Origin of the sequence: Umezawaea sp. NPDC059074, from assembly GCF_042738955.1 — a bacterium.
Classification (GTDB): domain Bacteria; phylum Actinomycetota; class Actinomycetes; order Mycobacteriales; family Pseudonocardiaceae; genus Umezawaea.
This window is the reverse complement of the sequence record NZ_JBHYHC010000001.1, coordinates 115344-230686: the sequence shown is the minus strand read 5'-3', so window position 1 is coordinate 230686 and position 115343 is coordinate 115344. Positions and strand designations below refer to the sequence as shown.

The 115343-nt window shown below is 71.8% G+C and carries 97 protein-coding genes and 1 pseudogene (2 of these 98 cut by a window edge); 39 read left to right on the top strand and 59 right to left on the bottom strand.

What is annotated here, in order from left to right:
- The 12 genes from ACFWW9_RS01020 to ACFWW9_RS00965 all read right to left on the bottom strand — a co-directional run.
- Window positions 1-179, bottom strand: partial view of an acyltransferase family protein gene (locus ACFWW9_RS01020; RefSeq protein ID WP_390370328.1) — the beginning only. It extends 964 nt beyond the left edge of the window; only the first 179 of its 1143 coding nucleotides appear in the window; the start codon lies at window positions 177-179; its stop codon lies beyond the left edge, outside the window.
- Window positions 176-736: an acyltransferase gene (locus ACFWW9_RS01015; protein WP_390370327.1), complete on the bottom strand. Its 561-nt coding sequence runs from the start codon at window positions 734-736 to the stop codon at window positions 176-178. Before ACFWW9_RS01015 ends, ACFWW9_RS01020 begins: the two co-directional genes overlap by 4 nt.
- Entirely contained in the window at window positions 729-1835 is a 1107-nt protein-coding gene (locus ACFWW9_RS01010) for a DegT/DnrJ/EryC1/StrS family aminotransferase (RefSeq protein WP_390370326.1), read from the bottom strand. The genes ACFWW9_RS01015 and ACFWW9_RS01010 overlap by 8 nt, the downstream gene beginning before the upstream one ends.
- Window positions 1832-3067, bottom strand: a complete 1236-nt coding sequence (locus ACFWW9_RS01005; protein WP_390370325.1) for a glycosyltransferase family 4 protein — start codon at window positions 3065-3067, stop codon at window positions 1832-1834. The genes ACFWW9_RS01010 and ACFWW9_RS01005 overlap by 4 nt, the downstream gene beginning before the upstream one ends.
- Window positions 3064-3741, bottom strand: coding sequence for an acetyltransferase (locus ACFWW9_RS01000; protein ID WP_390370324.1), 678 nt, complete (start codon window positions 3739-3741; stop codon window positions 3064-3066). Before ACFWW9_RS01000 ends, ACFWW9_RS01005 begins: the two co-directional genes overlap by 4 nt.
- A complete protein-coding gene (locus tag ACFWW9_RS00995) occupies window positions 3738-4889 on the bottom strand; it encodes a DegT/DnrJ/EryC1/StrS family aminotransferase (RefSeq protein WP_390370323.1) in 1152 nt (383 codons plus the stop codon). The genes ACFWW9_RS01000 and ACFWW9_RS00995 overlap by 4 nt, the downstream gene beginning before the upstream one ends.
- Window positions 4886-6118 (bottom strand): glycosyltransferase, encoded by a 1233-nt coding sequence (locus tag ACFWW9_RS00990; RefSeq protein WP_390370322.1) that lies wholly within the window; start codon window positions 6116-6118, stop codon window positions 4886-4888. The genes ACFWW9_RS00995 and ACFWW9_RS00990 overlap by 4 nt, the downstream gene beginning before the upstream one ends.
- A gap of 8 nt (window positions 6119-6126) precedes the next feature.
- Window positions 6127-11061, bottom strand: a complete 4935-nt coding sequence (locus ACFWW9_RS00985; RefSeq protein ID WP_390370321.1) for a DUF4082 domain-containing protein — start codon at window positions 11059-11061, stop codon at window positions 6127-6129.
- A 270-nt stretch (window positions 11062-11331) separates the two neighbouring features.
- Complete coding sequence (locus ACFWW9_RS00980; RefSeq protein WP_390370320.1) at window positions 11332-12312, bottom strand: NAD-dependent epimerase/dehydratase family protein; 981 nt, start codon at window positions 12310-12312, stop codon at window positions 11332-11334.
- On the bottom strand, window positions 12309-13370 hold the full coding sequence (locus ACFWW9_RS00975) for a Gfo/Idh/MocA family protein (RefSeq protein ID WP_390370319.1): 1062 nt from the start codon (window positions 13368-13370) through the stop codon (window positions 12309-12311). The genes ACFWW9_RS00980 and ACFWW9_RS00975 overlap by 4 nt, the downstream gene beginning before the upstream one ends.
- Window positions 13371-13372: 2 nt before the next feature.
- Window positions 13373-14869: a sugar transferase gene (locus ACFWW9_RS00970; protein WP_390370318.1), complete on the bottom strand. Its 1497-nt coding sequence runs from the start codon at window positions 14867-14869 to the stop codon at window positions 13373-13375.
- A 1182-nt stretch (window positions 14870-16051) separates the two neighbouring features.
- On the bottom strand, window positions 16052-16651 hold the full coding sequence (locus ACFWW9_RS00965) for a LysE family translocator (RefSeq protein ID WP_390370317.1): 600 nt from the start codon (window positions 16649-16651) through the stop codon (window positions 16052-16054).
- A 71-nt stretch (window positions 16652-16722) separates the two neighbouring features.
- Here ACFWW9_RS00965 and ACFWW9_RS00960 point away from each other — a divergent pair, with 71 nt between their 5' ends.
- Entirely contained in the window at window positions 16723-17640 is a 918-nt protein-coding gene (locus tag ACFWW9_RS00960; protein WP_390370316.1) for a LysR family transcriptional regulator substrate-binding protein, read from the top strand.
- A 6-nt stretch (window positions 17641-17646) separates the two neighbouring features.
- Here the strand turns inward: ACFWW9_RS00960 and ACFWW9_RS00955 are convergent, their stop codons facing one another.
- Window positions 17647-17877 carry an RNA-binding S4 domain-containing protein gene (locus tag ACFWW9_RS00955; protein WP_390370315.1) on the bottom strand — a complete coding sequence of 77 codons (231 nt, stop codon included), beginning with the start codon at window positions 17875-17877 and terminating at the stop codon, window positions 17647-17649.
- A 22-nt stretch (window positions 17878-17899) separates the two neighbouring features.
- Between ACFWW9_RS00955 and ACFWW9_RS00950 the strand changes: the two genes are divergently transcribed.
- From ACFWW9_RS00950 to ACFWW9_RS00935, 4 genes are all read left to right on the top strand, one after another.
- On the top strand, window positions 17900-18094 hold the full coding sequence (locus ACFWW9_RS00950) for a hypothetical protein (protein WP_390370314.1): 195 nt from the start codon (window positions 17900-17902) through the stop codon (window positions 18092-18094).
- A gap of 93 nt (window positions 18095-18187) precedes the next feature.
- On the top strand, window positions 18188-18928 hold the full coding sequence (locus ACFWW9_RS00945; protein ID WP_390370313.1) for a DUF742 domain-containing protein: 741 nt from the start codon (window positions 18188-18190) through the stop codon (window positions 18926-18928).
- Between the two features lie 47 nt (window positions 18929-18975).
- Window positions 18976-19821, top strand: coding sequence for a MerR family transcriptional regulator (locus tag ACFWW9_RS00940; protein ID WP_390370312.1), 846 nt, complete (start codon window positions 18976-18978; stop codon window positions 19819-19821).
- Between the two features lie 57 nt (window positions 19822-19878).
- The gene (locus ACFWW9_RS00935; protein ID WP_390370311.1) at window positions 19879-20166 is read left to right on the top strand and encodes a WhiB family transcriptional regulator; all 288 of its coding nucleotides are present in this window, start codon (window positions 19879-19881) and stop codon (window positions 20164-20166) included.
- On the opposite strand, the gene mug is transcribed toward ACFWW9_RS00935, so the two are convergent.
- The gene (gene mug / locus ACFWW9_RS00930; protein WP_390370310.1) at window positions 20163-20690 is read right to left on the bottom strand and encodes a G/U mismatch-specific DNA glycosylase; all 528 of its coding nucleotides are present in this window, start codon (window positions 20688-20690) and stop codon (window positions 20163-20165) included. The two genes, ACFWW9_RS00935 and mug, sit on opposite strands and share 4 nt — an antisense overlap.
- 105 nt (window positions 20691-20795) lie before the next feature.
- Here mug and ACFWW9_RS00925 point away from each other — a divergent pair, with 105 nt between their 5' ends.
- Entirely contained in the window at window positions 20796-21251 is a 456-nt protein-coding gene (locus tag ACFWW9_RS00925) for a hypothetical protein (protein WP_390370309.1), read from the top strand.
- Here ACFWW9_RS00925 and ACFWW9_RS00920 read toward each other — a convergent pair.
- From ACFWW9_RS00920 to ACFWW9_RS00910, 3 genes are all read right to left on the bottom strand, one after another.
- Window positions 21197-21622 carry a hypothetical protein gene (locus ACFWW9_RS00920; protein ID WP_390370308.1) on the bottom strand — a complete coding sequence of 142 codons (426 nt, stop codon included), beginning with the start codon at window positions 21620-21622 and terminating at the stop codon, window positions 21197-21199. The two genes, ACFWW9_RS00925 and ACFWW9_RS00920, sit on opposite strands and share 55 nt — an antisense overlap.
- 9 nt (window positions 21623-21631) lie before the next feature.
- Window positions 21632-22630, bottom strand: coding sequence for a hypothetical protein (locus tag ACFWW9_RS00915; RefSeq protein WP_390370307.1), 999 nt, complete (start codon window positions 22628-22630; stop codon window positions 21632-21634).
- Between the two features lie 167 nt (window positions 22631-22797).
- On the bottom strand, window positions 22798-23376 hold the full coding sequence (locus tag ACFWW9_RS00910) for a helix-turn-helix domain-containing protein (RefSeq protein ID WP_390370306.1): 579 nt from the start codon (window positions 23374-23376) through the stop codon (window positions 22798-22800).
- Window positions 23377-23443: 67 nt separating this feature from the next.
- On the opposite strand from ACFWW9_RS00910, the gene ACFWW9_RS00905 reads away from it, so the two are divergent.
- The gene (locus ACFWW9_RS00905) at window positions 23444-25009 is read left to right on the top strand and encodes an FAD-dependent oxidoreductase (RefSeq protein ID WP_390370305.1); all 1566 of its coding nucleotides are present in this window, start codon (window positions 23444-23446) and stop codon (window positions 25007-25009) included.
- Here ACFWW9_RS00905 and ACFWW9_RS00900 read toward each other — a convergent pair.
- Window positions 24996-25904, bottom strand: coding sequence for a LysR family transcriptional regulator (locus ACFWW9_RS00900; RefSeq protein ID WP_390370304.1), 909 nt, complete (start codon window positions 25902-25904; stop codon window positions 24996-24998). The genes ACFWW9_RS00905 and ACFWW9_RS00900 overlap by 14 nt on opposite strands.
- Window positions 25905-25976: 72 nt before the next feature.
- Here ACFWW9_RS00900 and ACFWW9_RS00895 point away from each other — a divergent pair, with 72 nt between their 5' ends.
- Window positions 25977-26795, top strand: a complete 819-nt coding sequence (locus ACFWW9_RS00895; protein ID WP_390370303.1) for an SDR family NAD(P)-dependent oxidoreductase — start codon at window positions 25977-25979, stop codon at window positions 26793-26795.
- Between the two features lie 62 nt (window positions 26796-26857).
- Entirely contained in the window at window positions 26858-27823 is a 966-nt protein-coding gene (locus ACFWW9_RS00890; protein ID WP_390370302.1) for a trypsin-like serine peptidase, read from the top strand.
- Between the two features lie 397 nt (window positions 27824-28220).
- On the opposite strand, the gene ACFWW9_RS00885 is transcribed toward ACFWW9_RS00890, so the two are convergent.
- The gene (locus tag ACFWW9_RS00885; RefSeq protein ID WP_390370301.1) at window positions 28221-30038 is read right to left on the bottom strand and encodes a bifunctional metallophosphatase/5'-nucleotidase; all 1818 of its coding nucleotides are present in this window, start codon (window positions 30036-30038) and stop codon (window positions 28221-28223) included.
- 36 nt (window positions 30039-30074) lie between these two features.
- Entirely contained in the window at window positions 30075-30407 is a 333-nt protein-coding gene (locus tag ACFWW9_RS00880) for a cupin domain-containing protein (RefSeq protein ID WP_390370300.1), read from the bottom strand.
- 170 nt (window positions 30408-30577) lie between these two features.
- Here ACFWW9_RS00880 and ACFWW9_RS00875 point away from each other — a divergent pair, with 170 nt between their 5' ends.
- Window positions 30578-31447 carry a tat pathway signal sequence gene (locus ACFWW9_RS00875; protein ID WP_390370299.1) on the top strand — a complete coding sequence of 290 codons (870 nt, stop codon included), beginning with the start codon at window positions 30578-30580 and terminating at the stop codon, window positions 31445-31447.
- Here ACFWW9_RS00875 and ACFWW9_RS00870 read toward each other — a convergent pair.
- Complete coding sequence (locus ACFWW9_RS00870; RefSeq protein WP_390370298.1) at window positions 31444-32205, bottom strand: SDR family oxidoreductase; 762 nt, start codon at window positions 32203-32205, stop codon at window positions 31444-31446. The genes ACFWW9_RS00875 and ACFWW9_RS00870 overlap by 4 nt on opposite strands.
- A gap of 101 nt (window positions 32206-32306) precedes the next feature.
- On the opposite strand from ACFWW9_RS00870, the gene ACFWW9_RS00865 reads away from it, so the two are divergent.
- Window positions 32307-33146, top strand: a complete 840-nt coding sequence (locus tag ACFWW9_RS00865) for a helix-turn-helix transcriptional regulator (RefSeq protein WP_390370297.1) — start codon at window positions 32307-32309, stop codon at window positions 33144-33146.
- Here the strand turns inward: ACFWW9_RS00865 and ACFWW9_RS00860 are convergent.
- Both ACFWW9_RS00860 and ACFWW9_RS00855 read right to left on the bottom strand, forming a co-directional pair.
- Window positions 33131-33538: a hypothetical protein gene (locus ACFWW9_RS00860; protein WP_390370296.1), complete on the bottom strand. Its 408-nt coding sequence runs from the start codon at window positions 33536-33538 to the stop codon at window positions 33131-33133. The genes ACFWW9_RS00865 and ACFWW9_RS00860 overlap by 16 nt on opposite strands.
- Complete coding sequence (locus ACFWW9_RS00855) at window positions 33516-34202, bottom strand: hypothetical protein (protein ID WP_390370295.1); 687 nt, start codon at window positions 34200-34202, stop codon at window positions 33516-33518. Before ACFWW9_RS00855 ends, ACFWW9_RS00860 begins: the two co-directional genes overlap by 23 nt.
- 181 nt (window positions 34203-34383) lie before the next feature.
- Between ACFWW9_RS00855 and ACFWW9_RS00850 the strand changes: the two genes are divergently transcribed.
- The 5 genes from ACFWW9_RS00850 (at window position 34384) to ACFWW9_RS00830 (ending at window position 41612) form a co-directional block, all read left to right on the top strand.
- A complete protein-coding gene (locus ACFWW9_RS00850) occupies window positions 34384-35124 on the top strand; it encodes a response regulator transcription factor (RefSeq protein ID WP_390370294.1) in 741 nt (246 codons plus the stop codon).
- Window positions 35102-36565 carry a sensor histidine kinase gene (locus tag ACFWW9_RS00845; protein WP_390370293.1) on the top strand — a complete coding sequence of 488 codons (1464 nt, stop codon included), beginning with the start codon at window positions 35102-35104 and terminating at the stop codon, window positions 36563-36565. Before ACFWW9_RS00850 ends, ACFWW9_RS00845 begins: the two co-directional genes overlap by 23 nt.
- Before the next feature lie 69 nt (window positions 36566-36634).
- On the top strand, window positions 36635-38464 hold the full coding sequence (locus tag ACFWW9_RS00840) for an ArnT family glycosyltransferase (protein WP_390370292.1): 1830 nt from the start codon (window positions 36635-36637) through the stop codon (window positions 38462-38464).
- Window positions 38465-38502: 38 nt separating this feature from the next.
- Window positions 38503-39753: a glycosyltransferase gene (locus tag ACFWW9_RS00835; protein WP_390370291.1), complete on the top strand. Its 1251-nt coding sequence runs from the start codon at window positions 38503-38505 to the stop codon at window positions 39751-39753.
- Complete coding sequence (locus tag ACFWW9_RS00830; protein ID WP_390370290.1) at window positions 39753-41612, top strand: ArnT family glycosyltransferase; 1860 nt, start codon at window positions 39753-39755, stop codon at window positions 41610-41612. Before ACFWW9_RS00835 ends, ACFWW9_RS00830 begins: the two co-directional genes overlap by 1 nt.
- Before the next feature lie 46 nt (window positions 41613-41658).
- On the opposite strand, the gene ACFWW9_RS00825 is transcribed toward ACFWW9_RS00830, so the two are convergent.
- Window positions 41659-42681 carry a LacI family DNA-binding transcriptional regulator gene (locus ACFWW9_RS00825; protein ID WP_390370289.1) on the bottom strand — a complete coding sequence of 341 codons (1023 nt, stop codon included), beginning with the start codon at window positions 42679-42681 and terminating at the stop codon, window positions 41659-41661.
- A gap of 171 nt (window positions 42682-42852) precedes the next feature.
- On the opposite strand from ACFWW9_RS00825, the gene ACFWW9_RS00820 reads away from it, so the two are divergent.
- From ACFWW9_RS00820 to ACFWW9_RS00800, 5 genes are read left to right on the top strand one after another with little or no spacing between them, the layout of a single operon-like run.
- Window positions 42853-44502 carry a glycoside hydrolase family 13 protein gene (locus tag ACFWW9_RS00820; protein WP_390370288.1) on the top strand — a complete coding sequence of 550 codons (1650 nt, stop codon included), beginning with the start codon at window positions 42853-42855 and terminating at the stop codon, window positions 44500-44502.
- Window positions 44503-44522: 20 nt separating this feature from the next.
- Window positions 44523-45869, top strand: coding sequence for an ABC transporter substrate-binding protein (locus ACFWW9_RS00815; RefSeq protein ID WP_390370287.1), 1347 nt, complete (start codon window positions 44523-44525; stop codon window positions 45867-45869).
- Window positions 45866-46822 carry a carbohydrate ABC transporter permease gene (locus ACFWW9_RS00810; RefSeq protein ID WP_390370286.1) on the top strand — a complete coding sequence of 319 codons (957 nt, stop codon included), beginning with the start codon at window positions 45866-45868 and terminating at the stop codon, window positions 46820-46822. The genes ACFWW9_RS00815 and ACFWW9_RS00810 overlap by 4 nt, the downstream gene beginning before the upstream one ends.
- Complete coding sequence (locus ACFWW9_RS00805; protein ID WP_390370285.1) at window positions 46819-47682, top strand: carbohydrate ABC transporter permease; 864 nt, start codon at window positions 46819-46821, stop codon at window positions 47680-47682. Before ACFWW9_RS00810 ends, ACFWW9_RS00805 begins: the two co-directional genes overlap by 4 nt.
- 24 nt (window positions 47683-47706) lie before the next feature.
- Window positions 47707-50586, top strand: a complete 2880-nt coding sequence (locus tag ACFWW9_RS00800; protein ID WP_390370284.1) for a CBM35 domain-containing protein — start codon at window positions 47707-47709, stop codon at window positions 50584-50586.
- A 73-nt stretch (window positions 50587-50659) separates the two neighbouring features.
- Here ACFWW9_RS00800 and ACFWW9_RS00795 read toward each other — a convergent pair whose 3' ends face one another.
- The 5 genes from ACFWW9_RS00795 to aspS form a co-directional block, all read right to left on the bottom strand.
- Window positions 50660-50998, bottom strand: coding sequence for an STAS domain-containing protein (locus tag ACFWW9_RS00795; protein WP_390370283.1), 339 nt, complete (start codon window positions 50996-50998; stop codon window positions 50660-50662).
- 30 nt (window positions 50999-51028) lie between these two features.
- On the bottom strand, window positions 51029-51820 hold the full coding sequence (locus ACFWW9_RS00790; RefSeq protein ID WP_390370282.1) for an SGNH/GDSL hydrolase family protein: 792 nt from the start codon (window positions 51818-51820) through the stop codon (window positions 51029-51031).
- A gap of 149 nt (window positions 51821-51969) precedes the next feature.
- Window positions 51970-53169 carry a hypothetical protein gene (locus ACFWW9_RS00785; RefSeq protein WP_390370281.1) on the bottom strand — a complete coding sequence of 400 codons (1200 nt, stop codon included), beginning with the start codon at window positions 53167-53169 and terminating at the stop codon, window positions 51970-51972.
- 138 nt (window positions 53170-53307) lie between these two features.
- Window positions 53308-54249, bottom strand: coding sequence for a DUF389 domain-containing protein (locus ACFWW9_RS00780; RefSeq protein ID WP_390370280.1), 942 nt, complete (start codon window positions 54247-54249; stop codon window positions 53308-53310).
- Window positions 54250-56040: an aspartate--tRNA ligase gene (gene aspS, locus ACFWW9_RS00775; protein WP_390370279.1), complete on the bottom strand. Its 1791-nt coding sequence runs from the start codon at window positions 56038-56040 to the stop codon at window positions 54250-54252.
- A 131-nt stretch (window positions 56041-56171) separates the two neighbouring features.
- Here aspS and ACFWW9_RS00770 point away from each other — a divergent pair, with 131 nt between their 5' ends.
- Window positions 56172-56843: a peptidylprolyl isomerase gene (locus ACFWW9_RS00770; RefSeq protein ID WP_390370278.1), complete on the top strand. Its 672-nt coding sequence runs from the start codon at window positions 56172-56174 to the stop codon at window positions 56841-56843.
- On the opposite strand, the gene ACFWW9_RS00765 is transcribed toward ACFWW9_RS00770, so the two are convergent.
- Window positions 56830-57603 (bottom strand): class I SAM-dependent methyltransferase, encoded by a 774-nt coding sequence (locus ACFWW9_RS00765; protein WP_390370277.1) that lies wholly within the window; start codon window positions 57601-57603, stop codon window positions 56830-56832. The genes ACFWW9_RS00770 and ACFWW9_RS00765 overlap by 14 nt on opposite strands.
- Before the next feature lie 134 nt (window positions 57604-57737).
- Here ACFWW9_RS00765 and ACFWW9_RS00760 point away from each other — a divergent pair, with 134 nt between their 5' ends.
- Entirely contained in the window at window positions 57738-58778 is a 1041-nt protein-coding gene (locus tag ACFWW9_RS00760; protein WP_390370276.1) for a cytochrome P450, read from the top strand.
- A gap of 249 nt (window positions 58779-59027) precedes the next feature.
- The gene (locus ACFWW9_RS00755) at window positions 59028-60233 is read left to right on the top strand and encodes a S8 family peptidase (protein ID WP_390370275.1); all 1206 of its coding nucleotides are present in this window, start codon (window positions 59028-59030) and stop codon (window positions 60231-60233) included.
- Window positions 60234-60284: 51 nt separating this feature from the next.
- On the opposite strand, the gene ACFWW9_RS00750 is transcribed toward ACFWW9_RS00755, so the two are convergent.
- The 4 genes from ACFWW9_RS00750 to ACFWW9_RS00735 form a co-directional block, all read right to left on the bottom strand.
- Window positions 60285-60461 carry a DUF397 domain-containing protein gene (locus ACFWW9_RS00750; protein WP_390370361.1) on the bottom strand — a complete coding sequence of 59 codons (177 nt, stop codon included), beginning with the start codon at window positions 60459-60461 and terminating at the stop codon, window positions 60285-60287.
- A 19-nt stretch (window positions 60462-60480) separates the two neighbouring features.
- Window positions 60481-61320, bottom strand: a complete 840-nt coding sequence (locus tag ACFWW9_RS00745; protein ID WP_390370274.1) for a DUF5753 domain-containing protein — start codon at window positions 61318-61320, stop codon at window positions 60481-60483.
- Between the two features lie 55 nt (window positions 61321-61375).
- On the bottom strand, window positions 61376-62491 hold the full coding sequence (locus tag ACFWW9_RS00740; RefSeq protein ID WP_390370273.1) for a S8 family peptidase: 1116 nt from the start codon (window positions 62489-62491) through the stop codon (window positions 61376-61378).
- A gap of 74 nt (window positions 62492-62565) precedes the next feature.
- Window positions 62566-63753: a S8 family peptidase gene (locus ACFWW9_RS00735; RefSeq protein ID WP_390370272.1), complete on the bottom strand. Its 1188-nt coding sequence runs from the start codon at window positions 63751-63753 to the stop codon at window positions 62566-62568.
- 393 nt (window positions 63754-64146) lie between these two features.
- Between ACFWW9_RS00735 and ACFWW9_RS00730 the strand changes: the two genes are divergently transcribed.
- Window positions 64147-65058 carry a hypothetical protein gene (locus ACFWW9_RS00730; RefSeq protein WP_390370271.1) on the top strand — a complete coding sequence of 304 codons (912 nt, stop codon included), beginning with the start codon at window positions 64147-64149 and terminating at the stop codon, window positions 65056-65058.
- Here the strand turns inward: ACFWW9_RS00730 and ACFWW9_RS00725 are convergent.
- From ACFWW9_RS00725 to ACFWW9_RS00685, 9 genes and pseudogenes are all read right to left on the bottom strand, one after another.
- Complete coding sequence (locus ACFWW9_RS00725; protein ID WP_390370270.1) at window positions 65055-66200, bottom strand: acyl-CoA dehydrogenase family protein; 1146 nt, start codon at window positions 66198-66200, stop codon at window positions 65055-65057. The two genes, ACFWW9_RS00730 and ACFWW9_RS00725, sit on opposite strands and share 4 nt — an antisense overlap.
- Window positions 66197-68065 (bottom strand): biotin carboxylase N-terminal domain-containing protein, encoded by a 1869-nt coding sequence (locus ACFWW9_RS00720; RefSeq protein WP_390370269.1) that lies wholly within the window; start codon window positions 68063-68065, stop codon window positions 66197-66199. Before ACFWW9_RS00720 ends, ACFWW9_RS00725 begins: the two co-directional genes overlap by 4 nt.
- 7 nt (window positions 68066-68072) lie before the next feature.
- Window positions 68073-69668 carry an acyl-CoA carboxylase subunit beta gene (locus tag ACFWW9_RS00715; protein ID WP_390370268.1) on the bottom strand — a complete coding sequence of 532 codons (1596 nt, stop codon included), beginning with the start codon at window positions 69666-69668 and terminating at the stop codon, window positions 68073-68075.
- Complete coding sequence (locus ACFWW9_RS00710; protein ID WP_390370360.1) at window positions 69665-70807, bottom strand: acyl-CoA dehydrogenase family protein; 1143 nt, start codon at window positions 70805-70807, stop codon at window positions 69665-69667. The genes ACFWW9_RS00715 and ACFWW9_RS00710 overlap by 4 nt, the downstream gene beginning before the upstream one ends.
- A 2-nt stretch (window positions 70808-70809) precedes the next feature.
- Window positions 70810-72377, bottom strand: a pseudogene (locus ACFWW9_RS00705) (acyclic terpene utilization AtuA family protein).
- Window positions 72365-72631: a hypothetical protein gene (locus ACFWW9_RS00700; protein WP_390370267.1), complete on the bottom strand. Its 267-nt coding sequence runs from the start codon at window positions 72629-72631 to the stop codon at window positions 72365-72367. Before ACFWW9_RS00700 ends, ACFWW9_RS00705 begins: the two are co-directional and overlap by 13 nt.
- Entirely contained in the window at window positions 72625-72879 is a 255-nt protein-coding gene (locus ACFWW9_RS00695; RefSeq protein ID WP_390370266.1) for a hypothetical protein, read from the bottom strand. The genes ACFWW9_RS00700 and ACFWW9_RS00695 overlap by 7 nt, the downstream gene beginning before the upstream one ends.
- Window positions 72876-73631 carry a TIGR03084 family metal-binding protein gene (locus ACFWW9_RS00690; protein ID WP_390370265.1) on the bottom strand — a complete coding sequence of 252 codons (756 nt, stop codon included), beginning with the start codon at window positions 73629-73631 and terminating at the stop codon, window positions 72876-72878. Before ACFWW9_RS00690 ends, ACFWW9_RS00695 begins: the two co-directional genes overlap by 4 nt.
- The gene (locus ACFWW9_RS00685; protein WP_390370264.1) at window positions 73628-74230 is read right to left on the bottom strand and encodes a TetR/AcrR family transcriptional regulator; all 603 of its coding nucleotides are present in this window, start codon (window positions 74228-74230) and stop codon (window positions 73628-73630) included. Before ACFWW9_RS00685 ends, ACFWW9_RS00690 begins: the two co-directional genes overlap by 4 nt.
- Before the next feature lie 266 nt (window positions 74231-74496).
- Between ACFWW9_RS00685 and ACFWW9_RS00680 the strand changes: the two genes are divergently transcribed.
- From ACFWW9_RS00680 to ACFWW9_RS00645, 8 genes are all read left to right on the top strand, one after another.
- A complete protein-coding gene (locus ACFWW9_RS00680; protein WP_390370263.1) occupies window positions 74497-75300 on the top strand; it encodes an SGNH/GDSL hydrolase family protein in 804 nt (267 codons plus the stop codon).
- A 262-nt stretch (window positions 75301-75562) separates the two neighbouring features.
- Entirely contained in the window at window positions 75563-82354 is a 6792-nt protein-coding gene (locus tag ACFWW9_RS00675; protein ID WP_390370262.1) for an SDR family NAD(P)-dependent oxidoreductase, read from the top strand.
- Between the two features lie 5 nt (window positions 82355-82359).
- On the top strand, window positions 82360-86514 hold the full coding sequence (locus ACFWW9_RS00670; protein ID WP_390370261.1) for a beta-ketoacyl synthase N-terminal-like domain-containing protein: 4155 nt from the start codon (window positions 82360-82362) through the stop codon (window positions 86512-86514).
- Window positions 86511-86840 (top strand): acyl carrier protein, encoded by a 330-nt coding sequence (locus ACFWW9_RS00665; protein WP_390370260.1) that lies wholly within the window; start codon window positions 86511-86513, stop codon window positions 86838-86840. The genes ACFWW9_RS00670 and ACFWW9_RS00665 overlap by 4 nt, the downstream gene beginning before the upstream one ends.
- Entirely contained in the window at window positions 86837-87637 is an 801-nt protein-coding gene (locus ACFWW9_RS00660; protein WP_390370259.1) for an alpha/beta fold hydrolase, read from the top strand. The genes ACFWW9_RS00665 and ACFWW9_RS00660 overlap by 4 nt, the downstream gene beginning before the upstream one ends.
- Window positions 87634-88761, top strand: a complete 1128-nt coding sequence (locus ACFWW9_RS00655; RefSeq protein WP_390370258.1) for a glycosyltransferase — start codon at window positions 87634-87636, stop codon at window positions 88759-88761. Before ACFWW9_RS00660 ends, ACFWW9_RS00655 begins: the two co-directional genes overlap by 4 nt.
- An 8-nt stretch (window positions 88762-88769) precedes the next feature.
- Window positions 88770-90500 carry an ABC transporter ATP-binding protein gene (locus ACFWW9_RS00650; protein WP_390370257.1) on the top strand — a complete coding sequence of 577 codons (1731 nt, stop codon included), beginning with the start codon at window positions 88770-88772 and terminating at the stop codon, window positions 90498-90500.
- A gap of 8 nt (window positions 90501-90508) precedes the next feature.
- The gene (locus ACFWW9_RS00645) at window positions 90509-91846 is read left to right on the top strand and encodes an MFS transporter (RefSeq protein WP_390370256.1); all 1338 of its coding nucleotides are present in this window, start codon (window positions 90509-90511) and stop codon (window positions 91844-91846) included.
- Here the strand turns inward: ACFWW9_RS00645 and ACFWW9_RS00640 are convergent.
- Together ACFWW9_RS00640 and ACFWW9_RS00635 are read right to left on the bottom strand one after the other, a co-directional pair.
- On the bottom strand, window positions 91819-92475 hold the full coding sequence (locus ACFWW9_RS00640) for an NAD(P)H-binding protein (RefSeq protein WP_390370255.1): 657 nt from the start codon (window positions 92473-92475) through the stop codon (window positions 91819-91821). The genes ACFWW9_RS00645 and ACFWW9_RS00640 overlap by 28 nt on opposite strands.
- Window positions 92476-92518: 43 nt before the next feature.
- Entirely contained in the window at window positions 92519-94387 is a 1869-nt protein-coding gene (locus ACFWW9_RS00635) for an intein-containing Rv2578c family radical SAM protein (RefSeq protein WP_390370254.1), read from the bottom strand.
- Window positions 94388-94437: 50 nt separating this feature from the next.
- On the opposite strand from ACFWW9_RS00635, the gene pnuC reads away from it, so the two are divergent.
- Window positions 94438-95076, top strand: coding sequence for a nicotinamide riboside transporter PnuC (pnuC, locus tag ACFWW9_RS00630; RefSeq protein WP_390370253.1), 639 nt, complete (start codon window positions 94438-94440; stop codon window positions 95074-95076).
- On the top strand, window positions 95073-96161 hold the full coding sequence (locus ACFWW9_RS00625; RefSeq protein WP_390370252.1) for an AAA family ATPase: 1089 nt from the start codon (window positions 95073-95075) through the stop codon (window positions 96159-96161). The genes pnuC and ACFWW9_RS00625 overlap by 4 nt, the downstream gene beginning before the upstream one ends.
- On the opposite strand, the gene ACFWW9_RS00620 is transcribed toward ACFWW9_RS00625, so the two are convergent.
- Window positions 96151-96846, bottom strand: a complete 696-nt coding sequence (locus tag ACFWW9_RS00620) for a nitroreductase family protein (protein ID WP_390370251.1) — start codon at window positions 96844-96846, stop codon at window positions 96151-96153. The two genes, ACFWW9_RS00625 and ACFWW9_RS00620, sit on opposite strands and share 11 nt — an antisense overlap.
- Window positions 96847-96933: 87 nt before the next feature.
- Here ACFWW9_RS00620 and ACFWW9_RS00615 point away from each other — a divergent pair, with 87 nt between their 5' ends.
- Window positions 96934-98337, top strand: a complete 1404-nt coding sequence (locus tag ACFWW9_RS00615) for a YibE/F family protein (protein WP_390370359.1) — start codon at window positions 96934-96936, stop codon at window positions 98335-98337.
- On the opposite strand, the gene ACFWW9_RS00610 is transcribed toward ACFWW9_RS00615, so the two are convergent.
- Window positions 98331-98693, bottom strand: coding sequence for a DUF1304 domain-containing protein (locus tag ACFWW9_RS00610; RefSeq protein ID WP_390370250.1), 363 nt, complete (start codon window positions 98691-98693; stop codon window positions 98331-98333). The two genes, ACFWW9_RS00615 and ACFWW9_RS00610, sit on opposite strands and share 7 nt — an antisense overlap.
- Before the next feature lie 174 nt (window positions 98694-98867).
- On the opposite strand from ACFWW9_RS00610, the gene ACFWW9_RS00605 reads away from it, so the two are divergent.
- On the top strand, window positions 98868-99731 hold the full coding sequence (locus ACFWW9_RS00605; RefSeq protein WP_390370249.1) for a spermidine synthase: 864 nt from the start codon (window positions 98868-98870) through the stop codon (window positions 99729-99731).
- Here ACFWW9_RS00605 and ACFWW9_RS00600 read toward each other — a convergent pair whose 3' ends face one another.
- The 3 genes from ACFWW9_RS00600 to ACFWW9_RS00590 form a co-directional block, all read right to left on the bottom strand.
- A complete protein-coding gene (locus tag ACFWW9_RS00600) occupies window positions 99732-100865 on the bottom strand; it encodes a N(5)-(carboxyethyl)ornithine synthase (protein WP_390370248.1) in 1134 nt (377 codons plus the stop codon). It abuts the gene before it with no gap.
- A 169-nt stretch (window positions 100866-101034) separates the two neighbouring features.
- Window positions 101035-102183: a hypothetical protein gene (locus ACFWW9_RS00595; RefSeq protein WP_390370247.1), complete on the bottom strand. Its 1149-nt coding sequence runs from the start codon at window positions 102181-102183 to the stop codon at window positions 101035-101037.
- 11 nt (window positions 102184-102194) lie between these two features.
- Entirely contained in the window at window positions 102195-103277 is a 1083-nt protein-coding gene (locus tag ACFWW9_RS00590; RefSeq protein WP_390370246.1) for a carbohydrate-binding protein, read from the bottom strand.
- Window positions 103278-103555: 278 nt separating this feature from the next.
- On the opposite strand from ACFWW9_RS00590, the gene ACFWW9_RS00585 reads away from it, so the two are divergent.
- Both ACFWW9_RS00585 and ACFWW9_RS00580 read left to right on the top strand, forming a co-directional pair.
- Complete coding sequence (locus ACFWW9_RS00585) at window positions 103556-104266, top strand: GntR family transcriptional regulator (RefSeq protein ID WP_390370245.1); 711 nt, start codon at window positions 103556-103558, stop codon at window positions 104264-104266.
- Between the two features lie 116 nt (window positions 104267-104382).
- Window positions 104383-105540: a serine/threonine-protein kinase gene (locus ACFWW9_RS00580; protein WP_390370244.1), complete on the top strand. Its 1158-nt coding sequence runs from the start codon at window positions 104383-104385 to the stop codon at window positions 105538-105540.
- Here the strand turns inward: ACFWW9_RS00580 and ACFWW9_RS00575 are convergent.
- The 9 genes from ACFWW9_RS00575 to ACFWW9_RS00535 all read right to left on the bottom strand — a co-directional run.
- Complete coding sequence (locus ACFWW9_RS00575) at window positions 105537-107033, bottom strand: beta-N-acetylhexosaminidase (protein ID WP_390370243.1); 1497 nt, start codon at window positions 107031-107033, stop codon at window positions 105537-105539. The genes ACFWW9_RS00580 and ACFWW9_RS00575 overlap by 4 nt on opposite strands.
- An 11-nt stretch (window positions 107034-107044) precedes the next feature.
- Window positions 107045-107863 carry a carbohydrate ABC transporter permease gene (locus ACFWW9_RS00570; protein ID WP_390370242.1) on the bottom strand — a complete coding sequence of 273 codons (819 nt, stop codon included), beginning with the start codon at window positions 107861-107863 and terminating at the stop codon, window positions 107045-107047.
- Entirely contained in the window at window positions 107860-108741 is an 882-nt protein-coding gene (locus tag ACFWW9_RS00565; protein ID WP_390370241.1) for a carbohydrate ABC transporter permease, read from the bottom strand. Before ACFWW9_RS00565 ends, ACFWW9_RS00570 begins: the two co-directional genes overlap by 4 nt.
- Before the next feature lie 100 nt (window positions 108742-108841).
- Entirely contained in the window at window positions 108842-110098 is a 1257-nt protein-coding gene (locus tag ACFWW9_RS00560) for an extracellular solute-binding protein (protein ID WP_390370240.1), read from the bottom strand.
- 204 nt (window positions 110099-110302) lie between these two features.
- Window positions 110303-111259: a DUF4034 domain-containing protein gene (locus ACFWW9_RS00555; protein WP_390370239.1), complete on the bottom strand. Its 957-nt coding sequence runs from the start codon at window positions 111257-111259 to the stop codon at window positions 110303-110305.
- 14 nt (window positions 111260-111273) lie between these two features.
- On the bottom strand, window positions 111274-112752 hold the full coding sequence (locus ACFWW9_RS00550) for a M48 family metallopeptidase (RefSeq protein ID WP_390370238.1): 1479 nt from the start codon (window positions 112750-112752) through the stop codon (window positions 111274-111276).
- Window positions 112753-112836: 84 nt separating this feature from the next.
- Window positions 112837-113469, bottom strand: coding sequence for a hypothetical protein (locus ACFWW9_RS00545; RefSeq protein ID WP_390370237.1), 633 nt, complete (start codon window positions 113467-113469; stop codon window positions 112837-112839).
- Complete coding sequence (gene hisS / locus ACFWW9_RS00540; protein WP_390370236.1) at window positions 113466-114728, bottom strand: histidine--tRNA ligase; 1263 nt, start codon at window positions 114726-114728, stop codon at window positions 113466-113468. Before hisS ends, ACFWW9_RS00545 begins: the two co-directional genes overlap by 4 nt.
- Window position 114729: 1 nt before the next feature.
- Window positions 114730-115343, bottom strand: the 3' portion of a protein-coding gene (locus ACFWW9_RS00535) for an MBL fold metallo-hydrolase (protein WP_390370235.1). The gene runs 85 nt beyond the window's last position; only the last 614 of its 699 coding nucleotides appear in the window; its start codon lies off the right edge, out of view — the gene reads right to left on this strand; its stop codon occupies window positions 114730-114732.

Below are 115343 nucleotides of genomic sequence, written 5' to 3'. Positions count from 1 at the left end.
CCGTAGAGCAGCCAGCCGAGGAAGACCGGGCCCTTGTTGACCGGGTACGCGGGCCACACCGTGAGCCAGATGTGGTGCAGCACCACGTAGAGCGCCGCCAGCGCCCGCACGCCGTCGAGGAACGACAGCCGCACCCTCGCGGGCGCGGCCACCGTCCCGGTCCTCACCTCGGCGGTCATCGCCTGGCCAGCCCCTCGCCCACCTGCTCGTACTTGAGGCCGCAGACGCAGGTGAACAGCTCGTCGAGCCGTTCGCCGCACTCGCACACCCAGCCGCGGACCTTCGCCGGGTTGCCCGCGACGAACGCGTGCGCGGGCACGTCCTTGGTGATCACCGCGCCCGCGGCGGCGAAGGCGAACGCGCCGATCGTCGTGCCGCACACCACGACCGTGCCCGCGCCGAGCGTGGCGCCGGACTCGACGCGCGTCGACAGCAGCGCCTCGGGGCCCTTCTTCACGTGCGCGCGGGGCCGGAGGTCGTTGGTGAACACCACGTTCGGGCCGAGGAACACGTCGTCGCCGGTCGTCACGCCGTCGAAGACCAGGACGGCGTTCTTCACCGTGACCCGGTCGCCGAGCACCGCGCCGCCCTCGACGAAGGCGTGGTCGCAGATGTTGCAGTCCGCGCCGACGACCGCGCCGGGCAGCACGTGCGCCCACGCCCAGACCCGCGTGCGCGGGCCCACGGTGTCCGACTCGCACAGGCCCAGCGGGTGGACCTTCACCTCGTCAGACACGGGACGCCACCGCTTCGACCAGCGCCTCGCTGACGCGCTCCTGCTGGGCGCGGGTGATGCCGGGGAACATCGGCAGCGACAGGATCTCGCCCGCGGCCTTCTCAGCTACGGCGTAGCCCTCGGGGCGGCCGTACTGGGCGAAGGCGCCGGTGGTGTGCACGGGCGTCGGGTAGTGGATGCCCGCGCCGATCCCGGCCTTGTTCAGGTCGGCCAGCACGCCGTCGCGGTCCGCCACGCGCACGACGTACAGGTGCCACACGTGCTCGTTGCCGTCGGCGACACCGGGCAGCCGGACGCCGTCGACGTCCTTGAGCAGGTCGGCGTAGGTGGCGGCGGCGAGACGGCGCTCGGTGTTCCAGCCCGCGAGCCGGGCGAGCTTCGCCCGCAGCACCACGGCCTGCAACGTGTCGAGCCGGGAGTTGAAGCCCAGCGTCGGGTGCTCGTACTTGCGGTCGCTGCCGTGGTTGGCGAGCAGGCGAACCCGGTGGGCGACCTCCTCGTCGTCGGTCAGCACCCCGCCGGCGTCGCCGAACGCGCCGAGGTTCTTGCCGGGGTAGAAGCTGGTTCCCGCGGCGTCGCCCCAGGAGCCCATGCCCTTGCCGTGCTGGGTCGCGCCCTGGCACTGCGCGCCGTCCTCGACCACGATCAGCCCGTGCTTGCGGGCGATCTCGGTGATCGCCGTCATCGGCGCGAGCTGGCCGAAGAGGTGCACCGGCATGACCGCCCGCACGTCAGCGGCGACCTCGGCGAGCGCGGCCGGGTCGAGCAGCAGGTGCTCGTCGTCCACGTCGACCGGCACGGGCACGCCGCCGGCGCGCACGACGGCCTCGGCCGTGGCGACGAAGGTGTTGGCGGGCAACGCGATCCGGTCGCCGGTCTCGACACCGGCCGCGCGCAGCGCGAGCTCCAGCGCGTCCGTGCCGTTGGCCACGCCGACGCAGTGCGCGCGGCCGGAGTACTCGGCGAACTCGGCCTCGAAGGCCGCGCAGTCGGGACCGCCGACGAACGCGGTGGTCGCCAGGACCCTGGCGAAGCCCTCCGCGACCTCGTCCGCGATCTGGTCGCGCTGGATCCCGAGATCGACCAGTGGGACCGTCACGAGGCCACCCCCTGTCCCCTGTTCGGCGCGAGGCGGCGGACCACCGCGCGCAGCTTGTCCTTGACCGGCGCCGGCAGTCGCCGGGCCGTGAGCATCGCGACCGTGCGGGCGCCCTCGCGCGCCGTGGTCGTGCGGTGCGCGGGGGCGGCGGCCACCCGGCGGTACAGCTCCTCCAGCCCGCGCGCCGCGGGGTCCAGCCCGTAGTGCTCCACGACGACGCCGCGGCCGAACTCGCCGAGTTCCTTGCGCAGCAAGGAGTCCTCGATCATCGGCTCGATCTGCGCGGCGAGGTCGGCAGGCGTTTCGGTGCCCTTGCCCAGCCCGTAGTAGCCGTGCTGCCGGAAGTAGCCGACGGTGCTCTCGTCGAACGGCAGCGAGAAGCCCTTCTCCCCCAGCACGACGATGGGCTTCGCGAACGCCAGCGTGCGCAGCGCGGAGCCGCCCATGCCGAGCATCACGTCGGCCGCCTCGTACGCGGGACGGGGGTCGAGCAGGCCGCCGGTGAGCACCACGACGTCCGTGCCGTGCTTGCGGTTCACCTCGGCGGCGCGGGCGGCGACCTGCTCCGCGGCCGTGCCCTCGCCGACGATGACGAGCCGCACGGCGTGCGTGGCGGCCAGCAGGTCGACGGCCTGGATGCTGCGCAGCAGGCTCTCCAGTTTCAGCCACTCGACCAGCCGGGACACCGTGACGATGGTGGTCTTGTCGTCGGTGAGGCCGAACTTCTCCTTGAAGGGAGCGGGGTCCACCGCGCCGGGCGCGTTGAAGTCGACGTCCACCGGCGGCTCCAGGAGGTCGACGGTGCCGGTGCGGGACCGGCGCGCGTCCTCCGCGAGCTGCTGGGTGCCGAACGTGGTGGGCAGCTGGCGCGGCACGAAGCTCGGCACCACCATGCCCATCATCGTGCACAGCAGGGGAACCCGGTGCACGAGGTGCTCGCCGAAGTACGCGTCGAAGCACTGCGGCCAGTCCCACACGTGGATCAGGTCGGGCTTCTCGGCGCGGACGGCGGCGCGCAGCGCGCGCATCACGGCGGGTGACGGGTGGGTCGTGGCGGCGGGCGCGTCGATCAGCCGCAACCCCTTGCCGCGGGCCAGTTCCGAGGCCGGGCCGGGGGTGGCGAACAGCACGACGTCGTGGCCGTAGGTGTCGCGCACCGTCGCGGCCAGCTCGATCGCGTTGGTCTGGGTGCCGCCGAGTTCGAGCCGGTGCGCGAAGACGAGGACCTTCACCGGGCCACCGCCTTCGGCCGTCGGACGAGCCGCCTGGCGGGCGAGCCGACCCAGGTCTGCCCGGCGGGCAGGTCGTCCAGCAGCACGGACCCCATGCCCAGCACCGAGAGCTCGCCGACGGTCAGGTTCTCCCGCACGAGCGCGCCCGCGCCGAGGTACGCGCTCCGGCCGACGGTGACGCCGCCCGCGAGGGCGACCCGCCCGGCCATCGTCACGCCGTCGTGGACCTCGTCGTCGTGGGTCAGCAGCACCTGCGGCATGGCCACCACGAACCGGCCGATCCGCTGCGGGGCCGTCACGACGACCCCCGCCAGCAGGATCGAGCCCGCTCCGACGTCCGTGCCGCGGGCGACGCTCGCGGCGGGGTGGACCAGGGTGGCGAGGCGGTCGTCGGGCAGCCCGAGCCGCCCGGCGATCGTCGGGCGGCTGTCCGGCGTGCGGATGCTCGCCGTGCAGACCAGCACGGCCGCGTCCGGGTGCTCGTGGACCAGGTCCGAGCCGCCGAGCACGGGCGTGCCGTCGACCAGGTCGCCGTGCCGCGCGGGGTCGTCGTCGAGCAGGCCGAGCACGGTCCACGACGCCGTGCCGGCCTCCTCGACGGCCGCGAGCGCCGCCAAGCACTCGCGGGCCAGGCCGCCCGCGCCCACCAGCAAGAGCGGACGGGCAGCGCTCATCGCACGCCGCCCGTCACTGCCGGTTGGCCGAGTGCGGCCTTGAGGGCGTCCACCACGGTCCCCTGCTCCCCCGCCGTCATGTCGTGGAACAACGGCAGGATCAGCGTCCGACGGGTCAGGTCCTCGGTGACGGCCAGATCACCGTGAGGGTGCCCGTGGTACGCGGGTTCCAGGTGGGACGCCATGATCCCCCGCCTCGCCGAGACGCCGCGCGAGGCCAGTTCGGCCAGCACGTCGTTGCGCTCCAGCGGGCTGTCGTCGGGCAGGCGCACCCAGAACGACTGGTAGTTGGTCGTGCCGTGCGCGGGGTCGGTGACCATCCGCAGGCCGGGCACGTCGGAAAGCAGCTCGTGGTAGTTCGCGGCCAGCTCGCGCCTGCGCGCCACGATCCCGTCCAGCCTGCCGAGCTGCACGAGCCCGACGGCGGCCTGGATGTCGGTGAGCCGGTAGTTGAACGCGGTCTCCAGGTACTCCTCGACGACCGCGGCGCCGCCCTTGTGCCGGTCGGCGGCGCTGACGCTCATGCCGTGCTCGCGCAGCCGCTTCGCGCGGACCGCCCACTCCTCGCGGTCCATCGTGACCATGCCGCCCTCACCCGTGGTGAGCAGCTTGCGCGGGTGGAACGACCACGCGGCGAGCAGCGCGCCCGTGCCGACCGGGAAGCCCTGGTAGGTCGAGCCCGCGGCGCACGCGGCGTCCTCGATCACGTCCACGCCCAGCGGGTCGCACAGCGCGCGCAGGGACTCGACGTCCGCGGGGACGCCCGCCTGGTGCACGAGCATGACGGCCTTGGTGCGCGGGGTGAGCACCGCCTCGACGGTCGCGGCGGTGAGGTTGCCGGTGTCCGGGTCGACGTCCGCGAAGACCGGCGTCGCGCCGGTGTAGCGGACGGCGTTCGCGGTGGCGATGAAGGACAGCGAGGGCACGACCACCTCGTCGCCCCTGCCGATGCCGAGCAGGTGCACGGCGAGGTGCAGCCCGGTGGTGCAGGAGGAGACCGCGACGCCGTGGGCGGCGCCGACCCTCGTGGCGAAGGCTTCCTCGAAGGCCGCGACGCGGGGGCCCTGGGCCACCCAGCCGGACCTGACGGCCTCGGCGGCGGCCTGGGCCTCCTCCTCGCCGAGAACGGGGCGCATCACGGGGATCATCGGGACTCCCCCTCGACGCCGCTCCGTGCCGTGCCTGCCATTGACCCTCCATTGTGGACTGCGAGACCGATGGCCTCGGCGAACGCGTCGCCCCGTCGTCGCCACGAGTGCAGGCGGGCGAACCCCTGCCTGCGTCCGACCTCGTCGTCGGTGCGCGGCGACCGGGCGGCCGCGAGGACCGCGTCGGCGAACTCCTGGTGCGAGCCCGCCGTGGTGACTATCGGTAGTCCGGGGGCGTTCGTTTCCGCGTCCTCGCACAACCACCTGGTTGCCGGAAGGTCGGTGCTGACGGCGGGCCGCCCGGCCGCCAGGTACTCCAGCGTCTTGAGCGGGAACGACGCCCGGTTGAACTCGGTGTCGTGGTAGGGCGTGATGCCGACGTCGATGGCCTTGAAGTAGCCGGGCAGCCGCGGGAACGGCACCTCCTCGACGTGCCGCACGTGCGGCCGGGCGACGAGCTTCGCCCACCGCTCCGGCTCCCAGGAGGGGTCGCGCGGGCCGACCATCAGCAGCGAGATCCCGTTGTCCACCAGGGTCTCCAGGATGCCGATGTCGATCCGCGCGGTGATGCGGCCGATGAGGCCCGCCACGGGGCCGGGCAGCCCGGCCGCGTCGGCGGGCACCTCGGCGGACTCCACAGCCGCGTACGCGTCGGCGTGCACGCCGTTGGGCAGGAAATCCGGCTTGGCGCCGAGCCCCTCCCAGCGGGCCACCAGCGCGGGCGTGACGCCGACGACGATGTCGGCGTCCGCCAGCGCTCGGCGCTCCTCACCGCGCAGCCAGTCGGGGTCGAGCCCCATCAGCTCGCCGCCGGCGACCCAGTCGTCGGTGCCGTACAGCACGGTGCGGACGTCCTTGCCCCACTTGCCGAGCACGTCGTCGAAGGAGAACGAGACCACGGCGTGGGGCTTGCGGGAGGTCCTGGCCAGGGCCCACCTGATCTGGGCCCTGACCAGGGGCCAGGTGGTGGCGCGGATGCCGGGGCGGGACAGCCCCGGCAGCGCCACCGGTGTGAGGCGGGTGATTCCGGGTGCGGGTGAGCTGAGGCGGGGACGGATCCCCCTGCCGAGGCCCGGGCGGTACCGCGCCGGTGTCAACGGCGAGATCGGCGGGTCCACCCACAGCACGTCGGCGTGCCTCGTCAGCTGTTCGGCCTGTTGCCGGTCAGCGCCGCGAACACCGTCCCACGGCTTGCCCGACATCATGACGATCAGCGGAAACGAGCTCACCTGTCACCTCACCCCGTCATTCGACCGAACATCGTGGACACCCTGGACCGGAGCACCCCGACCACCGACGAGACCGCGGCGGCGGGCGTCACGGTGGCGAAGCTGATCGGACTGGCCGCGGCCCCGCCGGAGCCACCGCCCGAGAACCCCTGCGGCGCGCTGTTCGGCGTGTAGACCACGTCGACCCAGTAGTTGGTGTCGTTGCCGCCGTTGGGGAAGCTCGACGCCGCGCCGTACTTGTAGAGCCCGTTCGGGGCGCCGCTGAGCGCCTTGGGCGAGTGCAGCGGGGCCCGGTCGACCCCGTTGAACTCGAACGTGCCCCTGGTGACCGAGTAGTGGCCGTTCGGCGCGAAGTAGCTCGCGACGTACTCGGTGTTCGCGGTCACCGCGATCGGCGTGGCGAACGTCGCCGTCTGCCAGCCGCCCGCGGTCTCGCCGCTGAAGGTGACCGACCCGAGCGAGGTGCCGGTCGACGTCCACAGCTGGCCCACGTGGGTGCCGGTGTTGCCCGACCCCTTGTAGAACCGGATGCCGTTGACGACGCCGTCGCTCTCGGCGGTGAACCGCACGCCCAGCGTCAGCGGGCCGTTGTCGTCGGCCGCCGCGATGGTCGGGGTCGCCGAGTCCGGGAAGAGCGTGCACGGGCACCCACTGGTCGGGGCCTGCGCCGTGGTGAACGTCCACGTCACCGACCCGGCCATGGTGTTGCCCGGCCCGTCCTTCGCCCCGGACACGGTCGCCCGGTAGTTGGTCGCGTACGCCAGCGCCGAGGTCGGCGCGAACGTCCACGTCCTGGTGGCCGCGTTGTAGGAGCTGGTGCCCGGAACGCTCGCGCCACCGGCGGTCGGCGCCAGGGTGAAGACCGGCGACGTGGGCTGGACGTCCTCGTCGAAGGTCACCGTGACGGCGCCCGTGGTCGGCACGCTGGTCACGCCGTCGGCCGGGGTGTACCCGGTCACGGTCGGGGCCGTCGTGTCGGACGGGGCGTTGTTGGTGAACACCGCGTCGACGTAGTAGTTGCCGGACCGGTAGGAGTCGATCGGGAAGCCGCCGCCCGCGCCGTAGCGGAACAGCCCGTTCTTGTCCGAGCCGCTGACGGGCGAGTGCAGCGGGGCGTTGTCGACCGCGGTGGTGAAGAAGTCGACGTCACCCGCGTACCGGCCCACCGGGGCGTAGTACGACACGACGTACTGCGTGTTCGCGGTGACCGCGACCGGGTTGGCGAAGGTCAGCTTCTGCCAGCCGGTGGCGGACTCGCCGGTGAACGTGCCCGTCGCCAGGCGCGTGCCGCTGGTCGTCCACAGGCTGCCGGTGTGCGTGCCGGTGTTGCCCGTGCCCTTGTAGAAGCGGACGCCGGTGATCCAGCCGTTGGTGTCCGGCGTGATCCGCGCGCCGAGCTCCACCGCGTTGGTGTCGTTCACCGACGGGGTGCCGGGCACCACGCTGTCCGCGAACAGCGTGCAGGGGCAGGCCCCGATGCCGGACGTGGTGAAGAACCAGCTGGTGGCGTTGCCCATCACGTTGCCGCTGGTGTCCGCCGCCTTGACCGTGGCCGTGTACGTGGTGGCCGCGCTCATCGGCGAGTTGGGCTGGAACTTCGCCGTGCGGGTCGTCGCGTCGTAGGTCGTCGTGCCGGTCATCGGCGACGCGGCGTTGATGTCGCCGTTGAGCGTGAAGACGACGCTCGCCGGGTTGACCGCCTCGTTGAAGGTCGCCGTGATCGCGGACGACGTCGGCACGCTGCGCGAGTCGGTGCCCGGCCAGGTGCCGGTCACCGTCGGCGCGATCGTGTCGGGGTCGGGCTGGAAGACCGCGTCGACCCAGTAGTTCGCGCCGCCGCCGTTGGTCGGGAACACGCCGCCGGTGCCGTACCGGTAGACGCCGGACGCGCCGTCGGTCCCGTTCGCCAGGGCGCGCAGCGGGGCGTTGACGACGGCGGAGTTCAGGCCGCCGGACGTCGCCGAGTAGAACCCGTTGGTCGTGTAGGAGACGACGTAGGTCGTGCTGGCGTTGATGTGCACCGGCGAGTTGAACGTGGCCTCCTGCCAGCCAGCGGTGGACTCGTTGGCGAAGGTGATCGTGGCCAGCAGCGTGCCGGTGTTCGACCACAGGCGACCGGTGTGGGCGCCGACGTTCTGCGCCCCCTTGTAGAACCGGACGCCCTTCACCGAGCCGCTCACGTCGGCCTGGAAGCGCATGCCCAGCTCGACCGCGGAGGCGTCGTTCACGGTGACCGTGTTCGGCGTCGCGCTCTCGTCCCACACGCTGCACGGGCACACGCCGGGCGTGGCGGCCTTGAGCGTGGTGAACGTCCACGTGACCGTGCCGGCCATCGTGTTGCCCGCCGTGTCCTTCGCCCCGGACACCGACACCGTGTACTTGGTGTTGTTGGCCATGGGGCTGGTGGGCGTGAACATGGCGGTCTTGGTGGCGGCGTCGTAGGCGACGGTGCCCGCCACGGCGACGTTCGCCGGGTTCTTCACGGTGAAGGTGAGCGTGGCCTGCTGGATCGGCTCGTCGAACTTCACGGTCGGCTTCGCCGTCGTGGAGACGCTGGAGCTGCCGTTGATCGGCGAGTCCGGCGTGGCGCTGGGCGCGATCGTGTCCGGCGGCTGGGTCGTGTCGAACACGGCGTCGACCCAGTAGTTGCCGCCCTGGTAGCTGTTGCTCGGGAAGCCCGGCGTGCCGTAGGCGAACATGCCGTTGAGCGCGGTCTCCGCCGTGGCGGGGGCGTGCAGCGGCGAGGCGTCGAAACCCTTGTTGCGGAAGAAGTCCGCGTCCGCGGAGTACCGGCCGACGGGGGCGTTGTAGGACACCACGTACTGCGTGTTCGCGGTGACCGCGACGGCCGGGTTGAACACCGCGTTCTGCCAGCCGGAGGCGGACTCGTTGCTGAAGGTCGCGGTGGCCAGCTGCTGGCCGGCCGCGGTCCACAGCGCGCCGACGTGCGTGCCGGTGTTGCCCGCGCCCTTGTAGAAGCGCATCCCGGTGACGTAGCCGTTGACGTCGGAGGTGAAGCGGGTGCCGACGTTGATCTGGTTGGCGTCGGTGGTCGCGTCGGTCCTCGGCTTCGACAGGTCGGGGAACAGCGTGCACGGGCAGGTGCTCGTGAGGCCGACGGTCGCGGGCGACGCGTCGGTGTTCAGGCTGTCGTCGGTGGCGCGGGCCTGGATGTTCAGCGCGCCGGAGCGCGGGACGGACCCGGTGTAGGACCAGGACTCCCGACCGTTCGCCGGGTGCCAGGTGGTGCCGCCGTCGAGCGAGACGTCGACGTTGCCGACCCGGCCGCCGACGTCGGACGCCGTGCCGGTGACGGTGATCGTGTCACCGCTGTTGACCACGGCGTTGGCCGTGGGGCTGGTGATCGTGGTCTGCGGGGCGGTCGTGTCGGACGTGGTGCCCGGCGCGACGAGCCCGGCCATCATCGTCGTCGGCAGGACGCCCATGTCCCCGAACAGGTTCGCGGTCGCCTGCTGCATCCGCACGTCCGTGTCCACGGCCGCGCCGTCGTGCTGGTCGTCCAGGCCCCACGACCACTGCACGGTGCCCGCGCCGAAGACGATGGCGCCGCTGGGGGCCTTGTACATCGTCATCCGGTGGGTGGCGTCGCCGGGGGCGACGTTCGTGCCGTAGTCCTGGATCTTGGCCGTGACGGTCTCGGTCGTCTTCGACAGCGGCACGGAGCCCTTGGGGCGGAAGCCGTTGTCCAGGTCCTCGTCCCACTCGTAGCCGAGCGAGTTCGGGGCCAGCGTCGCGGTCGCGCCGGTGGCCTGGTTCGCGACGGAGGTGTTGCGCCAGAAGCGCATCTTGCCGTCGTCGGCCGGGACCTTGATGGCGAAGGAGCAGCAGTTGACGGTCCAGATCTGGCCGGTCAGCGCGTTCTCCGGCCTGCCGCCGTCGGCGGGCGGGCTGAACCGGGGGTCCCGCCAGGTGCCCGTCCACTGCGCGTTCGGGTCGATCTTGGCGTTGGCGTGGGTCTCCTTGTAGGTGACCAGCGTCCGGTAGCTCGTGTTCGAGCCGTCGATGCTGTTCTCCCACCGGGTCTTCCAGAAGACCTCGTTGCCGCTGAAGAAGGCGAGGTGCACACCGGCGTCGCGGGCGGCCTCGACGTTCGCGCGCTGCTGGCCCGACCAGTACTCGTCGTGGCCGACGGACAGGAAGACCTTGTGGTTCTGGAGCAGCGATCCGGCGCGGTCGGTGTCGATGCCGGAGATGTAGCTCATGTCGTACCCGTTGCGCTCCAGGTAGCGGATCATCGGGTACTCGGAGCCGAAGAGGAAGTCGCGGCCGTCCGGGACGTCCGTGCGGGTGGAGAACGGGCGGTTGTAGCTCAGCTTGTAGGCGCGCGAGTCGGGCTGGCCGCCGTAGAAGCTGTTGCCGCCCCACGTGTTGTAGGCCTGCCACGTCGTGTCGGAGGTCTGGAAGACCATCTTCGCGTGGCTGGCGTCGTTGCGGACGACGAACGCGATCTGGTTGTCCACGTCCGCGTCGGTCCGCTGGAGGTGCGCGAGGTACACGCCGGACACCGCGTTCGACGGCACGGTCCAGGAGGCGGACTCCTGCCAGTTGCCGCAGTCGATCAGACCGGTCGACGGCTGGGAGAGGCAGGCGGGCTGCACCCTCGGCGTCACCGGGATGCCGGTCGCCCACTTGCGGGCGCCGTCGCCGTTGTAGTACCCGAGCCGGTAGATGTCGATCTTGTACGGAGACGAGGTCTTGATCTTGAACTTGACCGTGTCACCGATGTTCGCGCTCATCGTGGTGGCGAAACCCTCGATGCTCGGGTCGCCACCCCCGGTCGCGTCCCAGTTGGTGTCGCCGGTCTTGGAGTTCTCGCAGGCGACGGGGTTCACGACCGGCGCGTCGCACGGCGCCGCCGAGGCGGCCGTGCTCAACGCCACGACGGGAACCACCGCCGCCGCCACGAAAACGACGAAGGCCATGATCCTTCTCAGCACGGGATGTCTTCGCACATCCGTGCCACCAACCAACGACATGGCCGTCCGCCTCTCAAAGCCGCCACGCACAACGATTACGACCCCAGGGATCCAGCCGCCCGGCGGGACCTCCCGGCTCCCCACCGGTGGTCACGCGCCGCGAATATCACTCGGGTTGTTGTTCGGATGAAGACCACTCATCGTTACAACGTTTGGCGGGTAGCGGGCCGAAAGTTGTTCAACCGCAGCAGTGCTCGCCCAAGCGGTCCTCTGTGGTCACTCAGCGCGCTTGGCGGACTCCTCCGCCCACCACGCCACGAGCCCCCGGAGGCCGTCCGCCAGCTCGATCTCCGGCTTCCAGCCCAGTTCCCGCGCGGCGGCGCTGATGTCCGCCAGGCGGCGGGTCACACCGTTCACCTTGCGTTCAGGCCCGTGCTCCAGCGCCAGGTCCGATCCCATGGCGGACAACAGCTCCAGGGCGAGGCCCTTGAGGCTGGTCTCCTGGGAGCTGGCGATGTTGTACACGGTGTCCGTCACGTCCGCGCGCGCCGCCAGGATGTTGGCGCGGGCGATGTCGTGCACGTGGACGAAGTCCATCGTCTGCGCGCCGTCGCCGAAGATCAGCGGCGGCTCGCCCTTGTTGATGCGCTCCATCCACCGGATGAGCACCTCGGTGTACAGCCCGTGCACGTCCATTCGCGGCCCGTACACGTTGAAGTACCGCAGGGCCACGTAGTCCAGGCCGTTCATGGCGTGGAAGCTGCGCAGCATGCCCTCGTTGAACGCCTTGGCGGCGCCGTAGAAGGTGTCGTTGTTGTACGGGTGGTGGCGCTCGGTCGTCGGGAACGTCTCCGCGAGGCCGTACACCGACGCCGACGAGGACGCGATGACCTTCTTCACGCCCGCCGCCGCGGCGGCCTCCAGGACGGTGAACGTCCCGTCCACGAGGCACTCCAGCGCGAGCCGCGGTTCCTCGGCGCACTGGGTGATGCGGATCGCGGCGAGGTGGAAGACGAGGTCGATTCCCTCGGTCAGCTCGCCGACGAGCGCGCGGTCGTTGATGTCACCGTCCACGACGGTCACCCGGCCGCTCGCCGCGGCGTCGGCCAGGTTCTCCCGGCGGCCGCGGACGAAGTTGTCGAGGACGACCACCTCGGCCGCCCCGGCGGCGACGAGCTGGTCGACCACCGCGGAGCCGATCGTGCCCGCTCCGCCGGTGACCAGCGCCCGCTGACCGGAAATGGGCTGTGCCGTCATGAGGTCGTGCCTCCACTGCTCGTCGGTCGGTCCACCTGCTGGACGGGGACGAACGCCCCGCCGTTGGCCAAGCTCTCGGACGCCGCCTCCAGGATCGCCAGCACGCGCAGTCCCGCGCGGCCGTCGGTCAGCGGCGGGCGGCCCTCGGTGATCGAGGCCGCGAACTCCGCCATGACGCCGCGCAGCGCCTCGCGCTCGGGCAGCGCGGGGGCCACCATGTCGCCGGTGCGGTAGGAGATGATCTTGTGCTCGCGCTCGCGGTCGACGCCCCTGTCGTAGATGGACAGGCGCTGCGTCGGGTTGAGGTCGTCCCACACCACCGTGCGGTTCGAGCCGCCGATGACCATCGTGCGGATCTTGGTGGGGGACAGCCAGTTCACGTGCACGTGCGTGATGGACCCGTTGGACAGCCTCAGGGTCAGGTGCGCGACGCACGCGTGGCCCGCCCCGATGGGGTCGGAGCCGTGCGCGGACACCTCGACCGGCCGCACGTCGTCCGGCAGGATCGCCTCGAAGATCGACAGGTCGTGCGGGGCCAGGTCCCACAGCACGTCGACGTCCGGCTGCACCAGCCCGAGGTTGATCCGCACCGAGTCGATGTACTGGACCTCCCCCAGCTCGCCGCCGCGCACGAGCTCGCGCAGGTGGCTCACGGCCGGGGTGTAGCAGAAGGTGTGGTCGAGCATCAGGGTCAGGCCGCGGCTCTCCGCGGCCTCGACCAGCTTGCGGCCGTCGGCGAAGTTCGCCGCCAACGGCTTCTCCACGAGCACGTGCTTGCCCGCCTCCAGCGCGGCCATCGCGACCGGGAGGTGGGTGGCGGCCGGGGTGGCGATCGCGACGGCGGCCACCTCCGGGTCGGCCAGCACGTCGTCGAGCGAGCCGGACACGGCGACCGTCGAGTACTCGCCGAGCACGCGGCGGGCGCGCTCCACGTCGAGGTCGCAGAGGTAGCGCAGGTTCAGCCCTGGGGTCGCCTGTGCGTTGCGCACGAGGTTCGGGCCCCAATAACCCGCGCCGATCACGGCGATGCCGATCGGCGTCACGTCGTCCCTTTCCATTGTCAGTAAGCCCCCTGGCCGCCGAACACGGCCCGGAAGGTCTTCCACAAGATGAGCGCGTCGAGGGCGAGCGACCAGTCCTCGACATAGCGAAGGTCGAGTCGGACGGACTCTTCCCACGAGAGGTCACTGCGGCCGCTGACCTGCCACAACCCGGTCAGACCGGGCTTCACCAGCAGGCGGCGGCGCACTTCGGGGGCGTACTTCGCGGACTCCTCCGGCAGCGGCGGCCGGGGTCCGACCAGCGACATGGTGCCGGTGAGCACGTTGAGCAGCTGCGGCAGCTCGTCGATCGAGTAGCGGCGCAGCAGGCGGCCGACCTTGGTCACGCGGGGGTCCTTGCGCATCTTGAACAGCACGCCGGAGCCCTCGTTGACGGCCGCCAGCTTGGTGCGCAGCGCGTCGGCGTTCGTGACCATGGTGCGGAACTTGACGATCGTGAACTCCGCGCCGTCCTTGCCGACGCGGCGCTGCCGGTAGAACACCGGGCCCCGGCTGTCGATCATGACGGCGGCGGACACGAGCAGGAGCAGCGGCGCGAACGCCAGGACGAGCGCGATGGCGCCGATGCGGTCGACGCTGGCCTTGATCGCGCGGCGGAAGCCGGTGAACGCGGGCTCGCTGACCCGCAGCAGCGGCATGCCGAGCACGCCGGTGACGTGCAGGCGCGGGCCGGCGAAGTCCATGAGGGCGGGGGCGACGACCATCTCGGTGCCGGTGCCCTCGAGGTCCCAGGCGAGCTGCTGGAGGCGGCGGGGGGTCCAGTAGGCGTCCGGCGTGACGGCGACGATCCGGTAGCCGCCGCGGCGGACCTGGTCGGCGAGGTCGCGGAAGCGGCCGACGACCGGCACGCCCTCCAGGTCGATGCCGAGCGCGGCCCGGCCGTCCAGGGTGCAGATGGCGTCGACCCGCCACCCGAGGTGCGGGGCCTTGCGGGTGCGGGTGATCAGGTCCCCGACCGTGGCCACGTTCCCCGCGGCGAGCACCGGCAGCAGGCAGCGTCCTTCGGAGCGCGCGCGGTGCAGAGGCCTGCGGAGCAGGTAGCGGAGGGGGAAGACGACGAGGGCGATGGCCGGGGCGACCACGAACACCCAGAGGCGGGCGCCGGGGATGTCCACGGCGAGCGCGCCGAAACCGAGCGCGACGACCGAGGCGAACAGCCCCTTGCCGAGGCGGCGGAACTCCTCCGCGCCCTGGCCGAGGACGTTCGGGTTCCACACGCGGCTGAGGTAGAGGGAACCGAGGACCACGGCGACCGTGAGGACCTCGAGGGTGACGATCGACATCGGCACGAACGCGCTGTGCCGGGCCGCCATGAGACCGCCGAAGGCCACGATGACGAGGACGGTCGCCAGCACGTCACCGAGGACCACACCCCGGCGGTACCGCGACTCCCAGGCGGCGACCGGGGGGTGCGTCGTCCTCGTCGACCCTCTGGTGTCGGTGGAGGTGATCCCCACGACGGGTCTCCGTCGTGTGGGCTGGACCTGCTCGCTCATCGTTGGTTCTCCCCCGGTTCAGCCGGTTCGGACGTGCGCGTTCGCAGGGCACCCCCGAGGACCCGCGTGGTACGGCAATTGGTTGACGAAGCTCTCGCGTCGCCAGTGCACCTTTTCCCGTGATGAACCGGCGCTTGCAAACCCTCATTCGCTCGGCCGACGGCGGGCGTTACACGCCGTGTCGGGTCCGGGATAGAAAATGTTCGGAAGTGACCCGGCAGGGTCGTGGAGTGACGACGGGTGACGGTCCATTACCAGTTGCGGTCGCGTTACTCCAAACCGTCGCGAAGACCCCTACAAAGTGCCAAAACGGGCTGAGTCCCCCGACATATCGTTCCGACTCGACTTCGCGTTACACCCACCGTGAGTAGAGTTCACCCGGCCGGCGTACGGAGGCACTTAATAGGCCAAAAGACCCTTGTCCCAAGAGGACGGCCGCTCTGCGCGGTCACCCATTCACGCAACGGAGGCAGCTATTCAGAGCAACTGCCCATAGCGTTCTGGTAACCGACGAAGAAACGTCAACGCCCGGTTGGCGGTACGCGCGGTACGCGGGCGATCAAGCGTTAGATCGACGATGTGGCGCACATCATCCTCAAGCGCGCGATTCGGACGTTCCCCTGCGTGCGGGGTGTTTCACGTCACTTCGGACCCTACCGAGGACGACCGGGCGGCCCATGCCGACCAACCCCGGACAGCCCCACCGCAAATCCCCCAAAAGCCGAGCGCCCCTCGTATTGATCACCCGAACCGACGACGACCCCGAGGTATCCACCGGACCCGTTCCCGCCTCCGCGCGATCCCCCGTTCCCACAACACGCGGAAACCCCGGACCCCACCACCCCGACCACCCCCGCCCCCTCTCCTCAGCGAACGTGAGCCCCACTCGTTTTAACCCTAGTGACCTCACGGCGCGAAGGGATCCGCCGAGCGCAGGAATGTCGATCACGCCACCCGATTCCCCAACGATCTTGAACGGGCACGGGGACCCGAAAATGTCGTACCCCACCCGTAGCCTGGAATCGGGGGGACCCCCGCACGCGCGCGAGGGATGGGCCCCCGGAATTCCACACTAGGGCAGGAGTACGACAGTTCGACCAAGCCGACCGCGCCCCTTGGCGGCACCGGGACACTCGCGAGTCCAGCGCGGAGGTCGTGCCCGGAAGCAGCGAGCCGATCGCGCTACGCGCCTGCCGTGACGGCCGCGCCCAGGAGGATCAGCACTCCCCCGGTGATCAGCCGCAAGCGGCGTTGGACCGAGGGCTTGCCCGCCAACGCCCGGCCGCGGTCCACGGCGAGGGTGAACAGGAGGTACCAGGCGGCCGTGACGAGGGCCCACAGCGCGCCCAGGGCGAGGCTGGACAGGAGGACCGGGCCGTTAGCGGTGATGAACTGCGGCAGCAGGGAGATCGCGAACACGCCCGCCTTGGGGTTGCCGAGGTTCGTGGCCAGGCCCACCGCGTAGCCGCCCCAACGGGGGCCGGGAGTCGGGGAAGGCGAGCGGGTGGACAGCAGGGTGCTGATGCCGAGGCCTGCCAGGACGATGCCGCCCGCGATGCGGACGGCCGTGTAGGCGGCGGGGTTCGCCAGCAGGACGGCCGACAGGCCTGCCGCGGCGGCCGTGGTCCAGAGCAGGAGGCCGGTGCAGGTGCCCGCGATGGTCGCCCACGCCGCTCGACGGCCGCCCGCCAGCGTTTGCCGGACCATCAGGGCCTGGCCCGCGCCGGGCACCATCGCCAGCAGCCAGGTCGTGAGCACGAAGAGGGGGAGGTGAACGGGCATGCGGGCAAGCCTGGGCGACCACCGGCGTGAAGAGAATGCCGAAAAAGTGTCGCCGGTCGTAAGATTTCTGCATGCCCATCGATCCGGGTCAACTGCGCCTCCTGGCGTTGATCGACCGGCTCGGGTCGCTCTCGGCCGCGGCCCACGCCCTGGCGCTCACGCCCGCCGCGGTGACCCAGCAGGTCGCCAAGGCCGAGCGCGACCACCGGACGACGTTGGTGGTGCGCGGGCCGCGCGGGGCGACGCTCACCGCCGCCGGGGCCGTGCTCGCGCGGCACGGGCGGGTGATCGAGGAGGAGGCGGAGCTGGCCGCGACGGCGTTGGCGGCGTTGCTCGGTCACCTGGCCAAGCGGCTGCGGATCGGCGCTTTCCAAGCGGCGGCACGGCATCTGCTGCCCCCGGCGTTGACCGCGCTGCGGCACCGCCACCCCGACGCTGATCTGTCCATTGTGGACATCTCCTCGACGCAGGGGGTGGACGAGGTCGCGGCGGGCAGGCTCGACGTGGCGGTGATCGCCGCGTGGGACGCGGCTCCGATGCCGCCGTCGCACGTCGAGGTCCACGAACTCCTGCGCGACCCGTTGGTCGTCGTCCTGCCCGACGACCACCCGTTGGCGGCCGAACCGGGAAAGGCCCTGCGGCTCGACCTGCTGCGCGACGAGGCGTGGGTGACGATCGAGTCCGGGCACGACGCGCGGACGCAGTTCGACCGGGTCGCCGCGGACGCGGGGTTCGTGCCGCAGGTGCGGTTCCAGACCCAGTCCTACGACGTCGCCCAGGCACTCGTGGGCACGGGGATCGGGGTCGCGCTCGTCTCACGGCTGGCGTTGACCGGGGTCGCGGGGACTACTCACCGCGAACTCGAAGCGCCGGGGCTGCACCGCGAGCTCTACGCGGTCGCGCCCGCCGACACGACGGCCACGCCGTTGGTCGCCGCCTTCCTCGACCTGCTGCACGACGTCGCCGGGGACATCGCGACCCGGTGGTGACCCCGATCAGACCGCGGCGTGCAAGCGCGCCCGTTCGTCGCCGACCGCGACGACGTCGCCGTTGTGGAGCTGCGCGCCGCGACGGGTCTCCAGGCGGCCGTTGACGGTGACCTCGTCGGCGTCGATCAGCTCCTTGGCGTGCGAGCCGTCCTCGGCCAGGCCCGCCAGTTTGAGGAACTGCCCCAACCTGATCATGTCGTCGGCGATCTGCACGTCTCGGATGGGCGGCTTGCTCATCCGCCCATGGTACGACTTGACCATGAACAAGTGGGTGTCAGTGGTGGTGGGCGTGCTGCTCGTGCTGGTCGGGTCCGTGTGGACCCTCCAGGGGTTGAACGTGATCAAGGGCAGCTTCATGACCGGGCAGCAGCTGTGGACCGCGATCGGCCTGCTGGCCGTCATCGGCGGCCTGACGCTGGCCGTGAGCGGACTGCGGAAGAAGCCTTCCCGGTAACGAGGAAAACACGAGGTCGAAACCTGCCCGCAATGATCGGATCGCCGTTCCGTCTACCGTTGCCGTGACGGACGATGCACTCTGGGTGGCGACGTGGTGGTCATTGTGGACGGCGCGGAGTTAGGTTCGGCCGGTGGCGGGCGCAAGCGGCGTCGATCGTTGCGCGGCGAGGTCGGGGTGACCGGCGCGCGCTTCGGGTCGTCCGCGCTGCGGCGCGAACTCGAGGAGGACGTCGAGGCCGCGTACGAGCCCGAGCACCTGGCGCCGCCGAAGATGCCGAAGCCCCGCAAGGCCAGGCGGTCGCTGCGCGGCGAGGTCGGGCAGACGGGCGCGCGGTTCGGGTCCGCCGCCGTGCAGCGGGCGTTGCAGGAGGAACCCGAGCCGGAGCCGGAACCCGCTCCGGTCGAGGTCACGGTGCCCATCCCGGTGGCCCGCGAGGAACCGGCCCACGAGGAGCCGCTCCCCGAGCCGGACCACTACGAGGAGACCGGCAAGTCGCTGGTCCGCCCGTACGCGTGGACCGGTGGCCGCACGACGGCGAACGTGGACCTGCGGCTGGAGACGTTGATCTCGGTCGAGGAGTCCGGCGTGCACACCGCGATGCGGTCGACGAGCCCGGAGCAGCGGTCGATCGTGGAGATGTGCGTGCTGCCCCGGTCGGTGGCCGAGGTGTCGGCGGTGCTGTCCGTGCCGCTCGGCGTGGCTCGGGTGCTGCTCAGCGACCTGATCGAGATGGGCGTCGTCTCGGTGCACGAGACCAACGGCGGCTCGGTGGGCGGTCAGGCCGACCTGGTGCTGCTGGAGCGGGTTCTGAGCGGACTCCGCCGCCTCTGACGGCCTATGCTTCTCCTCCGGAAGAGGTAACGCCCACCCACCCGGCGGTGATCATCGTGAGCGACGGCGCCCGCTGGAGCGCGGGTGCGGTGGCGCGCACGCTCGGCATCTCGCCCACGACGCTGCGGACCTGGGACCGGCGCTACGGACTCGGCCCGCGCACGCGCGAGGAGGGCAAGCACCGCCGGTACGACGACGTCGACGTGGCCGCGCTGCGGCGGATGCTGGAACTCACCGGCCAGGGCATCTCCCCGGCCGCGGCGGCGACCATGGCCCGCGGCGGCGCGGGGCCCGTCCCCACGGTCCACGACTTCATCCGCGCCTCCACCCAGCTGGACGCGCCCCGCCTCGGCAGGCTGACGACCGAGCTGGTCGGCGCGCTGGGCGTGGTCGACGCGTGGGAGTCCGTGCTGATGCCGTTCCTCGTCGAACTGGGGGAACGTGCCACCGAGGAGGGTGGCGGCATCGGTGTCGAGCACGTCGCCAGCAGCGCCGTGGTGAGCGTCCTGCACCGCGTCGGCGACCCCCTGGAGGGCGGCAGGCTGCCCGCGCTGCTGGCGGCCGTGCCCGAGGAGCTGCACACGCTGCCGTTGGACGCCCTCTCGGCGGCGCTGGCCGAACGCGGCTGCGCGTCGCGCAACCTCGGGGCCCGCGTGCCGCCGTCGGCGCTGATGGGGGCCCTGGACGTGCTGGCGCCGCAGTGCGTGCTGCTGTGGGCGCACGACCCCGTGCTCGCGCGGCTCGCCCCGGTGGCGAAGGTCGCCGCGCGGACGCCCGTGCTGCTCGGCGGTCCCGGCTGGCACCGCGTGCCGCTGCCGTTCGGGGCCCAGCGGGTGCACTCGTTGCGCGAGGCCGTGGACGTGGTCCTCACCCATTCCGGTCGCTCGAGTTGAAACGCTTTTGAATCGAAATTAGGGTGGTGACCATCAACCGAGCACAGGGGTGGTCCCATGCCAGAGTTGTCCAGGCTGCCCACGCCCGTCGCCGAGTCCTGGGACTGGCAGCTGCGCGGGCTCTGCCGAGGAGTCGACAGTTCGCTGTTCTTCCACACGCCGAACGAGCGCGGCACCGCGCGCGAACGGCGTGAGACGCGGGCCAAGGAGATCTGCGAACGCTGCCCGGTGCGGCGCGAGTGCCGTGAGCACGCGCTGAAGGTCGAGGAGACCTACGGGGTGTGGGGCGGGCTCGGGGAGAGCGAGCTGCGCAGGCTGATCTCCCTCAACCACAAGCGGAGCTAGAGGCTCGCCCGCAGGTCCGCGAACGCGTCACCGAGAGCCGGGAGCTGGTAGTGGGCGTTGAGGCCGCTGGGGTTCGGCAGCACCCACAGCCGACTGTCCGCGATCAGCTCGGTCTGCCTGCCGATCACGGCCTTCTTGCGCTCGAACGCCGTGCGGTAGGCCGTGACGCCGACGATCGCGACGACCTTCGGCCGGTACTCCTCGGCGACCTCGGTCAGCCGCACCGCGCCGGCCCGCAGTTCGGCGGCGGACAGCTCGTCGGCCCGCGCGGAGGCGCGGGGGACGATGTTGGTCAGGCCGAGGCCGAGCGGGAGGAGTTCGTCCTGGTCGGCGGCGGTGAACAGCCTCGGCGTGAAGCCGCCGAGGTGCAGCGCGGGCCAGAAGCGGTTGCCCGACTTGGCGAAGTGCCGTCCGGTGGCCGCGGAGTACAGGCCGGGGTTGATGCCGCAGAACAGCACGTCCAACCCGTGGGCGAGCAGGTCCGGGAGGAGCTTGTCCCGCGCGGCCACCAGATCGACACCCATGACGCCAGTGTCCCCCACCCCTAGTCGGCTGTGGCCGATCAGGGGTTGTCGGGACCTCCGGGCCGCGCGAGCCTGGGTTCCCACGCCGAACGAGGAGTCTTCGACATGAGCTGGTTCCCCCGAGTGCTCGGGGCGGCCACGGCCGCCTACAGCGCGGCCGTCATCGCCAAGCCCGAGGTGCTGACCACGCCGACGGGACTGGGCGACTCGCCGGCCTCCCGCACGCTGGGCACCGCCGTGGGGGTGCGCGACCTCGTCTCCGGACTGGCGGTCGCGTTCGCCCCGTCCGGTCTGCCGCTGCGGCTCGCGCTGCTGGTCCGCGTGGCCATGGACATCGGCGACACGGTCGTGCTCGGCGCGGCCGCCCCGGACAAGGCCACTCGCAACAAGATCGTCGGCGTGGCGCTGGGGTGGGCCGCCCTCAACGCGCTGGCGCTGCTCGCGACCCGCGAGAAGGCCCAGGAGGACGAGCACTGGCAGTGGGACCCGCGCTGGTCGGACCCGAGCTACTGGGCCGACCCGGCGAGCTGGGAGCGCGAGCGCGGCGACCAGGCCGTGTAGCCCGCGCGCTCGGCCTCCTCGACGGACCGGAACCGCACGTCGCCCTTCATCCGGCGGTAGTACGGCGACACGTCCGTGTGGAAGATCCGCGACTTGGAGTTGCCCTTCACCGGGAGGTCCACTTCGGACTCCCCGGACTCGTGGATCACCTCGGTCGGCGCCTCGGCGCGCGGTTCCGGCTCGGGCTCGGCCCGCTGCTCGGGCACGACGACGACCGTCGACGCCCCCAGCGCCGCGACCGGCCGCCGGGCCGCGCCCAGCTCGGCGCGCAACCTCCGGTTGACCGCCCGCATCGGCAGCCAGGTGAGCAGCGACCCCGCGAGGAACGCGCCCGCGCACAGCACGAACATCTGCGTGAACAACCAGAGCACAACGAACTCCTAGCGAACGAGGATGTCTACCTGACGTGACGTGTCGGTGGTCTCGGGCGCGTTGTCGACGCTGACGGCCGTCTCCACCAGCGCGGGCGGAATCCCTTGCCCCAGAACGACATCGCGCACGAGGCGGGCCCGCGTCTCGGCGAGGCCGCGCGCGTCCGGGACGTCGACCGACGCGTGCCCGCGGACCGTCACCGTCGCGCGCGGCGCGACCAGCAGCATGCGCGCGACGCGTTCGATCAGCACGGGACCGTGCCCCTGCCACGTGGTGGAGTCGGGCTGGAACCGGATGCTGCCGTTGCCGCCGACGAGCCGGTTGATCGAGTCGCCCAGCGCGGGCAGGTCGAGGTCGCCGCTGCGGGCCGACGGTCCGACCTCGAACGCCGGGTCGACCTTCAGCCCGCCCGCCGCCGCGTTCAGCAGCGGGCCGAGGGCCGTCGCCTTCTCCTGGTCGACCACGGTCGCCCGCGCCGTGAGCACGCCGTCGTGCACGACGCCGCTGAAGTCGTGGACGCCGTTGTCCACCACCGCCGCGACGAGCGCCGTGGCGGCGTCGGCGGAGATCGGCAGCCGAGCCCCGGCCTTGGGCGTCAGCACGTCGGTGACCCGGTAGCCCTCGGCGCGGGCCCGCACGGCGTCCACCAGCGCGCGCCGCTCCGACTCGTCGGCGGGCGTCCCGGCCAGCACGATCTCGTCGACCCGAACGAAGAACGACAGCTCGCCGGGCTCGGCGTCCCGCACGGCCACGTCCACGACGCCCGGCACCGCTCCGACCAGCGCCTTCACCTCGGGGACGTCCCGCGGCACGACCCCGGACACGGTCACCGCGCGCCCGTCGACGGACACCCCGTTCTCCAGGTGCCCGGACTCGTCGATGGCCACGGCGACCCGGCGGGCCAGGTCCCGTTCGATGCGCTCCCCCTGCACGACGACACCGGCGCCGGCGAGCAGTGCGGGCACGAGAACGGCGCCAACGAGCCAGAGCGGTCGGGGTTTCAGCACCGGGCGTTAGTACCCGATGGGGACGTCCGATAGCGAACCGCGACAGCCAAACGCGCAGGACAGAGCCGTTTTTTCACCCAGGAAGGTGACACGAATCAGCCGGTTGATGATCATCTCGGGTTGCGCGGCGCACCGGACCTGTGCGCTCGGCCCAGGCGTGGACGACCTCAGGCTCCCCCGGCCCTGGCCCGCAGGTGCGCCCGCTCCCCCTGCCGCCCGAACAGGCTCAGCACCTCCACCGTCCCGGCGTCCGCGCTGCCGAACCAGTGCGGCACGCGGGTGTCGAACTCGGCGGCCTCGCCAGGGGCCAGCACGACGTCCTGGTCGCCGAGCAGCACCCGCAACCGTCCACTCAGGACGTACACCCACTCGTAGCCCTCGTGGGTCTTCTGCTCGGGCTCGCCGGACGCGGCCGGGATCAGCAGCTTGTACGCCTGCACGCCGCCCGCCCGCCGGGTCAGCGGCACCATCGTCATCCGCCCGCGCACGACGGGGCGCATGTGGATGCGGGGGTCCCCGGTGAGCGGGGCGCCCACGAGTTCGTCCATCTGCACGCCGTAGGCCTTCGCCAGCGGCAGCAGCAGTTCCAGGGTGGGCTTGCGCTGACCGGACTCCAGGCGCGACAGCGTCGACACCGAGATGCCGGTCGTCTCGGACAGGTCGGTCAGCGTCGTCTCGCGCAGCCTGCGCAGCGCCCGCAACCGGGGCCCGACCGCCGCGAGCACCGTGGTCAGCTCGTCGTCCATGGCCTCCACCTTGCCACATCGGCAAAGAACTTTGCGGGTTCTCCCCCGCCGGGCGCAGAGTGCGGACATGGACAACAACGTGATCGACGTGCTCGTCATCGGCGGCGGAGCCGCCGGGCTGAGCGCCGCCGTGACCCTGGGCCGGGCGCGCCGCTCGGTCACCGTCGTCGACGCCGGGGAGCCCCGCAACGCCCGCGCGTCGGGGGTGCACGGCTTCCTGACCCGTGACGGGATCAGCCCCGCGGAGCTGGTGGAGATCGGCCGCGCCGAGGCCGAGGGGTACGGCGCGCGGTTCGTGCGCGGGACGGTCACGACCGCCGTCCGCGACGACGACGGCGTGTTCGCGGCCACCCTGGACTCCGGCGACGTCGTCCGGGCCCGGCGGCTGCTGGTCGCCACCGGTCTGGTCGATGAACTGCCGGACGTCGAGGGCGTGGCCGAGCGGTGGGGCCGCGACGTCGTGCACTGCCCCTACTGCCACGGCTGGGAGGTGCGGGACCAGGCCATCGGCGTCCTCGCCACCGGCCCGCTGGCCGTGCACAGCGCGCACCTGTTCCGCCAGCTCAGCGCGGACGTCGTGGTCTTCCGGCACACGTCCGCCCCGCTGTCCGCCGAGCAGGCCGAGCAGCTCGCGGCGCGCGGCATCACCGTCGTGGAGGGGGAGGTCGCCGGGCTGGAGGTCGTCGACGACCGGCTCACCGGCGTGCGCCTGGCCTCCGGCGAGGTCGTCGCCCGGCAGGTCCTCGTCGTCGCGTCGCAGGTGAGGGCGAACGCCGGGGTGGTCGAGGCGCTGGGGCTCAAGGCCGTGGACTGGGAGATGGCGGGGCACGTCTTCGGGCAGCACATCCCGGCGGACGCCTCCGGCGCGACGGAGATCCCCGGCGTCTTCGTGGCGGGCAACGCCGCCGACCCGCGCGCCCAGGTCGTGGCCGCCGCCGCGGCGGGCGTGCTGACCGGCGCGGCCGTCAACTCCGACCTGATCACCGAGGACACCGCCGCCGCGGTCGCCGCCCTGCGGGCCGAAGCGGCTCCGACCAGCGAGGAGTTCTGGGAGGCCCGCTACGGGTCGAACAACCGGGTGTGGAGCGGCCGGGCCAACCCCGTGCTGGTGGACGTGGCCGAGCCGCTGCCGCCGGGCAGGGCGCTGGACCTGGGCTGCGGCGAGGGCGGCGACGCTCTCTGGCTCGCGGGGCGGGGGTGGCGGGTCACCGCCGTGGACGTGTCGGGCACCGCGCTCAAGCGCGCCGAGGCGCACACGGCCGACGCGGGCCTCGTGGTCGACTTCCAGCGGCACGACCTGGCCGAGACCTTCCCGGAGGGCACGTTCGACCTGGTGTCCGCGCAGTACTTCCAGTCACCGGTGGACTTCCCGCGCACCGAGGTGCTCCGCACCGCCGCGGCCGCCGTGACGTCCGGCGGGCTGTTCCTGCTCGTCGACCACGGCTCCGCGGCCCCGTGGTCGTGGAACCAGAACGGCGTCTTCCCCAGCCCCGAGGAGCTGTTCGCCACCCTCGACCTGGACCCGGAGCTGTGGCGGGTCGAACGGCTGCACTCGCCCACGCGCCAGGCCACCGGCCCGAACGGCGAGACGGCCACCGTCGCCGACACGGTCGTCGCCGTCAGACGTCGCTGACGGCCGCCCGCAGCGCGTCGACCAGCCGGGCCGCCGCGTCGGACAGCGGACGCGGCGGCCACGCCACCAGGATGCGCCGCCGCTCGCCGGAGTCCCGGACCCGCAGCGCCCGGACGCCCGGCGGCACGGCGGGCAGCAGCGACGACGGCAGCGTCGTCAGCCCGCACCCGGCCGCGACCAGGTGCAGCTTGGCCAGCCAGTCGCGGGCCACGTGGGCGACGTGCGACCGCTCGTCCAGCCCCGGCCACACGCCCATCAGCCGGTCGTCGCCGCCGGCCTGCCCGGCGATCCACCGCTGCCCGCGCAGGTCGGCGACGTCCACGACCTCCCGGTCCGCCAACGGGTGCGACGCGGGCACGGCGACCCTCAGCTCGCGCTCGCCCAACGTCCGCACCTCCAGCGGCGGCGACTCCGCGTCCGGCGGCCGGAACGGCGGGGCGGACGCGATCACCGCCACGTCGAGCGTGCCCGCGCGCAACGCCCGCACCAGCACCGGCGTGCTCGCCTCCCGGCTCACGACGGTGATCCCCGGATGAGTGCGCCGCAACGCGGCGATCGCCTGGGGCACCACGATCCCGCCCGCGCTGGCGAACCACCCGAGCCGCACCGTGCCCGCGTCGGCGGGCAACCCGGCCAGCTCCCGCCCGGTGGCGTCGATCTGCTCCAGCACCACCACCGCCCGGCGCAGCACGACCCGCCCGGCCGCCGTCAGCCGCACCCCGTCGCGGCGGCGTTCCAGCAGCGACGCGCCCGCGGCCCGTTCCAGCGTCGCGATCTGCCGCGACACGGCCGACTGCGTGTATCCGAGCGCGGCGGCGGCAGCGGTGAGCGTGCCGCGCTCGGCGACCTCCTGGAACACCCGCAGAGCGACCAGCGAGACGTCGGTGAAATCCATGACGTACACGCATACCAGACATGCCCAACTCTCGTTGGACGCATGGCCGGTGCGCTCCTAGCGTTGGTGTACATGAGAACCGCACTGGTCACCGGAGCCAACCAGGGCATCGGTTTCGCCCTCGTCGAGGGGCTGGCCGCTCGCCTTTCGCCGGACGACCTCGTCCTGCTCACCGGCCGCTCGCCCTCCCGCGTCGCCGACGCCGCGGCGCGGGCGGCCGCCAACCCGAACGCCCGTGCCCGCGTGGAGGGCCGCGTCCTCGACGTCGCCGACCCCGACGCCGTCGCCGCCTTCGCCTTCGCCTTCGCCGCCGACATCGTGTTCTCCAACGCGGTCACCAGGATGACGCCGGACACGCAGGCCGAACTGGCGGACGAGTCCATCGCCGTCTCCAACGGCGGCACCCACGCGGTGCTCCGCGCCTTCGGCCCGCTCCTGCGCCCCGGCGGCAGGCTCCTGGTCGTCGCCAGTTCCCTGGGCACCCTCGACCACCTGCCCCCGCACCTCCGGCCGCTGTTCGACAACGTCTCCCTGGACGCCGTCGAGGAGGCCGTGGCCTCCTGGCGCGCAGCCCTCCGCGACGGCACGGCGGAGGAGCGGGGATGGCCGCGGTGGATCAACATCCCGTCCAAGGTGGCCCAGGTGGCCGCCGTCCGGGCGTTCGCCGCCACCTCGCCACCCGACACCTTGATCGCCGCCGTCTGCCCCGGCCTGGTCGACACCCCCACGTCGCGCCCGTGGTTCACCGACTTCACCCGCGCCCGCACGCCCGCCGAGGCCGCGGACGACCTGCTCACCCTGGCCTTCACCACCCCGCCGGACCCGAGCTGGCACGGCGAACTGGTCCGCTCCGGCCAGGTGCTCCCGTGGCGAGGAGTGCCCGCTGCGTGAACGCCACGGATCGACCACGGGATCCACACAGGTTCCTCATCCGGTCCGGCCAGGCTGCGGGCATGCAGAAGATCGGAATGCTCGTAGCCGCCCTGCTCCTCACCTCCACCGCTCCCGCGCACGCCAGTGACAACGCGGTCGTCCAGCCCATCGCCGTCACCCCCGCCGACCAGCAGGCGGTCCTCGACTACTGGACGCCGTCGCGCATCGCCGAGCTGCCATCGGCACCGTCCACGCCACCACCCGGCCAGGCCCCGGTGGACGGGCCGGACGGCAGCGGCGGTGGCGTGGTCGGGACGGTGGGCCGGTTGTTCTTCACCGAGCGCGGCGAGGACGCGAGTTGCACGGGAACGCTGGTGGACGGCGGTTCGGTGATCACGGCAGGCCACTGCCTGCACACGTTCGACCTCATCCGCGAAGACCCGCAGTGGTCGACGAACCTCCTTTTCGTGCCGGGCTTCCGCGACGGCGAATCACCGTACGGGAGCTACACGGTCCACTCCGCGATCGTCGACGCGCATTGGATCGCGAACGACGAACTCGACGAGTACGACCAAGCCTTCCTCCTCCTGAACCCCGCAACCGACGGCCGCACCGCCGTGGACGCGGTAGGCGCGAGCCACCACATCGCCTTCGACGCCCCAGGCGCTCAGGAGGTACGCGAGTTCGGCTACCCCCGCAGCGCCCGCCAACCAGGCCACCAGGGCAGGCCGGAATTCACCGGCCAACGCCTGGCCCAGTGCTGGGGCCCGGCCCTGGAACGCACCGGCACCACCGAGTGGCCGGTACCGCGCGGCCTGTGGGGCGTCGCCTGCGACATGGGCGGCGGCTCCAGCGGCGGCCCCCGCATCACGAACTTCGACACCACCACAGGTCTGGGCACGGTGGTAGGCGTGAACACCCAAGGCTACTCCGTCGACACCAACGGCCAGGAATGCCCCCTGGGCGACCCCACCTGCACCCGCCACCTGGGCGGCCCGCAGCTGACGAGGGCCATCACCGAACCCCTGTACGACCACACCCGATAGCCACTCGATGTCCTGGCGGCCTGTGCGAGATCCTGCGGCAGCCTCAAACCCCTGCTGTCGCAGGATCTCGCCCAGCACGCGCCAACACGATGACAAGCGGTGGGCCGAAGACCGGGAGGGCGGCAACTCCACCTGCGAACAGCCGCACGCCCGGTCCACCGCCAGCCCGGACCCGGCCCGAGAAAGGCCCGACAACCCGGCTGTCGAGCCCCACCCCCTGGCCGCTGACACGCGCTGGTCGGCCAGAGCCGGAAGCACCAAAGCCCAGGGCGGTCGCGAATCCGGTTCGTGGTCGCCGATGCGGGTCCGGGTCGGTTACCGCCCCATGCGAGCAAGAGCCGAAGGCACGACAGCCCGGAGTGGGCTTGTGGGTGGGCTGTCGTGCCTGGTGGGGTGGTTACTGGATGACCACGGGGGTGCCGTTGGCGGTGAGGCGCCAGTCGGTGTGGGCGAAGAGGGTTGGGTCGATTTCGCCTGTTTCCTTGACCCAGTCGATCATCAGTTGGCGGATTTCCTGCTGCTGGTTGAGCAGGACTGGGGCGGTGGAGATGTGGGGGAAGCCGCCGCCGCCGGATTGGCGGTAGTTGTTGACCGCTACCGCGAACTCCTGCGTCGGGGTGATGGGGGTGCCCGCGTAGGAGAGGGCGGTGATGCGGTCGCCTGCCGGCTTGGTGATGTCGATGTCGTAGGTCAAGGGGGCGTCGAGGCCCGCGGCGATGTCGTAGTTGTAGTCGGGGGTGCCGTTCGGGGCTGTGGGGGTGGGGGCGTTGGTCACCGAGTCGGCCGGGAACGGGCCCGTTGTGGTGACCTGCTTGAAGTACCTGGCGCTGAACTCCAGGTAGTCCTTGAGCTGGGCGCCGGTCAGGCGGACGGCCAGCAGGGTGTTGTCGAAGATGTAGAGGCCTGCCACGTCGCGGATCGAGACGTCGCCCGCGGGGATCGCGGCGGCGCGGTTGAACGGGGCCGCCAGGGCGAGGATCGGCAGGGTGTTGGTGGGGAGTGCCTTCTTCACCTCGGCCGCTTGGACGTGGTTGATGAAGTCCAGCGCCGCCACGTCCTCGTACCTGGCCGTCGCGGCGGACATCGCCTGCTTGTTCGTGCCCACCTTGGAGTTGACGTAGGTGACGACCTTCGCGTGGTCGGCGGTCAGCAGCTTGACGATCTTCGGGTCCTCGGCGACGGTGTTCGAGTTCAACACCTGCGAGCGGGACGCCTTCAGGGTCCAGCCGCCGCGCGGCGCCCACTCCAGGTCGAAGTCGAGCAGGCTCAGGCGCTTGCCCCAGAACAGCGGCTCGGTGATGAGGACCTGCTTGCCGGTGGTCTTGTTCGCCACCAAGCGCTGCGGGATCTCGACGTGCGCGTGCCCCACAAGGATCGCGTCGATGCCCGGCACCTGCTCGGCGACCAGGGTCGCGGCGTTCTCCGGGTACGGCAGGGCGTCGCCGTAGGACGACGACGTGTCCGCCCCCGAGTGCGCGGACACGATCACCAGGTCGACCCCGGCCCGGCGCATCTTCGGCACCCACACCTTGGCCTGCTCGACCAAGCCGGGGAACGTCATCTTCCCCTCGACGTTCGCCTTGTCCCAGATCGCGATACCGGGGTTGGTCAGGCCGAGGATGCCGACCCGCAACGGGGCCGTGCCGGTGCGCCACACCGTCTTCACCACGTACGGCTTGAACGCGGGCTGCCCGGTGCGCGAGTCGATCGCGTTCGCCCCGAGCAGCGGGAAGCGCAACTGCTGCTCGAACGTCCGCAGCAGCGGGATGCCGTAGTTGAACTCGTGGTTGCCCAGCGCCGCCGCGTCGTACCCGATGGCGTTCATCGCCGCCGCCATCGGGTGCACCTTGCGCCGGGTGATCGGCTCGACCTTGGCGTAGTAGTACGCCAGCGGCGTGCCCTGGATCGTGTCGCCCGCGTCCAGCAGCAGCGTGCGGTGCGCGCCGTGCTGCTCGCGCACGGCGTTCACCAGCGAGGAGACCTTCGCCAGGCCGATGTCGTTGTGCGCGGAGTCGTCGAACTCCTTGTTCGCGAAGTAGTCCCAGTTGAACACGTTGCCGTGCAGGTCGGTCGTGCCCATGACGGTCAGGGTGAACGGCCTGGTCACGCCCCTGGACGCCGCTTGGGCGGCCGCGGGGCGGAAGCCCGCCGCGGCGAGGACGCCCGCGGCGGTGCCCGCGAGCACGGCGCGACGCCGAACCGGATTTTCGCTCATCCGGGCACCGTACGTCTTGACCGTTGACCGTCGGGGTCACGCCGAGGGGTGCCGGACCTCCAGCATCGTGCAGCCCGTCTCGGTGCGGTACGGGCCGTGCGGCATCCCCGGCGGGCGGCACGCGTACTGCCCCGCCGTGAAGGTCCGCCCGAGGGTCAGGTCGTGGAGGTCGCCCTCCAGCAGGTAGACCTCCTCCACGTACTCGTGGCGGATGACCCCGGCCTCCGAGGTGTCGGTGCCGGGCGCCCAGCGGGCGATCCTGGTCAGGATCGTCGCGTCCTGCGCGCTCAGGACCCGTTCCTCCACGCCCGGTGTCGAGGGCCGCCACGGCACGTCGGTCACGGCGTAGAACTCGCGTTGCTGCTTCATCGGTGTCTCCCATGCGTCCAGTCAAGCCTCGACCACCGACAAAAACCGTGCTCCTCAGGGTCGCTGAGACGGGTGAAAAAGAAGTTCGCGGAGAGTGACGAAAAGGACGATGCCACCACCCCGGAACAGCACCCACCGGCCCACGGGGCGAAACGGCTAGCCTGGCCGCCATGCCCCGACGCTCCCTGCCGGTCCTGTTCGCGGCGGTGCTGGCGCTCTCGGCGTGCGGCCCGACGTCGGCCGCCCCCCGGACGAACGGCGGGGTGACCGGCACCGCCCCCGCCGCCGCGGCCTGCCCCGACACCGGGTTCGACTGCGACCTCCAGGCCCGGTTCGCGCGGGTGGAGGACTACGTGAAGGCCCGGCCCGGCACCGTCGGCATCGTCGTCCGCGACCGCGAGTCCGGGGCGGTCTGGCACAACGACCACTCCGGCGACCTCGTGTGGACCGCGTCGACGATCAAGCTCGCCATGGTCGTCGACCTGCTCCGCCGCGACCGCGAGGGCGACCTGGACCTCACCGACGAGGACAAGGGCCTCATCACGGCCATGCTCCACAGCTCGGACGACGACGCGGCCGACGAGCTGTGGAAGCGCTACTCCGGCCCGGACCACCTGGCGTTCAACAAGTCCTTCGCCTCCTACGGCCTCACCTCGCTCGCCCCGCAGGAGGGCTACTCCGAGACCTTCCCCTACTGGGGTTTCCAGAAGTGCACCGCCGAGGACCTCGACCGGCTGATGACCTACGTGCTGACCAAGGTCCCCGACGCCGACCGCGCCCCGCTGCTGGAGCAGATGCGGTCCGTCGGACCCGAGCAGCAGTGGGGCGTCTGGGCCGCGGGCCCCGCCGCGAAACCGGGCACCAAGGACGGCTGGTCCGAAGAGGACACCGGCTGGGTGATGAACACCGTCGGCTTCGTCGGCCCCGGCGAGCGCTACACCCTCGCCGTGATGAACGACCTGCACGGCAAGGGCGGCTACGACGACGGCAGGGAGACCGACTCCAGGATCGCCGAACTGCTGTTCGGCGGCCGCTTCTAGACCTGACGGGTCGGCTGCACCACGATCTGCCGCAGGTTCACGTGCCGCGGCCTGCTCGTCACGTACGCGACCACGTCGGCCAGCTCCTCGGCGGCCAGCGAGCCCACCGAGTCGATCCACGGCGCGAGGCCCGCGGCCTGGTCGTCGTCCAGGTGCGTGAGCAGCTCCGACCGCACGACGCCGGGCTCGACGTTGGTCACCCGCACGTCCTTCGGCCCGAACTCGGCGCGCAGGTTCGCGGACAGGTGCGTGATCGCGGCCTTGGTGGCGCAGTAGACGGCGTAGTTCGGGAAGAGGCCGTGCGCGGCGACCGAGGAGATGTCGACGAGGTCGGCCGTGCCGCCGTCGGCGGCCGCGGCCAGCAGGTCCGGGGTGAACTCCCCGATCACCCGCAGGGCACCGGTGAGGTTGAGGTCGATCATCCGGGCCCAGTGGTCGGCGCGGACGTCCTCGACCGGCGCCGCGAGCATCACGCCCGCGTTGTTCACCACCAGGTCGACCCGGCCGAACGCCTCGCGCACGGCCGCGCCACCGGCGGCGACGGACTCCTGGGAGGTCACGTCGACCTCCACGGCCAGCGCGCGGCCGCCGTCGGCGACGATCTTGGCGGCCACGTCGGCGAGCTTGTCGGCCCGCCGCGCGAACAGGGCGACCTTGGCGCCACCGGCGGCCAGCGCGCGGGCGGTGGCCTCGCCGATGCCGCTGGAGGCCCCGGTGACGACGGCGGTCCGGTCGGTGAGGGTGTCGTAGTTGGTCATGGCACCAAAACTGGCGGTTCCGAAGCCCCCGAGGGAGGCCCGCCGAATGGTGGTACCGCGAGAACCACCATCCAGGAGCCGAGAGGGTGCAGACTGTCCACATGAGCCGCGAACTCGGGGAGTTCCTCCGCTCCCGCCGCGCCCGCATCAAACCGAACGACGTCGGCCTGCCCGCCGGTCTCCGCCGCCGCGTGCCGGGGCTGAGGCGCGACGAGGTCGCGAGCCTCGCCGGGGTGAGCGTCGAGTACTACGTGCGCCTGGAGCAGGGCCGCACGGCCGGGGTGTCCGACTCGGTGCTGGACGCCGTGGGCCGGGCGCTGCGGCTGACCGAGGTCGAGCGCGCGCACCTGGGGAACCTGGTGCGGCCCTCGGACGGCGACGCGGGCCCGAACCGGGTGCCGCCGACCGTCCAGCGGCTGCTCGACCTGATGGACTCGGTGCCCGCGATGGTGCTGGGCAAGCGCTTGGACGTGCTCGCCCACAACCGGCTGGCGGACGCGCTGTGCGGGTTCTCGGCGCGGCACGAGGCCGAGCGGAACATGGCCCGCTACGCGTTCCTGGACCCGACCGCGCACCTGTTCTACCCGGAGTGGGACAGGGTGGCCGCCGAGACGGTCGCCTACCTGCGGCTCAACGCGGGCCGGTGGCCGGACGACGCGGGCCTGACGGCGCTGGTCGGCGAGCTGTCGATCAAGAACGACGTGTTCCGACGGCTCTGGGCGCGGCACGACGTCAAGGACAAGGTGTTCGGCCGCAAGCTCATGAACCACGACCTGGTGGGCGAGCTGGAGGTCGACTGGCAGACGTTCACGCTGCCGGAGGACGTCGGCCTGCACCTGCTGACCTACGTCCCGGTGCCGGGGTCGGGGACGGCGGACAAGCTCGCCGTGCTGGCGAGCTGGACCGCTCCCGCTCCCCTGCCCGCTCAGGTGACCAGCTGAGCGAGCCGCACGTAGTCCGAGGCCTCGTGCACGACGTCGCCGGGCCGTTCGTGCTGCTCGACGACGATCCGCACGGGGTCGCCGCGGCGGGAGAGCGCCCGGCGGACGGCGACCGAGCCGATGCCGGACGGGGTGCGCAGGTGGACGCGGTGGACGCCGAGGGCGCGCGCGACCAGCACCAGGCCGTCGACCACGAGGTCGGGCGACGCGGTGAGCACCGCGATCTGCGCGGGGCTCACCGCGTCGCACACGACCACCGGCCGGTCGACGGTCACGCTCGCGGCCAGTGAGCGCCACAGGGGCGCTCCGGCCGCGAACAGCACGGCTATCAGCCTGCCGAGTTCGGGCGCCGCGGCGGGGGCGCTCCGGTCAAGAGGTCGGCGGTTGACCACTGCCCTGGTCCTCACGGCGCGGTGGCACGCCCTGCGGCTGCTGCCCACCCGGTTGCTGGCCGCGTTCGAACACCACGCGCTCGACGATGGACTTGGCGGTGGTCTTGCCGTCGGTCGTCTCGCCGATCACGGTCACCGTGTCGCCGGTGGCGATGCTGCTGAGGTCGCCCTTGGTCTGCTTGTTGGGGCCACCGCCGCCGCCGATCACGGTGCTGCTGTCGATCGTGTAGGTCTTCGTGTAGCCGTCGGTGCTCTTGACCCCGATGGACGTGCTGGACACGTCGGTCACGGTGCCCACCTGGAACTCGCCGTGCAGGGTGGTGCCGAACCCGCCGAGCTGACCGCCGCCGAAGCCGCCGGGTCCGCCCATGCGGCCGTAGCCGCCGGGGCCTCCCCGCCCGCCGGGGCCCATGTCGGTCGCGCCGACCGCGCCGTTGGCCGCGTAGATGGCGGTCCCGCCCGCGGCCGCGATGCCCACGGCGATGGCGACGGCGGCGACGGTCTTGCGGCCGGACCACGAGACCTTGGACGCCTGGGGCTGCTCGGCCCCCCACGCGGGCTCCTGGGGTGGCACGGCCTGCGCCTGCGGAGGCTGTGCCTGCGGAGTCTGGGGTGGCACGGCCGAACCCGGCTGCTCCGCCGGCGCGTTCTGGTCGGTGCTCATCGTCGTTCCTCCTGCGGTCCTCCAGCGGACGTTCGCCCGCTGCGGACACCACGGTCACTCGCGGGCCTGTGTTTGCGCTGTGCGCCGGATGGGCCGCCGCTGTGGGCCTGCCGGTCCTGCTCACAGGTGGTACACAGGATTCCCACAGGACCGGCCCAAGGGTCCCGCCCACCCTGAGGACATGCGCGCAGTGAGCACCAGCAAGAAGCACGCCGAACTCCGCCGCCCGGACGGGCAGGCGGTGCGCGTGCTCGTGGTGGACGACGAGTCCACCCTGGCCGAGTTGATGTCGATGGCGCTGCGGATGGAGACCTGGGAGGTCCGCACCGCGCTGGACGGCGCGTCGGCCGTGCGCACCGCGCGCGAGTTCCGGCCGGACGCCGTCGTCCTGGACGTGATGCTGCCCGACTTCGACGGCTTGGAGGTGCTGCGGCGGCTCCGCGCCGAGCAGCCGAACCTGCCGGTGCTGTTCCTGACCGCCAAGGACGCCGTGGAGGACCGGATCGCCGGGCTCACGGCCGGTGGCGACGACTACGTGACGAAGCCGTTCAGCCTGGAGGAGGTCGTGCTGCGGCTGCGCGCGCTGATGCGCCGCACGGGCGTGACCGAGGCGACGGCGGGCGCGGAGCTGGTGGTCGGCGACCTGCGGTTGGACGAGGACACCCGCGAGGTGCACCGCGGCGGCCGGTCGATCGACCTGACGGCGACGGAGTTCGAGCTGCTGCGGTACCTGATGCGCAACCCGAAGCGGGTGCTGAGCAAGGCGCAGATCCTGGACCGCGTGTGGAGCTACGACTTCGGCGGGCAGGCGAACATCGTCGAGCTGTACATCTCCTACCTGCGCAAGAAGATCGACGCGGGCCACGAGCCGATGATCCACACGATGCGGGGCGCGGGCTATGTCCTCAAGCCGGCACCCTAGGTCCTGGTCGCTGCGCAAGCGGATCATCGCGGAGCAGATGGCGCTGCTCACGGTGGTGTGCCTGGTGATCGGCGTCGTCACGATGCTGGCGCTGCGCGACTTCCAGGTGAAGCAGCTCGACGACCAGCTGACCCACGCCTCCGAGCGCGCGGCGGGCTTCCGCGACGGGCCGCCGCCGCAGGGCGGCATCCCCGGCGCCCGGAACAACCCGTTGCGCGGACCGGGCCAGGGGCCGGGCACGCTCATCGCCTTCGTCAACGGCGGATCGGTCTCCTTCGCCGGGCGGATCCCCCTCGGCCAGGGCAGCGAGGAGAGCCTGCCCGCGTCGGCGAGCACGCAGCTCGCGGCCGTGCCCGCCGACGGCAGGCCGCACACCCTGACGCTGGGCAACGTCGGCGACTACCGGTTGATCGCGACCGTCATGTCCGACGGGTCCCGGCAGATCACCGGGTTGCCGCTGGCCGGGGTGAACGCGACCGTGCTGCAACTGGGGTTCGTGCTCGGCGGGGTGGCGCTGGCGGGGTTGCTGATCGCCGGACTGGTGGGCGCGTTCATCGTCCGGCGCACGTTGACCCCGTTGCAGCGGGTGGCGGGGATCGCGACTCGGGTGTCGGAGTTGCCGCTGCACGAAGGGGAAGTGGCGCTCGCCGTGCGGGTGCCGGAACAGGACGCGAATCCCCACACGGAGGTGGGGCAGGTCGGGTTGGCGTTGAACCGGATGCTCGGCCACATCGGGGCCGCGTTGACGGCTCGGCACGCCACGGAGACGCGGGTCCGGCAGTTCGTGGCGGACGCCTCGCACGAGCTGCGGACGCCGTTGGCGGCCATCCGCGGCTACGCGGAGCTGACCCGGCGGTCCGGGGCCGAGGTGCCGCCGGAGATCGCGCACGCGATGAGCCGGGTGGAGTCCGAGGCCGATCGGATGACGGTGCTGGTGCAGGACCTGCTGCTGCTGGCCCGGTTGGACGCGGGTCGGCCGCTGGAGGACGCCGAGGTGGACCTGACGCGGCTGGTGCTGGACGCCGTGAGCGACGCCCGGATCGCCGCGCAGGGGCACCACTGGCAGCTGGAGCTGCCCGCCGAGCCCGTGACGGTGGTCGGGGATGTCGACCGGCTGCACCAGGTGCTGGCGAACCTGCTGTCCAACGCCCGCACGCACACGCCGCCGGGGACGACCGTGACCACCGGGCTGTCCGTTTCCCCTGGTAGAGGGGTGGAACTGACGGTGACGGACAACGGGCCGGGGATCTGGGCCGAGCTGCTGCCGGACGTGTTCGAGCGGTTCGCCCGAGGCGACGGCTCCCGGTCGCGGGCCGCCGGGAGCACCGGGCTGGGGCTGTCGATCGTGTCGGCCGTGGTCGAGGCGCACGGCGGCACGGTGGGCGTGGCGAGCGAGCCGGGCAAGACCCGGTTCACCGTCCGGCTGCCCGCGCGGCGCTGACGACGTCCACACAGGTGGCGCACAGGCGAGGCACAAGGAGCGCCCAGCCGGGGCCGTGACGCTCGGTGCATGACGGTTGTCGACTCCCCCGCCCACGCCTCGACCGCGCCGACCGCTCCACCGCCCCCGGTGGCGGGTGAGCCCCGGTGGACGAGACCCGCGCTGGTCGGGCTGCTGGTCGCCACCGCGGTGCTCTACCTGTGGCGGCTCGGTGATTCCGGGTGGGCCAACGCCTACTACTCGGCCGCCGCGCAGGCCGGGTCGCAGAGCTGGGAGGCCTGGTTCTTCGGGTCCACCGACTCGGCCAACTCGATCACGGTCGACAAGACGCCCGCGGCCCTGTGGTTCATGGGGTTGTCGGCGCGGGTGTTCGGGGTCAACGCCTGGAGCATCCTGGTCCCCCAGGCCCTCATGGGGGTCGCGAGCGTCGGACTGCTGCACGCCGCGGTGAAGCGGACGTCCGGCGCGGTGGCCGGGCTGGTCGCGGGCGCGGTGCTGGCGTTGACGCCGGTCGCCGTGCTGATGTTCCGGTTCGACAACCCGGACGCGCTGCTGGTGCTGCTGCTGGTGGCCGGGGCCTACTGCACGGTCCGGGCCACGGAGAAGGCGAGCTGGAGGTGGCTCGCGCTGGCCGGGGCCGCGGTCGGGTTCGCGTTCCTGGCGAAGATGTTGCAGGCGTTCCTGGTGCTGCCCGCGTTCGGGCTCGCCTACCTGGTGTTCGCCCGCGCCACGCTGGGGCGCAAGGCTTTGCACCTGCTCGGCGCGCTCGGGGCGATGGTCGTCGCGGGTGGCTGGTGGATCGCCGTGGTGGAACTGGTCCCGGCGGCCTCGCGCCCGTTCATCGGCGGGTCGCAGACGAACAGCGTCCTCGAACTCACGTTGGGGTACAACGGGTTCGGGCGGCTGACCGGCGACGAGGTCGGCAGCGTCGGCGGCGGCGCGGGCGGCGGCTGGGGCACCACGGGCTGGTTCCGGCTGTTCGGCAGCGAGATGGGGAGCCAGATCGCGTGGCTGCTGCCCGCGGCGGCGGTGCTGCTGGTCGCCGGCTGGTGGGCGGGCGACCGCGCGGCACGGGTGGGGCTGGCCGTGTGGGGTGGCTGGCTGGTCGTCACGGCGGTCGTCTTCAGCTACATGAACGGGATCATCCACGGCTACTACACCGTGGCGCTGGCCCCGGCGATCGGTGCTGTCGTCGGGATCGGAGCCGCCGCTTTGTGGCGGAAGCGGGCCGATCCGATGGCGTTGGCCGGGTTGTCCGGCGCGGTCGCACTGGCCGCGTTGCAGGCCTACCTGCTGCTGACCTCGTGGTCGAGCACGCTCGCCGTCGCCGTGCTGATCCTCGGGTTCATCGCCGCGGCCGGGTTCTTCTTCAGTCCCAAGGTGTTCGTGCCGGTCGCGCTCGTCGCCGCGCTGCTCGGACCGGGGGCGTACTCGGTCGCCACGGCCGCCACGCCGCACTCCGGAGCGATCCCGTCGGCCGGGCCCGCGGGGACCGGTGGGTTCCGCGGCGGTGGCGGCGGGATGGGCGGCGGGATGGGCGGGCTGCTCAACGCGCCCACGCCCGGAGCCGAGCTGGTGTCGTTGCTGCGGAACAGTTCCCGGACGTGGGCCGCGGCCGCTGTGGGGTCGAACAACGCGGCCGGGTACCAGTTGGGCAGCGGGATGCCGGTGATGGCCGTCGGCGGCTTCAACGGCACCGACCCCGCTCCCACGCTGGAGGGCTTCCAGCGGCTCGTGGCGGACGGGCGGATCCACTACTTCCTCGGCGGGGCCGGGATGTCCGGTTCGACCGGAAGCGACGCGGCGCAGGAGATCGCGGCCTGGGTCCAGCAGAACTTCAGCGCGTCCACCGTGGACGGCGTCGCGGTGTACGACCTCACAGTCGGCGCACAGGGATGACACACGAAGCGCCCAGCCCGCGGCACGAGGTTGGGGCCATGACACTCACGACGCTGCGGCCCGGTGCGACTCCCATCGCGACGAACACCAAGACCCCCGTCCTGGACGTGGTGGTGCCGGTGTTCAACGAGGAGGTCGACCTCGGCCCGTGCGTGCGCAGGCTGCACGCCGACCTGGCGCGGACCTCGCCGTACCCCTTCCGCATCACGATCGCGGACAACGCCAGCACGGACGGGACCGCCGCCGTGGCCGAGGCGCTCGTGGACGAGCTGCCCGAGGTCGTGGTGGTGCACCTGGAGGAGAAGGGGCGGGGGCGGGCGCTGCACCAGGTGTGGCTCGCGTCCGACGCGCCGGTGCTGGCGTACATGGACGTCGACCTGTCGACGGACCTGGCCGCGCTGCCGCCGTTGATCGCGCCGCTGATCTCCGGGCACTCCGACATCGCGATCGGCAGTCGGCTGGCCCGCGGCGCGCGGGTGGTGCGCGGGCCGAAGCGCGAGTTCATCTCGCGGTGCTACAACCTGCTGCTGCGCGGCACGCTGGCCACCCGGTTCTCCGACGCGCAGTGCGGGTTCAAGGCGATCCGGGCGGACGTGGCGAAGCGGCTGCTGCCGCACGTCGTGGACACCGGGTGGTTCTTCGACACCGAGCTGCTGGTGCTGGGCGAACGCGCGGGCCTGCGGATCCACGAGGTGCCGGTGGACTGGGTCGACGACCCGGACAGCCGCGTCGACATCGTGTCCACGGCGATGGCGGACCTCAAGGGCGTCGCGCGGCTCGGGCGGGCGCTCGCCACCGGCAAGCTGCCGATCGCGGAACTCCGCCAGCAGCTCGGGCGTGAACCGCTGGAGAGCCGGACGCCCGGTGTGCCGACGGGGCTGTTGAAGCAGCTCGTGCGGTTCGGCGCGATCGGGCTCACCAGCACGCTCGCGTACCTGCTGCTGTTCCTGATGATGCGCGGCGGCCTGGGCGCGCAGGGCGCGAACCTGGTGGCGCTGCTGGTCACCGCCGTCGCGAACACCGCGGCCAACCGCCGCTTCACCTTCGGTGTCCGAGGCCGGAACGGCGCGGGCAGGCACCAGTTCGAGGGCCTGATCGTGTTCGGCCTCGGGCTCGCGCTGACCAGCGGGTCGTTGGCCCTGCTGCACAACTCCACCGATCCCGGCCAGGTCGCCGAGGTCGCCGCCGTCGTCGGCGCCAACCTGGTCGCCACCGTGCTGCGCTTCCTGCTGCTGCGCAACTGGGTGTTCCGCTCCCGTCCCGTTCCGACTCCTCTGGAGAGCAACTGATGACCACGACGTTGGCGCCCAGCGCGACTACCGTCGCCCCTGTGGTTCCGAAACCCCAGCGCGATCCCCAGTGGGTCCGGCCCGCCTTCTTCGCCCTGCTCGCGGTGACCGCCGTGCTGTTCCTGTGGAACCTGTCGGCCTCGGGCTACGGCAACGGGTTCTACGCGGCGGCGACCCAGTCGGCTACGCAGAGCTGGAAGGCGTGGCTGTTCGGGTCGCTCGACTCCGGCAACGTGCTCACGGTGGACAAGCCGCCCGCGTTCCTGTGGGTGAGCGGGCTGTTCGCCCGGATCTTCGGGTTCTCGACGTGGACGGTCCTGGCGCCCCAGGCGTTGGAGGGCGTCGCGGCCGTGGGGTTGTTGTACGCCACGGTGAAGCGCACGTCCGGGCCGGTCGCCGGGCTGCTCGCCGGTGCGGCGCTGGCCTTGACGCCGGTGGCCACGCTGGTGTTCCGGTTCAACCTGCCGGACGCGCTGCTGGTGCTGCTGATGGTCGCCGCCGCGTACTGCACCGTGCGGGCGATCGAGAACGCGAGCGCCAAGTGGATCGCGCTGGCGGGCGTGGCGATCGGGTTCGCGTTCCTGACGAAGATGGGCCAGGCGCTGCTGGTGCTGCCCGCGTTGGGGCTGGTGTACCTGGTCGCGGCCCCCACCGGGCTGGGCAAGCGGTTCCTGCACCTGCTGGGCGCGGCCGGGGCGATGATCGTGTCCGCGGGCTGGTTCATCGTGCTGGTGGAGCTGTGGCCCGCGGACTCGCGGCCCTACATCGGCGGCTCCACCAACGACAGCCTGTGGGAGCTGGCCGTGGGCTACAACGGCCTGGGCCGGTTGTTCGGTCAAGGCGGCGGTGGTGGCGGAGGCGGTGGGCTCGCCGGTGGCGGGAACACCGGGTTCGGTGGGGCGTCGGGGATCGGCCGGATGTTCGGCGCGAGCTTCGGCAGCGAGGTGTCGTGGCTGCTGCCCGCCGCGCTGATCGGCCTGGTCGCCGGGCTGTGGTTCACCCGTCGCTCGCCGCGCACCAGCCGGACCCGTGCCGCGCTGCTGCTGTGGGGCGGCTGGATGGTCGTCACGGCGCTGGTGTTCAGCTTCATGAGCGGCATCATCCACCCGTACTACACCGTGGCCCTGGCCCCCGGAATCGTCGGCACGGTGGCGGTGTCCGGCCGTGAGCTGTGGCGCGGACGCGCTCACACGCCCGCCCGGATCACGTTGGCGGCGATGGTCGCGGCCACCGGGTTCTGGAGCTTCGCGCTGCTGAACCGGGTACCCGAGTGGCTGCCGTTCGTGCGGTGGGGCATCGCGGCCGTGACGGTGGTCGTCGCCACGGCGATCGTCCTGGGCGTCACGCAGGCCCGCAAGGCCGTGCTCACGGCGCTGCTGGTGGCCGGGTTGCTCGGCACGGTCTCGTACTCGGTCGCCACGGCCGCCACCGCGCACAGCGGGTCCATCCCGGTCTCCGGTCCCGCGGCCTACGCCTCCGGCGGCGGGTTCGGCGGCGCGGGCGGCCCCGGCGAGGAGGCCACGACCAGCAGCGCGGTGACCGCGTTGCTGAAGAACACGAACACCCTGTGGGCGGCGGCGACCGTCAGCTCGCAGAGCGCGGCGAGCCTGGAACTGGCCACCGGCAAGGCCGTGATCGGCATCGGCGGGTGGAGCGGGTCCGACCCGGCCCCGACGCTGGCCGAGTTCCAGCAGTACGTGGCCGACGGGAAGATCGGGTACTACGTGCCCGGCGGCCGGGGTGGCGGCGGTGGCGGGTTCGGCGGCGGTGGCGGGAGCACCGAGATCGCGAACTGGGTGGCCGCGAACTTCACCGCGGTCGACGTCGACGGCACGACGGTGTACGACTTGAGCAAGTAGCTCCACCGGAAGGACGCGCGCGTGGCCACGGGCCGCGCGCGCGTTCTCATGTCCGGGGGCGGGTGGTGGAGGCGCGTTCGACCAGGTCGACGCCGATGGTCACGGCCTTGCGCGGTTGTTTGCCCGTCTCGATCGCGCCGATGAGCATCCGCACGGCCGTGGCCGCCTTCTCGCCGATGTCCTGGGCGATCGTCGTCAGCTTCGGCGTGACGTACGCGCACAGGTCCAGGTTGTCGAAGCCGATCACCGACAGGTCGTCCGGCACGGTCGCGCCGCTGTCCGCGACCCCCTCCATGATGCCGATGGCGAGGATGTCCGCGGTCGCGAACACGGCCGTCGCCCGCGGGTGCGCGGCGAGCAGACGGCGGCCGACCTCCAGCCCGTCCGCGTGGGTGGTGTTGACCGTCTCGATGAGGCTGTCGTCCCAGGTCAGGCCCGCGTCGGCGAACGCGTCCAGGAAGCCCTCGAACCGCTGGTGCACCACGCCGACGTCGGAGAACGCCGGGCCCGCGAACAGGATCCGGCGGTGGCCGAGGCCGAGCAGGTGCTCGGCGGCGAGCTTGGCTCCGGCGAAGTCGTCCGCGCGGACGCCCGTGGTGATCCGGTTCTTGGAGTAGCTGTCGACGGCGAGGACGCGGACCCCGCCGATCGTGGCCTTGGTCAGCCGGTCCAGCTCCTCGTCCAGGAACCCCAGCAGCACCGCGCCGTCCAGGCTCCACGACTGGAGCGCCTCGGTCACCTCGTCCGGGTGGGCGATGCCGCGCAGCAGCAGGTGGTAGCCGCGCTTGCGCAGCTCCCGCTCGATCTGGCCCGCGATGGCGACGTTGTGCGGGCTGATCATCATGCTGTCCTCGTCGGCCGCCGGGACCAGCAGCCCGATCAGCCGCGACGACTTGGCCGCGAGGCTGCGCGCCGACGCGCTGGGCACGTACCCGCGTTCGGCGACGATGCGCCGCACGCGCTCGATCGTCTCCGGCGAGACGCGGGCCTTGTTGCCGTTGACGACGTTCGACACGGTCATCATGCTCACGCCCGCCTCGTCGGCGATGTCCCGCAGGGTGACCCGCACCTGTCGAACTCCTCTCGTCGGCATCCCAGGATACGACGCCCCCGGTCGGCGCCCACCGTTGACAGGGTGCCGGGGGTCACACTACCGTCCGACTAGGTGGAGCGCTAAACCTGGTTCGCGGATCGAGCGGCCGGAGCGTCCACAGTGACCAGTCGACTGGGACGGAGCTTCGTGAGCACCAGCACCTCGACCTTTGCCCGCAACGCTTCCACCGGGTCCGCCGGGTGGTGGCGCACCGCCGTCATCTACCAGGTGTACCCGCGCAGCTTCGCCGACGGGAACGGGGACGGCACCGGCGACCTCGCCGGTGTCCGCTCCCGGCTGCCCTACCTCGCCTCCCTCGGCGTGGACGCGCTCTGGTTCACGCCCTGGTACTCCTCCCCGCTGGCCGACGGCGGCTACGACGTCGCCGACTACCGGGCGATCGACCCCGCGTTCGGCACCCTGGAGGAGGCCGAGGCGCTGATCGCCGAGGCGGCCGCGCTGGGCATCCGCACGATCGTCGACATCGTGCCCAACCACGTGTCCGACCAGCACGAGTGGTTCCGGGCCGCGCTGGCCGCCGAGCCCGGATCCCCTGAGCGGCAACGGTTCTGGTTCCGCGAGGGCGGTGGCCCGGACGGTGCGGAGCCGCCGACGGACTGGGTGTCGAGCTTCTCCGGGGGCACCTGGACGCGAACGACGAACGCCGACGGCACGCCCGGCGAGTGGTACCTGCACCTGTTCGCGCCGCAGCAGCCGGACCTCAACTGGAACCACCCGGACGTGCGGCGCGAGCACGAGGACGTGCTGCGGTTCTGGTTCGACCGCGGGGTGGCGGGCATCCGGATCGACTCGGCCACGATGCCGGTCAAGGACCCCTCGTTCCCCGCGCTGGTCGGCGAGCAGCGGCCCGGCGAGCACCCGTTCGTCGACCGGGACGAGCTGCACGACATCTACCGCGGGTGGCGGGCGGTCGCGGACTCCTACGACGAGCCGCGGATGCTGGTCGGCGAGATCTGGCTGGCGGACCAGCACCGGTTCGCCCGCTACCTGCGGCCGGACGAGATGCACACCGCGTTCAACTTCGACTTCATGATGCGGCCGTGGGACCCGGCGCAGCTCCGCGCCTCCATCCAGTCCACTGTGGAGGCCCACCGGCCGGTCGGGGCCGCGCCGACGTGGACGCTGTCGAACCACGACGTGACCCGGCCGGTCACCCGCTACGGGCGGGAGGACAGCTCGTTCGGCTTCGCGCAACGGCGGTTCGGCATCCCGACGGACCCGGCCACCGGTCAACGCCGAGCGCGCGCCGCGGCGCTGTTGACCGGGGCGCTGCCGGGGTCGCTGTACCTGTACCAGGGCGACGAGCTCGGCCTGCCCGAGGTGGAGGACCTGCCGCTCGGCGCGCTCCAGGACCCGATGCACTTCCGGTCCGAGGGTGTCGACCCCGGCCGCGACGGCTGCCGCGTGCCGCTGCCGTGGACCTCCGAAGGGGAGTCGTTCGGGTTCGGCGACGGCGGTTCCTGGCTGCCGCAGCCCGTGGGCTGGGGCGCGTTCGCCGTGGAGTCCCAAGAGGACGATCCCGCCTCGATGCTCTCTTTGTACCGCAAGATGATCGCGATCCGGCGGGCCGAACCCGCGCTGCTGGTCGAGGCGTTCGACTGGCTGGGGTCCGAGGACGGCGTCCTCGCGTTCCGGCGCGGCGACGACCTCGTGTGCCTGGTGAACCTGGGCCCGGCCGCGACCCCGCTCCCCCCGCACACCTCCGTCCTGCTCGCCAGCGGCGACCTCGACGGCGACCGCCTCCCCACCGACACGGCCGTCTGGCTGCGTTCCTGAAGTCTCCTTTTGGAGGGACGATGAAGTCCATCGCTGTTCTGGCGGTCGCCACCGCCGTGCTGGCCGCGTGTTCCGGTGGTGGCGCGACGAGCGCCGACGGGAAGACCGTCGTGAACGTCTCGCTCGACCCCGGTCTCGAACAGGGGGCGATCGACGCTTTCAACGCCCGTGTGGCGGCGTTCGAGTCGGCGAACCCGACGATCGACCTGGTGCCGCGCGAGTACAAGTGGGACGCCACTACGTTCACCACGCAGCTCGCGGGCGGCACGCTGCCGGACGTGTTCACCGTGCCGTTCACCGACGGGCGGGGGCTGATCGAGCGCAAGCAGATCGCGGACATCAGCGGGCAGGTCGCCGCCCTTCCGTACGCCGGGAAGTTCTCGAAGGAGGTCGCCAAGGCCGGGTCGACCGACGACGGGAAGATGTGGGCCGTGCCGATCGCCGCGCACGGGCAGGCGTTGCACTACAACCGGACGCTGTTCACCCAGGCCGGGCTCGACCCGGACAAGCCGCCGACGTCGTGGGACGAGATCCGGGCGGAAGCGAAGCGGATCTCGGAGAAGACCGGGCAGGCCGGGTTCGCGATGATGACCAGCGGCAACACCGGCGGCTGGATCGCGACGACGCTGGCGTACGCGTTCGGCGGCCGGACCGAGCAGCTCGACGGCGACCACGCCAAGTCCACCGTGGACAGTCCCGAGATGGTGAAGGCGCTCCAGGCCGTGAAGGCCATGCGGTGGGACGACAACAGCATGGGCGCGAACTTCCTGTACGAGTGGGGCACCATCAACCAGGACTTCGCCGCGGGCCGGATCGGCATGTACGTCTCCGGCGGCGGCAACTACGGGTCCCTCAAGGCGCAGAACGCGATGAAGCCCGAGGACTACGGCGTCGCGGCCCTGCCGCTGACCGGTGGCGCGAACGCCGGGGTGCTCGGCGGCGGCACGCTCGCGGCCGTCAGCGCGAAGGCCCCCGAGCCGGTCAAGGCGGCGGCGGTGAAGTGGATCGACTTCTACTACCTGGAGAAGCTGACGACCAAGGACGCGGCCGTGGCGGACGCGAAGACCACCGCGGACTCGGGGCAGGCCGTCGGGTCGCCGGAACTGCCGGTGTTCGACAAGGCCGCGTTCGACGAGCGGATGACGTGGATCGCGCAGTACGTCAACGTGCCCGTCAAGCAGATGACGCCGTACACGGACAAGATGTTCGACCAGCCGCTCGTCCCGGAGCCGACCCGCTCCACCCAGCAGGTGTACGCGCTGCTCGACCCGGTGGTGCAGTCCGTGCTCACCGACCGCGGCGCCGACATCCCCGGCCTGCTGAACGGAGTCCAGACGCAGGCGCAAGCGCTGCTGGACAAGAAGTGACCGCGCCGCCGGCGGTCGATCGGCGGCCTGCCCCGGTCGTGCCTCCGCCCGCACCGGTGAAGCGCCGGGTCAGGCGGGTGCGGGGTGGTGGCCTGGGCACGGTGGTGTTCCTGCTGCCGATGCTGGTCGTGTTCGGGCTGTTCTCCTGGGCGCCGATCGTGCAGTCGGTGGTGATGAGCTTCCAGGAGACGAACCTGGTCACCGCGCCGACGTTCGTGGGGCTGGACAACTTCCGGGCCGTGCTGGCCGATCCGCTGCTGTGGACGGCCGTGCGGAACACCCTGTGGTTCGCCGTCCTGGCCCTGCTGCTGGGCTACCCGATCCCGTTGGTGGCGGCGGTGCTGATGAGCGAGGTGCGGCGGTTCAAGGGGCTCTACAGCACGTTGGCCTACCTGCCGGTGGTGATCCCGCCGGTGGTGGCGGTGCTGCTGTGGAAGTTCTTCTACGACGCCTCGCCGCACGGCGTGTTCAACACGCTGCTGGGTCTCGTCGGCGTCGGGCCGGTGCCGTGGTTGCAGGACGCGAGCACGGCCATGGTGTCGCTGGTGATCGAGGCGACCTGGGCCGCGGCGGGCGGCACGGTGATCATCTACCTGGCCGCGCTGACGAGTGTTCCGCCGGAGTTGTACGAGGCCGCCGAGATCGACGGCGCGTCGGTGTGGGGGAAGGTCTGGCACGTGACGATCCCGCGGCTGCGGGGTGTCCTGCTGATCACGTTCATCCTCCAGATCGTGGGGACTGCGCAGGTGTTCCTGGAGCCGTTCCTGTTCACCGGAGGCGGTCCGGCCAACTCCACCACCACGATCCTGTTGCTGATCTACAACTACGCCTTCGCCAACAGCCTCGGTGGCGACTACGGCTCCGCGACCGCGCTGAGCCTGATGCTCGCCGTGGTGCTGGGCGTCCTGTCCGCCGTCTACTTCCGGCTCACCCGGTCCTGGAGCGCGTCATGAGCGACCGCGGAGTGCTCTCGTCGTTCGACTGGCGGCGCGGCCGGGTGCGCGGCACGGCCCGCGTGGTGCACACCGTCCTGCTGGTGCTGCTGTTCCTCGCGGGCCTGGGTCCGGTGCTGTGGCTGGCGAAGTCGGCGATCACGCCGACGCAGGACACCCTGCGCGACCCGCTGGCGCTGTGGCCGCACGGGTTCGACTTCGCGAACCTGGCCACGGCGTGGACGCGCGTGCAGATCGACAAGTACTTCCTGAACACGGTCCTCATCGCGGCGGGCGCGTGGCTGGTGCAGCTGCTCGTCGCGACGACGGCCGGGTTCGCCCTGTCCGTGCTGCGGCCGCGCTACCGCAAGGTCCTGACGGGCGTGGTGCTGGCGACGCTGTTCGTGCCGTCGGTGGTGCTGCTGGTGCCGCTGTACCTGACCGTGGTCGACCTGTCGATGATCAACACGTTCTGGGCGGTCTGGCTCCCGGCGGGCGCGAACGCGTTCAACATCCTGCTGGTCCAGCGGTTCTTCGACAACCTGCCCCGCGAGGTGTTCGAGGCCGCGCGGGTCGACGGGGCGGGCCCGTTCCGGCTGTTCTGGTCGGTCGTGCTGCCGATGTCCCGGCCCATCCTCGGGGTGGTGTCGGTGTTCGCCGTCATCGCCGCGTGGAAGGACTTCCTCTGGCCGATGCTCGTCCTGCCCGACCCGGCCGTCCAGCCGCTGTCGGTGCGGCTGCCCGCGTTGCAGCGCTTCATCGAGCTCGACGTGTTCCTCGCCGCGCTCGCCATCTCCACGGTGATCCCTGTCGCCCTGTTCCTCGCCTTCCAGCGCCTCTTCCTCAACGGTGGCGCGCTGTCCGGCGCGGTCAAGGGCTGAGCCCCCAACGGAACGGATGAGAACGTGAAGACACCCAGGCGCCACGGACGTCGCCTCGCCACCCTGCTGGCGCTGACCGCGTTGGCCCTCTCCCCCGTGGTCGACGCGCACGCCGCGACCACCCGCGTCGAAGCCGAGCGCGCCACGCTCTCCGGTGGCGCGGTCACCGCGACCGACCACCCCGGTTACAGCGGCACCGGCTTCGTCGGCGGTTTCACCGACGGCAACAAGGGCAACGCCAGGGCGGCCTTCCCCGTCACCGTCACGGCGGGCACGTACTCGCTGGTCCTGGGCTACGCCAACGGCACCGGCTCGACCAGGACGTTGACCCTGACCGTGGACGGCGGGGCCGCGCGGCAGGTGTCCCTGCCCGCCACGGCGAACTGGGACTCCTGGGGCACTTCCGGCACGAGCGTGACGCTGGGCGCGGGCTCCCACTCGATCGCCTACACCTTCGGTTCGGCCGACAACGGCAACGTGAACGTCGACTACCTCGACCTCGTTCCGTCCACTCCGGACAGCGGCTCGCTGAAGGAGGCCGAGAACGCCACCTTGTCCGGCGGGGCGTTCGTCGCGAGCGACCACCCCGGCTACACCGGCTCGGGGTTCGTCGGCGGCTACACCGACGGCAACAAGGGCAACGCGCGGACCACCTTCCAGGTGACCACGACGTCCGGCGGCCAGTCGTTGGACCTGAGGTACGCCAACGGAACCGGTACGGCGATGACCCTGTCGCTCTACGTCGACGGCGCGAAACAACGGCAGGTCTCGTTGCCCGCCACGGCGAACTGGGACACCTGGGGCACCGCGTCGGAGACCGTGACGCTGTCCGCCGGCACCCACTCGGTCGCGTACGCCTTCGACAGCGCCGATTCCGGCAACGTGAACCTGGACAGCCTCGCGGTGACGCCGGTCGTCGTGGCACCGCCCGCCGGTCCCGGCGAGGCCGAGTCGGCGTTCCTCTCCGGCGGCGCGACCGTCGCCACCTCCACGTCCGGCTTCAGCGGGTCCGGCTACGTGACCGGCTTCGGCACGGCCGGGGCCCGCGTGGTCCGCACGGTCGCGATGCCCGCCACGGGCACGGCGACCGCCACGATCCGCTTCGCCAACAGCAGCGGGGCCTCGCGCACGCTCGCCGTGTCGGCCAACGGCCGTGACGCGGGCACCGCCACGCTCACCTCGGGCACCGGCTGGCGCACCACCACCGTGTCCGTGCCCCTCCGGGCGAACTTGAACACCCTGGCGCTCATCGGGACCGGCGGCGACGTGCTCGTCGACAGCGTCCTGGTCACCGGGGAGACCGCCGTGGCCACGCGCGGCGCGACCGTGCCGTACACGCAGTACGAGGCGGAAGCGGGCAGCACCACGGGAACCGTGCTCGCGGCGAGCCGGGAGTTCAAGACCGTGCAGTCGGAGTCCAGCGGCAGGCGCGCGGTGCGCCTGACCACGGGGCAGTCGGTCAGCGTCACGCTCACCAAGCCCGCCACCGCGATCGTCGTCCGCTACTCGCTCCCGGACAGCGCGGACGGCGCGGGCCAGACCGCCCCGCTGGCCGTCTACGCCAACGGGACCAAGAAGCAGGACTTGAGCCTCACGTCGGCGTACAGCTGGGTCTACGGCGCGTACCCGTACACCAACAACCCCGGCGAGGGGAACGCCCACCACTTCTACGACGAGGTCCGCGCCCAGCTCGGCGACCTCCCCGCGGGCACGGTCCTCAAGCTGCAGAAGGACTCCGGCTCGGCCGCGTACGTCGACGTCGACCTGATCGACGCCGAGGTCGTCCCGGCCGCGGCCACCGCTCCCGAGGGCGCGCTGAACGTCACGGCCTACGGCGCGGTGCCGAACAACGGGTCGGACGCCACGGCGGCGATCCGGTCCGCCGTCGCGGCCGCTTCGGCGCAGGGCAAGCCGCTGTTCATCCCGGCGGGCACGTTCCGGATCACGGCGGCCATCAGCGTCGCCAACGTGCGGATCTTCGGCGCGGGCCCGTGGCACACCGTCATCCAGGGCACGGCCAACCGCGGCGGGTTCTTTGCCACCGGGAGCAACGTCACCCTCGCCGACCTGGCGATCTACGGTGACGTGCGCTCGCGGCTGGACAACGCGTCCGACACCGGGATCGAGGGCAACTTCGGCACCGGGTCGCTGGTGCAGAACGTCTGGATCGAGCACACGAAGACCGGGATGTGGCCGGACTCCGGCACGAACGGCCTGTACGTGGTCGGGGCGCGCGTCCGCGACACCTTCGCCGACGGCGTGAACATCCACGCCAAGGACGGGCCGACCACGAACGTCCGGGTCGACCAGTCGTCGTTCCGCAACACCGGTGACGACGCGCTGGCGATGTTCTCCGAGGGGCAGCCGGTGACGAACGGCGCGTACACGTTCAACACCGTCCAGGTTCCGCTGCTGGCCAACGGGATCGGCGTCTACGGCGGCACCGGCAACCGCGCCGAGGACAACCTGGTCGCCGACACCGTGACCGCCTCGGCGGGCATCGCGATCAGCACCAGGTTCAACCCGACGCCGTTCACCGGCACCACGTCGGTCCGCCGCAACACGCTGACCCGCACGGGTGGTTACGAACCGAACTGGGGCTCGCAGCTCGGCGCGCTGTGGATCTACGCCGACACCAAGGACATCACCGCGCCGGTCGTGGTGTCGGACATGACGATCACCGACAGCACCTACCAGGGCCTACTGCTCAGCTACCAGAAGACGATCAGCGGGATCAGCTTCGACCGCGTCACGATCAGCGGCGCGGGCACGTACGGGATCGAGCTGAACGCGGCGGGCAGCGCGTCGATCTCGAACACGACGGTCTCCGGCGCGGCGTCCGGCGGCCTGCTCAACTCCACCGGCTACACGCTGAACCGGGGCAGCGGGAACTCTGGCTTCTGAGTTCTCCCGTGGGCCACCCCGATCTCGGGGTGGCCCAAGGCGGCGTGGTGGTGCTCGGCCGGTAGCGACGCGGCTAGCAGGCCGCGGGGACGTCCCGGTCGATCACGAACTCGCCGAGCACGCCCGTGATCTCCAGGGGGCGGAGGACTCGGCGTGGGGTGGCGACCAGGCGGAACGCGGCGTTCTTGGCGTGGCAGGCGTCGCGGAGGTCGAGCAGGGTGCGGATGCCCGCCGAGCCGAAGAACGTGAGGCCCGCGCAGTCCAGGCACACCGTCGTCGGCGCGGTCGCGAGTGCTCGGTCGCCCGCGTCCAGCACGGCCTGCGCCGTGTCGCTGTCCAGTTCTCCGCGCAGCACGACCACGGCGCTGTCGCCTTGGCGTCGCACCGTCGTGCCGAAATCCGAAATCTTCACGAACCACGTCCCCGACCGGTCAAGTCCGACTTACCTGTCCCCGGCTGTCTGCTCAACCACGTCCGAGAGTAGCCCTGTCGGGAGGCTCCTGTCCGATCGGATCGGTTCAGCCACGCGGGCGTCCCGCATGATCCTCACCACCAGCGGGAACAGGTCGCGGCTGCGCCGCCACAGCCACGGCACGCCTTTCACCAGCAGCCACGCCGCGTGGTGCAGCGGGGTGATCCGCACGCCCCCGACGCACTCCTGGCTGACGGCGGGGGTGCCGAGGATGCCCGCGAACGCGGCCGCCAACCGGCGATGCCCCAGCTCGGAGGGGTGCAGGCGGTCGACGCTCCACGTCTCCAGGTCGTACGCGCCGGGCAGGCGGTCGAGGTCGACGCAGCCGATGCCGTGCCGGGCCACGACGGCGTCGACGACGGCGTTCAGCTCGGCGATGCGGTCGGAGAGGGCCCGGCGGAGGGTGCCGGGGAGGCGGAAGACGCGGCCGTGGTCGTGGAAGCGGACGGTGACGACGGCCGCGCCGATGTCACGGAGCGCGCCGACGACGTGGTCGAGGTCCTGGTGGAGCTTGGCCGGGTCGAAGTCGGAGCGCAGGGTGTCGTTCATGCCCGCCAGCACGACGACCGCGTCCGGTCGGGCCGCGAGCGCGGACGGCAGCTGCTTGGTCCGCAGGCAGCCGATCCTGGCCCCGGCGAAGGAGAAGTTGCGGTAGTCGGCGAAGGACTCGCCCAACAGCGGCCCGAAACCACGCCAGCCGCCGCGAACGGGGTCACCGATGCCGACGGAGGTCGAGTCACCCAGCACCACGAGGGTTCGCACGGGGCAACGATCGCGCAGGCGGATGACCTGCGGGGAACGCCGTGGCGAACGCCTTGTGCGGGCTACCGGAACGCCCGGTGCGGCCCGCCGGGAAAGCGATTCCCAGGACCGAATCGGACAGTCCGACAGCCTCGGAGACCGGCGAGCGGTTACCGGAACGCCGGGTACAGCTCCAGCCGCGTCGCCTTCTCGCCGTACCGCTCGACCAGCGCGGCCACGACGGCGTCCGCGTGCTCGACGATCGCGGTCGCGCCCAGCGACGCCGCGTCGGTGCGCAGCCGCACCCACCGGGACGTCAGGATCGTGCTGCGGGGCGGGGCGTCCTGGCCGCGGTGGCCGCTCTGCTCGGTGGCCGTCAGCTTCGGCAGCGCGCGCCACGTCGACAGCCACACCCACAACAGCTGCGACTCCAGCAGCCGCGGCAGGAACACCGCGTCGTCGTCCAGGTCCGGCCACACCGAGCCGACCTCGGCGCGCCACGCGGCGACCATCGCCTCGGACATGCCCGCGGGCAGGCCGTAGGCGCACCAGCAGGACGGGAACGGGACGCGCAGGCAGGCCGCGTCGAAGACGATGTCGCGGACGCAGCCGCCCTCGAAGTCGAGGAACCGCACGCCCTTGCTGGTCACGAGGTGGTTGTCCGGGCAGGACGTGGACGGGCTGAACGCGCGGCGGCGGGAGGAGACGAACCCCTTCACGGCGGCCGCGGCGAAGTCGCGGGCCTTGCCGGAGGTCTCGACCTCCAGGACGCGTTCCAGCAGCTCCGGCAGCCCGTCCCTGGCGGCGTGCACGTCGACGGCCACCGGGTCCTGGCAGCACTGGGTGCCCTGGCGGCGCATCAGCGCGTCGAAGTCCGCGTCGCGGCCCGCGGTGGTGGCGTGCAGCCTGCCCATCGCGTGCGCCCACGACAGCAGCCCGCGTTCGGCGGCGCGGGCGTCCTGGCCGAGCAGCTTGTCGGCCAGGCGCGGGGCCTTGCCGAGGTCCTCCAGCACGACGAGGCGCTTGCGGATGTCGTGCGCGACGAGTTCGGGGGTGAGCCGTTCCTCCGACGGGAGCGCGGTCAGCAGTTGGTGGCTGACGGTCTCGTGGGCGAACGGGTCGCGGTCCGCCGCTGCGGGCGGGTAGCGCTTCACGACCAGGGTGCGCGGCAGGGAGAACGGGGTCGCGGCGACGCGGACGCGGACGACGACGGACCGGCCTGCTCCCCCGAGGTCCTCGGGATCGGCAAGCCTGATCTGTGCCCCGAACCGCCCGCTCAACACGGACTGCGCGGCCGCCACTGCCTCATCGATCTCCGGCGTGGCAGCGTTGTCGACGTCCGGTGAGCCGGCGGTGATCTCCACGCTCATCCCCTCCGACCCTACTCCGAGTGCGTCGTGCCGTGTGGTTGGCGGAAGTCGGCCGGGCATCGTGACGGTAGTGCCCAGCCGGTTATGACCACCACTACTTGTTGGTAACGGCTTCGAACGATACGAGATGCGGACCCGTCATCCCGTCGACAACGGCCTACCGGGTTCGCCGGTCCTGTTCTTGCGGCTCCGCAGGGCCAGGACCAGCGACGCCGCCACCACGATGCCTACCAGGTTGACCACGAGCTGTCCCGCGGACTGGGCGAACCGCTCCCACTCCCCGAGAACCGCGGCGACGGCGGCGTAACCCGCCGCCGGAACGGTGGTCACCGAGATGAAGACGCCGACGAGCGCGGCCGACTTGGCCGACGTCATCGACAGCATCCCGGCCGCGCCCGCGAGCAGCGCGACGATCAACGAGAACGGGCCGACGGTGAACACGAAGTCCACCTCGTGCGCGTCCAGCACCGCGTTGCGGTCGAACAGCCCGGCGAACGAGCCGAGCTGCGCGCCGATGGCCGTGACCAGCAGCGCGAGCGGGAACCCGACCGCGAGCGCCGCGGTCGCGCGCTTGACCAGGTCCCAGCGCCGCAGGACGAGGCCGACCGCCATCGCGGCGAGCGGCCCGAACTCCGGGCCCACGACCATCGCGCCGACGATCGTGACCGGCGAGTTCGTCACGACGCCGACCGCCGCCAGCAGGCACGCGATGGTGAGGAACGCCAGGAACGTGGCGTTGAGCCGCGACTCCTCGCCGGTGCGGGACAGCAGTTCGTCCCACACCACGGCGTCCGCGCCCTCGCCCGGCGCGGCGATCTCCGCGCGGTCCGCCGCGTCGGAGAGCGCCGTGTCGATCTGCTCCAGCGTCACGCCGCCCTGCTTGTCGATGCCGAGCGCGCACAGGGCGGCCACCACCTCGTCGGTGGCCTCCCGTGCGACGTCGGCCTCGACGACGTCACCGGCGGGTTCGATCGCCGCCCCGCGCAGCAGCACCACGTGCGTCGCGCCGGGGTGTTCCTTGAGCACGGCCAGTACCCGGTCGGTGACGTCGACCGGGCTGACCGCGCGCAGGTGGAGCACCTACTTGTCGGAGGCGGACTTGTCGACCGGCGGCTTGGCGTCCACGCCGGCCTCCTTGCGCTGCAACGGGGTGATCGGGGCCGGGGCCGCGGTCAGCGGGTCGTAGCCGCCGCCGGACTTCGGGAACGCGATCACGTCGCGGATCGAGTCCGTGCCGGACAGCAGCATGGCGATGCGGTCCCAGCCGAACGCGATGCCGCCGTGCGGCGGCGCGCCGAACTTGAAGGCGTCGAGCAGGAAGCCGAACTTCTCCTGCGCCTCCTCCGGCCCGATGCCCATCACGCTGAACGCCCGCTGCTGCACGTCCGCGCGGTGGATACGAATCGAGCCGCCGCCGATCTCGTTGCCGTTGCAGACGATGTCGTAGGCGTAGGCCAGCGCGTTGCCGGGGTCGGACTCGAAGTTGTCCAGCCACTCCGGGGTCGGCGAGGTGAACGCGTGGTGCAGCGCGGTCCACTTGCCGCCGCCCACGGCGACGTCGCCGTCCTTGAGCTTCTCTGCCGACTCGAACATCGGGAAGTCCACGACCCACACGAACGACCAGGCGTTCTCGTCGATCAGGCCGACGCGGGACGCGATCTCCACGCGGGCCGCGCCGAGCAGCGAGCGAGCGCCGTCCGGGTCGCCGGCGGCGAAGAACACGCAGTCGCCGGGGTTCGCGCCGACGGCCTTCGCGAGGCCCTCGCGCTCGGCCTCGGACAGGTTCTTGGCGACCGGGCCGCCGAGCGTGCCGTCCTCGGCGACGAGCACGTACGCGAGGCCGCGGTGGCCGCGCTGCTTCGCGAACTCCTGCCAGCCGTCGAGCGTGCGGCGGGGCTGGTCCGCGCCGCCGGGCATGACGACCGCGCCGACGTACGGGGCCTGGAAGACCCGGAACGGGGTCTCCTTGAAGTAGTCGGTCAGCTCGACCAGCTCGACGTCGAAGCGCAGGTCGGGCTTGTCCGAGCCGTACTTCGCCATGGCCTCGGCGTAGCTGATGCGGCGGAACGGCTGGGGCAGCTCGTGGTCGGCCAGCTCCTTCCACAGCGCCGAGATGATCCGCTCGCCGAGCGCGATCACGTCGTCCTGCTCGACGAAGCTCATCTCGATGTCGAGCTGGGTGAACTCCGGCTGGCGGTCGGCGCGGAAGTCCTCGTCCCGGTAGCAGCGGGCGATCTGGTAGTACCGCTCCATGCCGCCGACCATCAGCAGCTGCTTGAACAGCTGAGGTGACTGCGGCAGCGCGTACCAGGAGCCGGGGCGCAGGCGCGCGGGCACCAGGAAGTCGCGGGCGCCTTCGGGGGTGGAGCGGGTGAGCGTCGGGGTCTCGATCTCGACGAACTTCTCGGCGTGCAGCACCTCGCGGGCGATGCGGTTCGCCTCGCTGCGCGCGCGGATCGCCTTGGCGGGGCCGCTGCGGCGCAGGTCGAGGTAGCGGTGCTTGAGGCGGGCCTCCTCGCCGACCTCGAGGTGGTCGTCGAGCTGGAACGGCAGCGGGGCGGACTCGTTGAGGACGTCCAGCTCGGTCGCGTAGACCTCGATCGCGCCGGTCGGCAGGTCCGGGTTCGCGCTGCCCTCGGGGCGCGCGGTCACGTCGCCGACGATCTTCACGACGAACTCGGAGCGCAGGCGGTGCGCGCGCTCCGCCATCTCGCCCTCGCGGAACACGACCTGGGCGACACCGGAGGCGTCGCGGAGGTCGATGAAGATGACCCCGCCGTGATCGCGCCTGCGGGCCACCCACCCGGTCAGGGTGACGGACTGCCCGGCGTGCTCGGCCCGGAGCGTCCCGGCCTCGTGCGTGCGCATCACGGGTGCTGCTCTCCTCATGCTCGTCTAGCTGACTGGCGACTGGCAGTCAAGGCTAGCCAACAGCTCCGTGGGGAGGGCCACCAGGTTTCCGATTCGCTTGTGGGCGGCGGCGGGAACCGTACGATCCTCGGGTGCCGAAACCCCTGCTGGTGATCGCCGTGGCCGCTGTGCTGTCCTCGTGGCTCCTCTCGGGCTGCGCGACGAGCGTGAACGGGAAGCCCGTCGCGGGTGCCGCCCCGGCCGCCGCGGGGCCCACGTGCGACTACGCCGTCGACACCTCGCCCGGCGCGGTCACGGCGAACGGCTTCCCCGCCACCGTGTCGAACCAGAAGAAGTCCACGGTCTCGTTCGCCACGCCCCAGGGCGTGCTGGCGGTCGACCTGGACCCCTCGCTGGGCCCGTGCTCGGTGGAGGCGATCCGGTTCCTGGTGAAGAAGAAGTTCTACGACGGCTCGTCCTGCCACCGCCTCACCACCAACCCGAGCCTCCAGGTGCTCCAGTGCGGCGACCCGTCCGGCAGCGGCACGGGCACGCCCGGCTTCCGCTACGACGACAAGCTGCCCGTCCGCGGCGACTACGTGCGCGGGGTCGTGGCGATGGCCAACGCCGGTCCGGGCACCAACGGCAGCCAGTTCTTCATCGTCTACGGCGCCGCGCAGATCAACCCGGACTACCCGGTGGTCGGCAAGGTGTCCTCGGGCATGGACCTCGTGGACGCGGTCGTGGCCGGTGGCGTGGTGGGCGGCAAGCAGGACGGCAAGCCGGTCAAGCCGATGACGTTCACCAGCGTCACCGAGGGGTGACGGCGAGCCGGATCCGGTAGGTCCACCACCACGGTTTCGCGGTCGGGATCCGGCGTTCGGCGACTTCTCGGAGCCGGGCCAGGCCGATCTGCTCGTCGGTGTACCCGGCGTTGCGGGCGCTCATCGCCCCGCCCTGGCTCAGCGCCACCTCGTACAGCCGGGTCGCGTCACCGGAGTCGCGGTCGTGCAGGGCCAGCTCGGTGACGTGCCGGAACAGCCCGGACGCGCGCAGCCGGTCGGCGTGCTCGTGCTTCGGGGCCTTGGGCGGCCTGCTGGCCCTGGTGTCCTCCAGCGCCGAGAGGGTCCGGTCGAACTCGTGCCACGCCGCGTCGACCTCCCAGTCGACCGACGGCGGCCAGTCGTTGTCGAACGCCACGAACACCCCGCCGGGGCGCAGGATCCGGGCGATCTCCGGGAACGCCTTCGCCGGGTCGAACCAGTGCAGCGCCTGGCTCGCCGTGACGACGTCCGCGCAGGCGTCGGGCAGGGTCGTGGCCTCCGCCGTGCCCTCGACGACCCGGTAGCGGTCGGGGTCGAGCCTGGCTTCGGCCACGGCACGCATGTCGGCCGACGGCTCGACGGCGGTGGCGCGGTCCCACAGCAGCGTCGCTCCCCCGGTGCCCGCGCCGAGGTCGACGACGTCCGGGTCGGGCCGGTCGATCCACTGGCGGACCAGGTCGACGATCTCGCGGGGCGGTTTGGGCCGCACCCGCTCGTAGAGGTCGGCGAACCCGGAGAAGCGCGTGATGGCGTCGGTCATGACCCCAGTTTAACCGTACGTCCGTACTGCTTGCCGATTTCGCCTGGTAGCCGCGCTAGGCCGACCGGATGAACTCGGGGGACCACGGTGGTGACCGGCCACGCCGGACCGGGCGGTCTGCCTATCGTCGGGGCATGACGGGGTTGCTGGATCTGGGCGGCGAGGACTTCCGGTCCGATCCGCACGCCGTGCTGCGCAAGGCACGGGAGGCCGACTGGTGGGCCGAGACCTCGCTGGGGGCGGCCGTGCTGCGGTTCGACGAGGTGCAGGCGGTGCTGTCCTCGTGGTCGTTGCGGACGGAAGCCAACGCCGCCCTGTCCGGTCTCGACGGGACGGAGCACCAGCGGGTGCGGCGGTCGGCCGGGCGGGCGTTCACCGCGCGGCGGGTCGAGGAGTTCCGGTCGGAGACCGGGTTCCTGGCGGACGAGCTGGTCGACCGGCTCGGGAGTTCGGTCGACTTCGTGGCGGACTTCGCACGGCCGTTCGCGGTGGGCGCGCTGTGCCGGTTCGTGGGGGTGCCGGAGGAGTTGTGCGAGGCGGCGACCTCGGAGGAGTCGGGCGACGAGGTCGTCGGCGACCTGCTCGACCTGCGGCGGCGGACGCCGGTGAACGACCTGCTCAGCTCGTTGGTGGACCAGTCGTTGACCGAGGCGGAGCTGCGGTCGCTCGTGAACACGCTGCTGGTGAGCGGGGCGCGGACCGTGCAGCACCAGCTCTCGGCGGCCGTGGCGGCGTTCCTGGAGTTCCCCCGGCAGTGGGAGCTGCTGGGCGAGGACTCCTCGCTCGCGGGCGCGGCGGCCGAGGAGGTCGTGCGGTTCAGCCCGTCGATGCTGCTGGGCACGCCGAGGATCGCCAAGGAGGACATCGTGCTCAACGGCGTGACGCTGCCCGCCGGGAGCCGGGTGCTGCCGGTGACGGCGTCGGCGAACCGGGACGCGGCGGTGTTCGCGGCCCCGGACCGGCTGGACATCACCGTGCCCCGGACCGCGCACCTGACGTTCGGGGGCGGCATCCACTACTGCCTGGGGGCCGGGTTGGCACGGGTGGAACTCCAGGAGGTGCTGCCCCGGCTGGCGCGGGCGTGGCCGGGGATGCGGGCGAACGGGGACGTGGAGTGGTCGTCGCCGACGGACGCGGTTTACGGGCCCACCGCGCTGCCGATTTCCCTCGGATGACCCCCGCCGAGTACCACGCGGTCTATTTTCGTCAACCGCTTTCAGGATTCGGGAAACCCGAGGTAGAAGCATCTTTTAACGTTGTCGTGATAACTGGCAACGATTAGGGCTTTCATTCGTTCTCGTTCACTGTTTATCGTCGTGACCATCAGCAACGATGCTGTGGCGCTCAGTGAAGATCGATCCCGTGACCAGCACTTCCACTCCCTGCGGACGTGGTGGTCACCATCCGAGAACGGGAATCACACGATGCGAGAGTCACGACAGAACCGGTTCCTGGCCGGTGTCGGGGTAGCCGCTCTGGCTGCCACGGCGGTCACCCTGCTGGCTTCCCCGGCGCAGGCCGCGACGGGCGAAATCCGTTCGGCGGACGCCAAGGAAAAGGTGCCGAACAGCTATGTGGTGAAGCTGAAGGACACCGCCGACGCGGTGTCGAAGACCGAGGCGACGGCGAACACCGTCGCGGCTCGTTTCGGCGGCGCGGTCGACCGCGTGTACGGCAGCGCGCTGCGCGGCTTCAGCGTGAAGCTGTCCGAGGCGCAGGCGAAGCGGCTCGCCGCAGACCCGGCGGTCGAGTACGTGGAGCAGGACCAGGTGTTCCACGTCGAGACCACGCAGTCCAACCCGCCGTCGTGGGGCCTGGACCGCATCGACCAGGCCAACCTGCCGCTGAACTCGGCCTACAGCTACACGTCGACCGGCTCGGGCGTCACGGCGTACGTGATCGACACCGGCGTGCGGATCAGCCACCAGACGTTCGGCGGCCGGGCCGTGAACGGCCGTGACTTCGTCGACAACGACAACGTGGCGCAGGACGGCAACGGCCACGGCACGCACGTCGCCGGCACGATCGCGGGCAGCCAGTACGGCGTCGCGAAGGGCGCGAAGGTCGTCGCCGTCCGCGTGCTCGACAACGCGGGCTCCGGCACCCTCGCGGGCGTCGTCGCGGGCATCGACTGGGTGACGGCCAACGCAGTCAAGCCCGCCGTCGCGAACCTCAGCCTCGGCGGTGGCGCGTCCACCGCCATCGACGACGCCGTGCGCCGCTCCATCGCCTCCGGCGTGACCTACGCGGTCGCGGCGGGCAACAGCAACGCCGACGCGTCCGGCTTCTCCCCGGCCCGCGTCACCCAGGCCATCACGGTCGGCGCGACCGAGCGCACCGACGCCCGCGCCAGCTACTCCAACTTCGGCTCGGTGCTGGACCTCTTCGCCCCCGGCTCGGGCATCACCTCGTCCTGGGGCACGAGCGACACGGCCACCAACACCATCAGCGGCACCTCGATGGCCACCCCGCACGTGGCCGGTGTGGCGGCCCGCTACCTCCAGACCCACACCACGGCCACCCCGGCCCAGGTCTCCGCGGCCCTGGTCGCGGCGGCCACGCCCAACAAGGTCACCAACCCCGGCTCGGGCTCCCCGAACCGCCTGCTGTTCCTGTCCCCCACGGCCTAGTGCCCTGAGAGCAGGGAGGCCCGGCACCGCACAGGTGCCGGGCCTTCCGGCTTACGAGGAGAGGAACGCCCGCCAACGTGCCGCGGGAAACGCCAGCACTCCGGCATCAGGGCTCTTGGAATCCCGGACGACCACGGCCGGACCAGCGAAGGCCACCTCAACGCAGTTGTCGTTGGTACCACCACCACTGCGGCTGCTCTTGCGCCAAACCAGCCCAGATGTGTCCACAATGGACAAGAAGATCGCCTCACTCACTCGGGCTGAGCACCCGCTCGATCAACGCCAGCGAGTCCTCCGAGGTAAGGGCCCGCGAGCACAGATGGTCGAAGAGCAGTCTAGCCCTGGCGACCTCATCAACTTCTTCGATATGAGTCGATCCCGTGGGGTAGGCGACGTACAACAACTCGGGGTCCGTGGGGTCGGGAAACTCCAGCAGGGTGAATGAACCAGTGATGCCCGCGTGCCCACCCAAGTCGTCGGGGAGCACCCGAAGGGTGACCGTGGGCAACTCGGCCATGCCGATCATGTGTTGCAACTGCCCGCGCATGACCTCCGGTCCACCGATGGTCTTCCGCAGCGCGGCCTCATCGACCAGAGCCACGAGTTGGAGTGGCCGCACATCCGACACCAGGCGATCTTGGCGGATCAGTCGGACCGCGATGTCATTCGCGAGGTGCTCCTTGGTGCGTTTCATCTGGCTCGCTGCGAACAAGGCCCGCATGTAGCCCTCGGTCTGCAACAGGCCTGGCAAGTGCAGCAGAGCCAATTCGCGCACTACGGCGGCTTCGGTCTCGACGTCGACGTACCCCATGTCCTTGATGCCGTAGCTGACCCACCAGCCGGGTTTGAGCGCGTCCCTGGTGCGGTCGATGAGGTCGGGCACGAACTGGTCGTACACGTCCATCATCGACCGCACCAGGTGCACGTCCAGCCGGGTCTCCCCGGCCTCCAGGCGTTGCAGGGAGCTGCGGGTCTTGTCGAGCAGGACGCATGCCTTGTCCAGGCTCATGTCGGCTTGTTCGCGCATCAACCGGACGCGCTGCCCCAGCCTGCGGCGGCGGAAGGTCGGGCGCTGGTGCGTGGTCACCGGACCTTTGTACCGACGCCCGTCCCAGAACTGGGATTCCCGCTACCCGAAAGGATTACAGGGCCGGGTCCCAATAGAGGATCTTGCCGAAGGAAACAGGGGTTCCGGCCGCCACGATCGCCGCCGAGACCTGCGCCGGGGTGGCGGTCGGGTTGTACTGGAGGTAGCGCGCGGCCACACCGGCGACGTGCGGGGCCGACATGGAGGTACCCGACAGGGTGTTGCTGGCGGTGTCGCTGGTGTTCCACGCCGAGAGGATCTGCTGGCCCGGCGCGTAGATGTCCACGCCCGGCCCGTAGTTGGACGACGAGGCCCGCGTGTCGGTGATCGTGGATGCCCCCACGGTCAACGCTTGCGCGACCCGTGCGGGCGAGAAGTTGGCGACGTCGGCGTTGCTGCCGCCCGCCGCGACGGTGTACGTGACACCGGAGGCGATCGACGCGCGCACGGCGTCGTCCATCGCCACGGACGCCGAACCGCCGATGCTCATGTTCGCCACGGCGGGCCGGACGGCGTTGCGGGTCACCCAGTTGACGCCCGCGATGACCCCGGCCGTCGTGCCGGAACCCGTGGGGCCCAACACCTTCACGCCGTAGCACACGGCCTGCTTGGCGATGCCGTAGGTCGTGCCGATGGCGGTGGCGGCGACGTGCGTGCCGTGGCCGTTGAGGTCGTCGGCGATCGCGTCGTTGTCGACGAAGTCCCAGCCGTCGCGGGCGCGGCCGCCGAAGTCGATGTGCGTCTTGCGAATGCCGGTGTCGATCACGTAGACGCTGACGCCGCGACCGGTCGACGTGTAGCTGTACGCGTGGTCCAGCGGCAGGGCCCGCTGGTCCGTGCGGTCCAGGCCCCACGGCGGGTTCAGCTGGGTCGCCGTGCCGTGCACGACCTGGTTCTGCTCGACGTACTCGACCGACGGGTCGGCGGCCAGCCTGCGCGCCTGCTTCTCCGTCAGCGTCGCGGTGAACCCGGCGAACGCGCCGGACAGCGCCTTGCCGCCGACCGACGCCGCGAGGCGATCGGCTCCGCTCTTCACTTTGACGATGTAGCTGCCGGGGATCGCGGTCGGCGACCCGGCGGCGAGCACGACACCCTCGGCGGCCTGTGCGGGCGTGGCGGCGAGCGCCAGCCCCAACGCCGCCACCCCTAAGCAGGACACGAACTTGCGCATGGACGTTCCTTCCTCGAAACAGGGCGGTGGCCCCGACGCGGGACGCGCCGAGGCCACCGGTGGAGAAGCGGGTGCTACGCGGTGGGAGCCCGGAACAGCAGGCGGTTCGGGGAACCGGAGCCGGGGTTCGTCACCTTGTTGAGGGTGGCCGTCGAGGTGATCGCGGACGACACCGTGGCCGGGGTGGCGGACGGGTTGGACTGGAGGTAGCGCGCGGTCACGCCGACGACGTGCGGGGTCGCCATCGAGGTGCCGCTGATGGTGTTGGTGGCCGTGTCGCTGGTGTTCCACGACGACGTGATGCCCGAGCCCGGCGCGAAGACGTCCAGCACCGAACCGAAGTTCGAGTAGCTGGCGCGGGCGTCGGTGCGCTCGGTCGCGCCGACCGTGATGGCCTGCGTGACGCGGGCCGGGGAGAAACCGGACGCGTTGGCGTTGCTGTTGCCCGCCGCCACGCCGTAGGTCACGCCCCGCGCGATGGAGGCGCGCACGGCGTCGTCCAGGGCGGTGGAGGCGCCGCCGCCGAGGCTCATGTTGGCCGTGGCCGGCTTGACGTGGTTGTTGGTGACCCAGTTGATGCCCGCGACGACGCCCGCGGTGGTGCCGGAGCCCGCGTTGTCGAGCACGCGCACCGCGATGATCTTCACGCCCTTGGCCACGCCGTACTGGCTGCCGCCGATGGTGCCCGCGACGTGCGTGCCGTGGCCGTTGCCGTCCTGCGCCACGTTGTCGTTGTCGACGGCGTCGTAGCCGTTGACCGCGCGACCGCCGAACGTCTGGTGCGTGATCCGCACACCGGTGTCGATGACGTAGGCGTTCACGCCCGCGCCGGTCGTGGTGTAGCTGTAGGACGCGTTGAGCGGCAGGCTGGCCTGGTCGATCCGGTCGAGGCCCCACGACGGCGGGTTGGCCTGGGTGGTCTCGACGTGGAACACCTGGTTCTGCTCGACGTACTCGACCGACGGGTCGGCGGCGAGGCGCTTGGCCTGCTTCTCCGACGCGCTCGTCGCGAAGCCCTTGAACCCGCCCTCGTACGTGCGGTCGATCTTCGTGCCGAACTTCGAGGCGAGGGAGTCGACCGACGCCGTGGAGAAGTCCTTGAGCTTCACGATGTAGCTGCCCGGAATGGCCTGGGCCGAGCCCGCCGCGAGGATGTTCCCCTCGGCGGCCTGCGCCGTCCCGGCCGCCATGGTGATGGTCGCCGCGGCGACGATCACCGCACCGGCACCGGCCAACCAGCGCACCTGTCGTGTTTCACGCATTCGTCTGTTCCTGTCGTTCGCAGGGAACGGCCGACGAAGTGACCCGCGGGCGGGGGAAGACGGGGACGACGACCGCATGTCACGCCCCTGAGCAGGCGCTCCACGTCTTCCGAGGCTATTGATGATCCGAGATGTCCGAAATAGACCAGATGCCCCAGTGGTCTCGGGCGCGCCTACTGCACCGGGTCCACGACGATCGTCGGCATACCTCCGGCGGTACACCTCCGTCCGAGATCCGGTAACAACCAGGGCCAAAAGTCTTAAGAATCCAGTGTTTCATTAACAGTGTCAGCCTCTGGAATGCCACGGAACATCCCCGAACGGCTGTACCGGACCCTTTACGGACCCCAGTAGGGTCGCTTCCGCTGAAGTTCCTTCTGAACGGAGTGGGTAATGGTCGGCCATGCCACCGAAACGGCCGAGGAGTTCGCCGAAACACTGCGTGCCGCGATACGCGCGAAAGGCCTGAGCCTGGACCGCATTCGGCACCGGCTGCACATGCGGGGCGCGCCGATCAGCATCACGGCGTTGAGCTACTGGCAGTCGGGCAGGCGCAGACCGGAAAGACCGGATTCACTGCTCGCGTTGAGCCACCTCGAAGACGTGCTCGACCTGCCGGAAGGCGCGTTGAGCCAACTGCTCGGACCCCCGCGACCCCGAGGGCGCGGGCGGATCAGGCAGGTAGAACAGCAGGTCCAGGGCATCGGCCGGGACAACGTCCGGCTGGCCCAACTCCTCGCGGGGGTCGACACCAGCTCGGACACCGGGCTGAACCGGATCTCCCAGCAGGACCGCGTGGAAATCGGCGCGGAAGGCGGCACCCGCCGACTGCGCTCCCGCCACACGCTGCGCGCCGACCGCGCGGGCGTCGACCGGTGGGTATTGGTCTACGACACGGACGCGCCGGGCAACCCGCTGCCGTCCATCGGGATGCTCCGCTCGTGCAGGCTGGGCCGGTTGATAGCCGACCCCACCAGCGGCATCCTGGTCGCCGAACTCCTGTTCCCCAAGCCGCTCCGGCAGGGGGAGACGCTCGTCCTGGAGTACGAACTGCTCCACGGCGAACTCCCCTACCCCGCCATGGAGACCTCGCACTTCCGCCGTTTCCGCCTCCCCGTCCGGGAGTACGCGCTGGAGGTCAGGTTCGACACCCGGTGCGTGCCGGTGAAGTGCGAGCGGTTCTCCACGCCGGACCTCGCCGAGGGCTCCGCGATCACCGTCGACGACTGGGGCTACGCGCACGCGAACGTGCGCGACTTCGGCCCCGGAATCTTCGGCATCCGTTGGGAATGGTCCCTGAACTAATACGAGCGGGGCAGGTTCAGGGTGTGCTGCGCCACATAGTTGAGGATCATTTCCCGGCTCACAGGGGCGATTCGCGAAATACGTGACGCGGTCAGCAACTGGGCGAGCCCGTACTCGGTCGCGAGACCGTTGCCGCCGTGCACCTGGATGGCCAGATCCACCGCGGAGGCAACCGCTTCCCCGGCCGCGTACTTCGCCATGTTGGCCGACTCGCCGGCCGCCCTGTCCTGCCCCGAGTCGTACAAGGCCGCCGCCTTCTGCGTCATCAGCCGAGCCAGTTCCACCTGGATGGCGCAGTGGGCGAGCGGGTGGGACAACCCCTGGTGCGCCCCGATGGGCGTTCCCCAGACCGAACGGGTGCGCGCGTACTCGGCCGCTTTGTCCAACGCGCGCAAGGCCATACCGGTGGCGAACGAGGCCGCCATGATCCGCTCCGGGTTGAGCCCGGCGAACAGCTGGGCCAACCCGGCGTCGGGCGACCCCACGAGGGCGTCCGACGGCAGGCGCACGTCGTCGAAGAACATCGTGAACTGCTTCTCCGGCGAGACGATCTCCATCTCGATCGGCCGGAAGGTCAGGCCGGGGGCGTCCGTCGGCACGATCATCAGCACCGGGCCGGTCGGACCGATGGCCACGACCAGCACGGCCTGCACCTCGTCCACGCCGGAGATGTAGTACTTGCCGCCGCTGAGGACCCACTCGTCGCCGTCGCGGCGGACCTTCGTGGTGAGCTTGTGCGAGTTCGAGCCCGCGTCCGGCTCGGTGATGGCGAACGCCATCTTCGTGGTGCCCTCGGCGAAGCCGGGCAGCCACCGCTGCTTCTGCTCGTCCGTGCCGAACCGGGCGATCACGGTCGCGCAGATCGCGGGCGACACCACCATGAGCAGCATCGGGCTCCCCGCGCGCGCCAACTCCTCGCACACCGCGGCCAGGTCGCCGATGCCGCCGCCACCGCCGCCGAACTCCTCCGGCACGGCCACGCCGAGGTAGCCGAGCTTGCCCGCCTCGGCCCACAGCTCGTCGGTCTTCTCGCCCGCGCGGGCCTTGGCCACGAAGTACTCGTGCCCGTACCGGGCCCCGAGGTCCGCGACGGCCGACCGCAGCGCCTTGCGCTCGTCGGTCTCGGTGAAGTTCCCGGTCATGACTCCCCCTCCACGACGACGAGAACGTCGCCTGAATCGACCTGCTGTCCCTGGGTGATGCGCAGTTCGGCGACCGTGCCCGCGGTGGACGCGAGGATGCGGTGCTCCATCTTCATGGCCTCCAGCACGAGCAGTTCCGCGCCCGCCTCGACCCGCCGGCCCTGCTCGACCGAGACGCGGACGACCGTGCCGGGCATCGGTGCGATCGTCGCGCCCGGCGCGACCGTCGACTCCGGCTCCGGGAAGCGCGGGGTCGCCTTGAGCGTCACGGCTCCCAGCGGCGAGTCCACCTCGACCACGTCGCCGTGGACGCTGACCTCGAAGCGGTGCCGCACGCCGTCGCGTTCGAGCACGACGACGTCCTCGCCCGCCTCCACGACGGTGAGCGGCAGGCTCGTCACGACGCCGTCGCGGGTGTGCCGGTAGTCGACCTCGACACCGTCGTACGTCACGCGCCGCGACTGCGACGGGAGGTTGCGCCACCCGATCGGCAGAGCGCCGGTGTGCCGCCGTGCGGCCTGCGCGAGCGCGGCGGCCAGGGCGCTGGGGGTGAGATCCCGGTCCTTGGGCGTGGTGAGCCGGTGTTCGTCGAGGAACCCGGTGTGGGTGTTGCCGTTCAGGAACTCGGGGTGCCGCAGGACGTCCACGAGCAGGGCGCGGTTCGTGACCAGGCCGTGGATCCGGGCGTTCGCCAGCGCGGCGGCGAGCTTGCGGATCGCGCTGGTGCGGTCCGGGGCCCAGGCGATGACCTTGGCGAGCATCGGGTCGTAGTGCACGCCGACGACCGACCCGCTCTCCACCCCGCTGTCCAGCCGGACGTCGCCGGTGATCTCGAACCGGTGCAGGGTGCCGCTCGCCGGCCGCCAGTCCTGCGCGGGGTCCTCCGCGTAGAGGCGGACCTCGATCGCGTGGCCGTTCGGCGACGGCGGCTCGGCCGGGAGCCGCGCGCCCTCGGCGACGGCGAGCTGCCACGCCACCAGGTCGACGCCGAACACCAGCTCGGTCACCGGGTGCTCGACCTGGAGACGGGTGTTGACCTCCAGGAAGTGGAAGTCGCCGTCCTTCAGCATGAACTCGACCGTGCCCGCGCCGACGTACCCGATCGCCTCGGCGGCGGCCGTCGCGGCGTCGTACAACCGCTTCCGGATGTCGGTGTCCACGGCCGGGCTCGGCGTCTCCTCCACGATCTTCTGGTGCCGCCGCTGGATCGAGCACTCCCGCTCCCCCAGCGCCCACACCGTGCCGTGGGAGTCGGCCAACACCTGCACCTCGATGTGCCGCGCGCCTTCCAACAACGGCTCGCAGAACACCGTGCCGTCGCCGAACGCCGACTCCGCTTCGCGGCGGGCGGCGGCCAGGTTGTCCTGGAGTTCGGCGCGCGACCGCACCTCCCTCATGCCCCGGCCGCCACCACCGGCAGAGGCCTTGATCAGCACCGGGAACTCCGTCACGGACTCCGGGTCCAGCTCGGCCAGCACCGGCACCCCGGCGGCGGCCATCCGCTTCTTCGCGGCGACCTTGGACCCCATCGCCTCGATGGCCTCGGGCGACGGCCCGACCCACGTCAACCCGGCGGCGAGGACGGCGCGGGCGAAGTCGGCGTTCTCCGACAGGAACCCGTAGCCGGGGTGCACTGCGTCCGCGCCCGCTTGAACGGCGGCGGCCACCAGCAGGTCCGCGCGCAGGTACGTCTCGGCGGGCGTCGCACCGGGCAGCCGCACAGCGGCGTCGGCCTCGGCGACGTGCGGCGCGTCGGCGTCCGGGTCCGAGTGCACCGCGATGGGCGACACGCCCAGCTCCCGGCAGGTGCGGATGATCCGGCGGGCGATCTCGCCCCGGTTCGCGATCAGCAGAGTCTGGATCATCGTCCCATCACATCCGGAAGACGCCGTAGCCCTCGGCGCCCTTGATCGGTCCACTGTGGACGGCGGACAGGCAGAGGCCGAGCACGGTGCGGGTGTCGCGCGGGTCGATGACGCCGTCGTCGTACAGGCGACCGGAGAGGAACGCTGCTAGCGACTGCTCCTCGATCTGGCCCTCGACCATCGTGCGCATGGCGGCGTCGTGCTCCTCGTTGTACTCCTGGCCCTTCGCCGCGGCGGCCTGGCGCGCGACGATCGACAGGACGCCCGCGAGCTGCACCGGGCCCATCACGGCGGACTTGGCGTTGGGCCAGGTGAACAGGAAGCGCGGGTCGAACGCCCGGCCGCACATGCCGTAGTTGCCCGCGCCGTAGGACGCGCCCAGGTTCACGGTCAGGTGCGGGACCCTGCTGTTGGACACGGCGTTGATCATCATCGCGCCGTGCTTGATGATGCCGCCCTGCTCGTACTTCGCGCCCACCATGTACCCGGTGGTGTTCTGGAGGAAGAGGAGGGGCGTGTCCGCGGAGTTGGCGAGCTGGATGAACTGGGTGGCCTTCTGCGCTTCCTCGCTGAACAGCACGCCGCGCGCGTTGGCGAGGATGCCGACCGGGTAGCCGTGCAGGTCGGCCCAGCCCGTGACCAGGCTGGTGCCGTAACCGGGCTTGAACTCGTCGAACCGCGAGCCGTCGACCAGCCGGGCGATCACCTCGCGCGGGTCGAACGGGATCCGCTGGTCGGTCGGGACGAGCCCCAGCAGTTCCTCGGCCGGGTACCTCGGCTCCTCGACCGGTTTTGCTTCAGGACCGAGCTTGCGCCAGTTGAGCCGGGCCACGATCCGGCGGGTGAGCCGGATCGCGTCGACCTCGTCCTCGGCCACGTAGTCCGCGAGCCCGGACACGGTGCCGTGCATGTGCGCGCCGCCCAGCGCCTCGTCCTCGGCCTCCTCACCGGTCGCCATCTTGACCAGCGGCGGACCACCGAGGAACACCTTCGACCGGTCCTTGATCATGACGACGTGGTCGGACATGCCGGGCACGTACGCGCCGCCCGCGGTGGCGTTGCCGAACACCGCCGTCACGGTCGGGATGCCCGCCGCCGACAGCCGGGTCAGGTCGCGGAACGCCCGGCCGCCGGGGATGAAGATCTCCGACTGGCTGGGCAGGTCCGCGCCGCCGGACTCGACCAGGCTCACCACCGGCAGTCGGTTGACGAACGCGATGTCGTTGGCGCGGAACGTCTTCCGGAGCGTCCACGGGTTGCTCGCGCCACCGCGCACGGTCGGGTCGTTCGCCACGACCAGGCACTCGACGCCCTCGATCACGCCGATGCCCGTCACCACGCTCGCGCCGACCGGGAAGTTCGTGCCCCACGCGGCCAGCGGCGACAGCTCGAGGAACGGGCTGTCCTCGTCCACCAGCAGCTCGATCCGCTCACGGGCGAGGAGCTTGCCGCGCTTGTGGTGGCGTTCGGTGTACTTCGACCCACCACCGGCGAGCGCCTTGGCCTGCTCGGCGTCCAGGTCGTCGATCTTGGCCAGCAGCGCGGCCCGGTTGTCGCGGTAGTCCGCCGATCCGGTGTCCAGCACCGAGCGCAGCGTGGTCATGCCGTGAACCCCAATCGTCGTGCGGCCAACTCGGCCATGACCTCGTTCGTGCCGCCGCCGATGCCGAGGATGCGGGAGTCGCGGTAGTGGCGTTCGACCTCGGCGTCGCGCAGGTAGCCGAAGCCGCCGTGCAGTTGGACGGCCTCGTCCACGACGTGGTCGCAGGCGGCGACGGCGGCGTTCTTCGCGAAGCACACCTGCGCCACGCACTCGCGGCCGTCGGCGATCATCGCGGCGACCTCGCGGGTGTACGAGCGGGCGAGGTCGATGCGTTGCGCCATCTCCACGAGCTTGTGGGTGACGAGTTGACGTTTCACCAGGGGCTTGCCGAAGGTCTCGCGGGAGCGGACGTAGGCGAGGGTCAGGTCCAGGCAGCGCTGGGCGGTGGCGTACGCCTCGACCGCCATGGTGATGCGCTCGACCTGGAACTGCCGCATCACGAGCGCGAAGCCGCCGTTCTCCGGGCCCACAAGGTTCTTGGCGGGCACTCGGATGTCCACAAAGGACAATTCGGCGGTGTCCGAGCAGTGCCAGCCCATCTTCTCCAGGCGGCGCACGACGTCGATGCCCCGGTCGATGACGAGCAGGCTGATGCCCTCGTAGCCGGGACCGCCGGTGCGGACGGCCGTGGTGACGAAGTCCGCGCGGGCACCGGAGGTGATGAACGTCTTGGTGCCGTTGACGATGAAGTCGTCGCCGTCGCGGACGGCCGTCGTGCGCAGCGCGGCGACGTCCGAACCGCCGTCCGGTTCGGTGATCGCCAGCGCGCCGATCAGCTCGCCGTCGAGGGTGGGGCGGACGAACCGGTCGATCAGGTCCGGGTCGCCCGCGTCCACGATGTGCGGCAGGGCGATGCCGTGGGTGAAGAGGCCCGCGATGAGGCCGGACGAGCCGCCCGCCTGGATGATCTCCTCGGTCACGACGACGCTGTCCAGCAGCCCGCCGCCGCTGCCGCCGACCTCCTCGGCGAAGCCGATGCCCAGCAGGCCGACCTTCGCGGCGGCGCGGTGCAGGTCGCGGGGCAGTTCGCCCGCGCGTTCCCAGTCGTCCAGGTGCGGCACGATCTCGCGCTCGGTGAACTTGCGGACCGTGGCCCGCAGGTCCCGGCGTTCGGGGGTGTCGAACAGGTCCGCGGTGATGCTCACAGCAGTGCCTCCGGGATCTCCACGTGCCGCGACCGCAGCCACTCGCCGAGCGCCTTGGCCTGCGGGTCGAACCGCGTGGACGACGCGACCCCGTCGCCGAGCAGCCCGCGCAGCACGAAGTTGAGCGCCCGCAGGTTCGGCAGCTCGTACCGCACGACCTCGCCCGCCTCGGGCAGCAGTTCCTTCAGCCGTGCCACGGTCAGTTCTTCCGACAGCCAGGCGTAGGCCTCGTCGGTGCGGACCCACACGCCGAGGTTGGCGTCCCCGCCCTTGTCGCCGGAGCGCGCTCCGGCGATCGTGCCGAGTGGCAGCCTCATACCGTGATCACCTTCCCGTCGGGCAGGGTCGCCTGGTGCTGGACGCGGTCGCGGGGCACGTACGCGGCGCGGTAGACGCCGAACGGCGTGCCGTCCGAGGGGGGCGCGGTGACGTGGAAGCCGGGGTAGGAGCCGAGGGCCAGTTCGATCGCGGTGCGGGAGAAGGCCTTGGCGCGCTTGGCGTCCGGGGTTTTGATGGTGGCGTGGAGGAGGGCGCTGGCGGTCTCCTCGGTGTCCGCGTCCGACTGGTGGGTGCGGGCCAGAGTCCAGGTCAGGCCGTCGGGGCCCAGCGCGGTTTCCAGTTGGCGGCGGACCAGGTCGGCCTTGGCGTCCACGTCGAGGCCGGTGAGGACGAACGTGGTGCCGTTGCGGAAGCCGCCGAGGCTGTTCAGGCAGACCTTGAGCGTGTCCGGCGGCGGACTCCCGCGCACACCGGAGATCCGCACCCCGCGCGCGTGCGGTTCCAGGGCGATGGTGTCGAAGTGGCTGGTCACGTCCGGGCCGAGGTAGGCCGGGTCGCCGATCTCGTACAGGAGTTGGGCGGTGACGGTGTCGACCGTGACCGCTCCCCCGGTGCCGTCGTGCTTGGTGATGACCGACGACCCGTCCGCCTCGACCTCGGCGATCGGGAAACCCGGCCGGTCGACGTCGAGGGAGGTGAAGAACGAGTAGTTGCCGCCCGTGGCCTGGGTCCCGCACTCCAACACATGGCCCGCGACCGTGGCTCCGGCCAACGCGTCCCAGTCGTCCCGCGCCCACCCGTGGTGGGCCGCCGCCGGACCGACCACCAGCGAGGCATCGGTGACCCGACCGGTGACCACGACGTCCGCGCCGGCCTTCACGCACTCGGCGATGCCCCACGCGCCCAGGTAGGCGTTGGCCGTCAACGACTCCGGGAAGTCCGCGCGCAGGTCGTCGCCACTCACCACCCCGATCTTCGCGCCCAGCCCCAACTTCTCGATCGCCTCGGCAAGCCCGTGCGGGTTCAGACCGCCCGCGTTCGCCACGATCGTCACACCGCGCTCGACGGCGAGCCCGAGGCAGTCCTCCATCTGCCGGAGGAACGTCCTGGCGTACCCCAGGCTCGCGTCCCGCATCCGGTCGCGGCCGAGGATGAGCATGGTCAACTCGGCGAGGTAGTCACCGGTGAGCACGTCCAACTCGCCGCCTTCGAGCATCTCCCGGACGGCACCGAGCCGGTCGCCGTAGAAGCCCGAGGCATTGCCGATCCGAATCACGACACCCACCCTTCGCCGGATGGACCCGCGAACGCCTGCGCGACCGACCCGGCCGCCGGCACGTCCACGGCCATGCAGAAGTCCAAGCCCCGCGCGGTGATCCGGTTCTCCGCGCCCCACGACGACAAGCCGCCGCTGGATGCGGCAGGTCCGACGGGTGGCGCGAGGCCGGTGACCACGCTTGCGAACACCTCCGGCATCTCGCGGCCCACGCCGAGCCGGTCACCGGAGAAACCGGAGGCAATGCCCATCCCGGTCACCACTTCGCCCACCCCTCGCCGCGAGGGCCCGCGATGGGGCCGGCCGCCGGCACGTCCACGGCCTCGCAGTGCTGCCGCGCCTCGACTCCAGGAGGAAGTCCGATCCCCGCGCGGGTCTTCGGGCCCCGCAGCCGCAGGCCGCCGCTGGGCGCGGTCTGGTCGGCGGGTAGCGGGTTGACGGTGAGCGCGAGGCCGTTGGGCGAGTGCGGGAGTGCGTCCGGCAGTTCGCGGACCGCGCCGAGCCGGATCACGACTTCGCCCGGCCCGGCCCCGGAGGGCCTGCGAAGGCTTGGGCGATCGGGAGCCACTCCTCCGCCACCGGGCCGACCGCTGTCACGTCGACGTCGTCGCGGTGGCGGCGTTGGGTCACCAGCAGGCAGAAGTCGAGGCCCTGGCCGGTGACGCGGTTCTCCGCGTCCTCCGGGCCCCACGTCCACGTGCCGCCCGCGGGGGAGGCCAGTTCGACGCGGACCGGGTCGGTGGGTGGGGCGAGGCCGTTGACGAGGAAGGAGAACGGGATCGTGCGGACGCCGATGTGGGCCACGTGGCGCAGTCGCTCCGACGGTTCGCGGTGCACGCCGAGCGCGTCCGCCACGTCCTGGCCATGGGCCCACGTCTCCATCAGTCGGGCTGTCGCCATGGACACCGGGCTCATCTTCGGCCCGAACCACACCAGCTTCTCGCCCGCGGGCACCGCGCACAACGCCTCCGCGAGCTGTTCACGTCCTGCTCGCCAGTGCGCCAACAAGTCCGGTCGCCGCGCGCCCTCGGCGGCGGCGTTGTCCACGGTGTGCTCGTCGTACCCGGACAGTCCCGCGGTGAACCCGGCGGGATCGGTGACGGCGAGCAGCGACGCCCGGTCGGTCCACGCCAGGTGCGCGATCTGGTGGCCGATCGTCCAGCCCTCCGCCGGTGTCGGCACGCCCCAGTCGTCCAGCGGGGCGACGAGGTCGTCCAACTCGCAGCTCTCGACCCGCAGGTCGTCGAGCACGTCGATGATCACGATCCGCTCTCCTCCAGTGCCGCTTCGAGCATCGTCGCCCAGTGCCGCACGATGCCCGCCCGTCTTTTGCGGTCGTCCGCGAGCTGGTTGGCCAACGCCAGGCCGCGCACCAGGTCCAGGGTGATCTGCACGGCCTCGCGGACACCCGGCCGCGACTCGTCCACGCCCAGCAGCTCCACGGCCAGCCGGTGCGTCTCACGGCCGAGCTTCGCCTGCAACGGCAGGACGATCGTCTTCAGCTCCTCGTCGGTGCGCGCCGCGACCCACAGCTCCAGCGCCGCGGAGAAGAGGTCGCTCGCGTAGAAGTCGGCGATCAGCCCCACCACCGCGATCGGCGCCCTGCCGACGCCGACCGCGCGCTCCTTGAGCTGGAGCACGCTCTCCGCGCCGAGGTGCTCGACGGCCGCCGCGACCAGCTCCCCGCGCGTGCGGAAGTGGTGCAGCTGCGCGCCGCGCGACACGCCCGCGCGCTCGGCGACGAGGATCGTCGTCGTGCGCGACCAGCCGCGTTCCACCAGGCAGTCGACGGTCGCCTCCATCAACTTCCGCCTGGTCTCCCGGCTGCGGTCGGCCTGCCGCTGCCTCGTCTCCAGCACCATGCGATCGAGTGTGCCGCGTCACTAACAAACAGTCAAGCCTGATTGTTTGTAGACCGATCGGGCCACCGTGGACAGTCCACAGTGGGGTGTTCGGACCCCCGCAGGTCGTGCGGACCTCCGCAGGACGGCCGGTGGCGTAAGGGGGAAACGACTGGCCCGACCGTACGCACTTCGGTGAATTCTCGACGTCAGGCCTTTCGCTGAGCGTGATCGACCGCTAACCCTAAGACGCCGTTCCCCCCTGCCCGGTGATCTACGGAGTACCAATGCGAGCGTTACGCGTCATCGCCCTTGCGCTGCTGGGCGTCCTTTCCCTGCTGGTAGGAACCACCTCGGCGGCATCGGCGGCACCCCGCGCCATCACCAAGTACGTGGCGCTGGGCGACTCCTACGCGGTCGGCGTGGGAACGTACGGTTACGACAATCCGGACGACCCGTGTCGTCGCGGTCCCTTCGCCTACCCCCGCCTCTGGGCCGCCGCGCACCCCTCGGTGGCGTTCACCGAGGCCTCCTGCTCCGGCGCGAAGACCGCCGACGTCCTCACCTCCCAACTCCCCCTGGTCACCCCGGACACGTCGCTCGTCACGATCCAGGTCGGCGGCAACGACGCCGGCTTCGTCGACGTGCTCGTCGGCTGCACGTTCGGGTCCGACTCGGACTGCGTCGCCCGCACCCAGGCCGCCAGTGAGATCGTCCGCACGACGGTCGCCCCGGCGTTGCAGAAGACCTACGCCGCGGTCCGGGCCAACGCCCCCTCCGCGCGCGTCGTCGTGATCGGCTACCCGCGCATCTACAAGCCCGGCGGCACGTGCTTCGGCCAGCTGAGCGCACCGAAGCAGGCCGCGATCAACGCCTCGGCCGACGTGCTCGCGGGCGTCACCGCGGCGCAGGCGTCCGCCGCGGGCTTCACGTTCCTCGACGCGCGAACGACCTTCAACGGTCACGAGATCTGCACGTCCGACTGGTACCTGACGGCACTGGAAATCTTCAAGCTGAACGAGTCTTTCCACCCCAACAAAAAGGGTCACCAGCTGGGGTACTTCGCGCCCCTGAACTCCATTACCGGCTGATCGTTCCAGCCTCCGAAACACCCCTTGGACCACCGGGTCCAAGGGGTGTTCGGCGTACGCCGGTAATTTCGTGACGATCATGCGTCCGGCACGTGTCCGGCGCACAAAACAGCAGCTCAGGGCGTTTCCCGTGTTACGGGAGTGGAATTAACATGTGAGCGGGATTGCAGATTTTCAGCCCGCGAACGCATTGACGTGACCGGTGAGTAGCGTTTAACTCCGAGTAGTCCCTGTCACTCTTTCGAGTGTTACTGGAGTGCGAATGCGCGGGTTGATTCACGGAAGCGGCACGGACGATCTGGTGATCGCGCTGAACCCGTTCTCCACGACCTCCCCGAGAATGACGGCGGCCGCGGCACGGGCGGGAGCGCTCGGCGTGCTGGACCTCGGCACGGGTGGTCGGGCGGCGCGGGCGGCGCTGGCCAGGACCGCCCGGTGGGCCGGTGGCGGGTTCGGCGTGCGGATCACCGCGGGCTGCCGCCTGGGAGCCGCCGACCTGCCCGAGCGGGTCACCACGGCGGTGCTGGCGGTCGACGCGCCCCTGCGCCCCGCCGACCTGCCCGGCCTGCGGGTGCTGGTCGAGGTCGCCTCCCGCGACGAGGCCCACGAGGCGGTGCTGGCGGGCGCCCACGGCGTGATCGCCCGCGGCTTCGAGAGCGGCGGTCGCGTCGGCGAGCTGGCCACGTTCGTGCTGCTGCAACAACTCCTGGCCGACCTGGACGTGCCCGTGTGGGCCGCGGGCGGCATCGGCCCGAACACGGCCGCCGCCGCGGTGGCCGGTGGAGCCGCGGGCGTCGTGCTCGACGTGCAGCTCGCGCTGCTCGCCGAGTCGGAGCTGCCCGCGGACGTGACCGGGGCCATCGCCACGATGGACGGTTCCGAGACGACCGTCGTGCACGGACACCGCGTGCTGCTGCGCAAGGGTCCCGGCGCGCAGACCACTCCGGACCTGGCGGCGCTGACCGGCCCGCTGGACGCGCGTTTCCTGCCCGTCGGGCAGGACGGGTTCCTCGCCGCCGTCTTCCGCGACCGCTGGGGCACCGTCGGCGCGGCCGTCCGCGGCGTGCGCGACGCCGTGGTCACGGCGTTGGAGGAGCACGCGGAGACCCTGAGCGGCGACTCCCCCGGCGCCCGCCTGCTCGGCACCGCCCTGCCCATCGCGCAAGGTCCGATGACGAGGGTCAGCGACCAGCCCGCGTTCGCCGCCGCCGTGGCGGACGGCGGCGGGCTGCCGTTCATCGCGCTGGCGCTGTCGACCGGCGAGCAGACCCGTGAAGTGCTCACCCGGACCCGCGAGCAGCTCGGCGACTCCCCCTGGGGCGTCGGGGTTCTCGGGTTCGCGGCCGAGGACGTGAAGACCGCGCAGCTCGACGTGATCCGGGACCTGCGGCCGACGCACGCGATCATCGCGGGTGGACGGCCCGCGCAGGCCGCCGCGCTGGACGAGGTCGGCATCACCACGTTCCTGCACGTGCCGTCGCCCGGTCTGCTGCGGCAGTTCCTCGCGGCCGGGGCGCGGCGGTTCGTGTTCGAGGGAGCGGAGTGCGGCGGCCACGTCGGGCCGCGCAACAGCTTCCCGTTGTGGGAGGCCCAACTCGCGGTCCTCGCCGACTTCCCGGCGGACGACGTCCACGTGCTGTTCGCCGGCGGCATCCACGACGAGCGCTCGGCGGCGATGGTGGCCGCGCTCGCGACGCCGTTCACCCGGCGCGGCGGCGCGATCGGCGTGCTGATGGGCACCGCGTACCTGTTCACCGAGGAAGCCGTCGAGGCCGGTGCGGTGCAGCCGTTGTTCCAGCGGCAGGTCGTGGCCGCCGAGCGGACCGCCCTGCTGGAGACCGCGCCCGGTCACGCGACCCGCTGTGTCACGAGCCCGTTCACCGACGAGTACGCCGCCGTCAAGCAGGACCTGCGCGACCGCCAAGTCCCGGACCGCGAGGCGTGGGAACTGCTGGAGCGCCTCAACGTCGGCAGGCTCCGCCTCGCCAGCAAGGGCCTCGAACGCGTCGGCGGTGAACTGTCCACGGTGGACGAAAACCGCCAGCTGGGCGAGGGCATGTTCATGGCCGGTGACGTGGCCGTGCTGCGGTCCGAGGTCACCACGATCGCCGACCTGCACGCGAGCGTCACGGCAGGAGCCGCGGACTTCGCCAGGGCCAGGGCCGTCGAACTCGGGCTCGTGGCCGCGCCGGTCGACACCCCCGTGCCCGCACCGCTGGACATCGCTGTCATCGGCATGGCCTGCATGTTCCCGCAGGCCCCCGACCTGCCCACGTTCTGGGCGAACGTGCTGTCCGGCGTGGACGCGGTCACCGAGGTCCCCACCGTCCGCTGGGACCCGGCCGTCTACTACGCGCCCGACGGCGACGGCGACCGAACACCGTCGCGGTGGGGCGGGTTCCTGCCGGAGATCCCGTTCGACCCGTTGAAGTACGGCATCCCGCCCACCTCGCTGGCCAGCATCGAACCGGTGCAGCTGCTGGCGCTGGAGGCGGCCTCGCGGGCGCTGGCCGACGCCGGGTACGCCGACCGGCCGTTCGACCGCTCGCGCACCTCCGTGGTGTTCGGCGCGGAGGCGGGCAGCGACCTGTCCAACGCCATGACCCTGCGCACGGTCCTGCCGAGCTACTTCGGCGACGTGCCCGCCGGTCTGCGCGGCCAGCTCCCGACGTTGACCGAGGACTCGTTCCCCGGCGTGCTCGCGAACGTCATCGCGGGCCGGATCGCCAACCGGCTCGACCTCGGCGGCGCGAACTACACCGTGGACGCGGCCTGCGCGTCGTCGCTGACCGCGGTGGACGTGGCCTGCAAGGAGCTCACCAGCGGCACCAGCGACGTCGTCCTGTGCGGCGGCGCGGACCTGCACAACGGCATCAACGACTACCTCCTCTTCTCCTCGGTGCACGCGCTGTCGCCGACCGGCCGGTGCGCCACGTTCGACAGCTCCGCCGACGGCATCGCGCTCGGCGAGGGCGTGGCGTGCGTGGTGCTCAAGCGGCTGGCCGACGCCGAACGCGACGGCGACCGGGTGTACGCCGTGATCAAGGGCGTCGGCAGCGCCAGCGACGGCCGGGCGCTCGGCCTCACCGCGCCCCGGCCGGAGGGCCAGCGCAACGCGCTCGAACGCGCTTACCGCAACGCGGGCATCTCCCCCGCCGAGGTCGGCCTGGTCGAGGCGCACGGCACCGGGACCGTCGTCGGCGACCGCATCGAACTCGGCACGCTGACCTCCGTGTTCGTCGAGGCAGGGGCCACGCCCGCGAGCTGCGCGGTCGGGTCGGTGAAGTCCCAGATCGGCCACACCAAGTGCGCCGCCGGGCTCGCCGGGCTGATCAAGACGTCCCTCGCGCTGTACACCGGCGTCCAGCCGCCGACCCTGCACGTGAGCAAGCCGAACCCGGCGTGGGACGCCGACACCAGCCCGTTCACCTTCCACGCCGGACCGCGGCCGTGGGCGGCCGAACCCGCCGACCGGGTCGCGGGCGTGAGCGCGTTCGGCTTCGGCGGCACCAACTTCCACGTGGTGCTCCGGGGTTACGACGGCGCTCCCCCGCCGGTCCACGGCGTGGACGAGTGGCCCGCCGAGCTGTTCACCTTCCGCGGCGAGGGCGCGGTGCAGGCCGCCGAGCAACTCCTCGCACTGGTCGAGGCGGGCGGGTGGCGGTTGCGCGACTACGCGCTGAGCGCCGCCAAGCGCGCCGACCTCGGGCGCAGCGAGGTGCGGTTCGCCGTCGTGGCGTCCAGTGTGGACGGTCTGGCCGGGCAGTTGCGCCGGGCCGTCGCCGGTGAGGACAAGCCGTCCGACGGGATCTTCCAGGCCGCTCCGCTGGACGGCGAGGTCGCGTTCCTGTTCCCCGGCCAGGGCAGCCAGCGGCCCGGCATGTTCGCCGACCTGTTCGTCGCCTTCCCCGAGTTGCAACGACACGTGCAGGTCGGTGCGAAGTGGGCGGACGTGCTGCACCCGCCGACCGCGTTCGACGCCGACGAGCGGGCCGCGCAACAGGCCCGGCTGACCGACACCAGGGTCGCGCAGCCCGCGCTCGGCATCGTCGGACTGGCCGCGCACGACCTGCTGGGACTGGCGGGCGTCGAGCCGGACATGGTGGCGGGCCACAGCTACGGCGAACTCGTCGCGCTCGCCGCGGCGGGCGCGCTCCCCGCGGAATCCCTGCCCGCGCTGAGCGCCGCGAGAGCTGAATCGATCCTCGCCGCGACCGGCGACGATCCGGGCGCGATGGCCGCCGTCACGGCCCCCGCCGCCGACTTCGCGGCGCTGCTGCCGGAGTCGGTCGTCGTGGCCAACCACAACTCGCCGACGCAGACCGTGGTCTCCGGCCCGACCGCCGACGTCGACGCGGCCGTGGAGCTGTTGCACGCCAACGGGTTCAGCGCCAAGCGGATCAAGGTCGCGTGCGCGTTCCACAGCCCGCTGGTCGCCGCGGCCGGGGAGGCGTTCGCCGAGGCGCTGGTCGACGTGCGGGCGCCGGAACTGCCGGTGTGGTCGAACCGGACCGCGACCGTCTACCCCGACGACGTCCGCGCGGAACTGGCCGCGCAGATCGGTTCCCCGGTCCGGTTCGCCGAGCAGATCGAGGCCATGCACGCCCACGGCGCGCGGGTGTTCGTGGAAGCCGGACCCGGTTCGGTCCTGTCCGGCCTGGTGTCCGCGACCCTCGGCGACCGTCCACACCGGACGATCGGCATGGAGTCCTACGGCCAACGCGGGGTGCACGGCTTCCTCACGGCGTTGGCGCAGCTCGCGGTCTCCGGGGTCGACCCGCGCACCGCGTGGCTGCACCGCGGCCGCGACTCGGTCGACGCCTCCGTGCCCCGCACGACCCGTCCGGCGGGCTGGACCGTCGACGGCCACCTCGTCCGCACCGCCGCGGGCGTCATCCCGACCGGGGCGCTGCGCCCGGCCGAACGCGTTCAGGAGATCCCCATGGCGGCCCACAGCGGCGGCGGTTCCGACGAGGCGCTGATCGCGGAGTTCCTCCGCGGCAGCCGGGAGATGATCGCCGCGCAGCGGGACGTCCTGATGAGCTACCTCGGCACGGCCGAACGGGTGCCCGTGCAACGGGCGCCGCGGCCGGAGCCGGTCGTGCTCCAGCCCGTGGTGATCGAGCAGGCCCCGGTGGTCGTGGCCGTCACGCCGCCCGCCACCAGCGTGCTCCAGTCCGTGCTGGAGATCATCGCCGAGCGCACGGGCTACCCGATCGACATGATCGAGCCCGACCTGGACCTGGAGGCGGACCTCAGCGTCGACTCCATCAAGCGCACCGAGATCGCGGGCGAGCTGGCGATCCGACTCGGCGTCACGGCGGACCTGGAGGTGTTGTCGCAGGCCCGGACCGCCGCCGCCATCACCGCGTTGCTCGGGTCCGAGCCAGTCGTGGTGGTGCAGGCCAAGCCGACGGCCGACGTGCTCCAGACGGTGCTCCAGATCATCGCCGAGCGCACCGGCTACCCCACCGACATGATCGAACCGGACCTCGACCTGGAGGCCGACCTCAGCGTCGACTCCATCAAGCGCACCGAGATCGCGGGCGAACTCGCCCTCCGGCTCGGCGTCGCCACCGACCTGGAAGTGCTGTCCCAGGCCCGCACGGCGGCGGCCATCACGGCGTTGCTGGGCGGCGGTGGCACGCCCGCGCCGAAGCCGGTCGCCGCGAGCGTCGAGGCCGAGGTGATCGCGCCGAACCGGCTGGTGATGACCGAGTTCGCCCTGCCCGCCGCGGCCGTTCCGGACTCCCTGGCGGGGCAGCGGTTCCTGGTCGTCGGCGACGGCGAGGAACTCGTGGCGCGGCTGGTCGACCTGGGCGCGGGCGTGACCCGCGACCCCGGCGTGACGGTCGACGGCGTGTTCCACCTCGACCGCTCCACCGACCTGCCCGAGGCGTTCCCGCTGTTCCAGTCGCTGCTGGCGAACAACCCGAAGTGGCTGGTCCTGGCCGGTGCCGGTGAGGGCCTGCGCGGTTTCACCCGCAGCGCCGCCAGGGAGTACCCGGACACGGCGGTGAAGGTCGTCGAGTTCGACGGCGAGGTCCGGGTCGACGCGCTGGTCGCGGAACTCGGGGCCGCCGATCGCGAACCGGTCGTGCGGATCACCGACGACGGGCGGGTCGGGCTGCGGATGGTCGAGACGGACCTGGGGCTGCTCGGCAGCTCCGGCGCGGGCCCGGCCGGGGACGGCGCGGCCGAGGCGCTGGCCATCGGGCTGGACCGCGACTCCGTGGTGCTGCTGGTCGGCGGTGCGAAGGGCATCACGGCCCGGTTCGCCGCGACCCTGGCGAGCGCGAGCCGGTGCCGGATCGAACTGGTGGGCCGCACCGCGCTGCCCGCCGAGGACGAACCCGCGGCGCTCGCGGCGGCGACCGACCCGGCGGCCCTGCGGACGGCGTTGATCGCGGGCGGCCTGCGGGTCCCGGCCGAGATCGAACGGGAGATCGGCCGGATCCTGGCCGTGCGGGAGGTGCGCGACACCGTGCGGCGGCTGACCGAGCTGGGCAGCCAGGTGCGGTACCACTCCGTCGACATGCGGGACGTCGAGGCGGTGCACCGGACGGTCAAGGAGATCCACACCGAGCACGGCAGGCTGGACGGCCTCGTCTACGCCGCCGGGGTCATCGAGGACAAGCTGATCGCGGAGAAGACCGCCGAGTCGTTCGGCCGGGTGTTCAGCACGAAGGTCGACGGCGCGAAGACGGTCCTGGAGGCCGTGGAGGGCCTGCCGAACGGGCCGCGGTTCGCGGTGTTCTTCGGCAGCATCGCCGCCGTGCTGGGCAACCGCGGCCAGTCCGACTACGCCGCCGCGAACGACGCGCTGGAGGCGCTGGGGCGCGGGTGCGACTTCCGCGGCCTGACCGTCCACTGGGGACCGTGGGCGCCGACCGGCGTCAACAACGGCATGGTGACGCCGGAGCTGATGCGGTCCTACGCGCAGCGCGGCATCAAGCTGATCGACCCGGAGGAGGGCGCGCTCAGCCTGCTGCGCGAACTCGCCTGGGGCCCGGAGACCGTCGACTCGGTGGTCTACACGGCATCGGGCTGGTGACGACGATGACCACCCCTGTCGCCATCGTCGGCATGTCGGTCCTGCTGCCCGGCGCGCCGGACCTGGACACGTACTGGCGCAACATCACCACCGGCGTCGACTCGATCACCGAGGTCCCCGCGGGCCGCTGGGACGCGGACTACTACGAACCGGACCTGGAACGCCGGGCCGACCGGGTCTACTGCCGCCGCGGCGGGTTCGTGGACCCGCTGGCCGAGGTGGAAGTCATCACCTTCGGCATCATGCCGCACTCCGTGGCGGGCACCGAGCCGGACCAGCTCCTCGCGCTGCACGTCGCCGCGGCGGCCATCGCGGACGCGGGCGGCGACGCCCGGCTGCCGGTGGACCGCGAGCGCGTCGGCGTGGTGCTCGGCCGCGGCGGGTACCTGACCCCGGCGCTGGCCCGGCTGGACCAGCGGGTCCGGACCGCGCGGCAACTCGTGCGCACGCTCGGGCAGCTCATGCCGGAACTGGGCGACGAGAAGCTGGAGCAGGTGCGGCAGGCGTTCAGCGACCAGCTCGGCCCGGACTCCCCGGAGTCCGCGATCGGGCTGGTGCCGAACCTCGCCGCGTCGCGGGTGGCGAACCGGCTCGACCTGCGCGGCCCGGCCTACACCGTGGACGCGGCGTGCGCGTCCTCGCTGGTCGCGGTCGACCACGCGGTGCGCGAACTGGCCGACCGGCGCTGCGACGTCGTGCTCGCGGGCGGCGTGCACCACTGCCACGACATCACGCTGTGGAGCGTGTTCACCCAGCTCGGGGCGCTGTCGCCGAGCCAGCGCATCCGGCCGTTCAACAAGGGCGCGGACGGCGTCCTGATCGGCGAGGGCACCGGCGTGGTCGTGCTGAAGCGGCTGGCGGACGCCGAGCGCGACGGCGACCGGGTGTACGCGGTGATCACCGGGACCGGCGTCGCCAGCGACGGCCGGACGGCCAGCCTGGTCAACCCGGACACCGGCGGGCAGGTGCGGGCGATCCGGCAGGCGTGGCTCGCGGCGGGCACCGACCCGGCTCGACCGGGGTCCGTCGGCCTGATCGAGGCCCACGGCACCGCCACCCCGGCCGGGGACGCGGCCGAACTCGCCACCCTGGCCGAGGTGTTCGGGCCCGCGTCCGCGACCGACCAGCCGGTGATCGGCTCGGTCAAGTCCATGATCGGCCACACCATGCCCGCGGCGGGCGTGGCGGCGCTGGTGAAGGCGGCTCTGGCCGTGCACCACGGGGTTCTGCCGCCGACGCTGCACTGCGACGACCCGCACCCCGCGCTGGCGACCACCCGGTTCCGGCCGATCGCCGAGACGCGGCCGTGGATCGGCGAGACGCGCCGGGCGGGCGTGAACGCGTTCGGGTTCGGCGGGATCAACGCGCACGTCGTGCTGGAGCAGGCGCCGACGCGCAGGCCCGGCCCGGCGGCGGTGCGGGAACCCGAGCGGGTGCTGCGGTTGTCGGCCGCCTCCCCCGGCCACCTGGCCGCACTGCTGGACACCGACGACGCGACCGTCCTCGCCGCCGGGCTGGACGAGCGGGAGGCCGCGGTCGGCCCGACGCGGCTCGGGATCGTCGACCCCACGGCGAAACGCCTGACACTGGCCCGGAAAGCCGTGGCCAAGGGCGCGGGCTGGCGGGGCCGCAACGACGTGTGGTTCGCGCCGAAACCCCTGCTGGGCGCGGGCGGCGGCAAGCTCGCGTTCCTGTTCCCCGGCCTGGAGGCCGAGTTCGCGCCGTCCGTGGACGCGCTGGCCCAGCGGTTCGGGCTGGACTGGCGTTCCGAGGCGCTGGTCGGCGACGTCGGCAGGCACGGGACGGGCGTGTTCCAGCTCGGACGGCTGCTGGACACCGTGCTGCGGCGGCTGGGCGTCCGCCCGGACGCCGTCGCCGGGCACAGCGTCGGCGAGTGGACCGCGATGGCGGCCGGGGGCATCCACTCCGCGCCGCAGGTCGACGCGTTCCTCGGCACGTTCGACCCGGACGCGCTGCGCGTGCCCGGCCTGGCGTTCGCGGTGCTCGGCGCTCCGGCGGCCAGGGTCCTCGCGGCGCTGGCGAACCAGCACGACGTGGTGCTGTCCCACGACAACGCGCCCAGCCAGTCGATGATCTGCGGACCGTCGGACGCGGTCGAGGCGCTGGTGCTGAAGTTCCGCGCGGACGGCGTGATCAGCCAGGTCCTGCCGTTCCAGTCCGGTTTCCACACGCCGATGCTCAAGCCCTACCTCGCGCCGATCCAGCGCGCGGCCGAGACCTACGACATCAACCCGGCGCACGTGCCGGTGTGGTCGGCCACCACCGCCACCGAGTTCCCGACCGACCCGGACGAGGTGCGCGACCTGTTCGTCCGGCACCTGCTGGAGCCGGTCCGGTTCCGGCCGATGGTCGAGGCCATGCACGCCGCCGGGTTCCGCGCGTTCGTGCAGCTCGGCGTCGGCCAGATGGGCTCGCTCGTCACGGACACGTTGCAGGGCAACGACAACCTGGTCGTGTCGACGCACTCGCCGCACCGCGACGGGCTCGACCAGGTGCGCCGCGTCGTGACCGCGCTGTGGGCGGACGGGGCCGAGCCGGACGTCAGCGCCCTGCTGCCGGGCCCGACGCCCCGACGTCGGACGCCGGTCCGGCTCGACCTCGGCGGCGCGCTCATCTCGCTCGACGCGCACACCCGGCTGCGGATGCCCGGCCAAGCGTCCGCTCTGGACAGTCTCGTGGACGGCTCCCCGCTGGCGGCCGAGTTGTCGTTGCTGCTGCGGGACACCGCGGACGTGGCCGCCGAACTGCTCACCGCCCGCAGGCCCGCGCCCGCGCCGACCCGGCTCGACAGCGTGCTGCGGGTGTCGGTCGACACCATGCCCTACCTGCTGGACCACTGCTTCTTCCAGCAGCGCCCCGGCTGGCCGGACCACGTCGACAGCTGGCCGGTCGTGCCCGCGACGACGGTGATCGGCCACCTGATGGCGTTCGCCGAGCAGGCCGCGCCCGGTCAGCGGGCCGTCGCGGTGCACGACGTGCGGCTCAGCCAGTGGATCACCGCCATCCCATCGGTCGACGTGCCGGTCAGCGTCGTGCCCGCCGGGGACGACCGGGTGCTCGCCTCGTTCGACGGCTACTCCCGCGCGGTCGTGGAGCTGGCACCGGACTTCCCGACCAGCGCGCCGCCGCCGTGGACGTTCACCGACGAGCGCACGCCGGACCTCACCGCGCGCGAGCTGTACGACGAGCGCTGGATGTTCCACGGTCCCCAGTTCCAGGGTGTCGAGGAGCTGACCGCGATCGGGGCGAAGCACGTGCGGGCCAGGCTCGTCACGCCCGCCGCGCCCGGCGCGCTGCTGGACAACGTGGGCCAGGTCCTCGGCTACTGGATCATGGCGTCGCTGCCCGACCGCACGACGGTGTTCCCCGTGGCGATCGGGCGGATCCGCTTCCACGGCGAGCACCCGGCCGCGGGCGAGCGGCTGGAGTGCCTGGTGCGCATCACGTCCGTGACCGACACCGCCCTGACCGCCGACATGCAGCTCGTGCACGACGGCCGGGTGTGGGCGGAGTTCGACGGCTGGTCGGACCGCCGGTTCGACAGCGACCCGAACATCCGCGCCAACGACCGCGCGCCCGGCCGCAACACGCTGTCCACCGTGGAGGACGGCGGCTGGACGCGCGTGCACGAGCGGTGGCCGGACCTCGCGACCCGCGAGCTGATCATGCGCAACCAGCTCGGCAGCGCGGAGCGCGAGCAGTACGACGCCGAGTCGCCGCGCGGCAAGCGGCAGTGGTTGCTCGGCCGGATCGCCGCGAAGGACGCCGTGCGGCGCTGGATGTGGGACCACGGCGAGGGCGAGGTGTTCCCCGCCGAACTCCTGCTGCGGGACGACGAGGTCGTGGGCGTGCACGGACGGGAAGCGCCGTCGCTGACCGTGTCGTCCGCCCACTGCCGGGAACTGGGCGTCGCCATCGCGCGACGCGGCCGGTGCGGCATCGCCGTCGAACCGGCGGACGACCCGGACGCCGAGGCCAAGGCCACCAGGGCCGCGGTGGCACAGGCGTTCGGCGCGCACCCCGTGGACGGCGCGGTCCACCAGGTGCGGTGCGCACGGATCGGCAACCCGCCGGGTCTGCCGACGAGGGAGTACATCGTGGCCTGGACGGCCGACGACGAACAGGAGAAGGACACATGAGCGTCGAAACCACCGCGCCGATCACCGAGGGCAAGGTCACCGAGGCCGTTGTGCTGAACGAGATCGCGGGCATGTTGCGGGTCCTGCTCGACGAGTACGGCCTGGACGACGTCGAGATCACCAGGGACACCAAGTTCCACGAGGACCTGGAGCTGGAGAGCATCGACCTGGTGTCGCTCTCGGCCGACCTCAAGGAGCGGTACGGCAACGAGGTCAACTTCGCCGAGTTCATCGCCGGGTTCGACCTGGAGGAGATCATCGCGATGACCGTGGGCCAGCTCGTGGACCACGTCGTGGTGTCGCTGCGCGCGGCGGCCCGCGGATGACCAAGATCCTCGCGGGCGACCTCGACACCCACGTGCAGCGCCTTCCCCCGACGATCCCGGTCGACGGCGAGGCGCCGGTCGTGGTGTTCATCCACGGCCTGCTCACCGACAGCCTGGCGAGCTACTACTTCACCCTCGGCCCGGCGTTCGCGGCGGCGGGCGTGGACGTGGTGATGTACGACCTGCGCGGGCACGGCAAGTCCGACCGCCCGGCGACCGGGTACCACCTGGAGCGGTTCGTGGCCGACCTGGTCGCGCTGCTGGACGCACTGGAGATCACCCGGCCGGTGCACCTGGTCGGCAACTCCTTCGGCGGCAGCATCGCGTTCGGGCTCGCGGCGGCGCACCCGGAGCGGGTGGCCACGGTGATCGCCATCGAGGCCGAACCGCCGGTCCAGGCGTGGACCGTGCGGATGGCCGAGGGGCTGGACCTGGCCAAGTCGCAGCTCACCCAGGACGCGGTGATCGACTGGATCGCGGTCAACAACGGCAAGCACACCGCCCGCCTCTCGCGGGCCGCGGGCAGGCTGCTCCAGGTCACCTCGATGCTGGAGGACATCCCCGTCAGCGACACGATCGCCGACGACCTGTCGGCGATCCGCTGCCCGGTGCTGGCGATCTTCGGCGCGGACTCGGGCCTGTCCCGGCAGGTGCCGTACTTCGAGTCGTACCTGTCGTCGTGCCGCACGGTCGTGCTGCCCGACCAGGGGCACTCGGTGCTGATCGAGCGCACCGACGAGACCCGCGACGCCATCCTCGGCTGGGTGCGCGACCACGCGTTGGGCCGCGTCGGGTGAGCCGGTTCCTGTTCGTGGTCCCCCCGCTGGTCGGGCACGTGAACCCGACCCTCGGCGTGGCCGCGGAACTGGTCGAGCGCGGCCACGAAGTCGCCTGGGCCGGCCACCACGAGGCGATCGGCAAGCTCGTCGGCCCGGACGCGCGGGTGTTCGGCTGCGCGTCGCCGGAACTCGTGCCGCGCGCCGCCGACCTGACCGGGCCCGCCGCGTTCCGCTTCCTGTGGCAGGACTTCCTGCTGCCGCTGGGAGAGGCCATGCGGCCGGGTGTCCGCACGGCGATCAAGGCGTTCCAGCCGGACGTGGTGGTGTGCGACCAGCAGGCCGTCGCGGGCGCGCTGGTCGCCGACGAGCTGGGCCTGCCGTGGATCACCTCGGCCACCACGTCCGCGGAGCTCGTCGACCCGCTGTCGGGGATGCCGAAGGTGAAGGCGTGGCTGACCGAGCGGATCGACTCGCTGCGCGACGGCCGGACCGGGCCGGACCCGAGGATGTCGCCGCACGGCATCCTCGCGTTCACCACCCGCGAGCTGCTCGGGCCCGTCGACCTGCCGCACGACGACGTGTGGCTGGTCGGCCCCTCCATCGTCGCGCGACCGTCCACGACGGACTTCCCGTGGGAGTGGCTGACCCATCGGCCGACGGTGCTCGTGAGCCTCGGCACGGCGAACGCCGACGCGGGCCACCGGTTCCTCGCCCAGGCCGCGCAGGCGTTGGGGCGCATGGACGTCCGGGCCGTCGTGGTGGACCCCGACGGGTCGCTGAGCGAGGTCGCGGACAACGTCCTGGTGCGACGGCACGTCCCGCAGCTCGACTTGCTCCCGCGGGTGGACGCCGTCGTCTGCCACGCGGGGCACAACACCGTCTGCGAGACCCTGTGGCACGGCGTCCCCCTGGTCGTCGCGCCCATCCGCGACGACCAGCCGATCGTCGCCGGCCAGGTCGTCGACGCGGGCGCGGGCGTGCGCGTCCGCTTCTCCCGCGCCACCTCGGCCCACCTGGAAGACGCCGTCACGGCGGTGCTCGACGACGCGAACGGCCACCGCAAGGCGGCCGGGGCGGTCGGCGACTCGTTCCGCGCGGCAGGCGGCGCACCCCGCGCCGCGGACCACCTCGAGAAGGTCTGAGGCACACGATGTCCGGCTCTTTCGGCACACTGCTGTCGTACGCGAAACCGCACCGCGGGGTGCTGCTCTCGACCCTCGCGCTGACGCTGCTGGCCAGCGCGTGCGGCCTGGCCCAACCGCTGGTGGCGCAGGACGTGCTGACCGCGCTCGGCACCGGCGGGAGCGTGGCGGGCCCGATCGCGCTGCTCACCGCGCTGCTGCTCACGGGGGCGGCGCTGACCGGGGCCACGGCGTGGCTCCAGCAGCGGACGTCGGAGAGCGTCGTCCGCGACGTCCGGCGCGGGCTGGTGTTCCGGCTGATCCGGCTGCGGGTGCCGGAACTGGACCGGCGGCCACCGGGCGACCTGATCGCGCGGGTCACGTCGGACAGCACGCTCTTGCAGAGCGCGGCCACCGAGGGCCTGATCATGGTGGTCAACGGGGCGTTGACGCTGGTCGGCGCGATCGTGCTGATGGGGACGCTGCACCTCGGGCTGCTGGGCGTGACGCTGCTGGTGCTGGTGGCCGTGGCCGCGGTCCTGACGCTCGTGCTGCCCCGCATCCGGCAGGCCGTGGCCCGCGCGCAGGACTCCGTGGGCGCGATCGGCGCGACGCTGGACCGGACGCTGGGCGCGGCCCGCACGGTGAAGGCGAACGGGGCCGAGGACCGCGAGACGGCGCTGGCCGAGGACGCGGTCGACGAGGCCTACCGGGCCGGGCTCGTGGGCGCCCGCTACGCGGCGGTCGTGAGCGTGGTGTCCGGGGCGTCCATCCAGGGCGCGTTCCTGGCCGTGCTCGGGTTCGGCGGGATGCTGGTCGCCTCGGGCGACCTCTCCGCCGCGTCGCTGATCGCGTTCCTGCTCTACGTGTTCTTCCTGGCCGGACCGCTCGCGGCGCTCGTCGGCGGGGCCAGCAAGATGCAGCAGGGGCTCGGCGCGGTGGGGCGGATCGAGGAGGTCCGCGAGATGCCGATCGAGGACGACGTGGCCGCGCTGGTCGCGCTGCCCGACGGCGGGACGCCCCCGGCCGTCGAACTCCGGGACGTCCACTTCTCCTACCCCGGCCGCACCCCCGCGTTGAAGGGCGTCTCGTTCACCGTCCCCGGCGGCACGCAGGCCGCGCTGGTGGGGCTCTCCGGCGCGGGCAAGACGACGATGTTCGCGCTGCTGCAACGGTTCTACGACCCCGCGGAGGGCGCGGTCCTGCTCGACGGGATCGACGTCGCGACCCTGACGCGGGCCGAGGTGCGGCGGCGGATCGCGTACGTGGAGCAGGACGCGCCCGCGATGGCCGGGACCATCCGGGACAACCTGCTCTACGCCGCTCCCGACGCCGCCGAGGCCGACATCGCCGAGGCCCTCCGCGTCACCTGCCTGGACACCCTGGTCGACGGGCTGGCCGACGGGCTGGACACGCCCGTGGGCCCGCGCGGCGTCACGCTGTCCGGCGGCGAGCGGCAACGGCTGGCCATCGCGCGGGCGTTGCTGCGCAAACCGCAGGTGCTGCTGCTGGACGAGGCGACGGCCCAGTTGGACGCCCGCAACGAGCAGGCGTTGCGCGACGCGGTGACGCAGGCGGCCCGGCGGTGCACCGTGATCCTCATCGCACACCGGCTGTCGACGGTGACCGAGGTGGACCAGATCGTGGTGCTGGAGCACGGGGTCGTGCGCGCGCGGGGCACGCACCGGTCGCTGGTGGACGACGACTCGCTCTACCGCGAGCTGGCGTCGACCCAACTGCTTGCCGATGCTATGGAATAGTCGCGGGAGTGCCCGTACGCAAACCGCTGGTGCTCGCCATCTGCTGCATGAGCCTGTTCATCGTGGGGCTGGACGCCACGATCGTGAACCTGGCCCTCCCGTCGATCCGCGCCGAGCTGGGCGCGTCCGTGACCGGGCTCCAGTGGACGGTGGACGCCTACACGCTGGTGATCGCGGCCCTGCTCGTGCTGTCCGGCTCGACGGCGGACCGGCTGGGCAGGCGGCGGACGTTCCAGGTGGGGCTGGTGCTGTTCAGCATCGGGTCGCTGCTGTGCAGCATCGCCTCGACCGTGGGCCTGCTGATCGCCGCGCGCATGGTCCAGGCGGTGGGCGGCTCCATGCTGAACCCGGTGGCCATGTCGATCATCACCAACACGTTCACCGAGAAGCGCGAGCGGGCCAGGGCCATCGGCGTCTGGGGCGGGGTCGTCGGGCTGTCGATGGCGGCGGGCCCGCTGGTCGGCGGCGCGCTGGTCGAGACGATCGGCTGGCGGTCGATCTTCTGGCTGAACGTCCCGGTCGGCGTGCTGGCCGTGGTGCTGACGGCCCTGTTCGTGCCGGAGTCGCGCGCCGACCGGCCCCGCAGGCTGGACCCGGTCGGGCAGCTCCTGGTGATCCTGATCCTCGCGGGCACGGTGTTCGGGATCATCGAGGGCCACGGCAAGGGGTGGACGTCACCGCTGATCATCGGCTCGTTCGCCGTGGCCGTGCTGTCGCTGCTCGCCCTGCTGCGCTACGAGCCCCGCCGTGAGGACCCGCTGCTGGACCTGCGCTTCTTCCGCAGCGTGCCGTTCTCCGGCGCGACCGTGATCGCCGTCTGCGCGTTCGCCTCGCTCGGCGGGTTCCTGTTCCTGAACAGCATCTACCTCCAGGAGACCCGCGGGTTCTCCGCGCTGCACGCCGGGCTGCTGACGCTGCCGATGGCCGCCATGACGGCGGTGTTCGCGCCGATCTCGGGCCGCATCGTCGGCACGTGGGGCGCCCGCGTGCCGCTGGTGATCGCCGGGATCGGTCTGGCGGTCGCCGGGGTGCTGCTCACGACGCTCACCCCGACGACCCCGATCGCGCTGCTGGTCACGGCCTACGCCGCGTTCGGGATCGGGTTCGGGATGGTCAACGCCCCGATCACCAACACCGCCGTGTCGGGGATGCCCGTGGCGCAGGCCGGGGTGGCGGCCGCCATCGCGTCCACCAGCCGCCAGGTCGGGGCGGCGCTGGGCGTGGCGGTGCTCGGGGCGTTCGCCGGGAGCGCCGCCGGGTTCTGGATCATCGCGGCCTGCGGCGTCGCCGTGGGCGCGCTGGGGCTGGCCACGACGAGTCAGAGGGCGTTGAAGTCCGTGCTGTAGAAGACCTTCTGGTCCGGCCGGGTGCGCGCCACGTGCAGCATCGCCAGGCCGAGCTTCTCGGTGGTCGTGGTGGCCTTGGGCATCAGCTTGTTCAGCAGCGGGTAGACCGTGCCGAAGACGTTGTAGGTGACGCGCATCCACCGGTGCGGCGACGAGACGCCGTGCAACGGCTGGATGTAACCGGGCCGGAAGGCGTAGCCGTGCAGCGGCAGGGCGATGACGTCGTTCTCCGTCTTGCCCTTCACGCGGGCCCACATCTGCTTGCCCTTCTCCGTGCTGTCCGTGCCCGCACCGGAGACGTAGACGAACGTGGAGCCGGGGTTGACCTCCGCCAAGGTGCGAGCGGCGGCGAGCGTGTAGTCGTAGGTGATCCGGGTGTACTCCGGCTCCTTCATGCCGACCGAGGAGACGCCCAGGCAGAAGAAGCAGGCGTCGTACCCGGTCAGCTGCTCGCGGACCGACGAGAAGTCGGCGAAGTCGCCGTGCACCAGCTCGGTCAGCTTCTCGTGCGACCGCCCGAGCGGCCTGCGCCCGACGACCAGCACCGACTCCACGTCCGACGCGACCAGGCACTCCCGGAGGACGCCCTGGCCGACCATGCCACTGGCTCCGAACACGATCACCTTCATGCGCGGAGGCTAGCGCCGTCCCCCCACCGGCGCGACGCCGCGGTCAGAGCAGGGTCAGCTGGGCCTGGTCCACGCCGCGCTGCGTGGGCACGCCCAGTGGGAGCGCGCCGTCCGGCCAGCGGGCCTCGCCGTCGCCGGGGACGCCGGTGGCCTCGCGGTTCGGCTTGGGGGCCAGGCCGTGGCGGCGGAGCAGCGGGCGCAGGCGGGCGGCCAGCCACGTGCGGTAGCGCTGGTCCGCGTAGCTGCCCGAGCCGTAGAGGTTGCGGTAGCCGTCCAGCAGGTCCGGGTGCTCGCGCAGGAGCCAGCGGGCGAACCACTCGCGGGAGCCGGGCCGCAGGTGCAGCGCCAGCGCGGTCACGCCGGTGGCCCCGGCGGCGGCGATCCGGCCGATCAGCTCGTCCAGCTGCTCCTTCGAGTCGGTCAGCGCGGGCAGCACCGGGGCGATGAAGACGCCGCACGGCAGGCCCGCGTCCCGTACCCGGCGAATCAAGTCGAGACGGGCCTGGGGGCTCGGCGTGCCCGGTTCCAACGACTGCTGGAGGTCGCGGTCGAGCAGGGCGAGCGAGACGCCCACGCCCACCGACACGGACTTGGCCGCCTCGGTCAGCAGGGGCAGGTCGCGCGCGAGGACCGTGCCCTTCGTGAGGATGGAGAACGGCGTCCCCGAGTCGGCCAGCGCCTTGATGATCCCCGGCATCAGCTGGTACCGGCCCTCGGCCCGCTGGTACGGGTCCGTGTTCGTGCCCATCGCCACGTGCTCGCGCTGCCAGCGCGGCGACCGCAGCTGCCGGGTGAGCACCTGCGGGGCGTTGATCTTGACCACGACCTGGGTGTCGAAGTCGTGCCCGGCGTCCAGGTCCAGGTAGGTGTGGCTGTTGCGGGCGAAGCAGTTGTGGCTCACGACGCCGTTCGCGACGAAGTCGCCGGTGCCCGTGGTGATGTCGTAGAGGGTGCGCTCCTCGCCGAGCGCCTCGATGGCCACGACCGCCACGGCCGTGTCGAGCGCCGCGCCCTCCAGCGCGGCGACCGAGCGCGCCGGGTCTACGACCTGGCAGAACCGCAACGCCTCCGGCGCACCGCCCCGGACCCTGGTCACGCCGTCCTCGACCGTGCAGTCGAAGTCGAGCCGCTTGAGCCCGAGCACGACCGAGTCGACGATCGGGTGGTCGGTGCGCAGCCGCAGCACCCCGTCCGCGCACCACCCGGCCGCGTCGAACACCCCGGCCAGGAACCCCTTGGTCCACTCCTCGCCCGGCACGACCGGCCACTCGATCCGGTCCGGGTCCGCCGCCGCGTACCGCTCGGCCCGGTCCAGCGCCGCCGGCTCGGTCGTCAGGCCGCCGCGCACCACGCCCCACAGGTAGCCGCTGCGGTACTCCGGCGTCTCGGCCGGACCCTCGGCGACCCCGCCGACGCCCACCAGCAGGTCGCCGACGACGAGCCGGTCGCAGTCGCCCGACCCGACGTGCCGCCACCCCTCGGTGCCGAGGTACCGGTGGTCGCCGCTGGACACCAGCTCGGTGCCGTCCGCCAGCGTCACACGGAACGCCTGCCTCACCGTCTGCCAGTGCGCGAGGACGGTCGTGCGCGTGTACCGCCCGCCACGGGTGCCGCACACCTCGTCGCCGACCTCCAGGTCGGCCATCGCCCGGACGCCCCCGTCGGCGAGCAGGACCGGCGTGTCGCCGTCGAGGCAGTAGGTGCAGCCGTGCGTGCAGCCGCGATAGGGGTTGACGGTCCACTTGAACGGCATGGGGGACGCGCCCGCGACCTTGTTCAGCACCGACTTGGCGTGCACCTCGTGGAAGACCACGTCGGCGAACTCCGGAGTTCGTACGCTGCGCACGAGTCCCGGCAACCCCGGTAGCGCCTGCTGTGGTGCCGCCCCGTCCTTCTGACCGTCCCATCGCATGCCACCCATTCGAACACGTGTTCGAACGGCCGTCAATCGAAGGAGCACCCTTGTCGCTGTTGGACGTGGTCCTGGTCCCCTTCAGCACGCCCGCCCTCACGTTCGCGGGCGCCACCACCACCTGGGGCGAGGTGTTCGGGTTCGTCACGGGCGCGCTCTGCGTGTGGCTGGTCGCGCGGCAGAACGCCTGGAACTGGCCCATCGGCATCCTGAACAACCTGGCGTTCCTGGCGCTGTTCGCGACCAGCGGCCTCTACGCCGACTCCGGGCTCCAGGTCGTCTACCTGGGACTCGCGCTCTACGGGTGGTGGTCGTGGCTGCGCGGCGGCGAGGAGCGGACGCCGTTGCCGGTCAGCCGCACGACCCCGCCGCAGTGGCTCTGGCTGGGGGTCGCGGGCGTGGTGCTGACGGGGCTGCTGGTGTGGATCCTGTCCGCGTACACCACGTCCACGGTGCCGTGGGCGGACGCGGTGACGACCGTGCTCTCGCTGCTGGCCACGTGGGGGCAGACGCGCAAGAAGGTCGAGTCGTGGTGGCTGTGGATCGCGGCCGACGTGATCTACGTGCCCCTCTACGCCTACAAGGACCTGTGGCTGACGGCGATCCTCTACCTGGGCTTCATCGCCCTCTGCGTGCTCGGGCTGCGGTCGTGGACGCGGGCGCTGCGCGAGGACCTGGTGGCGGCATGACGACGTTCCGCCACGCCTTGGTGCTCGGCAAGTTCTACCCGCCGCACGCGGGCCACCACCACCTCGTCCGCACGGCCGCGGCCCGCAGCGAGCGCACGACCGTCGCGGTGCTCGGGTCCAGTGTGGAGTCCATCCCGCTCGCCGACCGGGTCGCCTGGCTGGCGGCCGAGCACGCCGACGACCCCGGCGTGGTGGTGATCGGCGACCTGGACGACCACCCCATGGACTTCGAGGACGACGCGATCTGGGAACTCCACGTGGGCGTGACCAGGTCGGCGCTGGCCCGGCGGGCGATCCTGGACGGCGACCCGGCCCTGGCCCCGGTGGACGCCGTGTTCTCCAGCGAGGCCTACGGCGACGAGCTGGCGAAACGCCTGGGGGCCGAGCACGTGCCCGTGGACCCGGCCCGGTCGGCGCACCCCGTCTCGGGGACCGCCGTACGCGCCGACCCGGTGGCGAACTGGCGCCACCTGGCCCCGGCCACCCGGCGCGGGCTGGCCGCGCGGATCGTCGTCGTGGGCGCGGAGAGCAGCGGCACGACCACGCTGTCCCGCGCGCTGGCCGACGCGCTCGCCACGCCGTGGGTCGCGGAGTACGGGCGTCGGCACACCGAGCTGAAGCTGGCCGCCGCCAAGGCGTTCGACCCCGAGGCGACCCTCGACGGTCTGGTGTGGACGCTCGGCGACTTCGTGGACGTCGCGCTGCGCCAGCAGGCGGACGAGGACGCGGCGGTCGAAGGCCCGGTGCTGGTGTGCGACAACGACGCCTGGGCCGCGACCGTGTGGGGCCACCGCTACCTCGGCGCGCCGCACCCCGCCATCGCGCCGAACGCCCGGAAACCCGCGCTGTACCTGCTCACCGACCCCACCGGCGTGCCGTTCGAGCAGGACGGGTGGCGCGACGGCGAGCCGCTGCGCGAGTGGATGACCGAGCTGTTCACCGCGGGCCTCACCGACCGCGGCGTGCCGTGGCGGCTGGTCACCGGGACGCCGGGGGAACGGCTCGCGCAAGCGGTTGCGGCCGTGGCGGAAGCGCTTGCGGGCCACTTCCGGTTCGCCGACCCCAAGGAGGCCCCTAGACGGTGACGACCACCTGGTCCAGGGACTTGCGCACGAGGTTCGGCACGACGCAGTCGTCGGCCGGGTAGCCGATCGGGATGACGGCGAACGCCTTCTCGTTGCGCGGGCGGTTCAGCACCTCGCCGAGGAACTTCATCGGCGAGGGGGTGTGCGTGAGCGCCGAGAGACCGGACAGGTGCAGCGCGGTCAGCAGCATCCCGACGGCGATGCCGACCGATTCGTCGACGTAGTAGTGCTTGCGCGTGCTGCCGTCGTCCTCCAGGTAGAACCGCTGCTGGAACACGACCACCAGGTGCGGGGCGTCGGTCAGGTGCGGCTTGTGGTCGTCCGTCCCGAGTGGACGGAGGGCGTCGAGCCACTGCTCGCCGAGCCTGCCCGCGTAGGAGATCCGCTCCTCCTCCTCGGCGGCGGCCCTGATCCGCGCCCGCACCTCGGGGTCCTTGACCACGACGAACGTCCACGGCTGCTGGTGCGCGCCGCTGGGCGCGGTGGCGGCGACCGCGATGGCGTTGAGCACCAGCTGGTCGGGCACGGCCTCCGACGAGAACATCCGCACGGTGCGGCGCTCGTTCATCCGCTCCCGCAGGTCCGCCGAGGCGCGCAGGGCCTCCTCGAACGGCATCCGCGCCGGGCGGTACGGGACCGGGTCGAAGTCGAGGCCGTGGTTGGGGGTCCAGTGCGTCGTGGTCACGCTCCGAGTGTGACCCGAGGAGACGGCGGAGCAGAACCCCTGTTCGGCGAACCGTCCGGATATCGGGCACCCCAGCCGTCGTGAATGATGTGCGCCGTGGACGACAAGCTGCCGACCGGACGGCGTCGACGCCGAGCCCACCCGACCACCGGCCACGGCCATGGTCACGGTCACGGCCACGGCCCGGCGGAACCGGCGTCGAGACAGGTCCGACGGCTGCTGCTGATCCTGCTGGTGCCGCTCGTGCTGGCGACCGTGGTCGGCGCGCTGCTGCTCTACCCGTTCGGCGTGGACCAGAAGACCGGGGCGGCGCTCGGCCTGCACCAGAAGCCGGTCAAGGCCGACGTGACGGCCGTGGTCGCCGGGTCCTGCGGCGGGCAGATCGGCACGGGCGAGTGTCTGCTGGTCACGGTGACGATGAGCGACGGCGCCGCGGCCGGGAAGTCGATCACCGTGCCGGTGCCGAACGAGCCCGCCACGCCCAAGTTCACCGTGGGTGACGCGGTGGTGCTCGCCTACTCCGGGGCGGACCCGGCCAGCCCGCAGTCCTACCAGCTCGTGGACTTCCAGCGCGGGCTGCCGCTGGCCCTGCTCGCGGTGCTGTTCGCGCTGGCCGTGCTGCTGCTGGGGCGCTGGCAGGGGTTGGCGGCGCTGGGCGCGCTGGTGCTCAGCTTCGTGGTGCTGATCCTGTTCGTGCTGCCCGCGATCCTGGCCGGGGAGAACCCGCTGCTGGTGGCGGTGGTCGGCGCCGGGCTGATCATGTTCATCGTGCTGTACCTGACACACGGGCTGACCGCGCGCACCACGACGGCGGTGCTCGGCACGCTGGTCAGCCTCGCGATCATCGGCGGGCTCGGCGCGGTGTTCTCGGCGTTCGCCAAGCTCACGGGCCTGGACGACGACACGGCGAACCTCGTCGCGCTGCTCGGCCACGGCATCGACACCCGAGGGCTGCTGCTGGCGGGAGCGCTGATCGGCGCGCTGGGCGTGCTGGACGACGTGACGGTCACCCAGACCAGCTCGGTGTGGGAGCTGCGCCGGGCGAACCCGTCGCTGAGCACCCGCCAGCTGTACGCGGCGGGCCTGCGGATCGGCCGCGACCACATGTCGTCCGTGGTGAACACGCTGGTCATGGCCTACGCGGGCGCCGCGCTGCCGTTGCTGCTGTCGTTCTCGCTGTCCGGGCGCGGCCTCTTCGAGATCTTCACCGCGCAGCAGGTGGCGCAGGAGGTCGTGCGGACGCTGGTCGGCAGCATCGGCCTCGTCGCGGCCATCCCGGTGACCACGGCGCTGGCCGCGATCGTCGCCTCACGGGAGCCCGCGCCCGCCGTGGAGGCCGTCGCGGAGTCCACAGTGGAGGACGTCGTCGAGGAGCCGGAACCCGAACCGGTCGCCCCGCCGAGGCGGAGGCGACCGGTGGCGGCCCGGCTGTCCGGCGACCTCTACACCGGGTACCACCCGGACAAGGGGCCGTGGACCCGGCCTCAGTGAGCGAGCAGCTCCAGCACGAGCGCGAGGGTCGCGGGCACCGTCTGCACGAAGAGGATCTTCTTGCTGGCGGTCAGCGCGCCGTAGATCCCGGCGATCATGACGCACACCAGGAAGAACACGGCGAACTGGAACGACGTGGTGCCGTCGGCGATCAGCGCGTAGACCAGACCGGCGCCGAGGAAGCCGTTGTAGAGGCCCTGGTTCGCGCCGAGGGTCTTCGTCTCCTTCGCGAACTCCGCGGTCAGGCCGAAGGCCTTCTGCCCCCGCGGCCCGTCCCAGAGGAACATCTCCAGCACGAGGATGTAGAAGTGGATGATCGCCACCAGGCCGATCAAGATGTTCGCCGCGATCTGCACGGAGTCCTCCAGGGTCGAGCGGCGGTAGCCGCGTGCGCTGGCCCGTATCGTGGCAGCGAGTGCGCGCCACGGCTCGCCCCGGTGCCCCGATAGGGGGTTAGGGGCAGCGAAGTCAGGGGTGTTCGCGCAGGCCGGCCGGTCGGGTCGTCGGGGTGCATGGCGGATACTGGGGTCGTGGCACGTGGCAGGAACACCCCGCAGACGCTGAGCGAGCAAGTCGACTCCGGCACCGCCGAGCTGTCCCCGGACCCGGACCGGCCGAACGCGTGGCTGCTGCGGCTCAACGGCACGGCCCAGTCCCACGTGGACCTGGACGACCCGACGCACCTGGAGTTCGAGTACGTCCAGCGCCTCGGCCACGTCGTCGACCTGCTGGCCCCCACGGGCAAGCCGGTGCGCGCCCTGCACCTGGGCGGCGGCGGGTTCACGCTGCCCCGCTACATCGCCGCGACCAGGCCGCGGTCGACCCAGCAGGTCGTGGAGATCGACACCGCGCTGATCGAGCTGCTGCGCCGCGTGCTGCCGCCGGACAAGAACGCGCGCATCCGGATCCGCAACGGCGACGCGCGCGAGGTCATGTCCCGCGCGCCGAGCGGGACGTTCGACCTCGTCGTGAGCGACGTGTTCTCCGGCGCGCGCACCCCGGCGCACCTGACGTCGATCGAGTTCGTCCGCGACGCCGCCCGCACGATGGTCCCGACCGGCGTCTACGCGTCGAACATCGGCGACGGCAACGCGCTCGTGTACGCCCGCGCCCAGGCCGCGACCGTGGGGGCGGTGTTCGAGCACGTCGCCGTGATCGCCGAGCCCGGCGTGTTCCGCGGCCGCCGGTTCGGCAACCTGATCGTCGTCGGCTCGCACGTCGAGCTGCCGATCGAGCAGCTGGTCCGGCGCACGGCGGGCGACCCGTTCCCCGGCCGCGTGGAGCACGGGCGGCAGCTGGAGAAGTTCGTCGGCGGCGCGCGCCCGACCACGGACGCGACCGCCACCCCCTCCCCCAGCCCGCCGCCGGGGACGTGGGGCCTGCCCGCCGAGTGACTAGTGCGGGTACTCCGCCGGCCGGTGCTGGAAGGCGAGGATCGCGGGGTTGCGGATCACGCCGTCGCCGATCTCGATCGCCCGCCGGATGGTCTCGTCGGCCTCCCACGAGGCCGGGCCCTCCAGCACGGTCCGCAGGTGCGGGAGCAGCGCCTCGCTGATCTCCCAGCTCGCCGAGTTCCACAGGTGCGACGGGCTGTGGTCGACGGCGTAGTAGGTGACCTGCTCGCCCACCACGAACGTCGGCGCGGCGAACGTCGTCGGCCGCGCCCAGCTGAAGCCCATGCCCTCGTCGCACGACACGTCGACGATCAGCGTGCCGGGGGCGAGCGTGGGCAGGTCGTCCTCGATCAGGAACGTCAGCGGCGACGCGGTGTCCTGGAGCACGCAGTTGACGATGATGTCGTGGCCCGCCAGGAACTCCGCGAGCGGCTTGCGGCCGTCCTCGGTGTCCGCGTGGCTGCGGCGGGGGTCCTCGTCGTCGTGGTCGAACTGCACCATGACCGCCGACGGGATCGGCGAGCTGACCGCCGTGACGCCGCGGTTGGTGAGCACGTGGACGTCGTGGACGCCGAGCGCGTTCAACGCCGTGACCGCGCCGCGGGCGGTGGCGCCGAAGCCGATCACCACGGCGCGCAGCCGACGGCCGTAGTCGCCGGTCGAGCCGACCTGCTCCAGCGCGTGCAGCACCGAGCAGTACCCGGCCAGCTCGTTGTTCTTGTGGAACACGTGCAGGCCGAACGAGCCGTCGCTGGTCCAGTGGTTCATCGCCTCGAACGCGATGAGCGTCAACCGGTGGTCGATGGCGGTCTGGGTCAGCTTCTCGTCCTGCACGCAGTGCGGCCAGCCCCACAGGACCTGCCCGGCGCGCAACTCCGCGACGTCACCCGGCAGCGGTTTCGCCAGCAGCACGACGTCGCACTCGGCGATCAGCTCCTCGCGCGTGCGCAGGCCCGCGACCTGCGACGCGAGGCGCTCGTCGGACACGCCGAACCGCTCGCCGTAGCCCTTCTCGAGGTAGATCCGGGCCCGCACGTCCGGGTCGATGCGGTCGACGTGCAACGGGTGGATCGGCAGTCTCCGCTCGTTCTCCTTGCTCGACCGAGCAATGACCCCGAGAGTGAGCAGGTCCACGTGGAGCCCCGATTCGCCTGACGATCACGCCGCATTCGCATGGCTCTTGACCAGCAGATATCCGGCGACACCGACCGTACTCCCTTTTCCGCCCGCCACCCGACGGCGGAATTCCCGGAGGACGCGAACCGGCGGACACGGTGGCGCCCGCCGGTTCCCGTCCTCTCGACTAGCAGCGGCCGAGGTCCTCCCACTGCGCGGTCAGCCCCGGTTCGGACCCCTGGGTCCACCAGCGGGCCCGCCACAGGTGCTGGGTGTGCGTGACGCGCGCGTTCTCCAGGTAGACGCTCTCCCACTTCCACGCGGGGACGCCCGCGCAGCCGACCGGGGTGCCCGGAGTCGTCGTCGTGGTGGTCGTGGTCGTCGTGGTGGTGGTCGTCGTGGTCGTCGTCGGCGTGCCGCCGCAGTCGCCCACGAGGTTGTCGACGAACCGCACGCCGGACGACCGGTAGCCCGCCGCGTTCGCGGCAGCGGCCGCGGGCGTGAGCACCTGGTTCTTCGCGTAGTAGACCCAGTCGGCCTGCTCCAGGTACGTGGCCAGGCCGCCGTTGTGGCCCGCGAGGTCGATGAACCACTGGTTGAAGTTCAACGACATCGCCTGCCGCGGGTACACGTCGAACGGCCCCGACCGGTCGTGGTCCGCGACCAGGACGCCGTCGATGTAGTACTTCACGTGCCCGTCCGCGACCGTGGACACCACGTCGTGCCAACCGTCCACACTGGACCGCTGGCTGTTGCTCTTGTTCTTCGACACCCACGGTTCCAGCTGGTAGGTGTTCCAGCTGGTCTGGTAGTTGATCGGCCCGGTCTCGCCCCACCCGCCGTTGGGCAGGTACTCGGAGAAGTCCAGCTCGCTGTACAGCGGGTCGTTGTCGTAGCGCAGCGGGCTGATCGTGAAGAACGTCTGGTTCACGTGGTCGCCGTCCGGCCCGCTGGTCGGCGCGTCGGAGAACCGGATCCGGCTGGCGTACGTGCCCTCCAGGAACCGCCGTTCCCCTTGCAGGACCTCGGTGTGCTTGGTGCCCGAGGACGTGCCGTCGGTCGACGACGCCAGCTGCATCACCTTGTCGCCGTTGACCGTCGGGAACGTGACGTTCTCCGGGGCCCACGTCGCGCCCGGCACGCCGGGACCGCCCGCGTTCGACCGGACCTGCCAGCCGTGCGCGCCGAGGTTGCCGTCGGTGTGGGACGTGTAGTTGAAGTCGTCGAACAGGACACCGCACGCCGCTGCCGCCGCGCCGCTGGTGCCTCCCGCGGTGATCAGCGAACCGACCACCACCGCGGCGGCCATCGCCGCACCCGCCACGCGCACCCTCACCCCGCGCCCCATCAGGCACGCTGCCAGAGGGCGGGGGTGAGCGGCGGTTCCCAGCTGACGATCGCCGTGTGCTGCTGGAGGCAGCGGTAGGTCGCGCCGCCGTAGGTGACCTGCGCGCCGACCGCGTAGAACGTGCCGGGCGCCCACGTGCCGCTCGCCGGTGGTGGCGGGTTCGTGCCGCAACTGCCCGAGCCGATGTCGTCCTTGAACCGCACACCGGACGACCGGAAACCCGCGGCGTTCGCGACGGCCGTGGACGGCGACAGCACCTGGTCCTTGGCGTAGTAGACCCAGTCCACCTGCTGGAGGTAGGTGCTCGTGCCGCCGCTGTGGCCAGCGGTGTCGATGAACCACTGGTTGAAGTTCAACGACATCGCCTGCCGCGGGTACACGTCGAACGGCCCGGAGCGGTCGTGGTCCGCGACGAGCGCGCCGTCGATGTAGTACTTCACGTGGCCCGCGGACACCGTGGAGACGACCGTGTGCCAGCCGTTGATGCTGCGGCGCTGGCTGTTGTTCTTGTTCTCCGCGTACCAGGGGTCGGGCGTGTAGGTGTGCCAGCTCGTCTGGAAGTTGATCGGCCCGGCCTCGCCCCACCCGCCGTTGGGCAGGTACTCGGAGAAGTCCAGCTCGCTGTAGATCGGGTCGTTGTTGTAGCGCAGCGGGCTGATGGTGAAGAAAGTCTGGTTCACGTGGTCGCCGTCGGCCCCGCTCGCGGGCGCGTCGGAGAACCGGATGCGGCTGGCGTAGGTGCCCTCGAGGAACCGCCGGTTCCCCTGCACGATCTCCGTCTGCGTGGTGCCCGCGCCGGTCCCGTTCGTGGACGCCGCCAGCTGCATGACCTTGTCGCCGTCGGACGTCGGGAACGTGATGCCCTCCGGCGCCCACCGGGCTCCGGGCACGCCGGGACCGCCCGCGCTCGACCGGACCTGCCAGCCGTGCGCGCCGAGGTTCCCATCGGTGTAGGAGGAGTAGGAGAAGTCGTCGAACAGCGCGCCGCAGGCGGCTGCGGCGGCGGGAGCCCCGGTCGCGGGGGTGACCCCCACCGCGACCATCGTCAGTGCGGACACGGCCGCGGCTGCGGCCGTGGTCAATCTCGTGCTCGATCGCGACATGAGCGTCTGCTCTCTGGGTGGGGACGGGGAGAACCGCGGCGACCGGTGACCCGTTTACCACTGGTTCGGAAACAGGTCCCCCAGGAGCAAAGTGGTCTACCTCACAGGTAAAGTCAAGAGGTCTAGACCGATTATCTGCCTGCGGTTCTCAGGTTCCGGGCACCACCGAAGAGGTAATACCACTGGTCACTTTCCAACGGGCTGAACACCTCAACCAGTTGCTACGATGCGGAGGGCGCAACGGGAGGGAGCCTGCGGTGCGGCGAACAGAGGTACGGGAGCGGTTGCGCGAGCTCATCGGCCAACGGCAACCGGGCGAGGTCATGCCGTCCGAGCGCGCCCTCAGCGAGGAGTTCGGCGTCTCCAGGCCGACCCTCCGCGCGGCCATGGACGACCTGGCCAGGGACGGCCTGCTGGTCCGCGAACACGGCAGGGGCACCTTCACCGGCACCAGGAAGATCAGCCAGGAACTCACCCCCACCACGCCGGGCGACTTCACCGTCCCCCCGGCCGAAGGAACGTGGTTCAGCAAGGTCGTCGACTTCCGCGTCGAACCGGCGGGCGCCCGCCTGGGCCAACGCCTGGAGGTCTCCCCCAGCCACGACCTCCTGACGGTGACCAGGGTCCGGATCGTCGAGGCGTCCCCCATGGCGATCGAACGCATCCTCATCCCGAACCCCCTGGTCCCCGGCATCACCCCGGAGGACTTCGAGTCGGGCTCCCTCTACGAACTGCTGCGCATGCGCTACGAGATCGTGGCCACCACAGCCGTCCAGATCACCGAACCGACCGTCACCGACGCCGACGAGGCCGAGTTGCTCGGCGTCCCCCAATACGCCCCGGCCCTCCTGTTCGAACGCACGACCCGAGACGCCACCGACCACGTCTTCGAGTACACGAGGTCCATCTACCGAGGCGACCGCTACCGCATCACCTCCCACCTGCGCTTCGACCGCACGTCGGGCTGACCCGGCCGGGGCGGCGCGCTTCGGCGTTCCGAAGCCCGCGGCCGGGAGCGTTTGCCTCCCACCGCTGCGGGCACCTAGGAAGGCAGCGGACCAGGCGAGCGGGAGGTGCGAACGGCGTGTCGGTGCCCACCAGCGCGGTGCTCGGCGGCCGGTACCGGCTGGAGGGGCTCCTGGGGACGGGCGGCATGGGCGAGGTCCACCGCGCCTGGGACACGCGGCTGCGGCGGTTCGTCGCGGTCAAGCTGTTCCACGCGGGCCTCGACGCCACCGCGAACCGGCGGTTCGACAGCGAGGTCCGGACGCTGGCCGCCCTGAGCCACCCCGGCCTGGTGTCGGTGTACGACGCGGGGACCGACGGCAGCGCGCCGTTCGTGGTGCTGCAACTCGTGAACGGGCGCACGCTGCGGGACCGGATCAACGACGGACCGCTGTCGCCCGACGAGGTGCGGCCACTGGGCGCCCACCTGGCGGAGGCGCTGGCCTACGTGCACGCCAACGAGATCGTGCACCGCGACGTCAAGCCGTCGAACATCCTGCTCGACGGCGAGGGCACCGCGTACCTCGCGGACTTCGGCTTGGCCCGGCTGACCGGCGCGACGCGCCTGACCGGCACCGGCGAGATGATGGGCACGGCCGCCTACCTCGCGCCGGAACAGGTGCGCGGCAAGGAGGTCGGCTTCCCGGTCGACGTGTACGCGCTCGGCCTCGTGCTGCTGGAGTGCCTGACCGGCCGCCCCGAGTACCAGGGCACCGACGTGGAGTCCGCGGTCGCGCGCCTGCACCGCCCGCCGAACGTCCCCCGCGACCTGCCGGAGGACCTGGTGCGGCTGCTGACGCGGATGACCGCGCTCACGCCCCGCCGCAGACCGACCGCGGCCCAGTGCGCCCAAACCCTCCGCAAGGGCGTCGCGCCTCTCCGGGACACCAGGACGCGCCGCGGGATCCTGGCCGCCACCGCCGTGACCGCGCTCGCCCTGACCGGCGGGGCCTGGCTCCTGACCGGCGACCCGACGACCTCCGCACCACCTCCCCAGCCCGGTGCCACTCCTTCCGCCTCCGAGCAGCCCGCAGCCACGTCGACGACCGCGGTCACCACCACGCCGGAGGACTCGGCCACGGAACAAGCCCCCGCCCCCGGCGCCCCGGCCGTCGTGACCACCGTGACCGTCCCGACGGACGACGACGCCGCCGAGACGACCAAGGAGAAGAAGAACCAGGGCCAGGGCAGGGAGAAGTCGGCCGAGCACAGCCCGACCAAGAAGAACGGCGGCTAACCCGCCGCCCCCAACGGCCGGTGGCGGACCGAGAGGGCTGCCAGGTGGTGTTCGTGGCGGCGGAGGTCGGTGAGGAAGCCCGGCCAGTCGTTGCCGCCTGACCAGGCGTTGCCCGCCAAGGCGCACAGGCGGGGGAAGGCCAGGTACTCCGCGTGGGACGGGTTGGGGACGAATTCGGTCCACAGTTGGGCTTGGGTGCCTTGGACGAGGGCGGCTTCAGATTCGGACCAGCCTGGAGGGGGGAGGGGTTGGGTGTAGACGTCGTGCAAGGTGACGGTGCCCGCGGGTTGGCCCGCGAGTTCGTCGGCGGCGTCGGTTTGCGGGTAGTCGAGGTAGGTGCTGCGCCACGGGGTCATGATCACGGGGTGGCCGTGGCGGGCCGCGTCCAAGCCGTGGGCGGGGTCGCGCCAGACCATGACCGTGGTTTCCGGTGGCAGACTTGCGGCGCCGCCGCCCTCGTCCCAGCAGACCGGGGTGCGGCCGTGGGCCAGCAGGAACTCGCTGATGCGGCCCAGGAACCACGGGTGGAGGGCGTCCGGGCCGGACAGGCCCTCGGACTGGACGCGGGACAGGGCCAAGGGGCTGTGGTGCCACTCGGTGGTGGGGCACTCGTCGCCGCCGATGTGGATGTGCTGGGACGGGAAGACGTCCATGACCTCCGTGAGGACCGCGCGGCAGAAGTCCAGTGTGGACTCCTGGACGCCGAACACCTCGTCCGAGACGCCCCAGCTGGTCCACACCGGGAGGTGGCGGTCGGGGAAGTTGCCGAGGTGCGGGTACGCGGCCAGGGCGGCACGGGCGTGGCCGGGCATCTCGATCTCCGGCATCACGGTGACACCGCGTTCGGCCGCGTAGGCGACCAGGCCCCGCAGTTCCTCGGTGGTGTACGCGCCGCCGTGCGGGTTGGCGTCGAAGCGGGTGCTGCCCGCCGGGCCGATCATGCTCTCCGCGCGCCAGCCGCCGACCTCCGTGAGCCTCGGGTAGCCGGGGACGGGCATGCGCCAGCCCTGGTCGTCGGTGAGGTGCAGGTGCAGGACGTTCAGCTTGTGCAGGGCCAGCAGGTCCACGAAGCGGCGGACGAAGTCGATGGGCATGAAGTGCCGTGCGACGTCCAGCATCGCGCCGCGCCACGGGAAGGCGGGCGTGTCGACGACGTCCAGGCACGGCAGGGAGGCCGGGTCCGCCAGCAGGAGTTGGCGCACGGACTGGACCCCGTTCAGCAGGCCCGCCGCCGCGGCCGCTCGCAGGCGGACGTTGTCCTGGTCCACGCGCAGCTCGTAGCCCTCGGCCCCGAGGTAGGCCAGCGCGGGGTTGACCGCGAGCACCACCCGGCCGTCCGGGGAGTCCGGGAGGGGGACGCCGTGCGGGGCCAGGTAGCCGCGGAGCAGGTCGACCGCCGACGAGGCGCCGGGGCCGACGCGGACAGTGGTGGTCGAGCTCACCGGGAAGGCGCCGGGCAGCCGCACCAGTCGTCGTGGCGGGGGAACGATCACGCTCGTGCTCCTCATCCTTTGACCGCACCCGCGGTGATGCCGGAGGTGACCCGCCCCTGGAGGGCGAGGAAGACCAGTAGCACCGGCACCATGAACAGCGTCGAGGCGGCCATCGTGGCGCCCCAGTCGGTGCCGAAGGTGTTGCTGAACGACGACAGCCACACCGGGAGGGTGCGGTCGTCGCGGTTCTTGATGATCAGCAGGTTGGCGAAGGCGAACTCGTTCCACGCCGTGATGAAGCCGAACAGCGACGTGGCCATCAGCCCCGGCGCCAGCAGCGGGAAGACGATGCGGCGGAACGCCTGCACGCGGGTGCAGCCGTCGACCAGCGCCGCCTCCTCCAGGTCGACGGGGATGGCCCCGAGGAACCCGCGCAGGGTCACGATGGTGAACGGCAGCGTGATCATGAAGTAGATCAGCGTGAGCATCGACAGCTTGTCCAGCATGTCGGTGTCGCGCGCGATGACGTACATCGGGATCAGCAGCGCCTCCCACGGCGTCATCTGCGCGACGAACACCATCAGGATGAACCCGCGCCTGCCCTTCCACCGCATCCGCGCCACGGCGAACGCGGCGAGCAGGGCGACGGCCAGCGCGAGCAGCACGCCGCCGAACGACACCACGAGGCTGTTGCGCCAGAACAGCCAGAAGCCGCTCGCCCGGACGGCCGTGGCGAAGTGCTCGAAGCTGACGGTCGTGGGCCAGAACGTCGGGGTCGGGGCCTGGATGTCCTTGGTGGGCTTGAAGGCCGTGAGGACCATCCAGTACACGGGGAACACCGCGACGACGCAGACGAGCAGCGCCGACAGCGTCAGTGGCAGCCGCCTCACAGTTCGGCCTCCTGCTTGAACATCTGCCGGAAGTACGCCAGCAGCACGACCACCAGCAGCAGCACGGTGATCATCGAGACGGCCGCGCCGAGGTCGTACTTGTTCAACGACTGGGCGATCTGGAACGCGTACACCGGCAGCGTGGTCGTCGCGTCGCCCGGCCCGCCCTGGCTGATCGCCCAGATCTGGACGAACGACTTGAACACCCAGATCACCTCCAGCGACAGGATCAGCCCGAACATGGGGCGCAGGATGGGGAACGTGATGGAGGTGAACAGCCGCCACGCGCCCGCGCCGTCGATCTTCGCCGACTCGTACAGCTCCGAGGGCACGGTCGTCATCGCGGAGTACAGCGACAGCGCGGCGAACGGGACGGACTGCCACACGATGAGCGCGACCAGGATGCCGAACGTCGAGGACCCGTGCGCGAACCACGTGTAGTCCTGGAACTCCTCGAACCCGAGCCGGACCAGCACCCAGTTCACCACGCCGAGCCGCGACTGGAACAGCCACTGGAACACCGTGGTGGCCGCGATGATCGGGGTGGCCCACGTCAGCACGAGGCTGCCCATCACCAGCAGCCGCAACCACTTCCCCAACGCCGACAGCAGCAGTGCGACCACTGTGGACAGCACCATGATGAGGACGACGTTGACCGCGGTGAACAGCAGCGTGCGCCGGACGACGGCCCAGAACACCGGGTCCGCCAAGGCTTCCCGGTAGTTGGCCAGGCCGACGAACGCCGCGTCGCCGCGGATCAGCTCACCGAGGCGGAAGTGCTGCACCGAGATGATCGCGTTGCGCGCCAACGGGTACAGCAGCAGGTACGCCGCGCCGAGCACGGTCGGCGCGATCAGCAGGTAGGGCCAGGGCGACACCCGGCGCCGCCGCCTCGGGCGCTGAGGCGGCGGCGGTCCCTGGGTGTCGACCGGCCTTGCCGAATCAGAGGACACGGCGGCTGCGGTCGTCACGTCCGGCCTACTTGCCGGAGTTCAACGCGGTGGCGATCACGTCGTCGGCCTTCTTGGCCTCCACCGCGGCGTCACCGCCGGTCAGCACGGCCGTGAGGAAGTCCTTCACCGGGTTCTTGGCCTCCACGGCCGCCCAGTTCGGCGACTGCGGCGTGCCGTGCCCGTTGACCGCGCCCGCGGCCATCGCGGCGGCACCGGGGTTCTCCGCCAGCGCGGAGGCGAGGCTGGTCCGGTTCGGCACGTAGTTCATCGCCTTGGCCAACTCGGTCTGCCACTTCTCGCCCGCCAGTGACTTGATCATCTGGTAGGCCTGGTCCTGGTGGTCGGAGGCCTGCGGCACGATCAGGTCGGACCCGCCGGTGAACACCGCGCCGGGCTTGGCGGCGGTCTTGCCGGGGATCGGGAAGAACCCGAGCTTGCCCTCCAGCGCCGGGTTCGCCTTCGTGATCAGGCCCGCCGCACCGGGCACCGCGATCAACTGCGCGACGTCGCCGCGCGAGAACACGTCCGTCTGCTGCGGCTTGGCCTCGTCGGAGTCCTTCGGTCCCTGCCCCAACGCCTGCAACGACCTGTAGAACTCCACGGCCGCCGTGCCGGCGGGCGTGCCGAGGCCGCCCTTCCACGCGGACCCGTCCTTGGTGGCGAGGTCTCCGCCCTCGTCCCACAGGAACCCGGACAGCACGTACCAGTTCTGGCCGGGCAGGTAGATGCCCTGCGTCGCGCCCTGGTCGAGCTTCGCGGTCACGTCGAGCCACTCGGCCCGCGTCTTCGGCGGCGTGGTGATGCCAGCCGCGCTGAAGAGGTCCTTGTTGTAGATCACCACGCGGTTCGCGGCGTAGTAGGGGATCCCGAACTGCTTGCCGTCCACGGCGCCGGGCTCGCTCAGACCGGGGATCCAGTCCTTGCCGTTCAGCTCGCCGACCTTCGAGCTGAAGTCCACGACCCCGCCGCTGGCCGCGTACTGCGCGACCTGCGTGTTGCCGACCTCGATCACGTCGGGCGCGTCGTTGCTCGCCAGCGCGCTGACGACCTTCTGCCCGATGCCGCCCCACTCCTGGATCTGGATGTTCAGCTTGACGTCCGAGTGCTCGGCCTCGAAGTCGGACTGGAACCGCTGGAGGAAGTCCGGGGTGACGCTGTCCTTCATCAGCCAGATGTCCAGCGTCACGGGACCGTCCGCTGTGGACGTCGGCGTGGACGAACCGCAGGCGGCGGTGGCGAACGCCAGCGCGAAAACGGTGGCGAGCAGGCGGGGGCTCTTCATCAGTCACCTCGAGGCGCGATGTTGACCATTGGTAAGACCAACTCTGTTGCACCAGAAGGTGGCATAGACCAATCGCGCGGTCAAGAGCCGAGACCAAGAAGATATTCCCGCAGGCCAGCCGCTTTCCAGATGATCTACCGAACGGCGGTTGACACACTCACGGCAGCCAACTGGTCAAGTTGAGAACTAACCAGTTGGCCGATCTCACGGCCTGCCCGCCTTCAGGCAGGCCTCCGCTCGCACGACGAGGAACGCCTCCTTGGGGTCCGGGAAGTGCCGCCACGGTTCGCCGTCCGCGTGGGGGCCGAGCAGCCGGAACTGCTCGACGGCCTCGGCGTGGCGGTGGTTGTCGACGAGGGCGAGGACCGCGCACCCGCGATCGGCTCGCGACGGCCGGTCGTCCACGAAGTCGCGGGCCAGCACCGCGTCCAGCGCGGTCAGCACGAGCGGCGAGCGCCACGCGGCGGGATCGTCCTCGACCGTCTCCAGCGCGGCGTGCAGCGGCAGCGCGGCCAAGGACGGCGACGTGGCCCGTTCGGCGAAGGCGAACGCCAGGTCGTGCGACCCGCACCACCGCTCGCTCCAGTAGCCGAGCGCCCGCTCGTGACCCGCGCGGTGCGACGGCGCCCGTGCCGTGAGCCCGTCCCAGATCGGGCCGAACCGCTCGTGCTCGTAGTCCAGGCCGGAGGCGACCATGACGAGCGACCACCACGGCGTCGGGTCCTCCGGGAAGGCCTCGACGGCGTGCTCGGCGGCCGTCTCCGCCCGGCGCAGCACGCGCTGGAACGCGCGGAGGTGCTCGTCCGACGTCTCCCAGTCCGGGGCCGAGCCGCGCACCTCCCACGCCAGCCGCACCCACGCCTCGGCGTCGACCACCGCGAGGTGCGGGTCGTCGGGGAGTTCCGAGCGCCACCGGGTCAGCCAGGTGTCGTCCCGCGCGCCGACCTCGGCCAGCGCGCCCACGACGTGGGCCCGCCCGTCCCAGTCGTGCACCGCCTCCGCGATCAGCGCGGCCGCGTGCCGCCACCGGCCCATCCGGGCCTCGGACAGGGCGTGGGCGAGGACGGGGTCGGGCTCCGGGAAGTACTCGCGGACGTCGACCGCGGGCACGAGGCCCCACCGGGCCGGGTCGGCGTTGCGCAGCGGATCCATGGGGGACAACGGTTTCTCCTGCCTCAGGCCGCGGGGCGGTAGTCGGGGGCGACGCCCGCGGCGGCGAGCGCGGCACGCAGGTCCGCCGTGCCGCCGCCGTCGGCGACCGCGGCGTCGACCAGCTCGGTCAGCGGGTCGCCGACGTACTCGACGTCGCCGACCCAGTCGCGCCGCCAGTGCGCCAGCCCCAGGTCGACGTGGGCGAGCGCCACGAGCCCGGCCAGGTCCTCGCCGACGAACCCCCTGGCGAACTCGCGCCGCACCCTCGGCCCCGACGACCCGCTGCCGGGCCGCAGCCCGTCGGGAGCGAGGTCGACGAGCTTGCCCGCGTCCACGGCGTCCAGCACCGCGGCCAGCGTCGCGGGCCGCCCCGCGACCCGTGACGCCGCCCGGAGCAGCCGTTCCGCGGCGACCACGGTCTCCGCCCGCACGACGAGGTGGCCGAGTTCCGCCCAGTCGACCCGCGCCGCGGAGCCCGTGACCACCGCGTCCAGCACCCGTCCCGGTTCCACCAGCAGTCCGGTCGCGGGACCGGTGCCCCACCCCCGCGCCGGTTCGGCGGCGAACGCCTCGATGGTGGCGACGCGCTCCGAGATCGGCGGGTGGGAGTCGTACTCGTCCCGGTCCCCCGTGTCGTCCGCCTGGCGGACCTCCTCCAGGAAGTCGGCGAAGTCCGCGCAGGCCAACAGGTCCGCGAAACCGTCGTGCACCCCGTTCGGCAGGTAGCCCGCGGCGGCCGCGACGTCCAGGTGCCGCTCGACGAACACCTCCCACGCGGCGGTGAGCACCGGGAGTTCCCGCAGGGCGCTCGCGGCCGTGGCGGAGCCCACGACACGGGCGGACACGGCGTCGGCGGCGAGTTCCTGCCGTCGGCAGACCGCGCTCGACACCCTCAGGTAGAGCTTGGTGTACTCCGCGATCACGGCGAACACGACGGCCCTCGCCTCGGTGTCGCCCCTGAGCTTCCTCAGCACGCGCACCTGCGCGTCGCGGCCGGTCATGACGATCCCGGCGAGGCGGGTGTCGCGGTTGCCGTAGTGGCCCATCTCGTGGGCCAGGATCGAGGTGACCTGCTCCTCGGTGAGGCACGCGAGGAGCGGCGCCCCCAGGTACAGGCGGCGCTTCACCACCCGCAGCCCGAGGAACCTCGTCTCCTCCGACACCGCGGCGTTGACCTCGGTGATGATCCGCACCTCGTCCGGCGGCCGGGTGCCGACCTCGGCGGCGATCCGGGTCACCAGGTCCCACAACCGCGGCTGCTCCGCCGGGGAGACCGCGACACCCACGGGCGTCGCGCGCTCGACCCGGTCGACCGTGATCACGGCGGCCACCAGCGCGAAGAACGCGGGCACCGCCACCGTCAACCCGATGAGCCCCGAGAGGGGCCGGTTCCACAGCAGCAGCGCCTCACCGACGACGATGCCGACCGCCAACCCCAGCAGCAGGACGTAGAACCCGACCAGCATCGCGACCGCGACCGCCGCGCGCGCCGAAAAGCGCATGGAACCGCCTTCCCCCCAAGGCCGCACCCCCTGCGGCCCAGAAGAGTGTGCAGCACCGGCGAGCGCCGGTCGACGCCGGGCCCGTCAGCCCAGCGAGGCGACGAACCTCGACACGGCGTCCGGGGTCAGCTTCTGCGCCAGTCGGCCGCCGGGGGCGAGCGACGCGAGCTGGTACAGCGGTCGATCCGCCGCGGCCATCCCCCGTGCCTCGGCCCGCAGTTGCGCGACGAGCAACTCGGAGAACACCAGCCCGTTGGGATCTCCCCGCCCGGCCAGCACGTCCGCCAAGCGCCGCAACGGGAACACGCCCAGTTCGCGTCCGCCCGTGCCCGCGTAGATCGCCAGCGCGAGGTTGATCGCCTTGCCGCCGCCGCGCACGAACAACCCCACCGTGCGGGACCCGCGGACGTCGGTGACGAGCAGGTCCAGCTCGTCGGCCACCCGCAGGTCCACCGACCTGGTCCCGAAGGCGCGCACCGACAACACCTGGCCCTGCAACCACACCCGCCGACGGGCCTCGCTCCACGCCAGCAGCAGCAACGGCAGCGCCACGATCACCACGGCGATCAGCCCCGGCACCCGGCCCGCGATCAAGCCGAGCACGCCGCCGAAGAACCCCGCCACCATCACCGCCCCGAGGGCCACCATGCGCGAGCGCTTGCGCACGGTGGCCGGGTCGAGGAGGTCGAGCGGGATCCGTTCGGCGTCGTCGGTCACCGGCCTAGCGCTTCCCGCACGGAGGTCACGACGTCGGCCAGCGGCACCGGCCGCTGGTCGCCGGTCGCGAGGTCCTTCAGCTGCGCGACCCCGGCCTCGATGTCCCGCTCCCCCAGCACGAGGGCGTACTTCGCGCCGGACTTGTCCGCCGCCTTCATCGCGCCCTTCATGCCACGCCCGCCGTAGGCGAGGTCGAACCGCACCCCGGCCGCGCGCAGCTCACCGGACAGGCCGACCAGCCGCGACTTCGCCGCCTCGCCCAGCGGCACGCCGTACACGTCGCAGCGGGTCACGTCGCCGGGCGTGATGCCCTCGGCCTGGCACGCCAGCAGCGTCCGGTCGACGCCGAGCCCGAAGCCCACGCCGGACAGCGGCTGCCCGCCGAGCTGTTCCATCAGCCCGTCGTACCGCCCGCCGCCGCCGATGCCGGACTGCGAGCCCAGGCCGTCGTGCACGAACTCGAACGTGGTCTTCGTGTAGTAGTCGAGGCCGCGCACCATCCGCGGGTTCTCGGTGAACTTCACGCCCAGGTCGTTGAGGTAGCCCTTGACCGCCTCGTAGTGCTCGCGCGTCTCGGGCGCGAGGTGGTCCAGCATCAGCGGCGCGTCGTCCATCAGCGCGCGCACCTCGGGCCGCTTGTCGTCCAGCACCCGCAACGGGTTCAGCTCCGCGCGCGTGCGCGTCGCCTCGTCCAGCGACAGCTTCGCCAGGAACGCCTGGAGCTTCTCCCGGTACGCGGGCCGGTCCGAGCCGTCGCCCAGCGACGTGATGTCGAGCCGGTACCCGGTGAGGCCCAACGACCGGAACCCGGCGTCGGCGACGGCGATCACCTCGGCGTCCAGCGCGGGGTCGTCCACGCCGATCGCCTCGACGCCGACCTGCTGGAGCTGCCGGTACCGACCGGCCTGCGGGCGCTCGTAGCGGAAGAACGGCCCGGCGTACAACAGCTTCGCGGGCAGCTGGCCGCGGTCGAGGCCGTGTTCGATCACGGCCCGCATCACGCCCGCCGTGCCCTCGGGGCGCAGCGTCACGGACCGCTCGCCGCGGTCGTTGAAGGAGTACATCTCCTTGCTGACGACGTCGGTGGACTCGCCGACGCCGCGGGCGAACAGCGCGGTCTCCTCGAAGATCGGCAGCTCGATGTACCCGTACCCGGCGAGGCGGGCGGGCTCGGCCAGCGCCTCGCGGACCGCCGTGAACGACGCGGACGTCGGCGGGAAGTAGTCGGGAACGCCCTTGGGGGCGGAGAAAGTCGTCACGTCACAGTCCTCGGTGCGGGGCGGCCGGAGCGGAGTCACCCAGTTGGAGCAGGTACGGGTTGCTCACGCGCTCGCGGCCAATGGTGGTCGTCGGTCCGTGGCCGGGCAGGACCACCGTGTCGTCCGCCAACGTCAACACCTTGCGGCGCAACGACGTCAGCATGCTCCGGTGGTCCCCGCCCGGCAGGTCGGTGCGACCGATCGAGCCCGAGAACAGGGTGTCGCCGGACAGCACCAGCCGTCCGCCCTCCTCGGCGCCCGCGCGGAACATCACCGACCCGCCCGTATGGCCGGGCGTGTGGTCGACGGTCATCGTCAACCCGGCGAGGTCCAGTTCGGCGCCGTCGTCCAGGGAGCGCACCTGCCTCGGCTCGCGCATCTCCAGCTTGCCGCCGAAGAACGCGGCCGACTCGGCGCTGATGCCCTTCAGCGGGTCGGACAGCAGGTCCTGGTCGTCCGGGTGGATCCACGCGGGGATGTCGTGCCCGTCGCACACTGGGGCCACGGAGAACGAGTGGTCGAAGTGACCGTGCGTCAACAGCACCGCCACCGGCGACAGCCGGTGCTCGCGCAGCGCCTTCTCCAGCGGCTCCACGGCGTCCTGTCCGGGGTCCA

Coding starts and splice junctions, on each gene's coding strand:
- ACFWW9_RS01000 (WP_390370324.1), bottom strand. CDS start 3,741: ATGAGCGCTGCCCGTCCGCTCTTGCTGGTGGGCGCGGGCGGCCTGGCC.
- ACFWW9_RS00995 (WP_390370323.1), bottom strand. CDS start 4,889: ATGATCCCCGTGATGCGCCCCGTTCTCGGCGAGGAGGAGGCCCAGGCC.
- ACFWW9_RS00985 (WP_390370321.1), bottom strand. CDS start 11,061: ATGGCCTTCGTCGTTTTCGTGGCGGCGGCGGTGGTTCCCGTCGTGGCG.
- ACFWW9_RS00980 (WP_390370320.1), bottom strand. CDS start 12,312: ATGACGGCACAGCCCATTTCCGGTCAGCGGGCGCTGGTCACCGGCGGA.
- ACFWW9_RS00975 (WP_390370319.1), bottom strand. CDS start 13,370: ATGGAAAGGGACGACGTGACGCCGATCGGCATCGCCGTGATCGGCGCG.
- ACFWW9_RS00970 (WP_390370318.1), bottom strand. CDS start 14,869: ATGAGCGAGCAGGTCCAGCCCACACGACGGAGACCCGTCGTGGGGATC.
- ACFWW9_RS00965 (WP_390370317.1), bottom strand. CDS start 16,651: ATGCCCGTTCACCTCCCCCTCTTCGTGCTCACGACCTGGCTGCTGGCG.
- ACFWW9_RS00960 (WP_390370316.1), top strand. CDS start 16,723: ATGCCCATCGATCCGGGTCAACTGCGCCTCCTGGCGTTGATCGACCGG.
- ACFWW9_RS00955 (WP_390370315.1), bottom strand. CDS start 17,877: ATGAGCAAGCCGCCCATCCGAGACGTGCAGATCGCCGACGACATGATC.
- ACFWW9_RS00950 (WP_390370314.1), top strand. CDS start 17,900: ATGAACAAGTGGGTGTCAGTGGTGGTGGGCGTGCTGCTCGTGCTGGTC.
- ACFWW9_RS00935 (WP_390370311.1), top strand. CDS start 19,879: ATGCCAGAGTTGTCCAGGCTGCCCACGCCCGTCGCCGAGTCCTGGGAC.
- mug (WP_390370310.1), bottom strand. CDS start 20,690: ATGGGTGTCGATCTGGTGGCCGCGCGGGACAAGCTCCTCCCGGACCTG.
- ACFWW9_RS00925 (WP_390370309.1), top strand. CDS start 20,796: ATGAGCTGGTTCCCCCGAGTGCTCGGGGCGGCCACGGCCGCCTACAGC.
- ACFWW9_RS00910 (WP_390370306.1), bottom strand. CDS start 23,376: ATGGACGACGAGCTGACCACGGTGCTCGCGGCGGTCGGGCCCCGGTTG.
- ACFWW9_RS00905 (WP_390370305.1), top strand. CDS start 23,444: ATGGACAACAACGTGATCGACGTGCTCGTCATCGGCGGCGGAGCCGCC.
- ACFWW9_RS00900 (WP_390370304.1), bottom strand. CDS start 25,904: ATGGATTTCACCGACGTCTCGCTGGTCGCTCTGCGGGTGTTCCAGGAG.
- ACFWW9_RS00895 (WP_390370303.1), top strand. CDS start 25,977: ATGAGAACCGCACTGGTCACCGGAGCCAACCAGGGCATCGGTTTCGCC.
- ACFWW9_RS00890 (WP_390370302.1), top strand. CDS start 26,858: ATGCAGAAGATCGGAATGCTCGTAGCCGCCCTGCTCCTCACCTCCACC.
- ACFWW9_RS00885 (WP_390370301.1), bottom strand. CDS start 30,038: ATGAGCGAAAATCCGGTTCGGCGTCGCGCCGTGCTCGCGGGCACCGCC.
- ACFWW9_RS00880 (WP_390370300.1), bottom strand. CDS start 30,407: ATGAAGCAGCAACGCGAGTTCTACGCCGTGACCGACGTGCCGTGGCGG.
- ACFWW9_RS00875 (WP_390370299.1), top strand. CDS start 30,578: ATGCCCCGACGCTCCCTGCCGGTCCTGTTCGCGGCGGTGCTGGCGCTC.
- ACFWW9_RS00870 (WP_390370298.1), bottom strand. CDS start 32,205: ATGACCAACTACGACACCCTCACCGACCGGACCGCCGTCGTCACCGGG.
- ACFWW9_RS00865 (WP_390370297.1), top strand. CDS start 32,307: ATGAGCCGCGAACTCGGGGAGTTCCTCCGCTCCCGCCGCGCCCGCATC.
- ACFWW9_RS00855 (WP_390370295.1), bottom strand. CDS start 34,202: ATGAGCACCGACCAGAACGCGCCGGCGGAGCAGCCGGGTTCGGCCGTG.
- ACFWW9_RS00850 (WP_390370294.1), top strand. CDS start 34,384: ATGCGCGCAGTGAGCACCAGCAAGAAGCACGCCGAACTCCGCCGCCCG.
- ACFWW9_RS00845 (WP_390370293.1), top strand. CDS start 35,102: ATGTCCTCAAGCCGGCACCCTAGGTCCTGGTCGCTGCGCAAGCGGATC.
- ACFWW9_RS00840 (WP_390370292.1), top strand. CDS start 36,635: ATGACGGTTGTCGACTCCCCCGCCCACGCCTCGACCGCGCCGACCGCT.
- ACFWW9_RS00835 (WP_390370291.1), top strand. CDS start 38,503: ATGACACTCACGACGCTGCGGCCCGGTGCGACTCCCATCGCGACGAAC.
- ACFWW9_RS00830 (WP_390370290.1), top strand. CDS start 39,753: ATGACCACGACGTTGGCGCCCAGCGCGACTACCGTCGCCCCTGTGGTT.
- ACFWW9_RS00815 (WP_390370287.1), top strand. CDS start 44,523: ATGAAGTCCATCGCTGTTCTGGCGGTCGCCACCGCCGTGCTGGCCGCG.
- ACFWW9_RS00805 (WP_390370285.1), top strand. CDS start 46,819: ATGAGCGACCGCGGAGTGCTCTCGTCGTTCGACTGGCGGCGCGGCCGG.
- ACFWW9_RS00785 (WP_390370281.1), bottom strand. CDS start 53,169: ATGAGCGTGGAGATCACCGCCGGCTCACCGGACGTCGACAACGCTGCC.
- ACFWW9_RS00765 (WP_390370277.1), bottom strand. CDS start 57,603: ATGACCGACGCCATCACGCGCTTCTCCGGGTTCGCCGACCTCTACGAG.
- ACFWW9_RS00760 (WP_390370276.1), top strand. CDS start 57,738: ATGACGGGGTTGCTGGATCTGGGCGGCGAGGACTTCCGGTCCGATCCG.
- ACFWW9_RS00755 (WP_390370275.1), top strand. CDS start 59,028: ATGCGAGAGTCACGACAGAACCGGTTCCTGGCCGGTGTCGGGGTAGCC.
- ACFWW9_RS00740 (WP_390370273.1), bottom strand. CDS start 62,491: ATGCGCAAGTTCGTGTCCTGCTTAGGGGTGGCGGCGTTGGGGCTGGCG.
- ACFWW9_RS00735 (WP_390370272.1), bottom strand. CDS start 63,753: ATGCGTGAAACACGACAGGTGCGCTGGTTGGCCGGTGCCGGTGCGGTG.
- ACFWW9_RS00730 (WP_390370271.1), top strand. CDS start 64,147: ATGGTCGGCCATGCCACCGAAACGGCCGAGGAGTTCGCCGAAACACTG.
- ACFWW9_RS00725 (WP_390370270.1), bottom strand. CDS start 66,200: ATGACCGGGAACTTCACCGAGACCGACGAGCGCAAGGCGCTGCGGTCG.
- ACFWW9_RS00720 (WP_390370269.1), bottom strand. CDS start 68,065: ATGATCCAGACTCTGCTGATCGCGAACCGGGGCGAGATCGCCCGCCGG.
- ACFWW9_RS00715 (WP_390370268.1), bottom strand. CDS start 69,668: ATGACCACGCTGCGCTCGGTGCTGGACACCGGATCGGCGGACTACCGC.
- ACFWW9_RS00685 (WP_390370264.1), bottom strand. CDS start 74,230: ATGGTGCTGGAGACGAGGCAGCGGCAGGCCGACCGCAGCCGGGAGACC.
- ACFWW9_RS00680 (WP_390370263.1), top strand. CDS start 74,497: ATGCGAGCGTTACGCGTCATCGCCCTTGCGCTGCTGGGCGTCCTTTCC.
- ACFWW9_RS00675 (WP_390370262.1), top strand. CDS start 75,563: ATGCGCGGGTTGATTCACGGAAGCGGCACGGACGATCTGGTGATCGCG.
- ACFWW9_RS00670 (WP_390370261.1), top strand. CDS start 82,360: ATGACCACCCCTGTCGCCATCGTCGGCATGTCGGTCCTGCTGCCCGGC.
- ACFWW9_RS00665 (WP_390370260.1), top strand. CDS start 86,511: ATGAGCGTCGAAACCACCGCGCCGATCACCGAGGGCAAGGTCACCGAG.
- ACFWW9_RS00660 (WP_390370259.1), top strand. CDS start 86,837: ATGACCAAGATCCTCGCGGGCGACCTCGACACCCACGTGCAGCGCCTT.
- ACFWW9_RS00650 (WP_390370257.1), top strand. CDS start 88,770: ATGTCCGGCTCTTTCGGCACACTGCTGTCGTACGCGAAACCGCACCGC.
- ACFWW9_RS00640 (WP_390370255.1), bottom strand. CDS start 92,475: ATGAAGGTGATCGTGTTCGGAGCCAGTGGCATGGTCGGCCAGGGCGTC.
- ACFWW9_RS00635 (WP_390370254.1), bottom strand. CDS start 94,387: ATGCGATGGGACGGTCAGAAGGACGGGGCGGCACCACAGCAGGCGCTA.
- ACFWW9_RS00625 (WP_390370252.1), top strand. CDS start 95,073: ATGACGACGTTCCGCCACGCCTTGGTGCTCGGCAAGTTCTACCCGCCG.
- ACFWW9_RS00615 (WP_390370359.1), top strand. CDS start 96,934: ATGTGCGCCGTGGACGACAAGCTGCCGACCGGACGGCGTCGACGCCGA.
- ACFWW9_RS00560 (WP_390370240.1), bottom strand. CDS start 110,098: ATGAAGAGCCCCCGCCTGCTCGCCACCGTTTTCGCGCTGGCGTTCGCC.
- ACFWW9_RS00550 (WP_390370238.1), bottom strand. CDS start 112,752: ATGCGCTTTTCGGCGCGCGCGGCGGTCGCGGTCGCGATGCTGGTCGGG.